Genomic DNA, 114,147 nt, shown 5'->3' on the forward strand with positions numbered 1-114,147 from the left:
GCAGGGTAGGCCGGTTTGTCGAGCTGCCCGGTGGCGAGGACGACGGCGTCCGCGACCCACTCGCGCCCCGAGCCACGCACCGACCACGTCCGGGTCTGCGGCAGCGACGCGGACGACGGCCCCCGGGCAAGCGTCGCCGTAGCGGCCGTACGCGTGCTGGGAGCGGATCTGCTGCTGTCGCACATCCTGTCCCGCACCCCGCCCGCGCCGGACTCGCTCACCGTGTTCCGGCAGACCGTTGAGACCTTCCCGCCCCGCGCCGACGCGGCCCCCACCGTCGTGTGGAGCCACTGGGCCATGCGCCGCACGCTGCGCCGGCTCGACATGCCCGCGACCGAGGACGACGCGGAACCCGACGCCGGCTGGCTCGACGGCGTGCCCTGGCAGTCGCTGACACATCAACTCGCCGTCCTGGCACCGCTCGCGGTGCCCGGCGAGGACTGCGCGGTGGCCCGCGCCGCCCACGCCCGCCCGGTCGACGTCGCCCGCGGCTTCGTACGGGCGGTGCGCCGCCGGGACTGGCAGCAGGCCGCCGGTGCAGGGCGCTGGCTGACCCTGCTGGACGGCGTGCCGGAGGCACTGGGTCTCGAAGCCGGGCTGGACTTCGTGGAGTTGATGGGCGGCACCGATCCGCGCGTCGCCCTGCAGGTGGAGGCGGCACGGGCCATGCGGTGGGCCGGAGCCCTCGTATGACCCGAGTGGACGTACACAAGGTCCGGGAGGTGGAAGTCGCAGCGCTCGCCTGGCTGTCCGCGCACCGCGGCGACTTCGCGCTCGGCGACGACGCCCTCACCGCCGACGGCCAGGTCGACCTCACCTGGAAACCGCTCGGCGAACTGGCGCAGACCTGCGCGAGCGTGCGCGAGCACACCGCGCCCGACGACCCCCTGCACGCGTGCCTGTCCGACCTGCTGGGATTCGCCTGGCAGCAGACCGGACGGGGCGAACTCTTCCTGCGCCTGCAGGAGTTGGAGCCCTTCGCCACGTATCCGCTGGAGGTGTACTCCGTCTTCGCCGGCGCCGGTCTGCGGCACGACGGGTACGAGGCCGCCGCCGCGACGGTGGCCCGCACCCGCGGCTGGCGGCAGACCGAGCAGGAACCCACCCGCCGGCTCGGTCTTCTCAAGGCCGAGGGGCGCAGCGGCATCCACCGGCCGGAGCGGGCCCACCAGGCGCTGCGCCGCACCTGGTTGGGCGGACTGCCGGAACCGTGGACGTTCGAGCGCTCCGCCGGGTACGCACTCACCCACGTCGTCTTCCACCTCACCGACTGGGGCCGCACCCCCGACGGCCTCCCCCCGGACCTGGCCGACTACCTCGCCCACTGGCTGCCGCCCTGGCTCGACACCTGCCTGGACGCCAGGATGTGGGACCTCGGCTGCGAACTGCTGGTCGTGGCCGCGAGTTCGCCCCGCCCGCCCGACGCTGCCATGTTCCAGGACGCCTGGACCCGGATCGCGCGGGCGCAGCACGAAACGGGCGCCCTGCCGGTGGAGGGCCCGGACCCCCGCGAGGACGATGCGGCAGCTGCCGAGCCGGACTTCCTGCACTGCTACCACTCCACCCTGATGGCCGCCTTCGCGGCGGCACTCACGATCGAGCGCCTCACCGGAGGCTTCGACGACGACCGCGCACCGTACACGGGCGACATGCACGGACAAGGAGTCCCCGGATGACCGACACCCGACTGATGCACACCGTCGGCGTCCGGGCCCTGGAATGGCTGTGGGCCCACCGCGACGGCTTCCGCCTGGAACACGACGTCGACCCGGAAGTGGGCTTCCTGGAACGCTTCAAACCGGTCGGCGAACTCGCCCTGATCTGCCGGGTGTTGTTCCGCGAGGGAGTGGCCGGATCACGCCAGGCCGACCTGGCGCACCGCCTGGTGGACCACACCTGGCGGCACACCCTGGACGGCGGCCGCATGCTGGTGCAGGGCCAGCGCATCGAGCCGCTCTCGCCGATCCCCTTCGAGGTGTACCTCCCGTACAAGGAACTGGGCTACAGCGAGCCCGAGGTGGAGCGCGCCACCGCCCTCTACCACCGGCTGAACAGCTGGTCCTCCCTCGAACTGGACCCGACCCGGCGCCTCGGCATGGCCGCCTTCCAGCGCCGCTTCGGCCTCACGCCCAGCCCGCCCGAGGCGGACCTCGTCGGCGCGACCTGGCTGGCGCGCACCCCCGAGCCCTGGACGGTCAGCGGTCACATCGCCTACGACGTCACCCACGCGGTGTTCCACCTCACCGACTGGGGAGAGAACCCCGACGGCCTGCCCCCGGACATCGCCGACTACCTCGCCACCTGGCTGCCGGTGTGGATCGACGACTGGCTGGACCTGCAGCGCTGGGACCTGCTGGGCGAACTCCTCGTCGTCGACGCCTGTCTGCCCCGCCCCACCCTGGACGAACGGGCCTGGGCGGGCTTCGCCGCCGCCCAGCAGCCCGACGGCGCCATGCCCGCCGTACGAAGCATGCCCGAGGGCGAGCCCGACGAGGTGTTCGACATCGTCTACCACCCGACGCTGGTCGCCGCGTTCGCCTCAGTCCTCGCCACCTCCCGCGCCCTGACCGAGCTGGCGCACGCCTCCTCATGACGGCTCACCTGACCGTGGCTCGGCCCTGGCCGGGGGACCCGCTCGACGGGGAGGACTTCCTCGCGGGTCAGTCGTACGACGCCGATACGGCCGACGCCGAACTGCACGAGCGGCTGGCGGCGGCCGTGGAAGCCGCCGACGCACCCGACGTCGTCTTCGCCGTCTCCCGGGACGGCCGCCGCACCATCCACTGCGGCGGCACCGCACCGTCCCCGCCGACTGCCCGTCAGGACCTGCGCTACGAACTCGGGTCCGCCTCGAAGACGCTCACCGGTCTGCTGCTCGCCCAGCTGATCCGGCGCGGCCTGCTGTCCGGGGGCGAGCCCGCCACCGACTGCCTGGGCGCGTCCCGGCACACCGGACCGAACCCGGTGACGCTCGCCCACCTCATGACCCACACCGCCGGACTGCCCGGACTGCCGGCCGACTTCTACGTCCGCGCCCTGCCCGCCTGGCACACCAACCCCTACGCCCGCTACCCGGCCGCGCGCGTGATCGACGCCTTCCTGCGCCACCGCCCCGGGCACAGGCCGGGCACCCGCTGGCGGTACTCCAACTTCGGGGTCGCCGTGCTCGGTCACGCCGTCGCGGCGGCGACGGGCACGGCGTGGGAGGACCTGCTCGCCGATCACGTCCTGCGCCCGCTGGCACTCGGCGACACCGCCCTGTCGGCCCACCGTCCGGGCATCGACGCCGTGGGGTACGGCAAGGACGGGCGTACACCCGTCCCGGCCTTCGACGCCGGCGGCTTCCGGGCGGCGGGTGCCGTCCGGGCCACCCCGCACGACCTGCTCACCTTCCTCGAAGCCCACCTCGACCCGTCCGGCTCACCCCTGACGGGTGCACTGCGCTCGGTCCGCACACCGGTGCTCCGGCGCGGCCTTGGGCACCGGCACGTGCACACCATGGCGTGGTTCCGGCACCCCACCGACGCCGGGCCGATGTACTTCCACGGCGGGGCCACCCTCGGCCAGCAGGCCTTCCTGGGCTTCCGGCCCGACACCGGCACGGCCCTGGCGGCGCTGTGCACGCGCCGCTTCCGCGCCAACGACCCCTTCGTGTCAGCCGCGTACGGGTTTCTCGCGGGCGAGTAGCCGGCGTTCCGGTGCGAGGGCAGCGCCCCCGCACCGGATGGCCGTACGACTGCTGACGACTCCTACACCCGCTGCCACAGCGCCGGAGTGTCCTCCGGCGACCACACTCCCTGCGCCTGGTGGGTCTGCAGACACTGGTAGCGCACGCCCGCGACGCTCACCGTGGTCCCGGCCTCGTACACCTTGCCCGCGGACCAGGGGATCGCCGTCTCGCCCTGCGAGGCGGCCGGGCCGGCCTGGGTGGTCGCGGTCTTCAGGGTCAGGCCGAAGTCGCTGAGGATCGGGTTGACCGGCTGGTAGAAGGTCGTGCCACCGCTCGTGCAGTCGCCCGAACCGCCGGAGGTGACGCCCTGCGCCTGGGCCCCGGAGATGAACGGGCCGCCGGAGTCGCCCGGTTCACTGCACACCGTGGTCTGGGTCAGCCCGTTGACGGTGCCCTCGGCGTAGCGGACGCTCGCGTTGTGCTGCTGGATGGTGCCGCAGTGCCATCCGCTGGTGGAGCCGGAGCGGCACACCGAGGCCCCGACGAGTGCCTGGACCGAGCCGCCGACCTGGGTGCGCTTGCCGCCCTCGCCCTTGACGTCGGCCGTGGCGGTCCAGTCGCCGTCGACGGCCACCCAGGACATGTCCTTGCCGGGGAACGTGGACGCCTGGAACGTGCCCTGGGCGGCCATGTTGAAGCCCGTGGTCGTCGCCCCCGCCTTGCCGCAGTGGCCCGCGCTGGCGAAGCCCTGCTGCGTGCCCTTGGTGACGGAGAAGCCGATGGAGCAGCGGGTGTTGCCGTTGATGTAGTAGGCGTCGCCGCCGACGATGTCCTCCGTCAGCCGGGGCCGGTCCGGCGACACATGGACCGCCACGCCCTTGTCCTGGAGACCGGCGGCCTCGACGAGGTCGGTGGCGGCCGACTGCTTCGTGGCCTGTACGACGACCCGGTTCTCCGGCACGTCGACGTACCAGATCGGAGCGTCGAGGTCCCGGCTGCGCTTGGCCGCCGCGTCCAGCTTCTCCTTGACGGCCTCCAGGGTGCTCAACGACGTCTTGACGACCGCGGGCTTGGCTCCCTGCGAGCGGATGGCGGGCAGGTCCGCGGCGTCGGTGGTGGCGACGGTGAGCTCGGCTGAGGTCGACCCGTGCACCCAGGCCCCGGCGAAGTGGGCGCCGAGGGCGTTGCGGAGGCGGCCGGCGCGGGCGCCCGCCTCGGCCTCGTTGACCAGCCGGGTGGCCGCCTGCGACTTCGTCAGCCCCAGGTCGCGCTCCATCGCGCGCAGCACCTCGTCCGACGGTCTGTCGGCGCCGAGCGTCCGGGCGGCGGTGGAGGACGGGGGGCCCGGAGCGGGCGGCGGCGCGGCCATCGCGGCCGCGGGGAGCCCGGTCAGTACGAGGGTGCCGAGTGCGGCGAGGGCGGTGCGGCGTCTGCTTGCGACATGTCTGCCGACCATGCTGTACCTCCTTGTGGGTACGGGTGAGTCAGTGGCGAAGACATGGGCGGCCTTGCCGCAAAGGCCCGTGACGATGTCAAAGACGGAGGTCTTTCGCGCAATGGGGGTCGCGGGCGGTGGCATGTGCAGTACAGCAACGTCATCGCTGTCCGAGGGTGCCCGCATGCGGCCGGCCGCGGTCGTGCGCTGGTGAAGACCTTCGCCGGGGCGGCGGTACGGGTCGGCCCCGTGAGTGATCCTGTTCTGCGGGTGGATGATCCGATCGGGGGACCTTGCGTGTGTCGCCGGGGCGCGCCTCGGAGAGGCGACGCAAAGGTGGCTGCCATGAAGCTGACGTATCGCCTGCTGGCGCTGTCCACCGTCCTCACGTGCCTGCTCGGCGCGTCCTCCGGCCAACCCAAGGAGGGGGTGCAGTACAAGCGGCTCGCGCACCCGGTCGCCGGCGTCGACGCCCGCCAGGTGGTGGAGCTGTTCTGGTACGACTGCCCGCACTCCTACGCGTTCGAGAAGCCGCTGGAGGAATGGGCCGCCCGGCAGACTCCCGCGGTGAAGGTGGTGCGGATCCCGGCGGTCTGGACGGACGAGCCCGACATGGTCGCCTACGCCCGCCTCTTCTACACGCTGGACCGGCTCGGCATCGCGGAGCAGGAGGCGATCCCGGTCTTCCAGGCCGTACGCGACCGCCACCAGCGGCTCACCACCGAGGCGAGCGTCGTGCGCTGGGCGGCCAGGGAGGGACTTGACGTCGCCGCCGTCCGAACGGCCTACAAGTCCAAGGCGGTCACCGATGCCGTCGAGAAGGCGCCTTCGCTCCGCGAGCGCTACCAGGTGGACGAGGAGCCGACCGTGGTGGTGGGCGGCCGCGTCCACACCTCGCCGTCCCAGGCCGGCAGCTCCGCCGAGATCATCTCGGTGGTGAACTACCTGTACCGCAAGGCCGGCCACTGAGCCGATTGCCGCGAAGGGCGTCTGACGGGCAACCGCCCGGTGCAGGCGCCCTTTTCGAGTGCTTGGAAGAGGCCGGGCCGCAGCCCGCCGGCCACTGGTCAATGCCGGCGCGTCACGCTCACCCGTACCGTCAGCGTGCCCCTGTTGTCCTGGGAGCAGAGCCCGGCGAAGTCGTTCATGCCGAGTTGAAGGGTGCCGTTCCCGGCCGCCTGGAAGGTCAGCTTCCGTCCGACGGCGTGGATCGGGAAGCCCTGTTTGCCCGCGAGGCGCGCCACCAGGCTGCCGAACGGGGACGCAGGCCTGACCTTGCAGCCCTCCGCACCGGCCAGCCGTTTGTCGGTGTTCGCGTCGTATCCGGCCGGCCCGGTCATGGGCATGTTCCGGTAGTCGGCCGTCCATTCTCCCGAAACGAACCGCACGGTGACCCGGTCGCCCTTCTGGACGGACACCCCGGTCACCGACTGCCAGCCGGTCGCCGACTGGACCACCTGGCTGGTGGCCGTCGTCTTCGGGTTCTCCTTGTCCTTGGGCGGCAGCGTCCCGGTGAGGAAGAGACCACCCACGACGCCCGCCGCCAGCAGTGCCGCACCGGCCAGAGCCCACAGCAGCCGCTTCGGACCGGCAGAACGGGACGGCTGCCCGGGCTGAGCCCTGAGCGACGCGGTGTGCTGCGCCGTCGGCACGGTCTCCCCGCCCGGAACGAGCCGCTCCCGGCCACTGGTCAGCGTGTCCGCGTCGGCCACCGCGCTCGAGGGCCGCAGTACGCGCACGGTCGCCGACGGCAGCGGCTCGACATCCGTCTCCCCGGTCGCGACGCGCCGCAGCGCGGAGCGCGTGACGGCCGCCGAGGGGCGCTCGTCGGGGGTTTTGCGCAGCAGCGCCTCGACAACCGGGCGCAGCGCGCCGAGTTGCTCCGTCAGGACGGGTTCCTCGTACGCCACCGCATGCAGCGTCGCGGGCCGCGCAGGCCTGCGGAAGGGGGACTGTCCGCCGCAGACCGTGGCGAGGGTCGCGCCCAGTGACCACAGGTCGGAGGCCGCACCGGTCTCCGCGCCCATCACCCGCTCGGGCGCCATGTACTCGAGGGAGCCGATCAGTTCGCCGGTGGTCGTCAGGAACTCGCCGTCGTCGAGGGCCGCGATGCCGAAGTCGGTGAGGACGGCGTTGCCGTCGGGGCGCAGCAGGACGTTGGCGGGTTTGACGTCGCGGTGCAGGGTGCCGGCCGCGTGCACGGCCTCCAGCGCGTCCAGCAGCTGCAGACCGAGAGTGGCGGCGTGCTGCGGTGTGAGCGGTCCGGTCTCCGCGATCCGGTCGGCCAGCGAGGGCCCCTCGACGAGCTCCATCACGATCCACAGCCGGTCCTCGGACTCGACCAGGTCGTGGACCCCGATCACGTGGGGGTGCGGCACCCGGGCGACCGCACGGGCCTCCCGGACGGCACGGCGCATCCGGATGCGGTGCTCCTCGTCGCCGTGGGGAAGGAGGTGCAGCTCCTTGGCGGCGACCGGGCGCTCCAGCAGCCGGTCATGGGCGCGCCAGACCGTCCCCATACCGCCTCTGCCGAGGACGTCGTGGAGCAGATACCGATCGGCGATCAGCCGCCCTGAACCGCGTTCCGAACGCGGTACCGCCTGGTGATCGCCATCCTCGGACATCACGCGCTCTCTCACGTTTCCTTCCCGGCGGTCCGGCTCCCGCCGACTGTCCTCCGTTCGAACGGGCCGAGCATAGCGGAGTACGTCGTGGCCACATGTCCTCAACTGCCGGGTGGCGAAGGGCCTTTGACGGCCTGATCTGGAGAGTCGACACGGTGGACTTCCGGCGGTGCGTGGCGCGTCGACACGGTGCGGGGCCTCGGCCGAAGAGAATGTGCCGCAGTGCGCGGATGACGTGTTCGATGTTTTGCCGACTCCGCGACCCCTCCGGATACCGTGGAGGCGTTGGTGCGGCGGCGGGTGGAACTCGCCTACTGCATCGGCGAGTTGGGAAGATGACGAGCCGCCGGTGGCCGGGTCGCCGTACCGCCGGCCGATCCCGCCCGGATCACGGCGGCCGAACGGGACGCCGACGGCTACGACTTCGAGTGCACGACAACCGAATTCCGGCAGGAGCCAAGGCGATATGGCGCCTGGCCCGGCACAGGGGGGAAGCAACGTTGCGCCGTGGGTACAAGTGGGTGGACCGCGAACTGGCCCGAATGGACCCGGAGACCGACTGGGAACGGATGATCTCGCTCTACGTCGGCCACCGCGTCCCGGAGTTCGCCCTGGCGATGATGGTGTATCCGGGCACCATGCGCATGATGCAGCCGAGCACGGGGGCCGCCACCCTGGCCCACACCGCGAAGCTGCAGACGAGACCGCACCGGCGTTTCCAGGACGGCAACGACTTCCTGATGGCCTGGATGGTGGACGGCCTGTCCAGCACGGCGGGCCGCGGCGCCGCCGCACGGCTCAACCGCATCCACCTGGCCGTCGCCCGCAGGACCCCGCACCTGCCGGGCAACTTCGACGACATCGACGACTTCGTCTATCCCCTGGTCCTGCTGGCCACGTTCGGCGACCGCCTGCAGACCTCACTGGACCTGCCCGGCACGAGCGAACACATGAGGACCGCGTGGCACCGCTGGGCGCAGGAACTCTTCCGCCTCCTGGAACGCGAGTCCGGACCCCTGGCCGACGAGGCGTTCCCCGAGGACTGGAACGCGATGACCGAGTTCGCCGTGAAGTTCGAGTCCCGGCCGTACGAGCAGACGGAGGCCGGTCATCGGGTGGCGACGGCGATGATGGACTTCTTCGCCGAGCGCTGGTTCCCGGCTCCCTTCCGGGCGTTCGGCAGGGACCTGACCCGTTACCTCGCCGGCGAGCGGGTCTGCCGAGTGCACCGGATCGGCTGGCTCAGCCCCCGCCGCGAGCGCCTCGTCCGCGTCTTCCTGAAGTCCGCGTTCCGCGCTCAGCGCCTGCTGCCCGACCACCGCACACCGCTTCCCGAGCGCCTCCGGCGAACCCGGCACACCGGAGCGGAGCTCAAGAAGCTGGAGCCCTACCGCGCCCCGAGCGCCAACACCCCGGGCCCGCGCAGCCGCAACGGCGGCAAGGGCGCCTGAAGGGCAATGTCCGCTTCAGGCGCCCGACTTGATGGTCCTGGAAGACGCCGAGCTTCCGCGGCGAGTACGACACCAGCAGGTTCTTCGTCTGCTGGTGACACACGGCTAGTAGGCCGTTGACCAGCGCAAATATCCTCAAGTGGAGCGGGAGGCGGCTCCTCTTTCTGCTCAGCGCCGCTGACAGCGGCCGGCGGACGACTTCCCATACCCCTTTGCCCCCTTGTCCTGCGGGCCTTCCTCATGGGGATCTCACCGAACTCACCGAGCAACCTGAACGTCAGCGGCGGCTGACCGGACATCAGGGCCGACGGCGTGGGCCCCGCACTGGCTGCGGGGCCCACATGGTCAGCAGGTCGAATCGGTCTGGGTGAGGAGGGCCAGCCGCCATGGGAGGAGGTTGTAGTCGCCGCCCGCGTTGGGGTTCATGCCCTGGTAGAGGTACTGGAGCCGGCAGGAGGGGATGGTCAGTGTCTGGTCGTAGCCGGCCCGGATCATCTCGCCGTGGCTGATGTCCCTGGTCCAGGCCCCGGAGGGGAAGCTGACGTTGCTGGCGCGGGCGAACGGGTTGCTCTCGGACGCGGCCAGGGGTGTCCAGGAGCCGGCGAGGCTGCCCGAGGTCCAGGAGCGGAAGTAGCGTCGGCCGTCCGATCCGATGGCCTCGACGAGGAGCAGATACTGGTTGCTGCCCTGCACCTTGTACACGTTGCTCGCTTCGAACAGGGCGTACTTGTTGGAGTCCTGGGCCGCGATGACGGTGTTGGTGAAGCCGCCAGGGAACTGGCCGACGGTCGTCTGCGAGCGGTACAGGTGGCCGTTGTCGTCGGAGGAGAACAGGTAGCAGTTGGCGCTGTCGCAGATCACCCACATGTCGACCCAGTAGCCGCCTCCGATGTTCTGCCGGATGATGTCGGGCATCGACGAGTAGAAGTTCCGTGGCGCGCTCCACCCGTTCGGGTTGCTGATGTCGGTGTTCGTGGAGTACGAGGCGTTGCCGGTCTGGTAGACGAGGTACCACAGGCGTTGCGGCGCGTAGTAGAAGACCTGCGGCGCGGCACGGTAGCCGGTGCCGATGGCGCTGCGGTCGAGGTAGTGGTGGGTGGCCGAGCCGGCCTGGGACCAGTCACTGAAGTTCAGGTACACCAGGTTGTAGCCGGAGGAGCTGGCGACGCTGGCGAACACATGGTATTTGCCGTTGTAGTAGACGACCGTCGGATCCTTGATCCCGGCGATGTTGTGGGTGGCGTCCGGTTTCGGTGCGATCAGCGGGCCGCTGGAACTCCAGGAGAAGCGGGAGGGCAGAGCGGCGGCGGACCGGGTCGACAGGGCGGTGGCCTTCTGGGTCGCGGCCGTTGAGCCCAGCGCCGACAGCGTCGCGCTGTACGCCGGCTTCTTGTTGCCGCCCCGGTCGAACAGCAGGGGGTTCTCCGAGGCCCGCCACGAGTCGCTGTCGCGGATGCCCCACACGGTGATGCCGTTGCAGCGCGCGACGTTCATACACGCCCGGACCGTGTTCGCGTAGGCCGTCGGCGACGCCTGGGCGATGTCCAGCTCGGTGATCTGGACGTCCACGCCGAGCGCGGCGAAGTTCGACAGCGTCGTCTGGAAGCTCGACGGCGGTCCGCCGGTGCCGAAGTGGGCCTGGAAGCCGACGCAGTCGATGGGCACGCCGCGCGCCTTGTAGTCGCGCACCATGCGGTAGACGCCCTGGGTCTTGGCGTCGCTCCAGTTCTCGATGTTGTAGTCGTTGTAGCAGAGCTTGGCTCCCGGGTCGGCGGCCCGTGCGGTGCGGAAGGCCTGCTCGATGAAGCCGTCGCCCAGCAGGTTCTGGAAAACCGAGGGGCGGTGCTGGCCGCCGCCGCCGTCTGCGAAGGCCTCGTTGACCACGTCCCAGGCGAAGACCTTGCCCTTGTAGTGGTTCATCACGCTGGTGATGTGGTTGTTCATCACGCTGCGCAGGGTGTTCGCGTCCCTGATGGAGCTGACCCAGCCTGGCAGTTGGGAGTGCCAGACGAGGGTGTGGCCGCGCATGCGCTGCCCGCGTGCCGTGGAGCGGTTCACGATCTGGTCGGCGGGACCGAAGTTGAACGAGCCGCGGGAGGGCTCGGTAGTGTCCCACTTCATCTCGTTCTCGGGCGTGACCGAGTTGAACTCGCGGTCCAGGATGGCGGCGTACGTGCCGTCGCCGAGCCGTCCGGCGGCCACGGCGGCTCCGAAGTACCGTCCGGACTGGGCCGCTTGGGCGCCCAGCGTGGAGGCCTTGACGGCGTCGGGTGCGCCGGTCGCGGTCCCGGGTGTCACCAGGACGGCCGCGGCCAGGAGGGCCAACAGCGAAGCTCGGCGACGGCCGAGGCGTTTCAGCGGGTTCATGGTTCTCCTCGTACGGTCGAGTGGGGGGTGGGGTGTGCGATCTCCTCCGATCGTTCTGGGCGAGGACAGCCGGGGCGTGCCGTCAGCGACCGTCGACATGTCATGCATTGATGAGGACATGTCATATCTAGGGCGCGACGTTCTCCTTGGGCGACCCGGTCGTCACGGCTCGGCGTTACGCGGAAGTGCCCTGCTGCGTTCGTGCGGTGCGGAATGGCCGGATCGATCCATCAGGTTCGTAATCCCGAACATGGATCGGCTTGTCGAGCCTTTTGGATGATAGGAGGTCGACGGACGCCGTCAATACCTCTCGCATGGTTCGTGCAATACGTCGAAACATTCGGAACCGGCGCGAGGTCGACTGCCGCAGGCCGACTGTCCGGGAGTCGCAGATCGGAGGAGTGATATGCGGTCGTGCGAGGTAGGGCGTCGAATCCGTATGTCGAAGGCCTTGACGTGCGTGGAGACTCCTCTGGGCGTGTGACGCCGGGAACTTTCCGAATTGCATTCGAAATTTCGACAGCGGTGCGTGAGGCCGGCTTCCGCAGGGGTGCCACCATGTCCGCGGCGGCAAGCGAGGGGGAGGGGGAAGGGCAACCGTGCCGGACAACCGAGCGGGCACACCTTCGACGGGAGAACAACGTCAACGCGGCGAGGGGGCCCCATCGGTGACGATCGCGTACATCGCCGAGTCCGCGGGCGTCTCCGTACCCACCGTGTCGAAGGTGCTCAACGGCCGGTCGGGGGTGTCGGACGAGACCCGGGCCCGGGTTGAGCAACTCATCCACCAGCATGGTTACCGCAAGCCCCCCAAGAACCGCAGCAATCTCGTGGAGCTCGTGTTCCGCGAACTGGAGAGCATGTGGGCCGTGGAGATCATCCGCGGTGTCGAGCGCGTGGCCCGCAGGAACCGGATCGGTGTGCTGGTGTCGGAGTTCGGACTCCATGACACCTCGGGCATGACCATCGACGACACGGTCGGCCGGCGGCCTCAATGTGTCCTGTCGGTCGCCCAGCTCTCGGAAGCCGAGCGGGAACAACTCACAGCGAAGGGCATTCCGTTCCATCGCCATGATCAGCGGGCCGGATCACCCCTTCTGCCTGGCCCGGCTGTCCGGTTACTCGTCTGCTCTCGCGGAAGCCGGCCTGCCGATGCAACCCGACCTGATCGTGAAGACCCAGCTCACGCGCGAGCACGGCTACGCCGCCGCGCGGGAGCTGCTGTCCCGCCCCGATCGCCCCACGGCCGTGTTCACCGCGAACGACATGCAGGCGCTCGGTGTCTACCAGGCCGCGCGCGAGCTCGGCCTGCGCATTCCGCACGATCTCAGCGTGGTGGGCTTCGACGACGTACCCGCCGTGGCCTGGATGGATCCGCCGCTGACCACCGTCCATCAGCCGCTGGCCGAGATGGCGACGGCCGCCACCGAACTGGCCCTGGCGCTCGGCCGCGGTGAGGAAGTGCCGCAGGTGGGACTGGAGATCGCGACCACCCTCACCGTCCGGCAGAGCACGGCTCCGCCCAAGGAGGAGTGACGCGACCGCGCGCGGAAGGTGCGGTGCCCTGGTTGCCGTGAGGGCCAACCAGGGCGAGGCAGCCGGTCGTTCAGGATGTGGTGCCGGTGACCGAGCCCTGGGACTTGGTGACGTGGTAGGTGACGGTGGCGCCGCTGTGGAAGTGGAAGGTCAGCGTCACCGGTTCGCCGTCGCGCAGCGCGTTCAGGAAGTCGGGAGTCAGAATGATCGTGCTGCCCGAATAGTCCGGTGAGAAGGCCGCGTTGAACTCCTGGTACGGAGTCCAGCCGGCCTGACCGGCGTTGCTGCCGTCGGCGTACCTGGCCTCCATGGTCGCCAGTACGTCACCCCGGTACTGGGTGGGAATGGTGAACGAGCCGGTCGTACCCGTGGCGTTCGACAGCACCGGAGTGTCGGACGTGATCACGTCGATCGTCCAGGGCAGCCCGCGCGAGAAGCGGGCCTGGAGCGTCGCGTTGACCCCGTACCGGCGATCGCCGGTCAGCCGGGTCAGTGCCCGCGCCGTGAGGGTGAGTTGGTCGTCGGTGACGGTGTAGTCCAGTCCCGGGGCAAGCGGGGTGCTGCCCTGCCACAGGCCGCGGAAGCTGGTGCCGTTGGGGTTCAGGGTGAGCGTCTTGGCCGTGATCGGGCTGGACTTGGGCACGAAGACCTTGTCGAAGGAGGCGGTTCCCGAACGGGTGGTCCAGCTCGACCTGATCCAGGCGAACAGGGCGGGGTCGGTCCACTTCAGCGTCTCGCGGTTCAGGAAGGCGAACGTTCCGGGGTCCCACAGGGCGGTGGTGACACCGGCGGCGCGCGCCGCGTAGCCGACGTGCTCGAAGTACTTCAGCGCCTCACCGCGCTCCACGCGGTCGGGATGGTTGTGGTCCGGCCAGCTGAGCAGGCCGTACTCGCCCAGGTAGACCGGGATGTTCTTGGCGACGAACGTGTCGTGCATGCGGGCGAAGGCCTCGTTGAGGTCCTTCTGGGCAGCGGCGTCGTACAGGGTGCCGCCCGCGATGTTCACGCTGAACGGGTACCAGCTGTAGTAGTGCACGGTCGCGACCAGATTGCTGTCGTGCAGCGCGCCGATCGTGGCGGACAGGGCGTCCATGAAGTTCTGGGAGGGCGTACAGCCCACCGTGGGCAGGACGAGCAGGCGGCTCGTGTTCCCGCCGCCCGAGGAGCGGACGATCTTGTGGAAGGAGGTGTTCAGCTCGTTCAGGAGCTGAGTCTTCTGCGCGTCCGTGGCATTGTCGAAGGCCGGTTCGTTGACGCTCTCGAAGAGCAGTGTGCGCGGCTCGTCGCGGAACGCCGAGGCGATCTGGGTCCAGTCGGCGTTGAACCGGGCGAGTACGTTGTCGTGGTCGGTGGGCATCTTCGAGATCCACTGCCACGAGTCGTGGTGGACGTTGAGCACGACGTACAGGCCGTCGGCCTGCGCCCAGTCGACCACCTGCTTGACGCGGCTCATGAAGGTGGCGTCGATGGTGTAGGGGGCGGTGGCGGACTGGTGGTCGGTCCAGGTCACCGGGATGCGGACGCTGTGGTAGCCCTGCGCGCGGATGGTGTCGAACAGGTCTTTGGTGACCTTCGGGTTCCCCCAGGACGTCTCGTCCGGGATCGCGTCCAGGGTGTTGCCCAGATTCCAGCTGGGCTGCATCGCGGCGACGGCGTCCATGGCCCGGGCCGGAACTCTGACCGCCGCCGGTGCCGGAGCCGCCGTGCCGTCCGGCGCGGCGATCGCGGCGCTGCCCGACAGGCCCAGGATGACGAGGAGCGCCATCAGCAGGGCGGCCAGGCGTCCGGGGCCGCGTCGGCGGTGGCGGGCGAGTAGTCGTATGTCCTTCATCTTCTTTCCCTTCGCTCGGTCATGGACGATGCGCGCAGTGACGTCCTCGGGTTCAGCCGTCGAGGGGCTCGTAGTCGAACCAGTCGAAGTGGACGGCGCCTGCCGTGGCGTACATGCCGATGACCCGGCCGGTGAAGCCGCCGGCCACCTCCGTCGACAGGTAGCGACCGTCGAGGGCCGCGAGCTCGGTGAACGTTCCGTCCGGGGCTTCGATGCCCAGAGATACGACGTCGGGGCCGGTGCAGGGCCCGTGCGGTGACGGCGGGTCAGCGATGGTGACGGCGAGAACCACAGGCCCGGCGGGCACGGACTGGGCGGCCACCACCGTGCGCAGGGAGCCGACGCGCGCGATCACCCGCACCTCCGTGCCGGACGCCTCGATCGCGTAGTGGTGCCGCTCGTCCAGCCGTACGGCGAGCCCCCCGCGTCCCTGCGAGGGGTCGACCAGAGTGCGTGCCCGGCAGGAGAGGTGCTGCTGGCGGCGGCCGGTGAACACCACATCGGGCTCGTCAAGAGAGCCGCCCCGCGCGCGGAGCGTCAGCCATCCAGGGCGCTCCTTGGTGGTGCAGAGGTCGGCGGGGCGGTCCCGCACGGAGATCCAGGCCGGCCCGAGTTCGCTGAACTCGAAGTCGTCGCGCCGTTCCTCGGCGGGAGCGGGAGTGAGCGGCCAGGGAAGTGCGGGCAGGTCCAAGGCCACCTCGCCGACGACCGGCCAGCCGTCCTCCCAGGTCACGGGGGCCAGGAAGGTCTCCCGGCCGAGCACGTGCCAGCCGGGCGTCCCGCCGCGCGGCCGTACCCCGAGCAGGACCATCCACCACGAGCCGTCGGGGCCCTGGACCAGGTCCGCGTGGCCGGTGTTCTGCACGGGGTGGTCGGTGCCGCGGTGGGTGAGGATCGGGTTGGCCGGGCACGGTTCGAACGGGCCGCTGGGCGTACGGCCGCGGGCGATCGACACGCCGTGGCCGCGCTCGGTGCCGCCCTCGGCGATGAGCAGATACCAGTAGTCGCCGATCCGGTACAGGTGCGGCGCCTCCGGAGCCTTCGCGCCGGGGCCGCCGGACCAGAGCTTGTGCGGTGTGCCGTGCGTCTGTCCGGTGGACGGGTCGATACGGACCTGCGCCACCCCGGCGACCGTGCACCAGCAGGTGCCGTCCTCGTCCCAGGCCAGGTCGGGATCGATACCGGGCACGTCCGGTGCCCAGATGGGATCCGTCCACGGTCCCGCCGGGTCGGTGGCCGTGACGATCAGGTTGCCGCCGCCCTCGCTGCAGTTGGTGACGATCAGCCAGAAACGGCCGTCGTGATGGCGCAGGGTTGGGGCGTAGATGCCGCCGGAGGATGGCATGGAGGCCGGCAGGCGCAACTGCTCCGGCCGGTCCAGGACGTTGCCGATCTGCCGCCAGTGCACCAGGTCACGGCTGTGGAACAGCGGTACGCCGGGGAAGTACTCGAAGCTGGAGCAGGCGAGGTAGTAGTCGTCGCCGACCCGGCAGATGCTGGGGTCGGGATGGAACCCGGGGAGCACGGGGTTATTGGCGCGGGCGGGCGGGGTCTGAGCGGGCACCCTTGATCGTCCTTTCGTCGGGTGGCGGCAGGGTCGGCGCTCAGGGAGCGTCCGGTTCCGTGCGGGTGATGCGGAGCAGCGCCGCGGACGGCGCGGTGGGCAGGGTCACGGTGAGGCCGGCGGTGTCGGGGCTCCAGACGGCAACGGCTCAGGCGGGCGCTGCCGTCGCCGCCGAGGACGAACTCGAGGTGCAGGGCCTCATGACCCCAGCGGAAGCTCCGCTTTTCCTTTTCCATGGCGGCCTTGTCAGGTCAGTGGGCGGGATCCGGCAGGGGCAGGGGCAGGGGCAGGGGCAGGGGCAGGGGCAGGGGCAGGGGGCAGGAGCAGGGTGTCCTCGATGTGGTTGATCAGGACGTGCTCCGTCATGAGGCTTCCTTGCGGACGGAGAGACGAGTGTGTTCTCTGACGGAGCGTCAGAGACAGCTGGGTCAGGCCCAGTTCATCCGCCTCATGACCCATCGCGGCGGCCCGTCCTCGGATCGTCGAAGCGCTTCACCACGCAGCCGAAGGTAACGGAGAAGTTTCGCGCGAAACAAGAGCCTCAGCGCCAAGAAACTTTCTCAGCCTGGCTCATTGACAGCTTCTCAGGGTGGACCGCGCTGTCGATGCGCTTCGACACTCCGGCTCTTCATCGCCGAGATTCCGTGCGAGAAACGCAGATCGCAGAAGCCCTGCTGGCTCAACTACTCCTGAACCAGCAGGGCTTCGGCATGGCCGGCGAGGCGAGTGCCCCGGTGTCCGGTTGGCGCGCGTCGGCCGCGCGATCAGTGCTGGGCGAACTGGACCCGGGTCGGTTGCACGACGTTCGGCCGCAGGGCGATCCCACTGACGGTGAGCTGTTCCCCGTAGATGTCGGTGATTCTGATCGTGCTGCCGCACCCAGTGCCGTCGGCGGATATGAAGTAGTTGTAGGAGGTACGGGGCAACTGCCGCCAGCCGCTCCCCGTGTGGACCTCGAGCCGCGTCACCGGATTGCGTTGGCCCAGCGTCTGGATGCCGCACCAGTAGGGGTTGGAGCCGGTCTTGTACCTGATGGACACCGTCTTTGAGGTGCTCGGGCTGACCAGGTTCCAGGTGATCGGGAGCCGGCCGACCTTGAGGTCGGCGAGTTTGGCGAAGGCCTGCTGGCTGAGGTCGAGTTGCCCGGGTGCGCAGGGCAGGGGGCACTCGTTGGTGATCCGTACCGTGATGGAGGCGCCGTTCGCCGCGCGGACGTGGACGTACGCGCCGCACGCCCTGGACGTCTCGTAGTCGGTGGTGTTCATCGCCGCGATCATCATGTCGTCGCTCGGGCCGAACCCACAGGCGCCGTCTCCGTCGCCGGCCTCGTAGGCGGTGGCGACCCCGGTGTAGGTGGTCCCGGGCCGTATTCGCCCTGCCGACGATGCCGTGGTCGAAGTCGTTCGCGAGGTCCGCGGGGTGGACGCGGCCGGTGGTCGTTTCGACGGGGTGTGCGCGGAGGCCTTGGGCGTCGGCGAGCCCTTCGCGGTCGGCGAGCCCGTCGCGGCCGGGGTGCCCGTGGGACTCGGGGTGCCTGTCGGGGCATTGGTTCTCGCCGGGGTGCCGGCGGCGCGTGCGACCGCGACCGACGCCCCGTCGGTCCCGCGGTCGGGGAGCAACGCCAAGACCAGGGCGGCGACGACCCCCGCGGCGGCCAGCGCCACCGCGGTGCCCACCATCAACCTGTGTCTGCGCCTGCGCTGCCGCGCGGCCTGCCTTGCTGTCTTCATGCCTGTCCGTTCGGATGCTCGAGTCGGCGGTCCACTGTTCAGTGGTCACAGGAAGCGCAAAGGTTGCCGACATTTTTTTTCGGCAGGCCGACGAGGAGCGGTCGCCGCGCCCCGCCCGGCGCAGGATGCCGCGCTCACGGACCCGGGGGTGCGTCCTTAGGACGGGTGCGCGGGACGTCCACCAGCCGCAGTTCTGCCTTCGAACCTCCCGCAGAACGGTTGCGGGAGGTCAGACGGGCGCCGAGCAGACGGGCCTGGCCGGTGGCGACGGTCAGGCCGAGGCCCGTGCCGCCGGTCCGGGAGCCCGTGCGGAAGCGCTGCGGGCCGGAGGTGGGCAGTGCGGCGAGCAGATCGGGCGGGAAACCGGGGCCGTGGTCGCGTACTCGCACGACCAGGCCGTCGATCTCGACCTCCACGGGCGGGGCACCGTGCCGCAGGGCGTTGGCGGTCAGGTTGGCCAGGTGAGTGAGCCGCGGCTCGCTGAACCAGGTCGCTGAGTGACACGGTCTGCCGGAAGGGATGCCTGCGGCAGACCGCGCTGCTTTCGGACGGCGGGAGTCCGGCCTGTCGGCGGGGGTGGTCCCGCTGGTCGGCGGAGGTCGCGCCCGGTCCGGGCGGGGCGCGTCGAGACGGCGCGCCTCCTGGATCCCGCGGCTGCTGGGAACCCCGGTGAGCGCGGTGTTGGCGCTCAGCGTGGTGTCGACGGTACGGCCGGGAGCGGGTGTCAGCTCATGGACGATCACCTTGTCGGCCCGGGAGACGAACGCCCGCCGGGTCCAGGTGCCGAACTGGTCCGTCCAGCTCGAACTCACCTCGCCGGTACGGAAGTCGGTGACCCGTGCGTAGTTGTCGACCGTGGTCATGCCGGGCGTGTCGATGTGCAGTTCGTAGGCGGGGTGGTAGGCCTGCGTCCAGCGCAGCGACCAGCCCGCGGCGAAGTCCCGGTTGGCGCCCGCGTAGTCACCCGCGAGTGCTTTGTCGCGGGCGCCCTCCGGACGCCCGGAGATCACCGCGGGGTCACGTCACGGGTGCCGTTCGGCAGCACCAGCCGCTGATAGTTGAAGACCACCTTCTCCAGGGCGGGAGCGCCGTGCAGCACGGCCCCGTATTCGCCGTTGCCGGTGAGGAAGCCGTCGGTCCAGGAAGAGGCCGGGGACGTGTCGTGGATGCCGCGCTCGGGGAGCGTGATCTGCGGGGGGCGGCCGCCTCCGCCGTGCCCGAGAGCGCGCCGCCGGGCAGGGCCGCGGCTCCCGCGGTCAGTGCGGCTGCGGTGAGGAACCGTCTGCGGTCGATGGCGCTGTCCGTCAAGGGGACTCCGGTGTCCGATCGGCGGTGCGTGGTCATGGCAGAGGGGAGCGATGAACCGTCGTGGTGGTGACCCACCGCCGCCCGGCCGAATTGGAACGGAATCCGGGCGGCGGCGGGCGTCTGCGGAAAGTGATCAGACGGCCGTGAAGGACCACAGCAGGTTGCTGCTGCTGCCGTACGTCCACTGCTTGGTGACGGAGCCCGAGGAGACGTTGCCGCCGCCGTCGAGGACCAGGCCGGTGGTGCGGTTGGCGATCGAGTAGAGGTCGCCGCCCCGCTGCGTGATCTTCCACTGCTGGTTGCTGCCGCCGTTCCAGGGGGCCTGCCGGGCCGGAGAGCCGTCGGCGGTGGCGCCCCAGCCGTCGGCGACCATGCCGTTGGTGCGGTTGACCAGCTTGTAGTAGCCGCCGCCGACCGCCACGGCCTGCCACTGAAGGTTGGAACTGCCGTTCCAGGTCCACTGCTTGAGGTTGGACCCGGAGGCCACGCCGCCGCCGCTGTCCAGGGCGAGTCCGTTGGTGGCGTTGGTGAGCCGGAAGTAGGTGGCCGGGTTGAACTGGACCTTCAGCGAGGCGATCCGGTCGTTGTTGCCGGTGACCCGCAGGTCGGGGTTGTCGTCGGTGAAGGTCCAGGAGGTGCCGGTGAAGTTGTCTCCGGAGTAGCCGATCACCTGGTAGCCGGGGGCCGGCCGGAGGGAGGAGATGCTGCCCGCGCCCAGTCCGGCCGAGGTGAGGTCGGCCGTGGTGTAGTCACCGACGGTGAATACGGCCGAGTTGCCGCTGTAGTTGACATCCGTGGAGGCGAGGGCGCCGGCGAGCGGCCGCAGGCCGGGGATCGCGCCGGAGAAGGCGAGCTTCAGGACGTAGGCGCCCGCGCTGTACGGCGCCGAGGACGGCAGGGTGATCGTGAGGCCGGACGAGTTCTGGGTCGGCGTGGGCAGGTCGATGTAGGTGCCGGCGGCGGTGCCGAGGAGCTTCACCGAGGTCAGCGACGAGAGGTTGATCCGGTCCGAGCCGAGGGTCTTGATCGTCAGTGAACTGCCGGGCCAGCCCAGGACGGTGGCGTACAGGACGTTGCCGGCCTTGTTGCGGGTGAAGCGGATGTCCTGGGGCGTGCCGGCGTGCGGGGTGGTGAACGCGCCGCCGCCCATCTTCGTCGGGCCCTCGCCGTACGCCGTCCAGGCGCGCGTCGAGTACAGCGACTCGCCGAAGCGCTTCAGGTGGTCGCCGATGCCGAGCAGGATGTCCTTCTGCGCCTGGGGGATGGTGCCGTCGGCCATCGGCGCGATGTTCAGCAGCATGTTGCCGTTCTTGCTGACCCGGTCGATGAGCGAGTGCAGCATCTGCTGGACGGTGTAGTAGCCGATGCCCTGGGTGTAGCACCAGCTGGAGCTGGAGATGCTGTCGTCGGTCAGCCAGTAGGGGGTGGTGATGTCGGCCGGGCCGCCGCGCTCGTAGTCGAACACCTCGCCCTTGCCGTTCATGCCGTCCTTGTACGTGGCGACGACCTCTTTGCCCCAGCTGTTGGCCTGGTTGTAGTAGTACGACAGGAAGTTGAGGCGCTGTGTCTCGTCGACGGCGTCCATCCTGAAGTCCTGCCACAGGATGTCGGGTTGGCTACGGTCGATGACCTCCTTGAGCTTGTCGTACCAGAGCTGGTTCTCCGCGGTCGAGCCCAACTGCCCGTAGAGCTTCTTGAGACCGGGGTCCGTCTGGGCGGGGACGAACTCGTAGAAGCCGTTGAAGTGGTACGCGTGATGCATGGCCACCAGCAGCTTGAGGCCCTTGGCGCGGATGGCCGTGGAGAACAGCCGCAGCAGGTCGAGCCCCGGGCCCTTGTTCACCGAGTTCCACTCGTTGACCTGGCTGTCCCACATGGAGAAGCCGTCATGGTGCTCGGCGACCGGGCCGGCGAACCTGGCGCCGGCGTCGACGAACAGCTGCACCCATTCGTCGGGGTCGAACTTCCCGCCCGCCGACTTCAGCTTCGGCGCGAACTTCACGAAGTTGCCCGCCAGGTCCTGCGCCCCGTTGATGAAGTTGTGGTACGGCCATGCCGATGGCTGGCCGTAGGTGGCGATGTGGTGCTGGTTGGCGTTGCTGCCCGCCTGGTACATGTTGCGCGGGTACCACTCGTTGTCGTAGGCGGGGACGCTGAAGACGCCCCAGTGGAAGTAGATCCCGAACTTGGCGTCCTGGAACCACTCCGGGGCCGGGGGGTGCTGGTCGACCGAGTTCCAGTCGGGCGTGTACGTGCTGGGCGCCGCCCGGGCGATGCCGGCGCCGAACACACCTCCGGCAATGGCCGCCGAGGCGACGCACGTGGCACCGGCCAGGAAGTGGCGTCTGTTGATCGAACTCGACATGGAGACATCCCTGATGCAGAAGAGGACAGGGGAGGGCAGCGCGCCGCTTGTTACGGATGAAGGTCCGCCATGTCTCCCCGGGATGTCAACCGGCGTGCAGGGATGAAAAGCGCTTCGATGCCAGGCAGTTGGCCATATTTTGGGCAGTTCCGATGCGATTTGGGACTGCCCAAACATGGCATGTCTACCTATGGCTTGATGGCCGATTTGGATCATCCGGACCCAAGGATTGATGGGATGGATCTTGCGTGCGCGGCAACCCCGCGACCAACCCGAGATGAGTCGTGAGCTGGCATTACGGTTCTTATTCGGTCATGGGGGTAGACAGGCCGCCAAGGGCGCGCCTATAAACATCCCATCTCTACTGCCCGGCGATACACAGATGTCGTCGAGGCGAAGCATCTCCCGCTACGGGACCGGCGCGAGGAAGCACCGATGAGAGTCAGAACCGCCCTCTGTTCAGCCGTCTCCGCCCTGTCCGCACTGGCGCTGCTCAGCGCCTGCGGCGGCGGCTCCACCAGCGGTGCGTCGTCGAGCGGCACGCCGCTGGTCGGCGTCGACTACCCGCGCTCCGACACCGACTTCTGGAACTCCTACATCAAGTACACGCCCCAGTACGGCAAGCAGCTGGGCCTGGACCTGAAGACGACCAACTCGCAGAACGACGTCGCCAAACTCACCGCCAACGCGCAGACGTTCATCAGCCAGGGCGTCAAGGGCATCGCCATGGCCCCGCAGGACACCGCCGCCATCGCGCCCACCCTCGCGCAGCTGGAGGCGAAGAAGATCCCCGTCGTCACCGTCGACACCCGTCCCGACAGCGGCAAGGTGTTCATGGTCGTGCGCGCCGACAACCGCGCCTACGGCGAGAAGGCCTGCCAGTTCCTGGGGACCAAGCTCGGCGGCAAGGGCAAGGTCGTGATGCTCGAGGGTGGCCTGGACTCCATCAACGGCCGTGACCGCACCGAGGCGTTCAACGACTGCATGAAGAAGAACTACCCGGACATCAAGGTGTTCGGCGAGGCCACCAACTGGGACGGCGCCGTCGCCGCCCAGAAACTGCAGACCGACCTGACGGCCAACCCGGACATCAAGGGCGTCTACATGGAGGCCAGCTTCGCGCTGTCCGGCACGCTCCAAGTCCTCAAGCAGAAGGGCCTGTTGGTGGGCCCGAAGGACAAGAAGCACGTGTTCGTCGTGTCCAACGACGGCATCCCCGAGGAGCTCAAGGACATCGCCGCGGGCAAGATCGACGCCACGGTCTCGCAGCCGGCCGACCTCTACGCCAAGTACGCCCTGTACTACGTCAAGGCCGCGATCGACGGGAAGACGTTCAAGCCCGGCAAGACCGACCACGACAGCACCATCATCCAGGTCCGCGACGGCGTGCTCGAGGACCAGCTCTCCGCCCCGCTCGTCACCGCCGACGGTGCCACCTACGGCGGCGTGCCCAGCGTCAAGAGCGACGACAAGGCGCTGTGGGGCAACAACCTCGGCTGACGGGTCTTCCGGAACAACGGCCCACGAGAACAAGGCGGTTGAGATGAGCGACGGGGAGCGAGCAGTCGGCACCGCGCCCGCCCCGGCGGACGACGGACGGGTCCCGGCGGACCCGCCCGTCGTCGAGGCGACGGGCATAGTCAAACGATTCGGTCCGACGGTCGCCCTGAACGGCGCCCGGATCACCATCAGGCCCGGCGAGACCCACGCCCTCGTCGGCCGCAACGGAGCCGGCAAGTCGACCCTGGTGTCGGTTCTCACCGGCCTTCAGGCCCCCGATGAGGGAACGGTGACCTTCGGCGGCGAGCCGGCCCCCCGGCTCAGCGAGCGTGACGCCTGGCGGCAACGCGTGGCCTGCGTCTACCAGAAGTCGACGATCATCCCCACGCTGACCGTCGCCGAGAACCTCTTCCTGAACCGGCACGACCACGGGCAGAGCCGGCTCATCAGCTGGCAGGCCACCCGTCGCCGCGCACAGGACCTGCTGTCGACCTGGTCGGTGGACGTCGACCCGCAGACCCCGGCCGGTGAACTGAGCGTGGAGCAGCGGCAGTTCGTCGAGATCGCCCGGGCGCTGTCCTTCGGGGCCCGGTTCATCATTCTCGACGAGCCGACCGCACAACTCGACGGGGCGGCCATCAACCGCCTCTTCGACCGCATCCGCGACCTGCAACGCCAGGGCGTGACCTTTCTGTTCATCAGCCACCATCTCCAGGAGATCTACGAGATCTGCGACATGGTGACGGTGTTCCGCGACGCCCGGCACATCGTGACCGCGCCGGTCGCGGACCTTCCCCGCGCCGACCTCGTCGCCGCCATGACCGGCGAGGCAGCGGCCGACCGGCGCGAAGAACGCACGAGCGTCCTCGACCCCGGTGCCACGGCCGCACTGAGCGTCCGCGCGCTGCGGGGCGACGCGTACGACGACGTCAGCTTCCAGATCGGGGCCGGCGAGATCGTCGGCCTCGCGGGGGCCGCCGGCAGCGGCCGTACCGAGGTCGCCGAGACCGTCGTAGGGCTTCGGGCGCCGGCGGCGGGCGAGGTGGAGATCGCCGGGAGGCGGCCCCGGCCGGGCAGCGTGCCCGCGGCGCTCGCCGCAGGCGCCGGGTTCGTCCCCCAGGACCGGCACCACCAGGGCTTCGTTCCCGACATGTCGATCGCGGACAACGCCACCCTGTCCGTTCCTCGCAGGCTCGGTCAGGGCGGTTTCCTCAGCCGCAACCGCCGGGACCGGCTCGCCGAGGGCATGATCGAGCACCTCGCGATCAAGACTCCCGGTCCCGAACTGCCCGTCTCCGCACTGTCCGGAGGCAACCAGCAGAAGGTCGTCATGGCCCGCGCCCTGGCCGACGACCCCCGGCTGCTGGTCCTGATCAACCCGACCGCGGGCGTGGACGTGCGCTCCAAGGAGTTCCTCCTCGACAAGGTCGAGGAGACCGCGGCCACCGGCACCGGAGTGCTCATCGCCTCCGACGAACTCGACGACCTGCGCATGTGCGACCGGGTCCTGGTGATGTTCCAGGGCCGTGTGACCTCGGAGATCGCCCGCGGCTGGCACGACCACGACCTCGTGGCCGCGATGGAAGGAGTGGACCTGCATGCCTGACGTGATCCCTGAATCCGTCCTCGCGGACACCGCTGCCGGCAAGGGCACGGAGCCGGCGCCCAAGCGGACCGTGCTGCTCGGCGGCCGGATACCCCTGGCCCGCCTCCGTGACCTCGCGCTCGTCCCGGCCATCGTGGTCATCGCGATCGTCGGACAGATCGTCAACCCGGTCTTCCTGCAGGCCGACAACCTCATCAACGTCCTGCAGACCATGTCCGAGATGGCCCTGCTGGTCCTCGCCCAGACGATGATCCTCATCGTCAAGAAGATGGACCTGTCGCTCGAATCCACCATGGGCCTCGCGCCCGGTGTCGCGGCCTGGCTGGTCGTGCCGGTCGGCGCGGGCCACGGACTCGGACTGCTCCCCGGCGCATGGTCCGTTCCCGTCACCCTGGCCGTGGGCGCACTCGTCGGCGTGATCAACGCCCTGCTGATCATCCGCTTCGGGCTCAACGGCTTCATCGTCACCCTCGGCATGCTGATCGTGCTGCGCGGCGTCCTCACCGGCATCTCCGGCGGCCAGACCTTCTTCCAGCTGCCGCAGTCGATGCTCTACCTGGGCACCGCCGAATGGTTCGGGATGCCCGCGTCCATCTGGGTCTGCCTGGTGCTGTTCGCCGTCGCGATCGTGGTGCTCGGCTGGACCAGCTTCGGCCGCTCCCTGTACGCGATCGGCGGCAACGTCGACGCGGCGAAGGCGGCCGGCATCCGCACCGACCGGGTCCTGTGGATCGTCATCGTCACCGGCAGCGTGCTGGCCGCCCTCGCCGGACTGATGCTCTCCGGACGGCTGGCCTCGGTCGCCTCGGCGCAGGGCAACGGCTACATCTTCACCGTCTTCGCCGCCGCCGTCATCGGAGGCATCAGCCTCAACGGCGGCAAGGGCACCATGTTCGGCGCCTTCAGCGGCATCCTGCTGCTCTTCATGATCCAGAACGTGCTCACGCTCGCGGGTGTCCCCGCGCAGTGGATCGGCGCCCTCAACGGCCTGATCATCCTGGTGGCGCTGACCATCTCGCGCATCACCGGCGGCAAGGTCCAGGAGTGACCCGGGCGGCCCGCACGGCCGCCTCGCACTCTCCGCCGCGCCACCATCTCGTCACCAGGGGCCGAATCGCCTCTGCCCTCACAGGAGTTGCCGCCATGTCATCCGCCCTGTCCGCTTCGTCCGCTGCTCGCATCACCGCTCTGGACGTCCTCGACGTACGCTTCCCGACGTCCGAGCACCTGGACGGCTCGGACGCGATGAACCCCGAGCCCGACTACTCCGCCGCCTACGTCGTGCTGCGCACGGACGCCGGTGACGGCCTGGAGGGCCACGCCCTGGCCTTCACCACCGGGCGCGGCAACGACGTGCAGGCCGCCGCCATCGCGGCCCTCGCCCCGCACGTGGTGGGCCTGTTGGTCGAGGAGGTCTGCGCCGACCTGGGCGCGTTCTCCCGCTCCCTGGTCCATGACCCCCAACTGCGTTGGCTGGGACCGGAGAAGGGCGCCATCCACATGGCGACCGGCGCCGTCGTCAACGCCGCCTGGGACCTCGCGGCCAAGCGGGCCGGCAAGCCCGTCTGGCGCCTCCTCGGCGAGATGTCTCCCGAACAACTGGTCGCGCAGGTCGACTTCCGCTGGCTGTCGGACGCGCTCACCCCCGAGGAGGCCCTGGAGATCCTGCGCCGCGCCCAGCCCGGCCGCGAACAGCGCATCGGCCGCCTGCTCGAGCAGGGCTACCCCGCCTACACCACCACCCCCGGCTGGCTCGGCTACTCCGACGAGAAGCTCGCCCGCCTCGCCCGCGAGGCCGTCGCCGACGGCTTCACCCAGATCAAGCTGAAGGTCGGCGCGGACCTGGAGGACGACGTACGCCGGATGCGCACCGCCCGCGAGACCGTCGGCCCGAACATCCGCATCGCTGTGGACGCCAACCAGAGATGGGACGTCCAGCCCGCCATCGACTGGATGCGCGCGCTCGCCCCCTACGACCCGTACTGGATCGAGGAGCCCACCTCCCCGGACGACATCCTCGGCCACGCCGCCGTGCGCAAGGCCGTCAGCCCCATCAAGGTCGCCACCGGCGAACACATCGCCAACCGGGTCGTCTTCAAGCAACTCCTCCAGGCCGGCGCGGTGGACATCGTGCAGATCGACTCCGCACGGGTCGGCGGCGTCAACGAGAACGTCGCGATCCTGCTGCTCGCCGCGAAGTTCGGCGTCCCGGTCTGCCCGCACGCGGGCGGGGTCGGCCTGTGCGAAATGGTGCAGCATCTGTCGATGTTCGACTACGTCGCCGTCTCCGGCACGGTCGAGGACCGTGTCATCGAGTACGTCGACCATCTGCACGAACACTTCGTCGACCCGGTGCGCATCGTCGACGGTCACTATCTGGCGCCGACGCTGCCCGGGCTGAGCGCGCAGATCCACCCCGAGTCCCTCAAGGAGTACGCCTACCCTGACGGCCCCGTCTGGATCGCCCGTGTCTGACGCCCAGGCTCTCGTCGACGCCCACCACCACGTCTGGGACCTGGACGTCCGGCCGCAGCCCTGGCTGGACGAGCCGGGGCACGAGCCGATCCGCCGCAACTTCAGCCCCCACGCCCTGCGTTCGGCCGCGACCCGGCCGATCGCCGGACGGCGACTGACGCGCGCGGTCGTCGTCCAGTGCGTCGCCTCCGTGCCCGAGACCCGCGACCTTCTCGTCCTGGCCGACATCGACCCGCTGATCGGGGCCGTGGTCGGCTGGGCGGACCTGACGTCCCCCGCGATCGGCGACGTACTCGACGACCTGCGGACCGGGCACGGTGGCCGGTACCTGCGGTCCCTACGCCACATCGTGCAGGGCGAGTCCGATCCGCACTGGCTCCAACGGCCGGACGTGGAAAGGGGGTTGCGAGCGGTCGGGGAGCGCGGGCTCGGATACGACGTGCTGATCCGCAGCCACCAGCTCCCGCAGGCGATCCGTCTCGCGGAACGGCTCCCCGAGCTGCCGTTCGTCCTGGACCACGCGAGCAAGCCGCCGATCGCCGACGGTGATCTCGCGGACTGGATACACCAGGTGCGTCTGCTGGCCGGACACCCGCACGTGGTCTGCAAGCTGTCGGGACTGATCACCGAAGCGGACCACGAGAAGTGGACCGTCGACGACATCCGTCCCGTGTGGGACGTCCTGCTCTCCGCCTTCGGCCCCGACCGGTTGATGTTCGGCTCCGACTGGCCGGTCGCGAACCTCGCGGGCGGCTGGAACCGCTGGGCCGCCACCGTCGAGGAACTCCTGGACGGCTGTTCCGACACCGAGATCCACGCGGTGCTGGCCGGCACCGCGACCACCTTCTACCACCTCGACCCCCGTCCCACGAAGGAGGTGACACCGTGCTCCTGACGGAACTGCTGCACCCCGAAATCCTCGAGTCCCTGGCCGGAGCCGGCCACGGCTCCCGTGTGCTGCTCGCCGACGGCCACTACCCCGCGAGCACCGCCACCGGCGAGCGCGCCAGAACCGTCCACCTCAACCTGGCCCCCGGCCTGCTCGACGTCACCACTGTGCTCGACGTCCTGCTGCGTGCCCTGCCTGTCGAGGCGGCCCACGTCATGGTGCCGCCCGAGGGCGAACCGGAGCCGCCCGCCATCGCCGAGCACCGCTTGATGCTGGCGCCTCTCCCGGTCGACACGCTCGGCCGCTTCGAGTTCTACGACGCCGCCCGCTCGCCCGACCTTGCGCTGGCGATCGTCACCGCCGACACCCGTACCTACGCCAACCTGCTGCTGACCATCGGCGTCCGCGCTGAAGGGACCCTGACAACACGATGACACTCGCCGTCCGTTACACATCCGCCCGCACCCTGGACACGGCCCCCGCGCCGAGCGCGCCGCCCGGTCCCGGCGAGGTGGAGCTGGCCCCCGCCTACGTGGGTATCTGCGGTACCGATCTGCACATCTTCCACGGCGACCTGGACGCCCGGGTGCGGACGCCTGCCGTGCTGGGGCATGAGATGTCCGGCCGGGTGGTGCGGGTCGGGCCGGGCGTGGAGGGCTGGCAGCCCGGTGACGCGGTGACGGTGATGCCGCTGCGCTGGGACGACACCTGCCCGGCCTGCCGCGCGGGCCATCAACACATCTGCCAGCACCTGGACTTCATCGGTATCGACTCCCCGGGTGCGATGCAGCAGCGCTGGAAGGTACCCGCCTCGACACTGATCTGGCTGCCGGAGGCGCTCGCCCTGGACCGGGCCGCGCTGGTGGAGCCGACGGCGGTGGCCGTGCACGACGTGGGCCGCGCCGCCGTGCGTGAGGGTGAGAAGGTCGTGGTGGTCGGCGGCGGTCCGGTCGGGATCCTGATCGCGCTGGTGGCGCGGGCCGCGGGCGCCGAGGTGCGGGTGGTGGAGCTGAGCACCCACCGTCGGCTGCTGGCCGAGGAGTTGGGGCTCGTGGCCTGGGACCCGGCCGCCGACGACGTGCCGGCACTGGTGCGGCAGTGGACCGGGGACGCGGGCGCGGACGTCGCGTTCGAGGTGTCCGGTGCGGCGGCCGGCGTGGACACGGCGGTCGACGTGCTGGGGGTGCGCGGCCGGTTGTGCCTCGTCGCCATCCACCCTCGGCCCCGCGAGGTGAACCTGCACCGCTTCTTCTGGCGTGAACTGACCCTGGTGGGAGCGCGGTTGTACGACCGCTCGGACTTCGAGCGGGCGGTGACCCTGGTCGCCGACGGCACGATCCCGGCCGGGCGGCTGATCAGCAAGGTTGTGCCCCTCACCGAGGCACCTGCGGCGTTCGAGGCTCTGGAGGGCGGCGGCGACGTGATGAAGATCCTCGTGGACTGCACCGGCGACGCCCGGGGAGCCGCCGTATGACCGCCTTCGACCTCACGGGAAAGCTCGCCGTCGTCACCGGGGCCCGGCGCGGCATCGGCCGGGCCATGGCCCGCGCCCTCGCCGAGGCCGGCGCGGACGTCATCGGCGTCAGCGCCACGCTGGAGGAGTCCGGCAGCGCAGTCGGGAAGGACGTCCTCGCCGCGGGCCGCACCTTCGAGGCGATCCGGACCGACTTCGCCGACCCGGAGGCCGTACGGGCCCTGGGCGCGGAACTGGCCGGGCGCGAGCGGCCGGTGGACATCCTGGTCAACAACGCGGGCACGATCCGCCGCGCTCCGGCCGTCGAACACGCCGATTCGGACTGGGAGTTGGTGCTCCAGGTCAACCTGAACGCGCAGTTCGCGCTGACCCGCGCGGTGGGCGCGGCGATGGTGGCCCGCGGCCAGGGGAAGATCATCTTCACGGCGTCGCTGCTCAGTTTCCAGGGTGGCATCACCGTGCCCGGCTACACCGCCGCCAAGCACGGCATCGCCGGCCTGACCAAGGCCCTGGCCAACGAGTGGGCCCCGCACGGCGTCAACGTCAACGCCCTCGCACCCGGCTACATCGCCACCGACAACACCCAGGCCCTGCAGGACGACCCGGTACGCAGCAAGGCGATCCTGGGCCGCATCCCGGCCGGCCGCTGGGGCAACGCCGACGACCTCGCCGGCGCCACCGTCTTCCTGGCCTCGGACGCCGCGGCCTACATCCACGGCACCGTGCTGCCCGTCGACGGCGGGTGGCTGGGCCGATGACCGGCACGGACCTGGCCGCCGTGCTGGCCGGAGCCCGCGTGATGCCGGTGCTGACCGTGCCCGAACCTGCCACGGCCGGCCCGCTGGCCGAGGCACTCGGCTCCGGGGGTGCCCGGTGCGCCGAGGTCACCTTCCGCACCCCGGACGCCGAGCGGGTGCTCAAAGCGATGGCGGCCCACGGCGGGCTGACCGTCGGCGCCGGCACGGTCCTCACGCCCGAGCAGGCGGAACGCGCGGTGGCAGCCGGGGCCGGCTTCGTCGTCTGTCCCGGCTTCGACGAGGAAGTCATCGCCAGGTGCCGGGAGTTGAGGGTGCCCATGGTGCCCGGTATCGCCACCGCCACCGAGCTGATGCGCGCCCTGAAGGCGGGCATCGACACCGTCAAGTTCTTCCCCGCCGAGCCGCTCGGCGGCCTGCGGACGCTGCGAGCGCTCGCAGCCCCCTTCCCCCGGACGCGCTTCGTGCCGACCGGCGGTATCGAAGCCTCCCGCCTGACCGCCTACCTCGCCGAGCCGGCCGTCCTCGCCGTCGGCGGCAGCTGGATGGTCACCGCAGCCCACCTGGAGCGGGGCGACTACGAGGAGATCCGCCGACTGACCGCCCAGGCGGTGGAGTGGAGCATGACGTGATCGACGTGGTGGCCCTCGGCGAGGTCATGCTGCGCTTCGACCCGGGGGAGGGGCGGATCCGCACCGCCCGCACCTTCCAGGTCTGGGAGGGCGGCGGCGAGTACAACGTCGTCCGCGGGCTGCGGCGCTGCTTCGGCCTGCGCACGGCCGTCGTCACCGCGCTCGCCGACAACGCCGTGGGCCGGCTCGTCGAGGACCTGATCCTCCAGGGCGGCGTCGACACGTCCCTGATCCGCTGGGTGCCCGACGACGGCATAGGCCGCACAGCCCGCAACGGCCTGAACTTCGTCGAACGCGGCTACGGCATCCGCGGCGCACTCGGCGTCAGCGACCGCGCCCACACCGCCGTCTCCCAGTTGCGGAAGGGCGACGTGGACTGGGATGCGGTGTTCTCGGCCGGCGTGCGCTGGTTCCACACCGGCGGCATCTTCGCCGGCCTGTCCGACACGACCGTCGACGTCGCCGACGAGGCCATGGCCGCGGCCCGCCGCCACGGTGTCACCGTCTCCTACGACCCCAATTACCGCCCGAGCCTGTGGGCCGGCCGGGGCGGTGCCGACGCCGCCCGCGAGGCCGACCTGCGGCTCGCCCGGCACGCCGACGTCATCGTGGGCGCCCTGGGTCTGGCCGGGACGCACCCGGGACAGGCGCGCATCGGGGACGACGCAGTGGCGGACGCCCTCGCCGAGGTGGCCGGCCTGCTGCCCGCAGCGAAGGTACTGGCGACGACCTTGCGCGGAGTGCCGTCGGCCGGTGTCAACGACTGGTCCTCGGCCGCCTGGTCCGCCGAGACCGGTTGCGTCATCGGCCCCCGGATGCCCGGCCTGCACGTCCTGGACCGCATCGGCTCCGGCGACGGCTTCGCCGCCGGCCTGATCCACGGACTGCTGGGCGACGTCGGCCTGGAGCGCGCCCTGGCCTACGGCACCGCCCACGGCGCGCTCACCATGACCACGCCCGGAGACGTCTCCATGGCCTCAATCGCCGAGGTCGAGGCGCTCATCGCGGGTGGGTCGGCCCACGTCAGACGCTGACCGACACCCGCATCGGCCGTATCCCAGGAGCACGTCTTGCACCAGCGGAAGATCCAGAACACGTCCGTCTCACTGACCGAGCTCGGCTTCGGGGCCTCCGTGATCGGCAACCTCTACCGCGTCACCCCGGCCGAGGACGCGACCGCCGCCGTCGAGGCGGCCTGGGAGGCCGGCCTGCGATATTTCGACACCGCACCGCACTACGGCCTCGGCCTCTCCGAGCGCCGTCTGGGCGCCGCGCTGAAGGGCCGACCGCGTGCCGAGTACGTCATCTCCTCCAAGGTGGGCCGACTGCTGGTGCCCAACGAGGAGCCACGCGGGGTCGACGCCGAGGGCTTCGTCGTCCGGGACGACCTGCGCCGACAGTGGGACTTCAGCCGCGACGGTGTACTGCGCTCCATCGAGGACACGCTGCGGCGCACCGGCCTGGACCGGCTCGACATCGTCTACCTGCACGATCCTGACGACCACTGGCGGCAGGCGGCGGAGGAGGCCATGCCCACGCTCGCGGAGTTGCGCGACCAGGGCGTGATCGGTGCGATCGGTGTCGGGATGAACCAGTCGGCGATGCCGGCCCGCTTCCTGCGCGAGACCGCCGCAGACGTGGTGATGCTCGCCGGGCGCTACACCCTCCTCGACCAGTCCGCGCTGGACGACGTCCTGCCCGCCGCGCTGGACCTCGGCAAGAGCGTGGTGGCGGTGGGCGTGTTCAACTCGGGACTGCTCTCCCGTGACCGGCCCGCCGAGGGCATGAAGTACGACTACCAGGACGCCCCGCCGGCGCTGGTCGCTCGTGCCCGGGCGATCGCCGACATCTGCGCGGCGCACGGGACCAGCCTGCCCGCCGCCGCGATCGCTTTCCCGTACACCCATCCCAGTATCATCAACGTCACCCTCGGCATGCGGACTCCGCAACAGGTCGGACGAAACGTGGGACTCCATGATCAGCGCGTCCCGGACGGCCTCTGGGACGATCTGAGCGCGCAGGGGCTGATCAGGGCGGACGTGCTCGCGGGGCACGGTGGAGGGAGGGATGTGCGGTGTCTCTGACGGACAAGGCCATCGAGCAGATCCGTGAGCTGATCCGGACCGGTGCCCTTCCTCCGGGCTCGAAGCTCCCACCGGAGCCGGACCTGGCCGCTCAGCTGGGTTTGTCCCGCAATCTCGCCCGTGAGGCGGTCAAGGCGCTGGCCGTGGCGCGGGTCCTGGAGGTCCGGCGGGGGGACGGCACTTATGTGACCAGCCTCCAGCCGAGCCTGCTCCTGGAGGGGCTCGGTGGTGCGGTGGAGCTGCTGCAGGGCGACTCGGTCGCTCTGCAGGACCTCATGGAGGTACGGCGGCTCCTCGAACCCATGGCCACGGCCCTTGCCGCCACGCGGATCTCTGATGAGCAGCTGGCCGAGGTGAAGCGGCATCTGGACGCCATGCGCGAGGCCCGCGACGACGTCGAACGGCTCAACGCCCATGACGCCGCCTTCCACCGCGCCGTCGTCTCGGCCACGGGCAACGAGACCCTCCTCACCCTCCTGGAAGGGATCTCCGGCCGCACCCTGCGCGCCCGCATCTGGCGCGGTCTGGTCGACGACAAGGCCGCGGGCCGCACCCTCGCCGAGCACGAGGCGATCTTCAACGCCCTCTCCACCCGTGACGCCACCCTCAGCCAGGCTGCGGCACTGCTGCACGTGAGCAACACCGAGCAGTGGCTGAGGGAGCACCTGCGCTCGGGCGAACCGCTCCCCTTCGGGACGACAGTGGGGAAGTGACGGGCGGGCACCGTCACCACGACAGCGCCGACGAACCCGGCATGTGTACGCCAACAGCCCTCTGAAGGCTTGTGGTTAAGGCGTTAATCAATCAACGTACCGGCCGACGGCGGCCGATGGGCCGTCAGGTGATCCGCCGCACCGACGGACGAGTTCTCGCGGTCGGCAGAGGGACATGAGGGGAAGCGGTGGAAGCGACGAGTTCACAGGTGCGGGCAGGGGTGCGGCAACGCACCGTACCTCCGGTCGTTGCGGCGCGGTGGGCGCTGTGGACCTTTGTCATCGTCAACCTGGCGATCGTCGAGGTCCTGTTCCTCGACGCCGGGACCGGCCAGAACGGGGTGCTCACGGTCGCCAAGTTCTTCGGCCTGCACGCCGCCGTGCTGATGCTGTTGCAGCTGCTGCTGGTGGCCCGGCTGCCGTGGCTCGACCGCCGTATCGGCATGGACCGGTTGACCGTGTGGCACCGGTGGGTCGGCTTCACCCTGGTGTGGACCATCCTCACCCACGCCACGCTGGTGGTGCTGGGCTTTGCCAGGCTCGATGACGCGTCGATGACGAAGACGTTCCTCGCGCTGGCCGGAGTGCCGGCCTCCCTGCTCGGGATGGGGGCCGCCGCGATCGTCGTCGTGGTCGCCGCGGTCTCCGCCCGCTACGTGAGGCGGCGGCTGCGGTACGAGACCTGGCACGGCCTGCACCTGCTGCTGTACGTGGCGTTGGGGCTGTCGTTCGTCCACCAGCTGCAGGAGACCACGACCTTCACCTCATCCGCGCCCGCGAAGATCTACTGGTGGGCGCTGTGGCTGTTTGCGTTCGGTGCCCTGGTCACGGGCCGGATCGTGATGCCTGTGTGGCGCAACGCCTACCACCGATTCGAAGTCGCCGCGGTGGTCCCGGAGTCGGACGACGTGGTGTCGGTACACGTCACCGGCCGCCACCTCGACAGGCTGCCGGCCCGGGCCGGCCAGTTCTGCATCTGGCGATTCCCCGGGCACAACCACTGGTGGCAGGCGAATCCCTTCTCGCTCTCGGCGGCACCCGACGGCCGCACGCTGCGCCTCACCGCCAAGGCGGTCGGCAGCACCAGCGCCGGCCTGCGGCACGTCCCGGTCGGGAGCCGCGCGTTCGTCGAGGGGCCGTACGGGGCATTCACCTCGTTGCATCGAACGCGGGCCGGTGCACTGCTGATCGCCGGAGGAGTGGGCATCACGCCGATTCGAGCCCTGCTCGACGAGGAATCGGCCGGCGACGTCGTCGTGCTCTACCGGGTGCGCAGCGAGGACGACGCCGTGCTGGTGGACGAGGTACGAGCACTGGTCGCGGACCGCGGTGGGCAGCTGCACCTGCTCGCCGGCCGCACAGGGGAAGGGAACTCACCGTTCGAGCCGGACAGCCTCCGTGCCCTGGTGCCCGACATGACCGAACGCGACGTGTACGTCTGCGGCCCCACCGCGATGACCTCGGCCGTGCTCAGCGCGCTGCGCGGGCTGAAGGTTCCCCACCGGCAAGTACACGCCGAGCGGTTCGGCCTGGCCTGAGCCCCGCCTGCGGCGGTGCGAGCGGGGGCATGGACTTTTTTGAGCACGACTTGGATGTGGATGATGCACGGCCTCACTCGAGCCGGGGGACGTCCGCAGCCGCAGACGATTCGACAGGGAGAAGACGATGAGCGTTCTGGACGGGATCCTCGAGGGAGTTCGCGAGGACCTGGAAGAGCGTAAGCGTGCAACGCCGTTGGCGGAGCTGCGCTCCCGGGCGGCGGACGCGGCACCCGTGCTCGACCCGCTGCCCGGTTTCCGAGCGCCCGGGGTGTCCGTCATCGCCGAGGTGAAGCGAAAGAGCCCCAGCAAGGGGACGCTGGCAGACATCCCCGACCCCGCGTCGCTTGCGGCCCAGTACGCGGCGGGCGGTGCCGCCGCGATCAGCGTGCTCACCGAGCGCAGGCGTTTCGGTGGCTCCCTCGCCGATCTGGACGCCGTACGGGCCCGGGTCGACGTGCCCGTTCTGCGCAAGGATTTCATCGTCGACCCCTACCAGCTGTGGGAGGCCCGCGCGCACGGCGCCGATCTCGCGCTTCTCATGGTCGTGTCACTGGACGACAGCCAACTCACGGACCTGATGGGGCTGTGCGGACAGCTGGGTCTCACGCCGCTGGTGGAGGCGCACACGGCCGACGAAGTGCGGCGCGCTGTCGCTGCGGGAGCCGAGCTCCTCGGCATCAACGCGCGGGACCTGACAACGCTGGATGTGGATCGCAGTGTGTTCGCCGACCTCGTGACGGCCATTCCGGAAGGCACGGTCAGGGTCGCGGAGTCGGGAGTGACGGGCCCGAAGGACGTGGCGGAGTACCGCGGTTGGGGAGCCGACGTGGTGCTGGTCGGCGAGGCACTGGTCCGCTCGGGGGACCCGCGCACGGCCGTTCGCGAGTTCATTGAGGCGGCAGGGGCGTAACGGCGTGCGGCTCGCTCAGCGGGCCGCGCGGAAACGCGTCGTCCTCAGCAATTCGCACCCACCCATCACCCGAGGAGCCCCCTGATGACCGCTGCCTTCCACGTCCTGACCACCGGTTACGCCGACACGCGGGTGGCCGGCACCGTCACCCTGCTCGTCGACGGCGAGACGGTCGCGGTCGTCGATCCCGGCATGGTCGCGGACCGCCGACTCATCCTGGACCCGCTGGCGGACCACGGAGTGACCCCCGAAGACGTCACCGACGTGATCTTCAGCCACCACCACCCGGACCACACGCTGAACGCGGCCCTGTTCCCCCAGGCCCGCTTCCACGACCACATGGCGATCTACCGGAACGACATCTGGGAGGACCGCGATGCCGACGGATACCGGCTGTCGCCGTCGATCACGCTCATGACGACCCCCGGCCACACCGCCGAGGACGTCAGCACCCTGGTCACGGCCACCGAGGGCCTGGTGGTCCTGACCCATCTGTGGTGGACCGCCGAGGGGCCGGCCGACGATCCCTTCGCGCCCGACCGCGAGCAACTGCGGGCAGCCAGGGAGAAGGTCCTGGCCCTCGGCCCGGCGCTGATCGTGCCGGGACACGGGGCACCGTTCGCGCCGTCGCCGTCGACGCCCCTCTAGCGTCTCCGGTTCCGGTACGACGCCGTGGTAGGCAGCATCAGCGTGCCGGTCGCCGCCGAAGTCAGGGCGTACCGATCCGCCTTACGAGGCTGACCACTGAACGGCCGACCGCGCCCCGCCCCCGTGAGTGGGCCGGGGCGCGTCGTCCGGCGTGGGTCAGTGCCGTTGGCAGCAGGAACCACCGCGGGTCCGGCCGGCGCCCAGCGCGCCCATGCGCTGCGCCGCCTCGGCCCGGGCCCGACCCGTCTCCGATCCCGCATCGTGGACCACCCGTCCGGAGACCAGGGTGTACCGGACCTTGGTGGCGCGGATGTCCTGCACCGGCACCCTCGTGAAGTCCCGGTCGAGGACGATCCGGTCGGCCCGTTGGCCCGGCCGAACGGTTCCCGAGCCGCCGCCGTCCAGCTGGTGCGCGGCGCCCGCGGTGTGCATGACCAGCGACTGGTGCCGGGTCAGCGCTTCGCGGGGGTTGAGAGGCGGGTGGTTCTCCTCAGGGTTGCTGCGGTCGATCGCGGTGGCGATCTGGGTGAAGGGCAGCAGCGGGTCGACGGGCCAGTCCGAGCCACCGGCCAGCCGGGCGCCCGCCTTGGCCAGGCTGTGGGCCGGGTACACGCGCGCGTACCGCTCCGGCCCGATGTAGGGCCGCAGTGCGTCGTTCGTGAACGCGGAGGGCATCGCCCACTGCAACTGCATGCTGGCCACCACTCCGGCCCGGGCGAAACGCCGGTAGTCGTCGGGGTGCACCAGGTGCCGCAGAGGTGCCGTCGAAGACGTCTGGCATCTGATTAACTCCTCACCCGGCGGCTGGTCCGGCCGCCGTCGCCGGGCAGGCTGATTGATTAAGGTCATAACCACAAGCCGTCACGGGGCTGTTGGGAACATGGGGTACACACGGCGAGCTCGCGTGCCTGGCGGCGTCCCACGCTCGATGCCGTGGCCGCACGTGCCGGCGTGTCCACGGCCACGGTGTCGAACGCGCTCAACGGCACCGGACGACTCTCCGAGACGACCAGGCAGCGCGTGCTGGCCGCGGCCCGCGAACTCGGTTACGCCCCGGCCGGCACGGCCCGGGCCCTGGCCCGCGGCGGCACCGGAGTGCTCGGCCTGACCATGACGACGTACGGCGACCTTCCCGTCCCGTACACCGAGATCCCGTACTACGCACAGCTGGCGCTGGGCGCGATGGCGGAGGCGCACAAGCGCGGCTATCTGCTCCAGGTGATGCCGGGTTCGATGTCATCGTGGATGTGGCTCAACACGCCGATGGACGGCGTCATCCACGTCGATCCGCGCGCGGAGGACCCGGTGCGTTCCATCCTGCGGGAGCGGGGCATACCGATGGTCTGCGAAGGGAGGCCGCCCCAGCCGCACTGGTGCGACGCGTGGGTGGACGCCGACTACGAAGCGGGCCTGCTCCTCCTGCTCGACCACCTCACGCAGTCCGGGGCCCGGCGGATCGGGCTCTCCCTGCCGCTTCACGACGACGCGTACCCGCACCTGATCGCGCACGCCTACCGGGCCTGGTGCGACAAACACGGCATGCCCGCCCTCGTGGAGGAGTACGCCTCAATGCCCGACTACTTCACGGCCGAACAGGACGCGGTCGGCCGACTGCTCGACCGCGATCCAAGACCGGACGCCGTCCTCGGCGTCTACTCCGACTCCGGTCACAACATCCTCGCCGCCGCTCGCGACCACGGTCTTCGAGTGCCGCGGGATCTGCTGGTGGCATGCCTCAGCGAGGACCCGGACTATGCGACGACCACCCCGCCCGTCACCACGCTCAGCCTCCGTCCGGACCGGGTGGGGGGCGAAGCGGTCGACCTGCTGATCGCTGTCATCAACGCCCGCAGCGGCGTGGACCGGCATCGGCTCGTGCAACCGGTGCTGCTCCCTCGACGGTCCACACGGCGCGCGGCGCGACGCAGAAACGGCACACCGTGACCACCTCCTCAATGTTCACCCGGACCTGTCCGCGGCCGAACTCGTCCGCGCAGCAGTGGCCGAAACGGTCGGCATGTTCCTGCGCCACAAACGGTTCCTGCGGGCCGTCGTCCTGACCTCGGCGTCACATCCCGAGATCCGGAACCGAGGTTCCCGCTACAGCCAGGAGCTCGGGAACGGATTCGCCAAGGTGGTCCTTCGGGCGGCGGACGCCATCACGCTCCCGACGTCGAAACTGCGGTCCACTCCTGCTTCAGCACCGTCTTCGCCGCGTCGGTCATCCGTGTCGCCTACGGTCCGGGATTCGCCAGGCCGGTACCTGTCGAGGACGACGCGTTCACCGCCGATCTGGCAGAGACGGCCGTGCGCTACCTGCTGTCTGCCTGACGGCGTTTGGCCCGAACCTCCCGGGATCAGCCGATCGACAGTGGCAGGCTCCAGCCGCCCACGGCGAGGGGGACGTTGCTGATCCGCCCGCCTCGAGCCCGGCCGAGGCCGGGCGCGCCTGCGAGCGGGACGGATCTTCAGGGTCGTCCAGAGGCGAGATGTACGCGGAACTGGCGGCCGCTCGGCGAAGGTCCGTGAGCAGCGTTCCACCAGCGAGACGGCCTCCGGGCGGTTGCCGGTGTCGTTGAAGCAAGCGACGAACAGGGCGATCCGCGTCACTCCTCCTCGGCCGGGGTCGGTACGTGAGCGGGCAGCAGTCCGCGTTCCTTGAGCTCCGCCCAGAGCGCGTCGGGAATGGGGAGGTTGACCATTGCGGCGGCGTCCCGCACCTCGCCGGCGCTGCGGGTGCCGACCAGGACCGACGCGACGGCCGGGTGCCCGAAGGGGAATTGGAGCGCGGCGGCGCGCAGCGGGACGCCGTGCCGCTCGCACGCTTCTTTCAACTGCGTTGCCCGGACGAGGAGTTCGGTGGGGGCTGCGGCGTAGTCGAAGGTGGCGCCGGGCTTCGGGTCGGCGAGCAGGCCGGAGTTGAAGACCCCGCCGACCACCACGCCGACGCCGCGCTCGGCGGCGAGCGGCAGGAGCTCGGCCAGCCCTCGCTGATCGAGCAGGCTGTAGCGGCCGGCCAGCAGCACGGCGTCGATGTCCGTCTCACGGACGAACCGGGCAGGCAGCTCGGCCTGGTTCATGCCGACGCCGATCACGCCGAGCACGCCCTCGGCGCGCAGGCGTTCCAGCTCGGGGTAGGCCTCGGTGAGGGCCCATTCGGCGTGGTCGTCCGGGTCGTGCAGGTAGGCGATGTCGATCCGGTCCACGCCCAGGCGCTCGAGGCTGCCCTCCAGTGAGCGGCGTACGCCCTCGGTGCTGAAGTCCCATCGGCGGCGGTGCGTCGCGGGGACCGCGAAGCCGCCGTGGGCCAGGTCGTCACCGTCGACGGAGCCAGTTGGCTCCAGGAGACGTCCGACCTTGGTGGAGATCCTGTACTGCTCGCGGGGCATGCCGCGCAACACGGTGCCGAGCCGGCTTTCGGAGAGGCCGAGGCCGTAGTGCGGGGCGGTGTCGAAGTACCGGACACCACACTCCCAGGCGGCAACGACGGCTTCCTCGGCCTCGGTGTCGGTGACCGGGGTGAAGAGATTGCCGATCGCTGCCGCGCCGAAGGCGAGTTGACTGGCCCTCACCGGCCCGGGCCCGAGCATGTTCTGGCGCATGGTCATGACCTCACGTCGGGACGCAGACGCAGGCCCGCCATGCCGCCGTCGACCGCGAGGGCGGTGCCGGTGACCGAGACGGCCGCGCGGGAGGCCAGGTAGACGACGGCAGCGGCCACCTCCTCGGCGGTGATCAGGCGTCCGGTGGGCTGACGGGCGTTCAGGGCAGCGCGTTCGGCGGCCGGGTCGTGAGCGGCCTCCAGCAGCCGGCCGACCCACGGGGTGTCGACGGTGCCGGGGTTGACGCAGTTGACCCGGATGCCCTCGTGGACGTGGTCGGCTGCCATGGCGAGGGTGAGCGAGAGCACGGCGCCCTTGCTCGCCGCGTACAGCGCACGCTGCGGCAGACCGGCAGTGGTGACGATGGATCCGATGTTGACCACCGAGGCCTGAGCGGATCGGCGCAGGTACGGCAAGGCGGCCCGGGTGGCCCGGACGACCCCGAGCAGGTTGACGTCCAGGACGCGGTGCCACTGCTCGTCCGGGTTGTCCTCGATGCTTCCGATCGCACCGATGCCCGCGTTGTTGACGAGGATGTCGATTCCGCCGAGTACCGCGGCCGCGGCGTCGACCGCCGCGCGCACGGAGGCGTCGTCGGAGACGTCGGCGGTGAAGCCCCGTAGTGGTTCTTTCAGCGATGCGGGGGCGAGATCGAGGACGGCGACCCGTGCGCCGCGTTCCGCGAGCAGGGACGCGGCGGCGAGGCCGATCCCGGAGGCGCCTCCCGTGACCAGTGCCGTGAGTCCTTCGAGGTCTGTCGTCGTCATGCCTGCGACTCCTCGTGGCGCATCGGTTCGGCCGATCGGAAGGGGGCGTGAGGGTACTGGCAGGTGTCCAGGGCGGCCTCGGGCTCGCGTGAGGCGGGGAAGCGGATGCCGCGGGTGTCGACGGCGGTGATCCGCGCGGCGGATGCTGCCAACGTGGTGCCTTTCACGCGTTGACGAACGTCTGGCGCTGGATGCCGAGGCCGTCGATGGACAGCTCGACCGTGTCGCCCCCGCGCAGGTACGGGGTGCCGGGCAGGCCGAGGGCCACGCCGGCTGGGGTGCCGGTGTTGATGACGTCACCGGGGCGCAGCACCATGTACTGGCTGAGGTACCAGACCAGGTACCCCACCTCGAAGATCATGTTCTTGGTGTCGCCGGCCTGCCTCGTCTCACCGTTGACGGTCAGCCGCAGGCCGAGCACCTGCGGGTCGGCCACCTCGTCCGGCGTGACCAGCCAGGGCCCCATCGGGTTGAAGGTCTCGCAGGACTTCCCGAGGTCCCACTGTGCCGAGTAATCCAGCTGGAACTCGCGCTCGGAGACGTCGTTGCTGATGGTGTATCCGGCGATGTGCGCCGCCGCCTCGTCCGGGCTCGCCAGGTAGCGGGCCTCCCGGCCGATCACGACCGCGAGCTCCACCTCCCAGTCGGTCTTCACCGAGCCGCGCGGGATCAGCACCTGGTCGTACGGGCCGACGACGGTCGCCGGGTCCTTCATGAACACCACCGGCCGCTCGGGGACGACCGCTCCTGTCTCCGCCGCGTGGTCGCGGTAGTTGAGGCCGACGCACACGACCTTGCCCGGTCGGGCGATCGGCGCGCCGATGCGCAGCCCGGCCGGGTCGACCTCGGGCAGCTGTCCGGCAGCCAGCGCTGCCGCGGCTCTGTCGGTCCCGCCGGTGGCGAGGAACGCCCCGTCAATGTCACCGGTCAGTTCCACAAGGGCGAATATGCGTCCGTCCTCGCCGAGGACCGCCGGGATTTCCTCTCCCCGTGCGCCGATCCGAAGCAGTTTCATATGCACTCCCATTAAGACGTCGGATGGAATTTCGGCAGGCAGGAGCCGGCTCGACCTCACCCGGACCGGGCGGCCACGCATCGGACGGCACGCGTCAGCGTGATCCCAAGGTCCGTTCAGTACGAGTGAGGCGGTAGAAGGTGGTCGCGGTGCCCGCGAGAATCGCCGAGGTCTCGTCCGTGGAACATCCGTCGAGCAGTTCGTCCACCGTGGCGGCCCAGCGGTTCCAGCCGCCCGCGAGGTTCGCGACCGGCCAGTCGGAGCCGAACATCAACCGGTCGGGGCCGAAGGCGGAGAGCAGGACGTCCCACACGGGACGGATGTCGTCGACGGTCCACTTCTCGTGGTCCGCTTCGGTGATCAGCCCCGACAGCTTGCAGACCACGTGCGGGTGTCCGGCCAGCAGGCGCACCTGGTGTACCCAGTCCGCGAGGTCACCGTCGGCGATCGGCGGCTTGCCGGCGTGGTTGAGCACCTGAGGCAGGTCCGGGAACCGCTCGGCCAGCCGGATCGCCTGGTCGAGCTGATGGCTGCGGACGAGCACGTCGTAGCAGAGCCCGCGCTCCCCGACCGCCGCCAACCCGCGTTCGACATCGGGGCGTTGCAGCCATTCCGGATCCGTCTCGCCCTGCACGAGATGACGCAGGGACCGCAGATATGTGCCGCCCGGCCCGGCGAGCAACCCGTCGGGCAGGTCGCCGATCGCGGGGGACGTAAGGTCCGCCCAGCCCACCACGGCCCCGATCAGCGGCTCCCGCTCTGCGAGCGCGAGCAGGTCCTTCGTCTCGGGCACGTCCGGTACGCACTGCACGGCCACCGTGCTGTGCAGACGGCGGCCCGCGCTGAGTTGGGTGGCGGCGGCACGCAGGTCGTCGGGGGTGAAGGTGCGGCGGATCGTCGCCAGGACGGGGTCGTCGAGCCAGGGTTGCGGGCGCTGGTCGAGGTCCCACAGGTGGTGGTGGGCGTCGATGAGTGGGGCGGGGATCACTGGTGGTCCAAGTCGGGTCGGTCCAAATCGGGTCGGTCCACGTCGGGCGGGGCCACGTGAGTGCGGGGCGAGGTGCGTCAGGCGCTGGTGGTGTCGCCAGGCGGGTTCCAGCGACGCCTGTTCGGATAGCGTTCCGGGTCGGGGTCCATGCAGAGCCGACAACGCCCAGCGCTGCACCCGCGAACGCCGGACCGCACTCACTCTCGAGCGCAGTCTGCTGCCCGAGCGGCTGCCACAGCCTGGTCGCCAGCCCCTGGCCGAACCCGTCCGCGTCGCTGCCCTGCTCGGCGATCCAGCCGCCGTCCCACCACAGGTCGTCGATCACGCCGTACTGGGTGACCAGCTCCTTGACCGACTCGTACACCTCGGTCTTCATGATCCGCGCGTTCTCCTTGTGTGCCGGATCGGTGGTGTAATTCCACGGGTTGCTCGCGCAGTTGGTGCCGGTGACGTCGTAGTAGCCGGGGTAGCGCCAGTCGATGGGCGAGTAGTGCAGGCCCACCTTCAGCCCGGCCGCCCGCACCGCCGCCACATAGTCCTTGACGAAGTCACGGCCCAGCGGTGCCTGTCCGGAGCTCCAGGCGTTGGGGTGGTTCAGCGGCCACATCGCGAACCTGCCAGTCGTTCATGACCGAACTCCACCGCCACCTCGGTGAGAACACCGACGTCCCCGCCGGTGACATCGGCGTCGGCAGCCGTGAGATCGGCTTCCTCTTCGGCCAGTACAAGCGCATCACCAACCGCTACGAGTCCGGTGTGCTCACCGGCAAGGGCCTGAACTGGGGCGGTTCGCACGTCCGCACCGAGGCGCCACCGGATACGGCACCGTCTACTCCGTCTCCGAGATGCTCGCCGAACGCGGCCAGGACCTCGACGGCAGGCGGGTCGTCGTCTCCGGTTCCGGCAACGTCGCGATCTACGCCGCCCGGAAGGCGCACGCCCTGGGCGCGAAGGTCGTCGCCATGTCCGACTCCGGCGGCTACGTCGTCGACGAGGCGGGCATCGACGTCGAACTGGTCAAGCAGGTCAAGGAAGTTCGCCGCGCCCGCATCAAGGAGTACGCCCAGACCATGACCCGGGCCCGCTACGTCGAGGGCGGCTCCGTCTGGGACGTACCGTGTTCGGTCGTCCTGCCCTGCGCCACGCAGAACGAACTCGACGAGCAGGACGCCCGGACCCTGCTGACACACGGAGTCGTGGCGGTGGCCGAGGGCGCCAACATGCCCACCACCCCGCAGGCCGTACGACTGCTGCAGGACTCCGGCGTCGCCTTCGGGCCCGGGAAGGCGGTCAACGCGGGCGGCGTCGCCACCTCGGCGCTGGAGATGCGGCAGAACGCCACGCGCGACGCCTGGTCCTTCGAGGACACCGACCGCCGCCTCGCCGCCATCATCGCCGGCATCCACACCACCTGTCGTACGACCGCGGAGGAGTACGGCGCCCCGGACAACTACGTCGTCGGCGCCAACATCGCGGGCTTTGTCAAGGTGGCCGACACCATGCTCGACCTCGGGGTGATCTGACAGGCAGAGGCCTGTGCCGTGTTCGTCGACCCTACCGTGCGGGTGCGTCCGGAATGTGTGAGCGGGCCCCGGCCGGTGAACGGCCGGGGCCCGCCCTCTCAGCCGCGCCGTGGCTCGCGTGGTCGATCAGGAACAGGTAGTCCGCGGACGGGGACCGACGGCGCACCACCTCGACGCCCTCAGGCGCCACGCGCCGGTTCCACGCCGGTCTCGGTCCGGCCGGCAGCGAGGAGGGGCGCGAGCGTGACCGACCTCGCCGCTGAGCGGTAGTGCTCGTGTGCTGGAACCGATGGGCGCCGCCAATCCGGGACCCCGGCTCTGGTCGTGGCCCCCGGAACGGCAGCCCGGCTCACTGTGGCGAAAGCCGGCGCGTGGACGGTGGCTGGAACGGATCTTCCTGCGCCGTCCGAGTCGCTCAGAGAAAACAACGGCCCTCGCCCCGATACGTGGGGACGACATCGACGACGTTCCCGTCCTGGACCAGGTGCAACTCGTTGAAGCGCTCGCACAGTTCGCCCGCCTTGGCGTGCCGGAAGAAGACGGGCGATCCTGTCGTGAGGTGCTCTGCCGCGGCACCGTTCAGTGGTGTCTGCACCTCCCCGGGACCCTCGTTGCTGTCGTAACGCAGCCCCGGCGGGAACGTCGGCACGGGCGCTCGGTCCCAGCGCGGGACGCCGGAGGCGATGTAGCCGCCCCCGAGCACGGTCACCGTCCTCGGGCCGGGCCTGCGCACGACGGGCAGCGCGAAGAACGCCGCGGGCTGCGGGGTGAACCGTGTGTACCTGTCGAACAAGGTGGGCGCGAAGAGCCCGGATCCCGCCGTGACCTCCGTGACGGCGGGCTCGCTCGTGACCAGTTCCAGGTCGCCCGTTCCGCCGGCGTTGACGAACTCCAGCGGCGTGATGTGGGAGATCGCCTCGACCGCGTGCGCGCGTCGTTCCCGTAGCTCGCGATGGGATCTGTCCTGCATCAGCCGGATCGCACGGTTGAGGATCGGCCGGTTCGGAACGGCGTCGCCCTGCCCGGCGATCTGCGCCTCGTACGACATCACGCCGACCAGGCGGGCGGAGTTGCTGCGCTCGACGCGCCGGGCCGCAGCGGCGGCCTGCTGCGGTGTGTGGATCGGGGTGCGCTTCGCCCCGATCCTGATCCGGCCGCCCGCCAGCCACAGAGACGCGTCGAAGTCCAGGCAGGTCTTCACACGGACGTCGTGGCGACGCGCGGCCCCCTCGATCAGCTCGACATGGTCCGGAGAATCGATCATCACGACCGGGGCGCCTTCGGGGTCCTCGGCGGTGCGTTCGGCCAGGGTGCCGAGCAGCTGGGTGTTCGTCGTCGGGTACGCGACCAGAACCCCCCGGGCGCCAAGGCCGTGCAGCCACAGTGCCTCGTCGAGGGTGAAGGCCATGATGCCCTGGAAGCCCGGGTCGAGCTTGAGGACGTACTCGACGATCGAGCGGGCCCGGATGGACTTGGACGCGATGCGGACCGGTTTGCCGTGAGCCCGGCGCAGGAGGTCGTGCGCGTTGGAGGTGAGCGCGTTCAGGTCGACGAACGCGAAGGGTGGTTCGGTGCGCGCGAACACCTGCCGGTAGTGGTCCCCGGCGTCGCTGCGGGTGTTCATCCGGTCATCACCTCGCCGTGGGTTCCAAGGACCCTGCGGGTGTGGGCGTTGGCGAACGTTCCGGTCGGGTCGAGCTCGGTTCGCGTTCTCATGAAGTCGTTCCAGTGCGGATAGAGGGGTTGCAGAGTGTGTGCCGTCCGGGTGTGCTGTTTGCCCCAGTGGGGCCGACCCCCGTAGGTGGCCATGACGTCCTCGAACGCCCGGAAGAAGTGGTCGGAGTCCATGCCCTGGAACTGGTGCGCCGCGATGTAACAGGTCTCGCGGCCCTCGGCGGTGGACAGGTACGCGTCGTCGGCGGCGGTGAAGCGCACTTCGAACGGGAACAGGATCGGCAGTCGCTGCCGCTCGACGAGTTCGAGGCAGGCGGTCAGCGCCTGAGCGCAGTGGCTTCGCGGGATCGCGTACTCGCTCTCGGTGAACTTCACCTTCCGCGCGGTGGCGTAGACGCGATGGGCCACGTCCTCGACCTGTGCGTCGGACATCGAGCGGGCGACGGTGGCGTTGAGGGTCGGAACCAGGGACGGGAACCTTCTGCCGAGCCGGCACAGTGCGCCCAGGACGGTGTTCTCGACGAGTTCCTCGCGAAGCTGCCGCTGCCAGCGGGGTGTCGGCTTCGGGGCGTCGCTGGTCCGGGTCGATGTCCTGGTCATGGCGACCCGGGTGTACGGCCAGATGAAGAACTCGAAGTGGTCGTTGCCGTCGACCAGTTGGTCCAGTCCGGCCAGTACGTCGTCAAGGGGTCGAGGTCGGTCGACGCGACGCAGGGTGTACGCCGGGACGCATTCGACGGTCACTTCGGTGACGATGCCGAGCGCCCCCAGCGACACCCTGGCAGCACGGAGAAGCTCCGGTGTGGTGCTGTCCAGCTGTCGTACGGTGCCGCCCGCGGTGACCAGTCGCATGCCCACCACCCGCGACGACAGGTTGCCGAACGCGCGGCCCGTGCCGTGCGTGGCTGTCGCGAGGGCCCCGGCCACTACCTGTGCGTCGATGTCGCCCTGGTTCTCCAGGGCCAGGCCGTGCTCGGCGTTACCCGGGCCCAGCTCGCGCAGGGTGATGCCGGCCTGCACAGTGACCCGGTGCCCGTCGACCGACAGCAGACGGTTCATCCGCGACAGGTCGACCATGATGCCGTCGGTGCAGGCCAGGTCGCTGAAGGAGTGGCCGCTGCCCACCGCGCGGACGGTGATCCCGCGCTCGTTCGCGGACCGCACGGCATCGACGACCTCTTCCTCGCCGTGCGGTCGTGTCACGGTCATCGGGTGGCAGGTCCGGTTGCCGGCCCAGTTCTTCCACGTGGCGCTCATCGGGCCTTCGCCTCGGGGACGGTCAGACCGGCCCGGGAGGTCAGTCCCATGCGGAGTGCACCCGCGGCTTCGAGCAGCGCTTCCCTGGGGGCGGTGCCCACGCCGGTCGCGTTGACCATGCTGTGCGTGATTCCGCTGTGGCGTCTGAGCACGGCGGGAACTGCGGCGTCGCGCAGCTTGTGCGCGTACGCCTCGCCCTCGTCCCGCAGGACGTCGAACCCTGCCACGGCCACATATGCCGGTGCCACGTCGTGGACGTCGTCGGCCAGAAGGGGCGAGACCCGCGAGTCCGTGGCCTGCGCGGGGTCGGGAAGGTAGTGGGCCTTGTACCAGTCCATCTGGTCCTCGGTGAGGAAGAGCCCCTTGCCGAACAGCGCGTATGAGGGGTGCTTGCGCGAGAGGTCGGTGACCGGCATGAAGAGGAGTTGCATCGCGGGTACCGGCGAGTGCGCCTCGCGGGCCCGCCGGGCCGTCTCCAGGGCCACCACGGCTGCGAGGTTTCCGCCCGCGCTCTCCCCGCCCACCGCGATGGCGGCCGGGTCGACCTGGTACTCCCCGGCCCGTTCCGTGACGTGCGTGAAGGCCGCGAGCGCGTCGTTCACCGCCGCCGGGAACGGGTTCTCCGGTGCCAGCCGGTAGTCGACCGCGATGACGGTGATCGACGCGTGATGGGCCAGGAACCGGGCCACGGAATCGCTGGCACCGAGGTCTCCGAGCACCCACCCGCCACCGTGGAAGTACACCAGCGCGGCCGAAGGGCGCCGGATGCCCGCCGGACGGTACAGGCGGGCCGCGATGCCGCCCTCGGGCGTCGGGATCGTGATGTCCCGGACCTCTTCGACGAAAAGCTCGTCGCCGAAGATCCAGGCTTCGGAGGCGATCTGGGCGCGCCCTTCGGCGAGCGGCAGTGACTCGAACGTCTTCGAGACGGTCAGGCCCAGGACGCGCATGCCGACCTGTGCGTCCAGGTCCATCACCTGCCCGTCGATGCACAGGGGCCGGCCGGCGATGGCCCGCTTCACGGCGGTCGGGAGGCGGCCGAGTCCGCGTGCCGCGAGGCGCGCCAGTCTCTCGGGCACCGGGTGTATGTCGGTCATCGCGTCTCGCTCCTCTGGGATGGGCATGGCGTCACGCTAGGGTGAACTCTGGACGTTTGTCCAGAGTTCAGCTCGGTCCTGATTCTCGGGCGCTTGGGGGGCCGCAGACCCGTCGGGTAACTTCGGGGCATGGGGATCAGGCCGCAGTCGCACTACGCACGAGGGCAGGCACGTCGGGAAAAGCTCCTGGATGCCACGGCGGAGGTCATCGCCACCCGGGGGCTGGAGGGGACCACCCATCGAGCGGTCGCCGCGGCGGCCGGGCTGCCGCCGTCGACGACCTCGTACTTCTTCGCCTCCATGGACGAGCTGATCGGCGCGGCGGTCACGCGGATCGCCGACGGCATTCTGGAGGCGACGCAGGACCTGATGGCCGACGTCCCCACCGCCGAAGCAGCCGGCGGCGACCTACGCACGGCCGACGGCGACACCCTCGCCATGGAGTACGTCGACCGGCTGAGCGACATCCTGATCGCGTCCAAGGAGACCCTGATCAGGGCCCAGTTCGAGGCATATCTCGCCACCTCGCGGCGGCCGGAACTGGCGGAGCCGGTGCAGCGCATCGTGCAGGCGCTGGAAGAGGCCGCCGAGTCCATGTTCGTGGCGCTGGGGGCCGTGGACGCACGCCGGGCCGGCCGTGAACTCGTCGCCATGATCGACGGGTTCGCACTGCAACGGCTCGCCCATTCCCGGCCCGACGACCGTGACGTACTGCGCGGCGCCCTGCGCCGGCTGACCGCGGCTCACCTGAGGCCGGCGTCCGCCCTGACCTGAGGAGCCGTCACCCGGCTGTCACCCCTTGCCCGCGAGGCGGTCGAGTGCCCGCATGGTGACGGTCATGGCGCGTGCGTAGCGCTCACCGCCGATCCGGCGGGCTTGCCGAGGGCCTGCCCGAGCCGCCTGGCCACGTTCTGTGAATCGGCGTACTTCAGCAGACCGTGCCGTCCGTGCCGACTTCCCTGTCCGGAGGCGCCCGAGCCGCCCAGCGGGGCGTCGGTGGACCCCCACGCGGCCGCGTCCCTCGTTGATGTTGACGTTCCCGCTGCGCAGCCGGTGCGCGAGTCGCCGCCCGCGTGCGGGATCGCAGGTCCAGACCGAGGCGTTGAGCCGGGACACGGGTCACTCCTTGGGGTCTGCGGCGTTCAGGCGCGTGGTCACCAGTCGCCGTGCTTCGATGGATTCAGGCAGGAAGGTCACGGCCGGGTAGGCGTGGAAGCCGCCGGCGCATTCGAGCAAGGTGGCGTCGACACCGGCTGCTCGGGCCCGGGCGGTGAAGTCCCGGCAGTCGGCCACGAAGATGTCGCGGGTGCCCACGATCACGGTGGTCGGGGGCAGTCCGCGCAGGTCGCCGCCGCCGGGGCTGACCTGGGGCGAGTCGGGGGGCAGTGCTCCGGCCCACAACCGGCCGGCGTAGCGCAGCCCGGCGACGTCGAGGGTGGGGTCCCGGTCGATCACGTCGGCTACACCGGGGTTGCTGAGTCCGATGTCGAGCCAGGGCGCGATGAGGACGAGGTGGCGCGGCGGCGGCAGGCCCTCGTCCCGCAGGCGCATCGCGGTGGCCAGGGCCAGTCCGCCGCCGGCGGAGTCCCCGGCCCATACGGGTGCCGCACCGGACCGCTCGGTCAGCCGCACCTGGAGATCGAGCAGGCTCGGGATGACCGTCGCGGCCGTTCCCTCGGGGGCGAGCGGGTAGCACGGTGCGATCACACGGGCGTTGTTCTCCGCGGCGAGTGCAGCCATCAGATCCCAGTGCTGTACGACGGCGGGATAGACGTAAGCGCCCCCGTGGAGGTACACGATCGTGCGGTCGGGCCGCCGGCCGCGGACGCCGATCTCGGTGCAGCGCAGCCCGCTGTGGTGACTCACGCTCACGTCGTACCTGCGCAGCACCCGCCGCGGAACGGCCGCCGGCCCCTTTCGGCGGACGCGAAGGCGGTCGGCTTCGGTGGACTCGGCGTCGCCGAGAACCCTCTTGGTCCTCGTGGCGGCAAGGCAGGCGCACACGAACCGCATGCGCAGCGACGGGTGGCCGCGCTGCGGGACGATCCCGTCGACGCTTTCCCTCGTGAACACCTCGGGCCTCCTCGTCTACGGCGGTCGCCGCGGCGCTCGTTTGCGTGGGTTGGTGGGTCGCTGGGTTGGTGGAGCGCTGGGGCGGTGAGCTGGTGGTTGGTGGGCCGGTGGGTCCGTGGCCGGGGGTGTGCGGCCTGGTGGCTCTGTGGCCGGGTGGCTTCTGCTCGGGCTTGGGCGACCTGTACGCGCAGGCCGCCCCCCGCCCTCGTCATCGGCTCCTACGACTCCCTGAGCGCGGCCAGTTCCCGCTCGACCAGGGTGTTGTGCGCCTGCTCGTCCTCGCGGGCACGGCGCGGGCTCCACCGGCCGGCCATCCGGAAGACGAAGGGCAGGAACAGCAGCTGACCCGCGACGCACACCCACCACCAGGTCTGCCACTGCCTCGGGTTGTCCTTGGCGGCCTTCGCGACCTCGGCCCCGTTCGCGGCGAGGTACGCCATGTCGTCCTTGCCGATGGCGGTCGGCGCGGCCTTGAGATCCGCGGCGTACCGCGCCGCGAGTTGCAGACCCTGCTGTGTATCGGCGGCACCCAGACTGCCCAGCAGCTGCTGGGCCGCGGGCCGGCCGACTCCGAGGCCGGCCATGAGCTGCTTGACCGCGTCGGCCTGTGCGGTCGTGTCCCGCGGGTCCGCCTTCATCGCGGCCGTGGTGGCGGGGGAGATGACCTGGACGGCGGCCAGTTGGCCACCGCGCACCACGGACTGGGCGCTTCTGACCTGAGCCGGGCTCGCGCCCTCCGCGACGGCGACCTGGCCGAGCAGCCTGGCCAGCGCGTCCCGATCGGTGGGGTCTTTCTGCACGCGGGCCGCGAGCTCCGCGTCGATGCCGGCGACGACGGCGAACTGCCGTGGGTGCTCCTGCTGCATGGCAGCGATCCGGGACCCCTTCTCCACCAGCGTGGAGGTCGCCGGGACGACGAAGGTCAGCACCACCAGGGAGCCGGTGACGACCAGCCGCAGCGTCCAGCCCCAGACCGCGAGGCCTACCGCGGTGGCCGCCGGGTTGTGCTTCTCCACGGTCTCGGTGAACGAGGCCATCCAGGCGACGTAGGCCATGCCGCCGCCCACGGAGGCGAGGACGAAGTAGAGGGCGAAGGTGTGGTAGCCGGTGTCCGGTCGGGTCGCAGCGAGGGTGAACAGGATGGTGCCCACGACGCTGATGAGGGCTCCGAGCACCATGAAGGGCTTGCGCACGCGGAGTTTGTCCGACAGCAGGCCGAACACCACCAGGCTGATCGCGTTGAACGCCCAGTACCAGTTGGCCAGTGCGTTGGCCCGCTGGTCGCTGTAGCCGAACGTCGTCGCGAAATAGACGACGGCGAAGCCGACCAGCGCGTAGTACAGAAGCAGGAAGACACTGATGGCGAACGCCGAGCCGACGATGCCGAAGCGCAGCATCTGCCGCCATGCGCCGGTGAGTTCGCGCGCGGGGTCGACGCCCTTCGCGCGGGCCTCCACCAGCGCACGGTCGCGCATGTTCACCATCAGCTGGTCACGCAGCGCCGGGGACAGCTCCCGCAGTCCGAGGACGGCGATGACGAAGACGACGAGCCCGGCGATGCCGCAGACGTAGAACTGGAAGCGCCAGTCGGGATGGTCGCCGAGGGTGTTGCTGGAGACCGTGGTCACCACGAGGCTGCCGAGGACGGGGCCGAGCGTCCAGAAGCCCATCGCCGCGCCACGACCCACCTGCGGTGAGAAGTCGCGGATGAGCGCCGGTGTCGCGACCAGAACGATGCCTTCGACGAAACTGAGCAGGATGTACAGGACCAGGTAGGCGATCCGGTTCGGCGCATGGGGCAGACCGACCAGGATGATCAGGCCGGTCGCGAGCAGGCCTCCGACCACGAGGTTGGCCCGGCCCCACCGGTCGGCGAGCCCGGCGAACAGCGAAGCGAAGGCACCGACCGCGTTGCCGGCCACCGAGATCCAGACGAAGTAGCTGAAGGACATGCCGAGTTCGGTGATGATCTGGGTCGCCACCGAGCCCGAGACGTACAGCTCGTAGTAGAGGACCACGGTCGAGAGCACGGTGATGGCCAGGTACAGGTACCGGAGTCCGGTGTCGGGGTAGTGCGACAGCTGTCGGTTCCACAGGCTGTGTCGCACTGTGGGTCTTCCATCGGGGAGCACGGGGACGCGGGTCGTTGTCACGGTGTTTCCTTCCCTGGCGGCACGCCGGTGGCGCACCCTGCGTGTGGGGCGGACTCGCTCGCGGAGGACACCGGAGTCCGCGCCCCGGCCCGCTGCGCGGGCCAGGTCCGGCCGACAAGGCCGGCGACCTGCTGCACTGCGTCGGGGATCGAGAGCCCGTTCACCGCAAGACCGCTGCGCTTTCGTGTGCGGATCGCCGGGCCCGTGGACCACCGCACGGCGAGGCGGTCCTGTCGAGGACGCTTCCTGGTCGCCATCTCGCTCCTGACCACTGCCGTGGACGTTGCCGAGACGGTAGGGCACAGTCTGGGCAAATGTCCAGACTTCGCGGAGTGGGGGGTTCATGGGCGGTGTCCAGTGACGGATCTGCCTGGTCGCCGGGGGTCGCGGGCGAGGAAGGCCGCGGCCGCGGACGGTTGCGACGTCGGCGCGGTTGATCTGGCGATGCGACACGCCCCAGTGCGCGAGCGCCGCGAAGCGGAGGTGCAAACGGCTGTGAAAGCGATCGCGAAAACGGCGGACCGCGGGCGCGGCACATGGAGAGATCTCGGCTCGTGCACGCTGCCGCCGTCCTCTGTGGGCAGCTTCGTTCCGTCCATCGACGCGCTCGTCCTGGAGACGCTCGACGGCGGGAGTCGTGGGCACTGTCCGAGCGACTGTTCCGGGAACGGGGCTGTTTCGAAAGCGCCTTGGGAGCTCGGTGGCGATCGCCGCACAGGAGACGGGCCCCCACCGCGGTCTGCATCCACGCCGGGGTTCCCGTGCCCGTCCCATCTGCCATGTCCCGGCGCGACGGGCCGTGACGCCGACGCGGACGCCGAGGCTGTCCCGCCCGCAGACCGCACGACTGGTTTGCGCCCGCAACAACCTGGTTCGCGTCCGGGCTCAGGGGCGCCGACCCGCGCGCCCCTGCACCGCCGGCACCCGCGCCGCGGCCCAACACGCTCTGCCGACCGCGGCCACGACCACGACGTCTGTCGTGATCAGATCCGCGGTCACGGCAAGGTGCCCCTGTCGCCCGCCGCGGCACACGGCACGGCCCTGGTTGGGCGCCTACCGGTGCCGGGGTGCGGACGAGGATGCCACTGCCGAACGGCTGTCACTTCAACGAAGTCGGCGACTCGATGCTGATTCTCTGATCGACGACGGAGGAAAAGACAGAAGGTGCAGCGTTCCACCGATGTCGACAGGATGCAGCAGTTCGGTATGCCCCTTGCGGACGACGGACTCCTCGACGCAATGTTCTACGCAATGTTCCGCGCCGCCAGAACCCTGTGGGACACCCTGTCGGAGCTGACCCGGTGACGGCGCTCTGGAGGGACTTGCCCAGCGCGGTCGTCCCGAACGTGGTCGAGGCCGAGCCGCTCTCGGGCGGGGCGGTGAACGACGTCTGGCGCCTGACGCTCGCCGACGCAACCTCGTATGTCCTCAAGGGTTCCCTCGACGCCCCGGCCGACCTGTTCCCGCTGGAGGCGGCCGGCCTCGACGTACTTCACGAGCGGGCGGGCCTGCGAACTCCCCGAGTGTTCGAAGCAAGCGCGCACCACCTCCTCATGGAGGTGCTGCAGCCGCGCCCCGACACGGACGAGTACTGGGAGGCCGCGGGCCGGGCCCTCGCCTCCCTGCACTCGGTGCAGGGCGACCGGTTCGGCTGGGACACCGACGGATGGCTGGGCCTCCTTCCCCAGGAGAACACCCCCACCACCGACGGGCACGAGTTCTTCGCCGAGCGCAGGATTCGCCGCTACCTCCGTGAGCCCCGGGTCCGCAGCGCCCTTGAACCGTCCGACCTGGCGGGCCTGGAGCGGATCTGCGAGCGTCTCCCGACCCTCGTCCCGGAGGCACCGAGCGTGCTCAACCACGGCGACGTCTGGCGCGGCAACCTTGCCGCGAACGCGGCCGGCGAGCCCGTGTTCATCGACCCGGCGGTGTGCTGGATGTGGGCCGAGTCGGACCTCAGCATGATCTATTGCTGCGACCCCCCGCCGGAGGGCTTCTTCCACGCGTACGAGGAGATGAGCCCCCTGGTCGACGGCTGGCGGGACCGCATGCCGCTGCTGCACCTGCGCGAACACCTCAGCGTCCTGGCCCATTTCGGGGCACATGGCGACACGGTGGCGCAGGTGCGGGACGTTGTCCGCGAGTTCTCCTGATTGCGCTGATCAACTCTTCGAGCTCGGGACGAAGCAGCGGTTTCCGCCGGGAGCTGCAAGTTGCGCGGCGGGCAGCGCACCCGATGGTAACTGCCCAGGTAAGGACCCTGTTGCGCTGCTCAGAAGAAGCCCAGCTTCCTCGGCGAGTACGACACCAGCAGGTTCTTCGTCTGCTGGTAGTGCTCCAGCATCATCTTGTGCGTCTCGCGCCCGATCCCGGACTGCTTGTAGCCGCCGAACGCCGCGTGTGCCGGGTAGGCGTGGTAGCAGTTCGTCCAGACGCGGCCCGCCTGGATCGCCCGGCCCGCCCGGTAGGCGGTGTTGATGTCGCGGGTCCACACGCCGGCGCCGAGGCCGTACAGCGTGTCGTTGGCGATCTTGATGGCGTCGTCGAAGTCATCGAAGGACGCCACGGAGACGACCGGGCCGAAGATCTCCTCCTGGAAGATCCGCATGCGGTTGTCGCCCTCGAAGATGGTGGGCTGGACGTAGTAGCCGCCCTTCAACTCACCGTCGTGCTCGATGCGTTCGCCGCCCGTGAGGACCTTCGCGCCCTCCTGCCTGCCGATGTCCAGGTAGGAGAGGATCTTCTCCAGCTGGTCGTTGGAGGCCTGGGCGCCGAGCATCGTGTCCGTGTCGAGCGGGTGGCCCGTCTTGATCTGCCGGGTGCGGGCGACGGCCGCCTCCATGAACTCGGCGTAGTGGCCGCGCTGGATCAGGGCGCGGGAGGGGCAGGTGCACACCTCGCCCTGGTTGAGGGCGAACATGGTGAAGCCCTCGAGCGCCTTGTCGCGGAAGTCGTCGTTCTGCGCCCAGACGTCGTCGAAGAAGATGTTGGGCGACTTGCCGCCGAGCTCCAGGGTGACGGGCTTGATGTTCTCGGAGGCGTACTGCATGATCAGCCGCCCCGTCGTGGTCTCACCGGTGAACGCCACCTTCGCCACCCGCGGGCTGGACGCGAGCGGCTTGCCCGCCTCCACGCCGAAGCCGTTGACGATGTTCACCACGCCCGGCGGCAGCAGGTCCGCGATCAGGCTCATCCAGTAGTGGATGGAGGCCGGGGTCTGCTCGGCGGGCTTGATGACGACGGCGTTGCCCGCGGCGAGCGCGGGGGCGAGCTTCCACACCGCCATCAGGATCGGGAAGTTCCACGGGATGATCTGCGCGACCACGCCGAGGGGCTCGTGGAAGTGGTACGCCACCGTGTCGTCGTCGACCTCGCCGAGCGAGCCCTCCTGCGCGCGGATCGCGCCCGCGAAGTAGCGGAAGTGGTCGATGGCCAGCGGGATGTCGGCGGCCAGCGTCTCGCGCACCGGCTTGCCGTTCTCCCAGCTCTCGGCGACCGCCAGCGGTTCGAGGTACGCCTCCATCCGGTCGGCGATCTTCAGCAGGATGTCGGAGCGCTCGGTCACCGACGTACGGCCCCAGCCCGGGGCGGCCGCGTGCGCCGCGTCGAGCGCCCGCTCCACGTCCTCCGCCGTGCCGCGCGCGATCTCCGTGAACGGCTGCCCGTTCACCGGTGACGGGTTCTCGAAGTACTGCCCGCGGGCCGGCGGTACGTACTCGCCGCCGATGAAGTGGTCGTAGCGCGCCTGGTAGGAGACGATCGCGCCCTCGGTGCCGGGCGCCGCGTAACGGGTCATGCTGCTCTGCCTCCTTCGAAGCGCTGCCCGCCGTTGGGCAGCTCTCGCGGGGAGGCTAGGGACGCGGACGTTGCAACTACGTTGCCGCGGCGGCAGGGCGGGCCTGCGGGCGCCACGTGGTGCAGTCCCAGCGCACTGCACCGCCTGCCCAGTCGGCCGGTGCTCCCAGCTCGGACTCAGAACCGCGAGACGGGCCAGGACTGTGGGACGGGCCAGACTGTGGGACGGGGTGGGACTGCGAGACGGGCCAGAACTGCGAGACGGGCCAGAACTGCGAGACGGGCCAGAACTGCGAGACGGGCCAGGACCGCGAGACGGGCCAGACTGTGGGACGGGCCAGAACCGCCGCCGGGGCCGGAGCGTCGCGAGCGCCTGACCCTCGCAGCGCTACGTCGGCGCGGGTCCCCGGCGGCCCCCGGCGCCCGGCCTGAGGGTTGGTGCCGCCAACTCGCCCTCCAGTGCGGTCAGTCGGGCCCGCACGGCCGCCGTCGGGCGGACGGCCGCGAGCGCCCGCCATACGTCGAGGTCGTCCTCGCCCCACGGCGCGTGCGCCCAGTCCGCCAGCAGATCGGGGTCACGGCGGGCGATCAGCGCCGTGCGCAGGCCGTCGACGAGGCGGTGCCTGAGCCGCACCACCGCCGGGGCCTGGGAACCCGGCAGCAACGGCCCCACGTACGCCGTCGCGGCCGCCGTCACCGCACCGGTCTCCAGCCGCCGCTCCACGACGGCGACATCGCACTCGACGGGAACCGTCAGCCGGTACGGCCGCGATTCCAGCAGCCCCGGCCCGAGCACCCGGCGCAGCCGGGCCAGTTCGGCGCGCAAGGTCACCGGCGTCACCGACTCGTCCTCGTACAGTGCGCACAGCAGCTCGTCGCCGGTCAGCCCCTCCGGATGGCGGGCCAGCAGGACCAGGATCTCGCTGTGCCGGCGGCTGAGCCTGATCTTGCGCCCACCGGCGAGGAGTTGGGCCTCGTCCCGGCCCAGCGCCGTCAGCTCGGGTGTGTCGGCGGCGGGCTGCTTGGGCACGAGCAGCGCCAGCTGGGACTCGGCGGCCCGCGCGACCGCCTGCACGAAGCCCAGGCTGTGCGGATGCGCCAGCCCGTCCCCGCCGGTGATGTCCACGGCACCGAGCACCCGCCCGGTGCGCGGATCGTGCACCGGAGCCGCCGCGCACGTCCAGGGCTGCACGCGGCGGATGAAGTGCTCGGCCGCGAAGACCTGCACGGGCCGGTCGACGGCGACCGCGGTCCCCGGCGCGTTGGTCCCCATCGCCGTCTCCGCCCAGCGGGCACCCGGCACGAAGTCGATGCGGTCCGCACGCCGCCGGGTCCTCGGATGGCCCTCGACCCACAGCAGCCTGCCGTGCGCATCGCACACCGCCAACAGATGCTCGCCGTCGGCGGCGAATGTCCCCAGCAGCTCCCGGAACAGCGGCATCACCCGCGCCAGCGGATGCTCGGCCCGGTAGGCACCCAGGTCGCCGTCCGCGAGCTCCACACTCGCCGTCGCGTCGGGCCCCACGCCGGCCCGCGCGGAACGCCGCCACGACTCGGCCACCACCGCACGCACCGGGCGGGTCACCGTGCCCACCTCGGTGAACGTCTCGTGCGCGCGACGCAGCATCCGCGCGTGCTCGGCAGGGTCGGCCCCCGGCTCCAGGGCCACCCACGGATCGGTCAACTCGGCCTCCCCGAATGGCGATGCGGCTGGGGACATCGTCACTCCGGGTACGCGTGCGGACAACCTTTTCGACCGGGGTCCCCGATGCGGTGGCCGATTTGCCGGTGTGGCTCAGCGTCGTAGGGCCGCCGCGGTTTCCCGCAGTTGTGCGTGTATCCCGCGGTGGGTTTCGCGGCCGGGCAGCCACTGCTTGCGGAGCTTGGCCACGCAGGTGTAGTTGGTGTCGCACACGTTGGCCAGCGGCGACTCGACCGCCTGGGTGGCGAACTGGTACGCGTCCAGTTCGCTGAACCCGTAGTCGCGCACCAGCCACTGCACCAGGTCGAGTTGGGATATCCGGAAGGCGTCCTCCAGCGGGCGTGCCGAGCCCGTCGAGATGATGTGCGTGTCCGACTCGATGCGCGGCCACGGTGTGGCGATGCCCTTGAGCAGCTCGACGATCACCACGGTGTTCATCGCGCACTCGACGGCAACGCCGCAGGTCTCGCCCTCGCCCTGCCGTGCGTGCCCGTCGCCGAGACTGAGCAGTGCGCCCTCCACGTTCACCCCGAGGTAGCAGGTGACGCCGGCCCGCATCTCGGGGGTGTCCATGTTGCCGCCGTGCGCGTCGGGCACCAGGGCCGAGCGGACCTCGAGATTGGCCGGGGCGACACCCACGGTGCCGTGCATCGGGTCGATGGGCAGCTCGGCCTCGAAGTCGCTGTCGTGCGCCCGGAACAGGGCCGTACGGCGGGCCCGGTCGAGCTGCCAGATCCACACGGTCTCCGGCAGCGGCGGCTGCAGCGTGGCCGTGGTGTGCGTGGAGGTGAGCGCGCCGAACAGCGGGACCGTGGTCGACGCCGCCCAGTCGCGGGCCGGTTCGATGGACACGAAGTGCACGGCGACCGTGTCACCCGGTTCGGCGCCCTCGACGTGGAAGGGGCCGGTCTGCGGATTGAGGAACGGGAACTCGCACACCTCGGAGACCAGGTCCTTCTCCGAGCGCACCCGGCCGGCGAAGCAGTCCTCCGTGTACAGGTCGAGGACCGTGCCCGGCGCGATACGCGCCACCGGTGGTGCGCCGCCGAACGTCCAGGCGTACTCGCCCGGTTCGGGCCGGACGGTCAGGATGCGGGGGTCGCTCATTGCTGTGCTGCTCCGTTCTGCGCAAGGCCGGTGGGGGAGGGGTCCTCGAGGTGGACGCGGGCGGTCTCGGCTATGCGCTCGGGATGCCGCCGCATCAGCACGGCCAGCACGACGACCCCCGCGGCCATCCACACCCCGACGACCGGACCGGCGTAGGAGACCGGTGCGGTCAGCTCGGTGACGAAGTCGAAGACGGGCAGGCCCGCCGCGGTCAGCAGCGCGGGCACGAACGCGACGATGCCGAGCACGGGCAGCAGCAGATGCCGTACCGGTTTGAGCAACTCCCGCCTGCGGCGCAGGAAAAAGCCGGCGCAGGCCAGGTTCACGACGATGTAGACGCCGATCACGACCGTGACGATGACCGTGGCGAGCAGGAGGAACGCCGTCACCGGGTCGTAGGCGAACCCCAGCCCCAGCACCGCACCGACCGCCACGACCGTCTGCACGGCGATCCCGGCCACGGGCGAGCGGTGCTTCGGATGGAGGGTCGCGAAGAGGCGGGGCAGGACGCGGATGCGGGCCAGGGCGAAGGCCGTTCGCGTCGAGACGTTGGCGCACGCGTTGGCGTTGGCGATCGTCGAGTTGACCACGGCCAGGAACACCAGCACCCAGAACAGTCCGAACGACGCCCGCGCCACGCCCTCCCAGGACGCGTCGCCGGAGGCGCCGAACTTCGCGAACCGGTCCGGGCCGAAGTACACCGTCATGGCGTAGGTGGTGATCACGTAGAACAGGCCGATCGCCAGGGCCGCGCCGAGGACCGCGCGGTGCATCGTCCGGCGCGGGTCACGCGTCTCCTCGGCGAGCGGTGCCGCGGCCTCGAATCCGGCGAAGGCCAGCACCGTGTACACCGAACCGGCGAAGATCCCGCCGATTCCGTCGTGTCCCTCGGCCGTGTGCGAAGTCCCGAACACCGACAGGGTGTTGTCACCGCCCGCCTTGCCGATCAGCCAGACGGCGAACACCAGGAAGACGAGGATCTCGAAGACGCCGAGGACCGTGCCGAAGCGGGCCGAGGCACGCACTCCGAAGTACCCCGCGGCCGCGATGATCGCAGCCCCCGCGAGCGCCCACGGCCACCACAGATCCGCCGGATACGAGGACCACTCCTCGTGCAGCGTGCCCGCCGTTGTGAAGCCGAGCTGCAGAAGCAGCAGCGGCGGCACCAGGGCCTCCACGAACACATAGCCCCAGCCGACGAGGAAGCCGACGGCCGGGTGCAGCCCCTGCGCCGCATACGTGGACACCGAGCCCGCGGCGGGGAGTTCCCGCGCCAGCTCGGCCACGCAGGACGCCGTGAACAGACAGGCCACCAGCGCGACCACCACCGCCAGCGGCAGGCTGCCGCCCGCGAAGGCCGCACCGGACGGAATGGACGCGGCGACCGCCGCGGCCGGCGCCATGGCCGTGATGCTCTGGAACAGCACCTCCCGCAGCCCGATCGCGTCGCGCCTGAGACCTGTGCCGGTGAGACCTGCGTCCGCTTCCCCCGACATGTGAATCCCCCTCAATTCACGCCGATACGCAGCGCACCTCCGACGGACCGACGGGTGCGCCTCGTGTGAATCACGGTACGGCGCTTGCGGGTTGGGCAGAAGAGTGCGCCGTGGTTCGGTGGACGAGGGCGCGGTTGTGGATATCTCGGCCACTCGTCCGAGTGACAGCGGATGAAGAAGGGGCGATACGGGGCCGGGCTCAGGCCCGTTCGGCGACCGCCGCGGGATCGTCCAGTACCGCCCGCACCACCGAGTGAGCCGCCCCCAGCAGTGGCCCCTCGGGACCCAGCCGGGACACGCTCACCGGGCAGGCCGGGCCGGCCGTCCGCCGGTCCAACTCGGCCTCCAGCGACGGCAGAAGCCAGGGCGCGAGCCCGGCCAGCGCGCCGCCCAGCACAACGCTCTCGGGGTCCAGCAGGTTGACCGCCCCGGTCAGCGCGATGCCGAGCGCGGTGCCCGCGTCGCGCAGCGCGCGCCGTACATCCTCGTTGCCCTCGGCGGCTTGGCCCGCGAGCAGCCCGACCCGGTCCTCGCCCGGCTCCAGCCCCGCCGCCCGCAGCACCGCCTCCTCACCGGCGTACTGCTCCAGACACCCCCGGCCGCCGCACGGGCACGCGGGCCCCTCCGGCTGCACCGGCACATGCCCCAACTCGCCCGCGAAACCGCGCGTTCCGCGCAGCAGCCCGCCCGCGACGACGACCGCCGCGCCGATGCCGATCTCCGCCGACACATGCAGGAAGTCGTGCGGAGTACCGTCGGCCAGCCAGAGTTCGGCGAGCGCACCGAAGTTGGCCTCGTTGTCGACGGTCAGGGCGAAGTCGTCGGGCAGCAGCGCCCCGAGGTCCGTGTCGTGCCAGTCCAGGTTGGGGGCGCGGACCACGGTGCGGGCGTCGCGCGCCACCAGGCCCGGCACGGCCACCGCGAGTCCCGCGGGCCACAGTCCCTCGCGCTCCGCCTCGGTGACGACCCGGCGCAGCAGTTCGGTGAGTTCCTCGACCACCGGCCGCGGGGAGCGGCCGCGGTTCGCGCCGTGCCGTACGGCCCGGGAACGCACCTGGCCGCGCAGGTCGACCGCGCAGACGGCGAGGTGGTCGACGCCGATCTCGGCACCGATCCCGGCGGGGCCGTGGCCGCTGACGGCCAGGGCCGAGCCGGGCCGCCCCACCCGGCCGGGCCGCTCGGGGCCCAGCTCCTCGAGCAGCCCGGTGCGTATGAGCTCGTCGACGAGGGTCGACACCGCGGCCCGGGTCAGCCCGATGCGCGAGGCAACGGCGGCCCGGGAGAGCGGCCCCTCGGCGCTGACGGTGTGCATCACCCGGGCGAGATTGCGGCGGCGTATGCCCTGCTGGGTGTCGGGCAGCGCCCGCCCCGGGCCGGCCGGGTGGGCCTCGTGCAGCGGTGCGGTCATGCCTCCGTCAGTCCGTTCAGTCCGTTCCTCGCTCCAGCAGCGGGGCCGCGTCGGAGAGTACCCCGGCGATCCTGGCGAGCGTCGCCTCGTCCCGCTCCACCGCGTCCAGCACCGGGCCCGCGGCGGTGTTCCAGCGCCGGGCGACCGCGGCCGGGTCCTCGCCGGTCAGCAGGCCCGCCGCCTGCGCCGCGGCGCCGAGCGCGACCAGTTCCTTGGCCTCGGGGACCTGGACCGGGCGGCCGGACAGCCGTCGTACGGTCTGCTGCCAGGCCGTGCCCCGGGCGCCGCCGCCGATCAGCAGCAGCGGCGTCGAACGGTCCGCGTCCTCGTCGAGGACCAGGTCGAGCGCGCCCAGCAGCGAGTGCACGGCCCCGTCGTAGGCGGCCTGCAGGAGCTGGCCGGCGGTGGTGTCGTGGCGCAGCCCGTGCAGCAGGCCCGAGGCACTCGGCAGGTTCGGGGTGCGTTCGCCGTCCAGGTAGGGCAGCAGCGTGATGCCGGTGACCGGGTCCACGGCCTCGCGGTCCAGGCCCAGCAGGGTCGCGATGCGGTCGACGGCGAGCGTGCAGTTCAGGGTGCAGGCCAGCGGCAGCCAGTCCCCGTGGGCATCGGCGAAGCCCGCCACCGTGCCGGTCGGGTCGGCGGGGCGCCGCTTGGAGACGGCGTACACCGTGCCCGAGGTGCCGAGGCTCAGCACCGGAGCGCCGGGACGCAGCCCCAGGCCCAGCGCGGCCGCGGCGTTGTCGCCGGTGCCGGGGGCGACCAGGGTGCCCTTGGAGAACGGCAGGTCGTGGCTGTCGCGCACGGTTCCCGCCACCTCGCCGGGCCGCACCACGCGGGGCAGCAGCGCCGGATCCAGCCCCACGTGCGCGAGGGTTTCTTCGTCGTACGACTCCGTCTGGGACGCCCACCAGCCCGTACCGGAGACATCGCCGCGGTCGGTCGTGCCCTGCCCGGTCAGTCGCTCGGTGAGGTAGTCGTGGGGCAGGCGCACGGCCTTGGTCGCGCGCACCGCCTCCGGTTCGTTCTCGGCGAGCCAGGCCCACTTCGTGACCGTGAAGGACGGGCCCGGCACGCTGCCGGTGCGCTCCGCCCAGGCCTTCGGGCCGCCCAGCTCCTCGATCAGACGGCGGGCCTGCGGCGCCGAGCGGACGTCGTTCCACAGCAGGGCCGGGCGGACCGGTTCGCCCCGCTCGTCCAGCGTGACCAGGCCGTGCTGCTGGCCGCCGATCGACACCGCGGCGGCCTCGTGCGCCGCGTCGCCGCACTGGTGCAGCGCCTCGCACAGGGCGTCCCACCACTGGCGCGGGTCGCTCTCGCGGCCGGCCCCGGCGGAGACGGTGTGCGCTGCCTGGCCGCTCGCGACGACCTGCCCGGTGGCAGCGTCGACGACGAGCGCCTTGGTGGACTGGGTCGACGTGTCCACGCCGACGACGAGCGGACCCTCGGCTGCTGACATCGGGCTCTCCCTTTTTCCGCGGCTCTGCGGTGCTCTGACCTGCTACTTCGAGGGTGCCCGAGCCATGGCGACCCGGATCTCACCCCTTCGGGGACATCTTGTCCCTTCCCAGGGACGCGACCGCATACTAATTTGTAAACGGCCATGACGAAATAGTCGCAAGCAAGCAAGGAGCCGCGGCATGAGCTACCAGCCCACCCCCGAGGACAGGTTCACCTTCGGCCTGTGGACCGTCGGCTGGCAGGGAAGGGACCCGTTCGGCGACGCCACGCGGCGTGCCCTCGACCCCGTCGAGACGGTGCAGCGCCTGAGCGAGCTCGGCGCCTACGGCGTCACCTTCCACGACGACGACCTGATCCCCTTCGGGTCCTCCGACAGCGAGCGCGAGTCGCACATCAAGCGCTTCCGCCAGGCCCTCGACACGACCGGCATGACCGTGCCGATGGCCACCACCAACCTCTTCACGCACCCCGTCTTCAAGGACGGCGCGTTCACCGCCAACGACCGCGACGTGCGCCGCTACGCCCTGCGCAAGACGATCCGCAACATCGACCTCGCGGCCGAACTCGGCGCCAAGACCTACGTCGCCTGGGGCGGTCGCGAGGGCGCCGAGTCCGGCGGCGCCAAGGACGTACGCGTGGCCCTCGACCGCATGAAGGAGGCCTTCGACCTCCTCGGCGAGTACGTCACCTCCCAGGGCTACGACCTGAAGTTCGCCATCGAGCCCAAGCCGAACGAGCCGCGCGGCGACATCCTGCTGCCCACCGTCGGCCACGCGCTCGCGTTCATCGAGCGCCTGGAGCGCCCTGAGCTGTACGGCGTCAACCCCGAGGTCGGCCATGAGCAGATGGCCGGGCTGAACTTCCCGCACGGCATCGCGCAGGCCCTGTGGGCGGGCAAGCTCTTCCACATCGACCTCAACGGCCAGTCCGGCATCAAGTACGACCAGGACCTGCGCTTCGGCGCCGGCGACCTGCGCGCCGCCTTCTGGCTGGTCGACCTCCTGGAGACCGCCGGCTACGACGGCCCGCGCCACTTCGACTTCAAGCCGCCGCGGACCGAGGACCTCGACGGGGTGTGGGCGTCGGCCGCGGGCTGCATGCGCAACTACCTGATCCTCAAGGAGCGCGCAGCCGCCTTCCGCGCCGACCCGGAGGTGCAGGAGGCCCTGCGCGCCTCGCGCCTGGACCAGCTCGCCCAGCAGACCGCCGCCGACGGCCTCGAGGCACTGCTCGCGGACCGCAGCGCCTTCGAGGAGTTCGACGTCGAGGCGGCCGGCGCGCGCGGCATGGCCTTCGAGCGGCTCGACCAGCTGGCCATGGACCATCTGCTGGGCGCGCGCGGCTGAACGGCACGCGCACGCGTACGTGCCCGAAGCGACATACGCGTGCGCGTGCCCGAGCGATCCCCGCACGGTATGCACCGGAACCGTACGGTCCATGGCATGGGGCCGTATCAACTTCCGTGCGGGGCTCGCGCGATGTCCGGGCCGAGGCGACTCTGGACGGTATGGCCATGCCGCCGGTACCGCCTCAGCCGCCCGGACCGCCGGGTGACACGCCGCCGCCGGGCGGCGGATTCGGACCACCCCCCGCCTACGGCGAGTGGCAGCCACCGCCACCGGAACCGCCCAGGCGGCGACGGAACCCGCTCTTCGTCCTCCTGGTCGGCATCGTGGCGGTCGCCGCCGTGGTCGCCATCGTGCTGATGGCCACCTCCGGGAACGACGACTCGCCCGACAAGAAGCCGCCCGCCGAGAGCAGCACCGGCTCCAAACCCGCGCCGTCGCTGAGCATCCCGACCGAACTGCCGAGCAAACTGCCCAGCAGACTGCCGTCGAAGCTGCCGAGCGAGATCCCCAGCGAGATCGAATCGCTGATCCCGTCCGGCATAGAACTGCCGTGAGGCCAGGTCAGACGCGATCCGGCAGCCGCACGTAGGTCACCTTCGTCTCGATACCGCTGTCGACCAGACGGCCCTGCGCATCGAACGCGCCCGCGCCGTCGGTCATCCCGAAGTCGTTGTCATTGATGAGCGCGAGCGTGTCGTGGTCCACGCGCGCGATGCCCTCGATCTTCCCGGGCACCCCCGCGACCTTGCCCAGGTCGACGACCAGCTTCTTGCCGAGCACCGGCACGCCCGAGGCCGCCGGGTCCGCGAGCTGCTCCAGGGACGGCGACGTCGTGTCGTCGTCGTAGGCACCACCGAGGATGTTCGCGTCCCGGTCCAGCTTCACCAGCTGCAGCCGCGCGGCCTTGTCGGTGCGCTCCTCCACCAGCAGCCGGTCACCGCCCACGGCGACCACCGAGGAGATCTTCAGCTCGGAGGTGTCGTCCTCGCTCGGGTCCACCACGTTCACCGGGTCGAAGCGGTACGCGTACTCGGCGGTGACCGCCTTCTTCTTCGGCGCGAAACGCACCAGGCGCGTGGTGCGCGAGGCCTCACCCGCGGCGGTGTCCGGCAGGGAGAGCGGGCTCTGCAGGGCCATCACCAGGTCCCCGCCGGGCAGTTGGGCGAGCCCCTCGAAACCGCGGTTGATCTTCCGGTGCAGCAGGACGGACGGCAGCGCCTCCACCACCGGGTAGTCCGCGCCGGTCAGGTTCAGCCCCTTGGGTACGTAGCGGGTGAGCACCTTCCCGCGCGCGGAGACGTGCACGAGCGAGGGCCCGTACTCGTCGACAAGCCAGAAACTCCCGTCCGCGGCCCGCACGATGCCCTCGGTGTCCAGGCCGTTCGGGTTGAACGACAGCGGGGTCTTCGCGTCGTAGGAGTACGGCGCCTCATCGCGCCCCGCCTGGTTCGACAGCCCGGTGACGGCCTTCCCGGAAGCCGTGGTGATCGCAATCGCGTCCAGCACCTTCACGGTGTCGCCGGACACCCGGATCTTCACGATCGCCGGATCGAAGCCCGGCACCGGGAACGTACGGCGCTTCGTCCCGTCCACCTTGATCTGCCCGTTGGGACCACGGTCGGTGATGGTCCAGAACTCGCCCTTGCGGCCGGCCGGGTAGATGTCACTGCCGATGCCGCCCAGGTCGATGCCCCGGTCGTTGTCCACCGTCCCCGGCAGCAGGCCGTTGCTGAACGTGCCGAGCGGGATGTCCCCGAGCGTCGCCGTCCGCACGACATGCGCGTCCCGCGGCTGCGCACCCGCGGCCGGGCCCGCCGCCACGAGGGCCGCGATCACGGCGAGCGGGGCTCCTGCTGCGACGGAACGTCGTACACGGTGCCGACCGGCGGCGAGCGGGGACATCGGGCCTCCTGAGGGGCAAGTTCGCTGACAGCGGCCAGAGTTGGGTCCTGTGGCGAACGGGCCGCGACCGCCGGGTGAACACGGGGCGTCGGCTGTTCGAGCACACGGACTTGTGCATCGAACGTGCCGGAAATCCGCTCACCGCCCGGCGCGGCGGTGCTGGACGTCGGATGCGGCAGCGGGGCCCCGATGTGGTGGAGCCACGCCGCGCCGTCACCAACCGCACCTGGACCACCCAGGCCGGGCCGGCGGTTCCACGAGAGGAGTATCTGCCGCAGGGCGCCGACAGACCCGCCCTGTTCTGGTCCTGACGCCCCGCGGACCCGACGTAGTCCCCCGGCTCAGCCCTCGTCTCCGGCGCCGGTCTGCAGTGAAGCCAGAGCCGTCGCCGGGTCCCGGGACGGACCGCCGACGGGCACCCAGCGCCCGCGCTCCTTGCGATACGGCCACCAGCGCCCGTCCCGCCCCAGGCGCAGCTGGGCGGGGGCACCGACGACCGTCCACCGATTGCCCCTGGCCCGCAGCGGGGGCCGTTCGTCCTCGTCCCAGGCCGACTCCAGAGCGGCCCGCGCGCGTGCGAGCGTTTCGCCCGGAACGGCCCACTCCTCCTCCAGCACGGACAGCGCGGTCGCGCCCCCGAGGCACCACGCGCGCGTGGCCCGCGCCAGCCCCTCGCGGTCCCGCCCCGACCCGTCGGCCAGCCGGTCCGCGACGGCCCTCTCGGGCAGGCCCGCGGCGAGCCGGACCGCATCCTGGGAGAGCGTCAACTCCGGTTCAGGAGACCGCTGTTCCGCATCGGAACGGAGGACGCGGGCGAGCAGACTGTGCGCTTCTACGGCCGTCTGCGCGGCCAGGTACCGGACGGCGACGGGGTCGATGCCCGGCGCGGGCGGGGCCTCCGTGTCCAGGGACGGCGGCACACCGGGTTGCGCGGGCAGCTCCGGCGGGGCGGGCAGCGGCGGCAGGATGTCGCCGGCCGCGTACGCCTCGGCGGCCTCCACTCCCTCCGGTTCGGCACGTTCCTCGGCGGGGGCGGCGCTGCGGGCCTGGAGGTCGTCCAGCAGGGCGCGTTCGCCCCGTCCGCGCATCAGCAGCAGGACGAAGGGATCCTGGTCCAGCAGCCTGGCCACCTGGTAGCACAGGGCCGCCGTGTGCCCGCAGTGGTCCCAGGCATCGCAGTCGCACTCCGGCTCCAGATCGCCCATGCCCGGCAGCAGTTCGATGCCTGTGGCCGCCGAGTCCTCGACCAGGTGCGGCGGCATGTCGCGGTCCAGCAGCGCCGCGACATGCCCGGCCCGCTCGACGGTCATGTCCAGGAAGCGGTCCCACTGTTCGTCGCCCAGCTCCTCCAGCAGGACGTCGGCCCGGTGTGCCGTGCGGTCACGGCCCTGGACCACGGCCGTGATGCGTCCGGGGCGCACGGTCACCGCGCCGACCGCTCCCGCGCGCGCGAGCCTGCGGCCCGCCTTGAGCTGCTGAGAGTCCAGCGCCGTGTCCTCCAGCGCCTTCAGCCAGGCCTGCCCCCACCAGGTTTGCGCGAAGCTCCGCCCGCGCGCGGGCGGTAGGGCGGCGAACGTGCGCTGCGTGTCCGCGTCGTGCCGGTTCATCGTGTGCCCCCTCGAAGTTCCACCAGATCGGCCAGCTCCGCGTCCGTCAGCTCCGTCAGTGCTCCCTCGCCGGAGCCCAGCACCGCGTCGGCCAGCTCCCTCTTGCGCTCCAGCAGGGCGGCGATGCGGTCCTCGACGGTGCCCTCGGCGATCAGCCGGTGCACCTGCACGGGCCGGGTCTGGCCGATGCGGTACGCGCGGTCGGTGGCCTGCGCCTCGACGGCGGGGTTCCACCAGCGGTCGTAGTGCACGACATGCTCGGCCCGGGTGAGGTTCAGGCCCGTGCCCGCCGCCTTCAACGACAGCAGGAAGACGGGGACTTCGCCGTCCTGGAAGCGCCCCACCATTGCCTCGCGTTCTGCGACGGGCGTTCCGCCGTGCAGGAACTGCGAGTTGACGCCACGCGCCGCCAGGTGCCGTTCGACGAGCCGCGCCATGCGCACGTACTGGGTGAAGACCAGAACGCTCGCCCCCTCGGAGAGGATGGTGTCGAGCAACTCGTCCAGCAGCTCCAGCTTTCCGGAGCGGCCGGCGATCGTCGGCCGCTCCTCCTTGAGGTACTGCGCCGGATGGTTGCAGATCTGCTTCAGCCCGGTCAGCAGCTTCACGATCAACCCGCGCCGCGCCATGCTCTCGGCGCCGGAGATCTCCGCAAGCGTCTCGCGCACCACCGCCTCGTACAGCGCCGCCTGCTCCTTGGTCAGCGACACGGCGCGGTCGGTCTCGGTCTTCGGCGGCAGCTCCGGCGCGATCCCCGGGTCCGATTTGCGGCGGCGCAGCAGGAACGGCCGTACCAGCCGGGCCAGTCGTTCCGCCGCGGCCGGGTCCTGACCGCCCTCGACGGCGCGCGCGTACCGGGTCCGGAACGTACCGAGCCGGCCCAGCAGCCCCGGTGTCGTCCAGTCGAGGATCGCCCACAGCTCCGACAGGTTGTTCTCCACCGGGGTCCCGGTGAGCGCCACGCGTGCGCGTGCGCCGATGGAACGCAGCTGACGCGCGGTCGCCGAGTAGGGGTTCTTCACATGCTGCGCCTCGTCCGCCACGACCATGCCCCACGGCGCCTCGGCCAGCCTGTGCGCGTCCAGGCGCATCGTCCCGTACGTGGTGAGCACGAACTCCCCGTCGGCCAGGGCGTCCAGGCTGCGCCGCGCCCCGTGGAAGCGGCGCACCGGCGTGCCCGGAGCGAACCTCTCGATCTCGCGCTGCCAGTTGCCCATCAGGGACGTCGGGCACACCACGAGCGTGGGACCCGCCGTCGAGGTGTCGCTCTGCCGGTGCAGATGCAGCGCGATCAGCGTGATCGTCTTGCCCAGTCCCATGTCGTCGGCCAGACAGCAGCCCAGGCCCAGCGACGTCATCCGGGCCAGCCAACTCAGGCCCCGTCGTTGGTAGTCCCGCAGCGTGGCCGCGAGCGCGGCGGGCTGGCCGACCGGCTCCTGCGTCTCGGGCTCCGCGAGCCGCTCCCGCAGGGCCGCCAGCCATCCCGTGGGGGCCACGTCGACCTGGCGGCCGTCGACCTCCGTGGAGCCCGTCAGAGCGGCACCCAGCGCGTCGATGGGCGTGACCTTGCGGTCCTGCTGGGCGCGGGCGCGGTGCACCTCCTGGGGATCGACCAGCACCCACTGGTCGTGCAGCCGCACGACGGGGCGGTCGGCCTCGGCGAGCCGGTCCAGCTCCTCGCGCGTAAGGCGCTGATCGCCCAGCGCGAACCGCCAATTGAACGCGAGCAGCGCGTCGGCGGACAGGAACGACGGCGTGCCCGAGGAGAGCCGACCGGCCTCCTGCTCGTCGTCCGGTGGGCCGATCACCGCGCGGGCGGTCAGCTTCCGGCCGAGTTCCCGGGGCCAGTGCACGTCGACTCCGGCGCCGGAGAGGGCTCGCGCGCCCTCTCCGAGGAGTTCGGTGACCTCCTCGTCGGCGAGCTCGACGGCGTCCGGGACGCTCGCCGACAGCAGGGGCGTCAGCGGCGGCCAGGCCCGGGCCGCACGGCGCAGCGCGAGCAGGGCGTCCATCCGCGCGCGCGGACCGAAGCCCCCGCCGGTGCCCGCGGCCTCGGCCCAGATCGTGGAGGCGTCCGCCACGAGCGCCGGGTCGCTCACCGCGTGCACCTGCAGCACGGCCCGGAACGACACTGCAGCGTCCTCGTGCGTCAGGTCGGCGAGGCCGGGCGCCTCGATCCGCAGCGAGAGCCGTACGCCCGCGTCGTGGCCCGCGGCGACATCGGCCGCCCACGCACGCTGCTCGGGCAGATGCTGAGGCTCGCGCGCCGCGTAGGCGGGCCCGCCCGTCACGAGCGAGGCCGCGGGGGAGCGCGGAAGGGTGTCGGCGACCGAGTCCAGGAAGGCGCGCAGCAGCCGCTCCGGGTCGGGCAGCCGCAGCGGCTCGACGCCCGCCAACGGCACGGCGTGCGCCTCGGGCGGCATCGCGGCGGCCAGTCGGCGCACGCGGTCGATGTCCTCCGGGGTCAAGGGGCCGACGCGCCAGGCGTCGTGGTCGCCGGGGGACAGACCGGGCAGCAGCAGCCCGCGCGCCACCAGCTGCAGGGCCAGCACGGCGGCCGTACCCCAGAAGACCGCCCCTCGGTGCGCGCCCGCAGCGGCACGCGCACGCGTGAGGACCGGCAACGCCGCCCGCACCGGCAGCAGCACGGCGGACACTTCGACGAGCTCGACGCCCTCGGCGCCGGGCAGGACGACGGCCAGGTCCTCGACGGACCCGGCCGCGACGCTCGCAGGAGCGTCGCCGTCGGGTCGCCAGAAGGCGACCCGGCCGGTGCGGGGCGGGTCACCGGGCACGAAAACGGCGCAGCAGCGGGCCAGTTCGGAGATCTCGGACGGTGTTGCCGCAGGGATCCTCTGCACAGCGAAGCCGCATTCCTCAAATTTGACTACTGGGGTTGGGGTCGCCGAGAGTACAGCAAGCCGACGGGCTGCGCGGACTCGCGAACCGCGCGGGCTGCCCGAACCGTACGGATCGTCTCGCTCCGGGGTGTCGTCAACCCCCCTGCCCACCCGGGGCAGACCCCCGCCCGCACTCGGGGGATGGCGTCATGGTCGCCGCGGGTCATGGCTTCGTACGTTTTCTCAGGTCAGCCCGTTGCCCGAGAGAGCCGGAGACCGGACATGCCCGAGGCCACCACAGCCGTCGCCGAACCCTTCCCGGCCGCGCGCGACACACCATCCGCCGGAAGCGAGTTCGCGCCCCTGCTGCGCACGGTCAGGGGCCAGGGCCTCCTGGAACGCCGCCGCACCTGGTACGCGCTCGGCATCACGACCAACGCCCTCGCCCTGGCCGGCATCGTCACGGGCGTCATCCTCACCGGCAACTCCTGGTGGTCACTGCTCCTGGCCCCGCTGCTCGCCGTGTTCTGCGCCCGTACGGCCTTCATAGGCCACGACGCGGGCCACTCCCAGATCACCGGAGACAGGACGGCCGCCCGCGTCATCGGCCTCATCCACGGCAACCTGCTGTTGGGCATGAGCTACGCCTGGTGGAACGACAAGCACAACCGCCACCACGCCAACCCCAACCACATCGACAAGGACCCGGACGTCGTCGCCGACGTCCTCGTCTTCACCGGCGAACAGGCCAAGGAACGGTCGGGCTTCCGACGCTGGCTGACCCGCAACCAGGCCTGGCTCTTCTTCCCGCTCACCCTCCTCGAAGGCGTCGCCCTGAAGATCCACGGCTTCCGGGACCTGCGTCGCCAGCCGCCCAGGGAGCGCGCCGTGGAGGGCTTCCTTCTCGTGACCCATGTCGTCGCCTACGCGACGTTGCTGCTCACCTCGCTGTCCCCGGGCAAGGCGCTCGCGTTCGCCGCCATCCACCAGGCCCTCTTCGGCCTGCACCTGGGAATGGCCTTCGCCCCCAACCACAAAGGCATGGAGATGCCCGATCCCGACGGGGAGCGGTGGGGTCATCTGCGCCGGCAGGTGCTCACCTCGCGCAACGTCCGCGGCGGCGTACTGACGGACTGGTTCCTCGGCGGCCTCAACTACCAGATCGAGCACCACCTCTTCCCCAGCATGCCCCGCCCCCATCTGCGGCTCGCCCAGCCCCTGGTGCGCGCCCACTGCCGGGAGTTGGGTATTGCCTACACGGAGACCGGGCTCGTCGACTCCTATCGACAGGCCCTGAGCCATCTGCACAACGTGGGAGAGCCCCTCAGGGCGCAATGAGGGAGAGACTTCTCAGGGACGAGTCGGGGTCGCGCCTCAGGGACGTCTCAGGGTCGCGGTCCGGAACCGCGGGAAACGCGGGACCGTTTTCAGGACAGAGAGCGGCAGTGGCCGCGAAGGAGGCGACGCAATGTCGAAGAACGCGAAGATCGCCGCAGGAGGTGTGGCGGCCGGGATCATCCTGCTGATCTGGCTGCCCTGGTGGGCGGCTCTCCTGATAGTCCTGGGAGTGCCGGCCGCCGCCTACCTCACGCTGGACCCCTCGCAGCGGCGCAGGCTGCGCCGCGCCACCCGCAAGGAGCTCGGCCGCTGAGGCACTACCGCACGGGATCGGCCCGGTCGGCCAGCGCGCAGGAGTCGACCACATCGCCGTCCGCGGGCCGTGTGACGGTGTGGTCCGCGGGCGGCCGGGCGCCCTGCTCCACCCAGGAGACCAGCGCGTCGAACGCCGAGCGGTAGCAGGGCAGGATCGGCCGCAGCCGGTCCGGGTAGGTGTCGTACAGCCCGTCGACGTGCGTGCCGCCCTGGATCGTGTAGTAGCGCTGCAGCCGGCCCCGTCCGCTCGCGTCGACCATGCGCGCGTACACGTCCGAGTCGGCGGCCTTGGGCAGCAGCGCATCCAGGTCGCCGTGCAGCGTGATCAGCGGCCTGCCGATGCGCCCGGTGAGCGACACCCTGGCCACGGCGCGATGGACGGACGCGGGACGCGCGGCGTAGTCGTATGTCGCGTCGGAGGCACAGGGCGCAAGGATCCGCTCCGCGGTGCTGCCCGCGCTGGGCCCGGGGCAGCCGGGGTCGTAGGACGGGTCGAACTCGGCGCGGTAGATCTTCTGCGTGACGCCCCAGTAGGCCTTCTCGTGGTACGGCCACAGAAACTCCGACCCCCGCGCGAAGCCCGCCGCGTACAGGTCCTCGTCCCGTGCCGAGCCCAGCGTCCGCGCCACGGCGGTGGGCAGGGAGGTGAGCAGGTTGGGGCCGTACGCGGTCCACAGCGCGCCCTCCCAGTCCACGCCGCCGTCGTACAGCTCCGGGTGGTTCTCCAGCTGCCAGCGGGTGAGATAGCCGCCGTTGGAGATACCGGTCATGTACGTCCGGCGCGGGGCGTGTCCGTAGCGCTGGGCCACCGCACGCCTGGCCGCCAGGGTGAGCTGAGTGGTCCGTGCGTTCCATTCGGCGATCGCGTCACCGGGGCGGGTTCCGTCGCGGTAGAAGTCGGCACCGCTGTTGCCCTTGTCGGTCGCCGCGTAGGCGTAGCCCTCGGCCAGGACCTGGTCGGAGATCGCCGTGTCCGTGGCGTACTGCTTACGGGTTCCGGGCGCGCCGGTGATCACCAGGCCGCCGTTCCAGTGGTCGGGCAGCCGGATCACGAACTGCGCGTCGTGCCGCCAGCCGTGGGTGGTGTTGAAGTGCGAGGAATCCGGGAAGTAGCCGTCGACCTGCACGCCGGGCACCCCGGACGGCGTGCGGGTGCCCCGGGCCGTCAGCCCCGCCTGGTCGGCCATGTCGGTGTACGGCGTCCCCGCGAGCCCGGTCGTGGTCAGGTCGGGCAGACAGGCGCTCTGCTGGAAGGCCGCGCCCGGCACGTGGACCCGCTCCTGACGAGCGCAGTGATCCTCGCCGACTGCCGTGGCCCCGGCGGGAGTCGGCCAGGTCAGAGCCGCCGCCACCAGCGTGACGGCAGCGAGCGGAACACCGCGGGACGGACGCATGACGGCCTCCAGGGCAGGACGAGGGGGCGCCCGCGGAGGGGCGGAGCGCCGACGGCTGCCTCATGGTGCGGGGCCCGCCTGCACGGCATCCATGGGTCCGGAGCACATGGAATGAGGGCAGCGCATGGGTGCTCAGAACTGCGCCCGTCCGAGGTGGCGCCGTCGGAGGCAACCGACCGCTCCATCCAGGGCACCCCGGCCCCGATGGACAGCACGGCTTGAGTCTCTCCCTGCGGGAGGGTCCAGGGTCGAGGCCAAGAGCGCCCTGGCCGTTTACGGCAAGGAGCTCGCGAACGAGGTCGCGTCGGCCGGTGTCCGGGTCGACTCGGTGGCCCCCGGCTTCATCCGCACCGACGGTGCCGAGCACCTTCTCGCGCACCGGATGAGCCAGGGCCGAGGCGGCCGAGGTGATCGCCTTCCCACATCACAGGAGCAGACCATGCAGGACATCCAGGAATTCGCCGAGGAGTACTTCGGCGCGGCGATCGACTCCGACCGCGAGCGCTACTTCGCACTCTTCGGTGACACCGTCGTCGTGCACGACGACGGACGCAGCCACCACGGGCTCACGGCGGTGCGCCGCTGGCGCAACGAGGTCCCTTCGGTGCGCTACGACCTCCGGGAGGTCACCGGTACGGCCATGGCGGGTCAGGCCGTGGCCGAGGTCTCCGGCGACTTCCCCGGCAGCCCGGTCATCCTCCGCTTCACCTTCGAACGCGACGTACGGGGGAAGATCACCCTGTTGGACATCACATCCTGAAACCGGGACCTCGACCGGTCCGGATGCCTGCGCCGAGGAGGACGAGGAGGAGACCGTGGCCGACCGACTCACGATCGGGGAGTTCTCCCGGATCACGCACCTGAGCATCCGCACGCTGCGCCGCTACCACGAGCAGGATCTTCTCGTCCCCGCAGAGGTCGACCCGGCCACGGGCTACCGCTACTACGCACCCGCGCAGGTCCGGCCCGCGCTGACCATCAGGCGGTTCCGCGAGCTCGACCTACCGCTTGCGGATCTCCGGCGGTTTCTCGAGGCCGAGCCCGGCGGCCGGGGCGAGGCCGGCCATGACGCGGCACAACAGGTCGTCGCCGCCCACCTCCGCCGGCTCGAAGACCGGCTCGGCCGCACCCAGCGTGCGGTTCAGGCGCTCCGGGAACTCCTCGACCCCGAGGCCGAACGGACGGTGAGCCTCGAGGTCCTTTCCCCGCAGCGCGTCCTCGCCGTGTCCCTCGACGTCCCGCCCGGGGCCGACCTGAGCTGGTACGACGACGCGATGCGCGACCTGGACGCAGCAGCCGGCCAGCGTCCGGTGCTCCCGCCGGGCGGCCGCTACGAACACCGGCTCTTCACCGAGGGCCACGGCCGTGCCACCGTCTACCTCCCGGCCGAGGCGTCGCCGGCACCGGGAGCACCGGCCACCGTGAGGGAGCTCCGACTGCCCCGGCGAACCGCCGTCGTTGCCACCCATTCCGGTCCGCACGACGATCTCGACCTCACCTACGGTGCAGTGGGTTCCTTCGCCGCCCGGAACGGTCTGCGTTCCCATGACCTCGTCGAGGAGGTCTACCTCGTCGGGCCGCGCGAGACCGACCAGCCCGACCGCTGGCGCACTCTCGTCGCATGGCTGCTGGCCCCCGACACTGATCCGCGCCCCACCGGCACGCACGTCTGAAGGGGTGTCTTTCTACTGGTAGCAGGGGTTGCCGCACTGTGGGCTGGCGGCGTTTTCGTGGTGGCCGGCCACGGCGTGGGTGGTGGCGGGCTGCCGGCTCTCTCCCGGGGCATGGGGGCTGCTGCGGCGAGGGGAGCCAGGCCGCAACGCGTGAGAGTGCGGTTCTGCCGCGTGTGCCGCGCCCTGGGCCGATCGGCTCAGGCACGGCGTGCCTCGGTCACGTGGCCGATGGAGGATCGGTGGGGCGGCGGCCGCGGGACGGGCCGCCCGGCACCGCCCCACCGCGTGAAGAGGTCTGGCCATGAAACTGTTCGACGACCCACTGTTCCGCCCTCTCGCCGACCGGGCACCGGAAGCCCTGAAGGACGACCTCCTCGACGTCATGCCGAGTACGGCGTGAGTGCCGCTCCGCGCGGGGACGCGCCCGGCGGCGGCCGCTACGGCGAGACCGTGTTCCGTCCCGAACAGGCGGGCGAGGGTGAGCGCATCGACTTCGGCGCCCTCGCCTACGACGACATCACCATGGCACGGCTGCACGCGCTCGGGGTCGGCCCGGGATGGCGCTGCCTCGACGTGGGTGCCGGTACGGGCACCGTCTCCCGCCGCCTGCTGGACGAGGCCGGGGTGGCGAGCGTGCTCGCGGTGGACCGCGACGTACGTTTCCTCGACCTGCGGCCCGTCCCGGGGCTCGACGTGCTGGAGGCCGACATCACCGCCCCGGGCGCCGTTTCCGGCCGGTTCGGACTCGTCCACGCGCGCTTCGTGCTGATGCACCTGGCCGAGCGCGAGCGCCTGATCACGCACCTTGCCGAACTCGTCGCGCCCGGCGGTGTGTTGGTGCTCAGCGACGCGGTCGACCTCACGAGCGAGCGGACGCCCGGCACGCCGTACAGTGCGGCGATGCGGGCGATGTGGCAGGGTCTGCGGGCCACCATCGGCACCGATGTCTCCGGGGTGCCCGCGTACCCGCACCTGCTGCGTGGGGCGGGACTCGCGTCCGTCGCTGCCGAGATCCATGTGCCGCCGCTGCTGCCGGGCAGCCCCATCAGCCGCTTCTGGGCGGACACCTGGCAGCGGAGCAGAGCGGCGATGCTCGCCACCGGCCTGGTCGACGACACGGCCGTCGACACGGCGCTCCGGTACCTGGACTCCGACGAATGCGCCGACCTGTCGGCCGGCATGCTCACCGCCTGGGGATGGAAGCATGCGACGGCCCATGAGGATGCATGAGCAGTCACCGGCCGACGTTCGTCCCGTCATGGTGACGTCGGGCAGGACGCCGGCCTGTTCCTCGTACGCCGCTGGATAGGGTCGGGACGTGGACCGCCGTAGCAGAGAGCTGGACGACGTGTTCGCCAGGGAAGCGCGGGGCGAGCTGTCGGCCCGGGCGGCCCGGGCGCTGTGGTGGGGGTCGGCCGGTCTGGTGCTCGCCGTCCTCGGCACCTCGGTGCTCGCCGCCGGCGCGGGGCACGGCCGGCGACTGCCCGTGGCCGTGGTCCTGGTTCTTGTGCAGGTCTGTGCCCTGAGGTGGCTGGCGCGCGCCCCGGTCGCCGTACTGGCAGTGACCGCGGCGACGGGGCTCGCGGTGTGGGCGTTGCTGCCCGCGGTGACCTTGACGGGGGCGGTACTCGCGGCGCAGGTCGCGTTGTGCGTGCTGTCGGCCACCAGGCCGCGGCGGGTATCGGTGCGGGCGCTTGCGGCGATGTGCCTGCCGGCGCCGCTGGCCCTGGGGGAGGGCGGCTTGGCAGGTCTGGCGGTCTATGTGCTGGCGGTGGTTCTGGCGTGGACCGTGGGGCAGTGGCGCAGGGCGCAGCAGGAACGGACGAGGGCGGAGATGCGCCGGGCCGTGGTGGAGGAGCGCGCACGGATCGCGCGCGAGGTGCACGACGTCGTGGCGCACACCCTGTCGGTGATGGTCATTCAGGCGGGCGCCGCCGACGACGTGTTCACCCAACGGCCCGAACAGGCCCGCCAGGCGTTGCAGGCCATCGAGACGGGCGCCCGCTCGGCGCTCGGCGAACTGCGTCTGCTGCTGCGGGCGTTCCGGCCCGATGCGGAGGAGGACGGGGCCGCGGAGCATCGGGAACCGGGGCCCTCGCTGGCACGCCTGGACGAGTTGGCCGACACCGTGCGCGCGACCGGGATGACCGTGTACATGCACCGCGAGGGCGCCACCGACGGGCTGCCGGCCGCGGTGGACCTGGCGGCGTACCGGATCGTCCAGGAGGCCCTCACCAACACCCTGCGCCACGCGGCCGGCGCCGACGAGGTGAGCGTGCGTGTGACGGCCGAAGGGGACTGCGTGACGGTGACGGTGGTCGACAACGGGCGTACGCCGCAGGGCAGTTCGGCCGCGGCGGGAGCGGGGCGCGGTCTGGTGGGGATGAAGGAGCGTGCGCGGCTCGTGGGCGGCAGCCTGCGCGCCGGTCCGCTGCCGGGGGGCGGGTTCGAGGTGGCGGCGCAGCTGCCGGTGGAGCGTGTGTCATGACACTGCGCGTGGTGGTGGCCGACGACCAGGCCCTGGTCCGTACCGGATTCCGCATGATCATCGATGCCCGGGACGACCTCGAGGTGGTCGGTGAGGCGTCCGACGGCCGGGAGGCGGTGCGGCTGACGCGGGAACTGGCGCCCGACGTGGTGCTGATGGACGTACGCATGCCCGTCGTGGACGGCATCGAGGCGACCCGGCAGATCGTGCGGTGCGGCAGTCGGGCCCGGGTGCTCGTGCTGACCACCTGGGACGTGGACGCGCACGTGGTCGACGCCCTGCGGGCCGGGGCGAGCGGCTTCCTGCTGAAGGACATGCGCCCCACCGAACTCGTGGACGCGATCCGCCTCACCGCGCGCGGCGACGCGCTGCTGGCGCCGACCGTGCTGAGCCGCGTCCTCGACCGGTTCCTGCGCACCACGCCCGACCCGGCGCCGCCGCCCTCACTGCAGGAGCTGTCCGGCCGCGAGCGGGAGGTGCTCACCCTGATCGGGCAGGCGCTGTCGAACGCGGAGATCGCCGAGCGGTTGCGCCTGTCGGAGGCCACCGTCAAGAACCATGTCACCGCGGTGCTGCGCAAACTGGGCCTGCGCGACCGCGTCCAGGCCGTCGTCGCCGCCTACGACCACGGCCTCGTGCAGCCGCGCCGCCCCTGACGGCCGCCTCCTCCTGAAGGAGGAGGCCGGGCCGGAGTCCTCCTGCGTTCCCAGCCCCGGTCCCTTCCCGGGGCCGATCCGCGGCCGGGGCACCCGGCCCTAGCGTCGAGGTGTGATCGACGACCTGGCCTGCCTCATGTATCTGCTCGCCCACGACGACGCGGCCGAAGGCCCCTACGACCGTTCCCGCACCCAGCTGCTGGTGCGTGCCGCCGCCCTGATCGACCTCGCGTTGCGCGGCCGGCTGGGGGAGGACGGCGGCACGGTGACCGTGTCCGGCACAGCACCGACCGGCGACCGGGTCCTGGACGGCGTTCTGCGCGACGCCGCGGCAGGGCACGGCTGGAAGCAGCTCGTGCGCCGCCACCGCAAGCGGACCCTTACGGAGGTGGAGGAGCGGCTTGCCGCGGCGGGACTCCTGACCGTGAAGGCGCCCCGCAGCCGCTTCGGCACACGCCGGTCGACCGTGACGGACCGTGCCGTGCCCGCCGTGCTCCGCGCCCGCGTGTCCGAGGCGCTGCAGGGGGACGGCCCCGTGCGGGAGATCCCCGCCGCCGACGCCGCGCTGCTGGCGCTGGCCGCGGCGGGCGGCATGCGCTCGGTCGTGTCACGCCAGGACCGGAAGACCTTCCGGGCCCGTATCGACGCCTGCACGGGATCTCTCGGAACCCTGGCGCCCGGCCTGGAGAAAGCGGTACGCGCGCTGCCGACGACCATGATCGCCGCACAGGGCGGCATGGGCGGCAGCTGACCGAACGGGGAGACGATGACCATGCACCGCGTCCTGACCACCCTGGGCTGTGTCCTGACCGCCGTGCTGGCGTCGGCCTGGTCCGCGGCACCACCGACCCAGCCCGCCGCCACCACTGCCCAGTCCGTCAGGCCCGCCGCCACGACGGTCCGCACCCACGACGGCCCGGTGCGAGGCTCGGCCCACGACGGCTACCGCACCTTCGAGGGCATCCCCTACGCGGTGCCCCCGGTCGGCAGGCTGCGCTGGGCGCCGCCCCGCCGAGCGGCTCCCTGGTCCGGGGTACGGGACGCGACCCGGCCCGCCGGCGCCTGCCCGCAGCCGGCCGGCGAGGTGCCCGGCGGCAGCACCGACGAGGACTGCCTGTATCTCAACGTCACGACGCCCGACGACGCGGGACCGGCACACCCCCGGCCGGTGATCGTGTGGCTGCACGGCGGCGGCTTCACCACCGGAGCGGGCAGCTCGTACGACGCCCACCGCATGGCCACCCGCGGCGACGTCGTGGTCGTCACCGTCAACTACCGCCTCGGGGCGCTCGGTTTCCTCGCGCACGGCGGGCTGCCCGGCTCGGGCACCTTCGGCCTGGCCGACCAGCAGGCGGCGCTGCGCTGGGTCCGCGCCGAGATCGGCGCCTTCGGCGGTGACGCGCACGACGTGACGCTGGCCGGCGAGTCGGCGGGCGGCTACAGCGTCTGCGCCCAGCTCGCCTCACCCGCCGCCGCGGGGCTCTTCGACCGGGCGATCATCGAGAGCGGCCCGTGCACCGGCCGCCCCGCCCGGCCGTTCGCCCCGTCCTCCGTTCCTCTGTCCACGGCGCGCGCCGCGGGCGCGGACTTGGCCGCGAAGGTCGGCTGCGGCTCCGCCCGGGACGTGCGGGCCTGCCTGCGGCGCGTGAGCGTCTCCCGGCTCCTCGCGGCCCAGAACGCCGATCAACAGCCCGCCTACGCAACCCCGTTGCTGCCCAGCGACCCCGCGGCGGCGATCGCCGCCGGCCGCTTCCACCGCGTCCCTGTGCTCCTCGGCAACAACCACGACGAGGGCAACGGCTGGGCCGCCGGGATCGTCCAGGCCGGCAACCCCGTCACCCCCGACACCTGGCCCGACGTCGCGGCCACCTTCTTCCCCGCCCCCGGGCAGGCGAAGGCGATCGTCCGCGAGTACCCGGTGCACCGCACCGACGGCGGCCCGGTGTTCGGCGCGGTCATCGGAGACGCGAATTTCGCCTGCCCGACGGCGCGCACCGACGCCCTGCTCGCCGCCCAAGTGCCCGTCTGGCGCTACGAGTTCGCCGACGAACAGGCCCCGCCGCTCACCCCGGGCACGCCACCGTTCCCACTCGGCGCACCGCACGCCGGCGAACTGCCCTACCTGTTCGACCTGGGCGGCCGCCCCCGAGCCCTGACCGCGGCACAGCACCGGCTGGCCAACACCATGATCGACTACTGGACCCACTTCGCCCACAGCACCGACCCGAACGGCCCGTCGTCACCGCACTGGCCCCGACAGACGGTGCTGTCCCTGGCCCCGGACCACATCGCCCCCACCCGCACCACGCAGTCCCGCCACCACTGCGCGTTCTGGAACACCCTCGGGTGATCACGGAAGCGACCACCGTGAGGGTCCGCCGAACCGGCCGGCGGGCCCTCAGCGGCTGTCCTGCGTTGCGGGGTGGGCCGAGCCTGGCCGTGGATCGAGGCAGATCCGTGCACGATCGATGAGATCGGTGCCGCGGTCCGGTCGTACCGAACGACGATCCCAGCGCGAAGGGAACTGCGACCATGAAACTGACGACCGTCACGAACGTCTCCGTCGACGGAGTGACGCAGGGGCATCGACGGATTGATGCAGGGCACCGGCGCGGGGCCGGCGCGGCGGGCGAGGAGGACGGCGGTGCATTCGAGCGCTTCGGATGGGCCCCGCCACTGCTCGACGACGAGGCCTCGACCTTCATCGGCGAGACGTTCCAGCGCGCCGACGCGTTCCTGTTCGGTCGGCGGACCTACGAGATCTTCGCCGGCTCCTGGGGAACAGGCATGGATCCGGGAAACCCCGTCGGAGAGGCGTTGAACGCGCGGCCCAAGTACGTCGCCTCGACCACACTCACCGCCCCGCAATGGGCGCACACAACCGTCCTGTCCGGTGACGTCGCGGGCGCCATCGGCGAGCTGAGAGCCAAGCCGGGCGGTGAGCTGCAGGTGTGGGGCAGCGGCACGCTGATCCGCTGGTTGCTCGACCACCGGCTGGTCGACGAGATCGTACTGCTCACCTATCCCGTGGTCGTCGGCCAGGGCACGCGGCTCTTCCCCGCCACCGGCCCGGACATGGGACTCGAGCTGGTCGATCTGCAGTCGACTCCGAAGGGGCTGACGATCCAGACCTACCGCACCACCGGTCGCCCGCAGTACGAGACGGCCACGACCTGAAGCGCACAGGAATGCGGGGCGGCTCACCGACCGGGCCCGCCGGCATGGCGAGCCCGGTCGTGTCACCGCCCCGAAGTGTGGCCCGTGCGGACTCAGCTGGGCCGTACGGCCATCTTGTCGAGCGCCTCCAGCAGACCCGGCAGCTCCGGTCCCCGGCCCACCGGCAGTACTTCGCCGGGCTCCGCGTCGAGCAGCACGAAGGCGATGTCGTCGGTCCTGGCCACGAGCGACCAGCCGGGACCGTCGGCCCGCAAGGTCCGCGCATCGCCCGGAGCGAAGGACGACCGGACGCGGCCGAGGGGCGGCGGCGTTTCCACGTACGCGCGCGCCTCGGCGAGCACGCGCCGGATCCCGACGTGGCCCTTGGGCGCGTCCGCCTGCTCGCCCGTCTCGCTGTTGTCGGCCCGCTCGCTTTCCTCGGCCGCCTCAGCGCCCTCGGCGGCCTCCGAAGTCCCGCCCGCAGCCGGGAAGGAGGAGTCGTCGAGCTGCTCGCGCCACACCGCCCACTGCAGCGCGATCTCGTCGGCACCCAGGCGCCGCTGAGCCGGGCCCCAGATGGCGGTGTCCGGCGGCGCCAGCGGGGGACGGTCCGCGACCTCGGGGCCGGGATCGTGCGGCGCGGGCACGCCCGGCGCCGCGACCGCCACCGCGAGGGGCCAGCCCGGCAGTGCGGCCACGACCGAGTGCTCGTCGGGCGACAGGTCGTACTCCATCCCGCAGTCCCAGGACGCGATGGCGACCGCGACCAGGGAGACGTCGTCGACCACGACGGTCCATCGGGCACCGCCGCCGTCCTGGCCGAGCACCAGGCCGTACCCGTCGGCGAGCGGCGCGAGGCCGAGCGCGGCGCAGGCCTCCGGATAGTCGTCGCCCAGCACGCTCGGGAACTTCGCCGGCGTCAGCAGTACCGCCGTCAGCACATAAAGCGCGTCGTCCTCGGCGGCGACGGCGTCCTCGTCCGTCCCGGCCATCCCAGCCTCCCATTGCTATGTCCAACGGCGCGCACCATAGTGCGCGATGAGACCGCTTGTCACGACTCCCAAGCACACCCGGAGCTGCAGTTTTCCGGCTGGACGGGGCGAATCGACCGCACGCCGCCCGGTTGTGTCAAGCCGCCGGGAGCCCCAGGAGGGTGCGTGCGACGGTCCGCGGCGACTCGTCGCGCTCCCGTGCGAGGGCGATGACGGCGCGGCAGGCCAGCTCGTTGACCCCGAAGGACAGGGCCTCCGGCGACACCCAGCCCGCCGCCTCCTCGATCCGGTCCTGGTCGTCCTCCGCGCACGCCGAGACATACGCGGCAGCGGCTTCGAAAAGATTGTGTGTACGTTTGTCCCGGCCGTTGCTCACCTCCGCGCGCACGGCGTTGAGGAATCTGGCACAGGACTTGCGCACCCTGCCCAACATGCTGACCACCTTCCCCCTGCGTGGTTACCGTGCCTGATCGCTCATGTCCTGCTACTCAACGTAGAGTTGGAGCCCGGGCGGCAGAAGGGGGACGCAACGGTGAAGCGATTCGAGCGGCTCGAACAGATCCGCCGGATGGACCCGCACAAGGACGCCTCCGAGATCTACCGGCTCAGCTCGGCCTACGAGTTCCCGTGGGACTTCACCCGCTCCCTCGAGCTGGCGCTCTACCGCACCTACGCCGTGCCCAGCATCGGAGGGCTGCTGGCCGAGACGGCGGAGCTCACGCAGCGCACGCAGAAGCGCTACGACGACACGGTGCTGCTGCTCGACGCGATCGTCGAGCACGGCTTCGGCAGCGAACAGGCCTGCACGGCGATCCGCCGCGTCAACCAGATGCACCGCAGCTACGAGATCAGCAACGACGACATGCGCTATGTGCTGTGCACGTTCGTGGTGATGCCCAAGCGATGGATCGACGCATACGGCTGGCGCAGGCTCTCGCGGCACGAGACCGTCGCCTCCGCCGTCCACTACCGCACCCTGGGCCGGCACATGGCCATCAAAGATCTCCCCGAGTCCTACGAGGAGTTCGAGGCCTGCCTCGACGCCTACGAACAGGCCCACTTCGCCTGGGACGAGGGAGCCCGCAGGGTCTCCGACGCCACCCTCGCGCTGATGGCGTCCTGGTACCCGCGCCCGCTCGCACCGCTCCTGCGCACCTCGACCCTCTGCCTGCTCGACGACCACCTCCTGCGGGCCTTCCGCTACCCGCCCCCGAACGCCTTCACGCGCGCGTGCGTCCGTTCTGCGGTACGCGCGCGTGGCCGCGCCGTCCGCCTGCTGCCGCCCCGGCGCGCACCGCACCACGCGCGAGAGAACTGGGAGATCAAGGGCTACCCGAACGGCTACGAGCTGGGCGAGCTGGGCACCTGGCCGACTCCCGGGGTACGGGGGTGTCCCGTGCGGCCCTCGGGCGGATCAGCCGGCGAGTGAGCCGATGGTGTCCCGCAGCCAGGTGAGTTCGGCCCGGGACGTGGCGCGCGCGATGGTCAGCAGCCCGCGGCGGAAGGGGTCGTCCAACTCCTCGGCACGCAACGGCCGGTCACCCTCGTAGAAGAAACTCGCCGGCTCCTCCAGGAAGGCCAGCCGACGCCGCAGTACGGCCGCCTGGGCGGTGGCGTCGTCGAGGTGGCGCAGGAAGGCCAGCACCGTGAACCAGCGGTTCTCGTCGGTGATGTCGCGCTGCGCGGGTTCGGCGAGCCGGCGGCGCAGCTCCTGTCTGCCCTGCTCGGTGAGTGTCAGGACGTGGCGGGGGGCGGCCACGGCCCCGGGCTCCGTGGTGCGCGCGAGCAGGCCCGCCTTCTCCAGACGCTTGATCGCCGGATAGAGGGTGCTCTCCGCGACGGGTTTCACGTGACCCGTCAGCGCGGTGATGCGTTTGCGCAGCTCGTAGCCGTGCAGCGGGGCGTCGTAGAGGAATCCGAGGATGGCCAGCTCCAGCATGGCCGCATTCTCTCGCACGCCCGCTGTACAGCGGTCTCTGTATACCTCGACTTCTCTATACCTCGGAGCCGATGTATTGTCGCCCGGGTGCCGAGGGACGGCCGAGGGGTCATGGGGAGGACGCGATGAAGCAAGCCGAGTTCGACGGCAAGGGAAGCTGCATTCGCTGGACGGAGACGCCCGGTGCGGAACCCGCGCGCGTGTATGTGCACGGCCTGGGCTCCGTCTCGGCGGTGTACCACGCGCACATCGCGGCCCGGCCCGAACTCGCGGGCCGGCGCAGCCTGTTCGTCGATCTGCCCGGACACGGCATCAGCGACCGCCCCGAACACTTCGGCTACACCCTGGAGGACCACGCAGACGCACTGGCCGCCGCTCTGGACGCGGCCGGCCTGAGCGGCGCCGAGCTGGTCGCGCACAGCATGGGCGGCTCGGTCGCCGTCGTGCTCGCACACCGGCGGCCCGACCTCGTCTCCCGGCTGGTTCTCACCGAGGCCAACCTCGACCCCTTCCCGCCGCCGACCGCGGGCAGCAGCAGCATCCACGCCTACGAGGAGGACGCCTTCGTCGACGGCGGGCACGCGCGCGTGCTCGAGCACGTCGGCCCGCTGTGGGCGGCGACCATGCGGCTGGCCGACCCGCGTGCCCTGCACCGCTCGGCCGTCGGCCTGCGGCACGGATCGCAGCCCGCCGTGCGCAGCCTCCTCGAGGAGCTGCCCATCGAGCGCGTGTACCTGCAGGGCGAGCTGAGCGGTGAACTCGCGGGCGCGGAAGCCCTGGAGGCGGCGGGCGTGCGCGTGCTGACCGTGGCCGGCGCCGGCCACAACGTCATGTTCGACAACCCCGACGCCTTCACGGCGGCCGTCGCGGGCCGGTCGTGAAGGTCAGTCCTCGCGCACGGCCAGCGCCAGGAAGCGATCGTCCTCGTCGACGTACGACGTCATCCGCCACCCCGAACCGGCCAGCAGCGGACGGAGGTTGGGCTCCGCGCGCAGGTCCTCCGCAGTGATCTGCCTGCCCTGGCGTGCCGCGAGCGCCGCGCGGCCGATGGGGTGGAACAACGCGAGCGTGCCGCTGGGGCGCACCACGCGTGCCAACTCCCGCAGGTTCTCGGCGGGTTGCGGCAGATGCGCGATGAGGCCGGCGGCGAACACGGCGTCCAGCGACCGCGACCGCAGCGGCAGCGCGGCCACGTCGGCCAGCAGCAACCGCCCGTCCCGGTCCCTGCCCGCCCGTACGGCGGCCTCGAGCATGGCCGGGGTCAGATCGGCACCGATGACCACTCCCGAGGGCCCCACGGCGCCGCGCAGCGGCGTCAGGGCCCGCCCGGTGCCGCAGCCCGCGTCCAGCACACGGTCGCCCTCGCGCAGCCCGAGCTCGGCGACGGCGGCCGCGTAGGCCGGGCCGTCGTCGGAGAACCGGCGGTCCCACTCGGCGGCACGGGCGCCGAAGAACTCCTGGACGTGTGTGTGGTCGTCGCTCATGTTCCGCATGATCCCTCACCGACACGGATGACGCCGCAGCGCACACGTTCGAGCGGGACGCGGTCGTCGAGATGCATCACTGGGTCATATTCCAACACCTTTCGAAACGCGCCCCTGTTGTGCGCCCCTGCCCGGACTAGCGTCCCGGGGCCATGGGACATCTGGACCACGCCACCCTCGGCTGGCTGACCCCCGTGCTGTCGTACGCGATGGCCTGCATCGGCGCCGCGCTGGGTCTGCGCTGCACCGTCCGCGCGCTCGGCGCCACCGGGCGCTCGCGCCGCAACTGGCTGATCACCGCCGCCTCGGCGATCGGCACCGGCATCTGGACCATGCACTTCGTGGCCATGCTCGGCTTCAGCGTCAGCGGCACCGACATCCGCTACGACGTGCCGCTGACCATCGTCAGCCTGCTCGTCGCCATGATCGTCGTCTGCGTCGGCGTCTTCGCCGTCGGCTACAGCCGCGACCGCGTCCGCGCACTCTTCCTCGGCGGCCTGACCACCGGGCTCGGCGTCGCCAGCATGCACTACCTGGGCATGGCGGCGGTCCGGCTGCACGGCCACGTCGACTACGACCCGGTCCTCGTCGGACTGTCGGTCCTGATCGCCGTCGTGGCGGCGACGGCTGCGCTGTGGGCCGCGCTCAACATCAAGTCACCCGTCGCCGTCACCGTCGCCTCGCTCATCATGGGGGCCGCGGTGAGCAGCATGCACTACACCGCGATGTTCGCGGTGAGCGTCCGCGTCACACCCTCGGACACGGCCCTGCCCGGAGTCACGGCGATGCAGTTCATCTTCCCCCTCGCCGTCGGCCTCGGCTCCTACCTGTTCCTGACCTCGGCCTTCGTCGCGCTGTCGCCGACGACCGGGGAGCGCGAGGCGTCCGCCTCGGCCCAGCGGCCAATCGAGCCCGTCGCCCCCTAGCGACGCGTCCTTCGGCACGCCCCCGAACCACTCCCGAGCGAGGAGGCCATGCGTACACCCCGTAGGACCCCCAGCCCCGGCGCCGAGACGCCGCACCCGCCTCCCGTGCGCGGCCGTCGCGCCCATGCCGGACCGCCGGCCGACGAGGTCCCGGACGAGCCCGCGGGCCCGGTGCAGGACGACGCACCCGAGCCCGGGGGCCGCTGGCGGATACGCCCGCGCACCGTACGAGCCAAGATCGTCTGCCTGCTGATGGTGCCGGTCGTCTCGCTGCTGGCCCTGTGGGCCTACGCCACCGTCAGCACCGCCCAGGACGTCGCCCGGCTGCGGCAGTTGCAGCGCGTGGACGCCCAGATCCGCACCCCCGTCGCCACGGCCGTCGCCGCCCTGCAGGCCGAGCGCGCGGCCGCGGTGCGCTACGCGACCGCGCCGTCGGCCGGGCAGAACGGCGACTACAAGAAGCTCGCCGACCGCACCGACCGGGCGGTGGCCCAGCTTCGGCTGGGCGACGACAACACCGTCGCCGACAGCGAGGAACTGCCCGCCGGAGTGGCCCGCCGGCTCGAGACGTTCGTCGCCGGCGCCGAGCAATTGCGCTCGCTGCGCACCGCGGTGCTCGACCGCCGCGCCGACTGGGACGACACGTACGGGCAGTACACGAAGACCATCGCAGGCGCCTTCGCGGTGGGCGGCGCGCTCACCGGCATCCAGGACGCCGACCTCGGCTCGGACGCGCGCGTGCTGCTCGAATTCTCCCGCGCGGGCGAGGCGTTGGCCCAGGAGGACACCGTGCTGGCCGGCGCCCGCGTGGCCGACGGCCTCAGCGGTGAGCGGCTGCGCCTGTTCACCGGCGCCGTCGAAACCCGCCGTGCACTCACCGAATCGGCCGTCGCCGACCTGAGCGGTCCGGAGCGCAGCGCCTGGCGCAAGCTCGCCGCCTCCAGCGCCTACGCCACCCTGGGCGCCGCGGAGGACCAGGTCCTCGCCGGCACCCCGGGCCCCCTCAAGGCCGCTCCGGAAGCCACCTGGAACAAGGCACACACGCGCGTACAGGACGGCATGCGGACCATCGAGGAGGACGCCGGACGCGGGGTCGCGGACCGGGCCGACCCCTTCACCCGCGGCCTGCTCACCCCGGCCGGCGCCGCGGTGCTCCTCGGCCTCGCCGCCGTCGCCGCCTCGCTCGTCATCTCCGTACGCATCGGACGCGGCCTCGTGGTCGAGCTGGTGAGCCTGCGCAACAGCGCCCTGGAGATCGCCCGGCGCAAGCTCCCCGAGGCCATGCGGAAACTGCGCGCCGGCGAGGAGATCGACATCCAGGCCGAAGCACCGCCCGGACCGCCCGCCGAGGACGAGGCCGGGCAGGTCGCCGAGGCCCTGGGCACCGTGCACCGCGCCGCCCTGCGGGCCGCCGTCGAGCGCGCCGAACTCGCCAGCGGCATCTCCGGAGTCTTCGTCAACCTCGCCCGCCGCAGCCAGGTCCTCGTCCACCGCCAACTGAGCCTGCTCGACAGCATGGAACGCCGCTCCGACGACCCGAACGAGCTCAGCGACCTGTTCCGCCTCGACCACCTCACCACCCGTATGCGGCGCCACGCCGAAAGCCTGATCATCCTCTCCGGAGCGGCACCCGGCCGGGCCTGGCGCATGCCGGTCTCGCTGACGAACGTGGTGCGCGCGGCCGTGTCCGAGGTCGAGGACTACGCGCGCGTGGAGGTCCGGCAGCTCCCCGAGGCGCTGGTCATCGGCTCGGCCGTCGCGGACCTCACCCACCTCCTGGCCGAGGTCGTCGAGAACGCGGCCCAGTTCTCGCCCCCGCACACGCGCGTGCGCATCGTCGGCGAACCCGTGGGCAACGGCTACGTCATCGAGGTCGAGGACCGGGGCCTCGGCATGGGCAAGGAGACCCTCGCCGAGGCCAACCGCCGCATCGAGCAGTCCGAGGCGCTCGACCTCTTCGACAGCGACCGGCTCGGCCTGTTCGTGGTCAGCAGGCTCGCGGCCCGCCACGCCATCAAGGTGCACCTGCGCACCTCGCCCTACGGCGGCACCACCGCGGTCGTCCTGCTGCCCACCGCCCTGCTGCACAGCGGCATGGCGGAACGTTCCCCCGGCAAGGCCGCGAGCAGCGAGCGGCAGGCGGAACGCGAGCACGCGCGCGTGCCCGGCGCCACCGCGCACCAGGAGCCCGTACCGGCAGCGGCCGAACGGCCGGCGCTGGTGGCCCCCGTGCCGGCCGCGGTGGAGGCGACGGCCGAAACCCCACCCCCCGGAGTCACCACCTTGCGCCTGCACCGTCCCGCCGAGGACACCGAAGAGTCCGACGACCTGCCCCGCCGCGTGCGCCAGGCAAGTCTCGCCCCCCAACTGCGCGAGCAGCGCCCCGAAGAGCCGGCCCAGCCGTCCGCATCCCGCCACGACGACGAGCGCACACCGGAGGCCGTACGCGACCGCATGGCGGCCTACCGCGCCGGCTGGACGCGCGGCGGTGGCAGGCAACCCGGCCGCGCCGCCGGACCCGATTCCGCAGCGCGCAGCGACAGCAGCGAAGGAGACCGCGCATGATCCAGGACCCGAGCACGAGGGCCGCACAGCGATCCGGCGAACTCGACTGGCTGCTGGACGACTTGGTGCTGCGTGTGCGCGAAGTGCGGCACGCCGTGGTGCTGTCCAACGACGGTCTGGCGGTGGGCGCGTCGACCGACCTGCGCCGCGAGGACGCCGAGCACCTCGCCGCGGTCGCCTCCGGCTTCCACAGCCTGGCCAAGGGCGCCGGCCGGCACTTCGGCGCCGGCGGCGTACGCCAGACGATGGTCGAGATGGACGACGGGTTCCTGTTCGTGGCCGCCGCCGGCGACGGCTCCTGCCTGGCCGTGCTCACCGCCGTGACCGCCGACATCGGCCTGGTCGCCTACGAGATGGCACGGCTGGTCAAACGCGTCGGCGAGCACCTGTACACGCCGACGCGCGTCGGCGCGCGGCCGCCCGCCGCCCGATGAGGCGAGAAGGCGGTCCGCGCAGATGAACGAGGACAGGACCGGCGCTCCGAACGAGCCGGGCAGCCAGTGGTACGACGGCGAGGCCGGGCCCCTGGTGCGCCCGTACGCCATGACGGGCGGCCGCACCAGGCCCGGCCCCAGCGGGGTCCGCTTCGACCTGATCGCCCTCGTCACCCTGGACACGGGGGCGCCCGGCGTTGACGACGACACCGCGCTCGGCCCGGAACACCGGGCGCTGATCGAGCTGTGCCGCACCGAGACCCAGTCGGTCGCGGAGCTGGCCGCGGGCGCCGATCTGCCCGTGGGCGTGGTCCGGGTACTCCTCGGCGACCTGCTGGAGCTCGGCTGCGTCACGGTCAGCCGTCCGGTGCCGCCCGCGCAGCTTCCTGACGAACGGATTCTGCGCGAGGTGATCGAGGGGCTACGGGCGCTGTAGATGAAACTTCACAACGATCCGGTCCCATACGGTCCCGATTCGCGCACCCACCCGGACGTCAAAAGGGAACGATCCGTTCGCATCGGGCAAATAACGGTCCAATCCACTGGAGAAGGGGCGCAGTTGTCATGATGCTGGTTTGCCGGTACTCCCGAGAGAAGTGATCGATGGTCTCCGAGCACCCCGATGCCCAGGGCGGCGAGTCGGCCGCGCTGGCGTTGAAGATACTGGTCGCAGGCGGATTCGGCGTGGGCAAGACCACCCTGGTGGGCGCGGTCAGCGAGATCAGGCCGCTGCGCACCGAGGAACTGCTCAGCGAGGCCGGCCAGTTGGTGGACGACACGGACGGAGTGGACCAGAAGGTCACGACGACCGTCGCCATGGACTTCGGACGCATCACCATCCGCTCCGGCCTCTCCCTGTACCTCTTCGGCACGCCGGGCCAGGACCGTTTCTGGTTCCTGTGGGACGAGCTGTCACAGGGCGCCCTCGGCGCCGTGGTCCTGGCGGACACCCGGCGGCTGGAGGACTGCTTCCCCGCGGTGGACTACTTCGAGCACCGGCACATCCCGTTCGTGGTGGCCGTCAACTGCTTCGCGGGTGCCCGCGCCTACGGGGCCCAGGACGTCTCGCGCGCCCTCGACCTCGACCGGGGAACGCCGGTGGTGCTGTGCGACGCCCGTGACCGCGACTCCGGGAAGGAGGTGCTGATCAGGCTCGTCGAGTACGCCGGGCGGATGCACACCGCCCGGCTTCTCGACTCGGTCGGCTGACCGGCTGCCAGCGGGCCGCCACGGTCAGTTCGCGACGCCCTTCTCCGCCAGCACCTTGTCGATCGCGATACGTACCAGGAGTTCCCCCGGCACGCCGTTGCGCTCCCCGAACTCCTCGGCCCGGTCCTCGCCCATGTACCGCGCCCCGATGCGGGCGGCCCAGTGCTTCAACTCCTCGAGGTCCTCCGAGATGCGGGCACGGCCCTGCAGCACGACGAAGTCGAAGGGCGGCCGGTCGTCGTCCACGCACAGGGCGGCCCGCCCGTCACGGGCCAGATTCCGCCCCTTCACACTGGTCTTCGCGGTGTTGAACACCACGTCGTCCCCGTCGAGCACGAACCAGATCGGTGTCACATGGGGACTCCCGTCGGCCCGGACGGTCGACAGCTTCGCGGTGCGGGTGCCGTGCGAGACGAACGCCCGCCATTCCTCATCGGTCATCTTCTGCGCCATGCCCCTATCCTCCTTGCCCGTGCGCCGGTAGGTGGGGAAGGCTGGCGGGAGATCCTCCGGCCAGGGGGAGTCGTCACACGGGGAGACCGGAAACATGGGGCAGAACCAGGGACTTGGCTGGCTGTTGGAAGACCTGACCGAGCGCGTCGAACATGTGCGGCACGCATTGGTGCTGTCCAACGACGGGCTGGTCACGGGCGCGAGCACGGGACTGCGGCGCGAGGACGCCGAGCATCTCGCCGCCGTCTCGTCCGGACTGCACAGCCTGGCCAAGGGCTCGGGACGCCACTTCGGCGCGGGCAGAGTCCGTCAGACGATGGTCGAGTTCGACGACGCGGTGCTGTTCGTGACCGCGGCCGGCACCAGCAGCTGCCTGTGCGTGCTCAGTGCTGCGGAGGCCGACATCGGCCAGATCGCCTACGAGATGACCCTGCTCGTCAACCGGGTCGGCGAGCACCTCGACGTGGAGGCCCGCCAACCCGAGCGCAGTCCGCTCACAGACATCTGACCTGCACGTTCGGCCCCTTCCATGGAGTTATCCACAGGCCCGCCATGAGATCCGCCGAAACGGCTACGGTTTTTTCCGAGGCCGCGCGGACCGCGTCGGCCGCCTACTCCACGGGGGAGACCAGCCATGTCGGGCAACACCGTCACCACACCGCACAGCCCCTCCTGCACGCCGAGCCGCGCAGCCCGTGAACTGGGGCTCAAGCGAGGGGAGTTCGACCTCGCCGTGAGCCTCGGCCGGATCCGGACCGTGCCCGACGAAGGAGGCGGGGGCCCGCAGGTCAGCCGCACCGAACTCGACCGGCTGCGCAGCGAGGAGGGCTTTCCCGAGACGCTGCAAGAACGCGTCCGGACCGTGGGCACCAAGGAGGGTGCCGAGCTGCTGGAGGTGCCGCCCGGCAGGTTCACCCGCCTCGCCCGGCTCGGCGTCGTCGTACCGGTGAGGTTCTACCTGAATCGCTACCGGGCCGTGGTCTGGGTGTATCTGGCCGACGAGCTGCGGCACTTCGCGGCCGACGAGAACAACGCCCCCCTGCTGAGCGGCCGTACACCGTCCGCGCTGCGGGAACAGTTGCAGGAGGGTCTGGACCTGCGGCCCCGCAACTGGCGGGGACGGCATGTCGGGTTCCTGGTGCGGCAGCTGGGTGGGCACCCCTGGGCGCACGCGGCGGCCGTTGCATCCGTGCTCGACCCCGTCCAGGTCGCGGAAGTCGTCCAGGACCCTTACGAGCGGCTCCACTTGAGCCGGTTCCAGCCCAAGCCGATCGGCTACGGCCCACCGGGATCCCTCGCCGCACAGCTCACCGAGAACATCACGCGGGCGGACGACCCCGACGAGGTCGGCTGGCTGCGCGCCGACCTTGCCGAGGCGGTGAGCGAGGCGCGCAGGCGCCACCCCGCACCGCGCCCGGCGTCGCAGTCGGCTGCTCCGACGTCACAACCGCCCGCACCGACACCAGTGGCGGAACACGAGGATGCCGCCCTGGAGGAACCAGCACGCCCCCGCAGCCTGCTGGGCCGGCTGAGGCGCCGAAGGCCGTGACCTACAGCGTCCGGAACAGACCCTCCTGGACCACGGACACGAGCAGCCGTCCCTCCCCGTCGTAGATCCGCCCGCGGGCAAGGCCCCGGCCGCCGATCGCGATCGGTGACTCCTGGTCGTACAGGAACCACTCGTCCGCGCGGAACGGCCGGTGGAACCACATGGCGTGATCCAGGGACGCGATGTCGAAGCTGCGCGGACCCCACAGGGGCTGGACCGGGATGCGGACGGCGTCCAGGAGGGTCATGTCGCTGGCGTAGGTCAGCGCGCAGGTGTGCACCACCGGGTCGTCGCCGAGCGGCCCGACCGCGCGCATCCACACGGCGCTGCGCGGCTCGGCGTCCTTGACCTCCTCAGGTGTCCAGCGCAGCCGGTCCACGTAGCGGATGTCGAAGGGCTGGTGGCGCGCCATCCGCTCCAACTGCTCGGGCAGTGCGCCGTGGTGCTCCCGGATCTCCTCGGTGACCGTCGGCAGGGACTCCGGGTCAGGGACCTTGCGGGCGGGCGGCAGCTGGTGCTCGAAGGGTCCTTCCTCGGGCTTGTGAAAGGAGGCGGTGAGATTGAAGATCGTGCGGCCCTGCTGCACGGCGGTGACCCGGCGGGTCGTGAACGACCTGCCGTCCCGCACCCGTTCGACCTGGTACACGATGGGCACGCCCGGGCGGCCCGGGCGCAGGAAGTACGCGTGCAGCGAGTGCACCGGACGCTCGCCGTCCGTGGTGCGGGCGGCGGCGACCAGCGCCTGGCCCGCCACCTGCCCGCCGAAGACCCGCTGCAGGGACTCGTGCGGGCTGCGGCCACGGAAGATGTTGACTTCGATCTGCTCCAGGTCGAGCAGGTCGACGAGTCTCTCGGCCGGGTTCGTCATGCGTGGGTTGCTCCTTGGCTCACGGCTGGCCGACGGCTCACAGCTGACCGACGTCGGTGACACGGACGATGGCACGGCCCTCGGCGTCGGAGGCCTCGAGGTCGATCTCCGCGCTGATGCCCCAGTCGTGGTCGTCGTTCGGGTCGTCGAAGATCTGCCGGACGCGCCAGACGCCTTCCTTGGGCGCTTCCTCGATCACGAGCAGCTTGGGGCCGCGCGCGTCCGGTCCGGTGCCCAGGTCGTCGTACTCGTCCCAGTACTTGTCCATGGCCTCGCCCCACGCGTCGGCGTCCCAGCCGGCATCGGCGTCCATCTCGCCCAGCTCCTCGACCTGGTCGAGGGCGGCGAGTTCGACGCGGCGGAACATCGCGTTGCGGACCAGGACGCGGAAGGCGCGGGCGTTGGAGGTGACCGGCTTGACCTCGTCGGCCTTCTCCTGGGCCTCCTCGGCGGTCATCTCCTCCGGGTTGGCGAGCTGTTCCCACTCGTCCAGCAGGCTGGAGTCGACCTGGCGGACCATCTCGCCGAGCCACTCGATCAGGTCCTGCAGGTCCTCGGACTTCAGGTCGTCCGGGATGTTGTGGTCGAGGGCCTTGTAGGCGCTGGCGAGGTAGCGCAGCACGATGCCCTCGGTGCGGGCCAGCTCGTAGAAGGACACCAACTCCGTGAAGGACAGCGCCCGTTCGTACATGTCGCGGATGACGGACTTCGGCGACAGCGGATGGTCGCCCACCCAGGGGTGGCTCTTGCGGTACGTGTTGTACGCGTGGAAGAGCAGCTCCTCCAAGGGCTTCGGGTAGGTGATGTCCTGGAGGCGCTCCATGCGCTCCTCGTACTCGATGCCGTCCGCCTTCATCGCGGCCACGGCCTCGCCCTTGGCCTTGTTCAGCTGGGCGACGAGGATCTGCCGCGGGTCGTCGAGGGTCGACTCGACGACGGACACCATGTCCAGGGCGTAGGACGGGGATTCCGGGTCGAGGAGCTCGAACGCGGCGAGCGCGAAGGTGGACAGGGGCTGGTTGAGGGCGAAGTCCTGCTGCAGGTCCACGGTGAGACGGACGATGCGGCCGGTGGCGTCCGGCTCGTCGAGCTTCTCGACGATGCCGCCGTCCAGCAGCGAGCGGTAGATGGCGATCGCGCGGCGGATGTGCCGCAGCTGCGCCTTGCGCGGCTCGTGGTTGTCCTCCAGCAGATGCCGCATCGCCTCGAAGGCGTTGCCCGGGCGGGCGATCACCGACAGCAGCATCGTGTGCGTCACCCGGAACCGGGACGTCAGCGGCTCCGGGTCGGAGGCGATGAGCTTCTCGAAGGTGTTCTCCGTCCAGCCGACGAAGCCCTCCGGCGCCTTCTTGCGGACCACCTTGCGGCGCTTCTTCGGGTCGTCGCCCGCCTTGGCGAGCGCCTTCTCGTTCTCGACGACGTGCTCCGGCGCCTGGGCGACGACGAAGCCCGCGGTGTCGAAGCCGGCCCGTCCGGCGCGGCCGGCGATCTGGTGGAACTCACGGTTGCGCAGCGTGCGGACACGGTTGCCGTCGTACTTGGTCAGGGCCGTGAACAGCACTGTGCGGATGGGGACGTTGACGCCCACACCGAGCGTGTCCGTGCCGCAGATGACCTTCAGCAGACCGGCCTGCGCGAGCTTCTCCACCAGGCGGCGGTACTTGGGCAGCATGCCGGCGTGATGGACGCCGATGCCGTGTCGTACGTAACGGGACAGGTTGCGGCCGAACTTGGTGGTGAAGCGGAAGTTGCCGATCAGCTCGGCGATCTGCTCCTTCTCCTCCTTCGAGCACATGTTGATGCTCATCAGCGCCTGCGCCCGCTCCACGGCCTGCGCCTGCGTGAAGTGCACGATGTAGACCGGCGCCTGCTTGGTCTGGAGGAGCTCGGTCAGCGTCTCCGTGAGCGGGGTGAACCGGTACTCGTAGGACAGCGGCACAGGCCGGGTCGCCGAGCGGACCACCGCCGTGGGGCGGCCGGTGCGCCGGGTGAGGTCTTTCTCGAACATCGAGACGTCGCCGAGCGTGGCCGACATCAGGATGAACTGCGCCTGCGGCAGCTCCAGGATCGGGATCTGCCAGGCCCAGCCGCGGTCCCCCTCCGCGTAGAAGTGGAACTCGTCCATCACGACCTGGCCGACGTCCGCCTGCTTGCCGTCGCGCAGCGCGATCGACGCCAGCACCTCGGCGGTGCAGCAGATGACCGGGGCGTCGGCGTTGACCGACGCGTCGCCGGTGAGCATGCCGACGTTCTCGGTGCCGAAGATCTTGCACAGTTCGAAGAACTTCTCCGAGACCAGCGCCTTGATCGGGGCGGTGTAGAAGGTGACCTCGTCGCGGGCCAGCGCGGCGAAGTGCGCGGCCGCCGCGATCATGCTCTTGCCGGAGCCGGTGGGCGTCGAAACGATCACGTTCGCGCCGGAGACCACCTCGATCAGCGCCTCCTCCTGGTGGGGATAGAGCGTGAGACCGCGCTCCTCGGCCCACGACTCGAAGGCTTCGTAGAGGGCGTCGGGGTCGGCGGTCGGCGGCAGCTGATCGATGAGGGTCACGGACCCATCTTGCCTGGCGTCCTCACCTATAGGGGAATCGGTTGCCGGGGTGAAGATCACGACCAGTACGCTGTGTCGCCGACGGAGCGTCAGCGCACCCGGTCAACTGGACAGCGGCACAAGAGGAATGGGGCGGGCAACGGCCATGATGGGACCAGCACACTCACTGTCGGGGGCCGCCGCCTGGCTCGGCGTCGGTGCCGCGGCCGCCGCGGCCGGGCATCCGATGCCCTGGCCGGTCATCCTGGTCGGCGCGCTGATCTGCGCCGGAGCCGCACTCGCCCCGGACCTGGACCACAAGGCGGCCACCATCTCCAGGGCCTTCGGCCCCCTCTCACGCGGGCTGTGCGAGATCGTCGACAAGCTCTCGTACGCCGTCTACAAGGCGACGAAGAAGCAGGGCGACCCGCGTCGCTCCGGCGGCCACCGCACCCTCACCCACACCTGGCTGTGGGCGGTGCTGATCGGCGCGGGTACGTCGGTCGTCGCCATCACCGGTGGCCGCTGGGCGGTGCTCGCCATCCTCTTCGTCCACATGGTGCTGGCCATCGAGGGCCTGCTGTGGCGGGCGGCCCGGGGCTCCAGCAGCGACGTCCTGGTCTGGCTGCTGGCCGCGACCAGCGCATGGATCCTCGCCGGGATACTGGACAAGCCGGGCAACGGCTCCAACTGGCTGTTCACCCAGCCGGGCCAGGAGTACCTGTGGCTGGGACTGCCGATTGTGCTGGGCGCGATAGTGCACGACATCGGGGACGCGCTGACGGTGTCCGGCTGCCCGATCCTGTGGCCGATCCCGGTGGGCCGCAAGCGCTGGTACCCGATCGGCCCGCCGAAGGTCATGCGGTTCCGGGCCGGCAGCTGGGTCGAGCTCAAGGTGCTGATGCCGGTGTTCATGCTGCTCGGCGGAGTGGGCTGCGCAGCCGCGCTGAACTACATCTGACGGGCGGGGCTCCTCCGCATCCGACCGGCGGGGCTCCTCCGGGCGAGGAGCCCGCGCCCGGGGGGAGCCCCGCAACGGTCAGCCCGGGCCCTGGCCCGTCCCGCCGCCGTAGCGCCGCTCGAACTGGGCGATGCGGCCCTCCGAGTCCACCGTGCGCGCCTTGCCGGTGTAGAACGGGTGGCTCTCCGAGGAGATCTCCACGTCCACGACCGGGTAGGTCTCACCGTCGTCCCACCGGATGGTCTGGTCGCTGGTCGCGGTGGACCGGGTCAGAAAGGCGTATCCGGCGGCCCGGTCGCGGAAGACGACCTCGTGGTAGTCGGGGTGCTTGTCCTGCTGCATGCGTGCTCCTTGACAGGTCAGCCGGACAGGGCGTCCTCGTCGACGATGTGCATAGCGGCCTCCTCGGCGGAGGCGGCCGCACCGTCGATGCCCACGTCCGTGGCGATCAGCGCGCTCTCCTCGTCCTCGTGCGCCCCTTCGTCGGGGGCCACGAGACGGCCGGAGCGGACGGCGCCGACCTCGTTGTCCAGGAGTTCGCCGTCGGTGCCCTCGCAGTCGCCGAGGTCGTCGCCCTCGGGCGCGACCAGGTCCGGCAGCTCCTCGGCGAGCCGCTCGTCCAGCGTCTCGCCACGGTGTCGGACCGCCGCCGTCACATCGGCGCGCTCCACCGCCCATGGTCTCTCCGGAGGGGACCAGCCGCGGTCGAGGGGGTCGCCGACACCGTCGTTCTCCAAGGTGTCCTCGACGTCCAGCAGCCCCGAGTCCTCCTGGATCTCGGATCCGTCGGGCTGGTAGACGTCGTCTCCCCATCCGTCGACGCTGTTCACGGGTACCTCCAGGTGATGGGGACGGGCCCGTTTCTCACCGCGCCGGGCGTCGGGTCGCCGTACGCGGAGCACAGGCCACGCCCGGGAGGGACCGACGGTCCCGGAGGCGCTCCCCGAGCCGGTGCCGATATCCAGCCTTCCACCCCTTTTCGGGGCAGCGCAACGGCACGGAGCAAGGTGGTGGTCAACGCCCAGGACACCGGCCTGTGGGGACCGGCTCGTGGAGAGCGGCCCGTGGGGCAGTCCGTGTGCGGCGGGACGCAACCGGCGTCAGCCGTGCAGGGCGGCCGACGACCAGATGTGCCCGTCGTCCGTCACCAGCTCGACGCGGTCGACGGCGTCGGCCGATCCGTAGGCGATCCAGGTGGCCCGCCCGGAGGCCGGCGTCCACCATTGGCCGGCGTCGCGGGTGGAGCCGTCCTTCAGCAGGAGCCGGCAGGTGTACCGGGTGCCGGGCCGGCCGGCCGTGATCTGCATGACCATCACGCGCTCGTCGCCGGCGCGGCTCGGTTCCACGGTGCCGACCCGCGCGCCGGAGCCGGTGACCAGCACGGCGCCGTGATCGCTCGCGGACACCTGGACCGGGGCCGACTCGTGGTGCAGGAGTACGGCGCCGACCCCGCCCAGGCCGAGTCCGGCCGCGGCGGCAGCGGCGACCAGCAGCGGGACCCGGTACGACCGCCGGACCGCAGCGGGCCGCCGCAGCTCCAGGCGATCGAGGACCCGGGCGTCGAAGCCGGGCGGGGCCGCGACCACGGGGGCCGCCGGCAGCACCGCGTCGACGGCCGCCGACAGGTCGTCGTAGGCCGAGCGGCAGGTCGCGCAGGCGGTGAGGTGGCGCAGCAGCTGCGCCGGTTCGCCGGGGAGGGTGCCGAGGGCGAGGGCGGTCAGTTCGTCCTCGTCAGGGTGGCGTTCCATCGCGGCTTCCCTCCTTCAGTGCGTCGCGCAGCCGGCGCAGACCGGTGCGGATGCGGGTCTTGGCGGTGCCCAGGGGGATGTTCTCGTGCCGGCCCACCTCGGCGGCGGTGCAGCCGCCGAGCACGGCGAGCGCGACCGCGCGGGCCTGCTCGGCCGGCAGGGTCCGCAGCCGGGCGAGGGCGCGCTCGCTCTCCAGGGCGACCAGGGCCTGCCGCTCCGTGCCGTCGGCGTCGGTCTCGGCCCGCAGGGTGGCGTCCAGGAGCCGTTCCAGGGTCTCGGCCAGGACGGGAGTGGAGCGCCGTGCCCGGACGGCGTCGATCGCGGTGTTGCGGGTGATGGTCAGCAGCCAGGTGAGGGCAGAGGCCCGCCGGGGATCGTAGTTGCCCGCCGCGCGCCAGGCCCGTACGAACACCTCCTGGCTCACGTCCTCGGCGAGCACCGGATCGCGGGTCACCGACAGGGCCAGGCCGTACACCGCGTCCTGGAAGCGGCGGACGAAGGCGACCGCCGCCTGTTCGTCGCCCAGCGCGAAGCCGGCGACGAGCGAGGCGTCGTCGACCCGGTGCGTGCGCGGGAACAGCTCCACGCCCTTGTGTACGTATGGGAGTGCCGAGGGGATTGAGGTCGGGCCGCCGCAATCCGTCGACGTCTCTCGCCCGTACAACCTCCGTCAGGAAGGACGGAGAGATCATGAGGCGATACAGCATCACCGTGGCGGGGTTTGCCGTCGCGGCACTGGCGCTGGCCGGCTGCGGAGGCGGGGGCGGGAACAGCGGCGCCGGGAACGGCAGCCCGGCAGCGGCGGCCATGGACACCTCCACCATCAAGGTGAGCCACTCGCCGCTGGGCGACATCCTCGTCGACGGCAGTGGACGCACGCTGTACCTGTTCACCGCGGACGGTAAGAACACCAACTCGATGAACTGCGACGCCGCGTGCATCAAGCTGTGGCCGCACATGGAGGGCAGGCCGCACGCGGGCGCCGGCGTCGACGCGGGCCTGATCGGCGCCACGAAGGGCGCGGCCAAGGCGCAGGTGACGTATGCCGGGCACCCGCTGTACTACTACGCCAAGGACCGGGCGGCCGGTGATCTCAAGGGCCAGGGCATCGACAAGATCTGGTACGTCCTGAACACCAAGGGCACGGCGATCAAGAAGGCCGCCCCGGCGTCGAGCGGCAACAGCAACGGCGGCGACTCCGGCGGCTACGGCTACTGACCCGGCCGGGAGCCGCCGCAAGGCAGCCCCCGACCGGTGCTCGAGCAGTCCCGGGCCAGCTCCCGACCGGCCCGAGGTTCAGCGGCTCACCCGTGCCAGGACTGCCACAGCGCCGCATACGCCCCGTCCGCCGCGACCAGCTCGTGGTGGCTGCCCAGCTCGCTGATGCGGCCGTTCTCCACGACGGCGATGACGTCGGCGTCGTGGGCGGTGTGCAGCCGGTGGGCGATGGCGACCACCGTGCGGCCGTCGAGGACGCGGGCGAGGGACCGCTCCAGATGGCGGGCCGCGCGCGGGTCCAGCAGCGAGGTCGCCTCGTCCAGGACCAGCGTGTGCGGATCGGCCAGCACCAGACGGGCCAGCGCGATCTGCTGGGCCTGGGCCGGGGTGAGCGCCAGCCCGCCCGAGCCGACCTCGGTGTCCAGGCCGTCGTCCAGTGCCCGCGCCCAGCCGTCGGCGTCGACCGCGCCCAGCGCCGCCCACAGCTCGGCGTCCACGGCGTCGGTCCGGGCGAGCAGGAGGTTGTCCCGCAGGGAGCCCACGAAGACGTGGTGTTCCTGGTTGACGAGGGCGACGTGGGAGCGGACGCGTTCGGCGGGCATCCGGGACAGTTCCGCACCGCCGAGGGTGATGCGGCCGGACCGGGGCGCGTAGATGCCGGCGAGCAGCCTGCCCAGGGTGGACTTGCCCGCGCCCGACGGGCCGACCAGCGCCAGCCGGGTTCCGGGCGCGACCTCCAGGGAGACCTTGCGCAGCACGTCCACGCCCTCGCGGTAGCCGAAGTGCACCCGGTCCGCGTGGACATCGCGTCCGTCGGGGGCGAGGGACTCCTCACCGGCCTCCGGTTCGATGTCCCGCACGCCGACCAGGCGGGCCAGCGACACCTGGGCCACCTGCAGCTCGTCGTACCAGCGCAGGATCAGGTTCACCGGGTCGACGAGCATCTGCGCGATGAGCGCGCCCGTCGTCAGCTGGCCCACCCCGATCCAGCCCTGCAGCACGAACCAGCCGCCGATCATCAGCACCGAGGCGAGGACCGTGACATGGGTGAGGTTGATGACCGGGAACAGCACCGACCGCAGATACAGCGTGTAGCGCTCCCAGGCCGTCCACTCCTTGACCCGCCGCTCCGACAGTTCGATGCGGCGCCCGCCGAGGCGGTGGGCCTCGACGGTGCGGCCGGCGTCGACGGTCTCGGCGAGGGCGGCGGCCACGGCGGCGTATCCGGCGGCCTCCGAGCGGTAGGCGGACGGCGCCCGCTTGAAGTACCAGCGGCAGCCGACCACCAGCAGCGGCACGGCGACCAGGACGGCGGGCGCCAGCGGCGGCACCGTGACGACGAGCCCGCCGATCAGCAGCACCGCCCACACCACGCCGATCGCCAGCTGGGGCACGGCCTCGCGCATCGCGTTGGCGAGCCGGTCGATGTCGGTGGTGATGCGGGAGAGCAGGTCTCCCGTGCCCGCCCGCTCCAGGACGCCCGGCGGCAGCCCGACCGACCGCACCAGGAAGTCCTCGCGCAGGTCGGCCAGCATCCGCTCGCCGAGCATCGCGCCGCGCAGCCGCACCTCCCGTACGAACACGGCCTGGACGAGCAGCGCGAGCACGAACAGACCGGCGGTGAGCGGCAGATGAAGCTCACGCGCATGGTCGGACACCCGCTCCACCAGCCCGCCCAGCAGCCACGGGCCCGCCATCGAGGCGACGACGGACACCGTGTTGACGGCGATGAGGACCAGGAAGGCGCGCCGGTGCCGCTGGAACAGTTCGGCCACATAGGCGCGTACGGTCGCGGGGGCGCCGACCGGCAGGGTGCTCGCCGTCGTCGGGGCCGCCGGGTCGTACGCCGGTGGCGCCACGCCGATCATGCCGTCTCCTCGATCTCTCGCAGTTCGTCCAGTTCGTCGAGCACGCCGCTCAGGGCGGACTCCTCCTCGGTCTCCCGGGTCACCACGGCCCGGTACCGGGGGTCGGTGTGTACCAGTTCGCGGTGCACACCGACCGCCGTGACCTCGCCCTCGTGCACCAGCACGACCCGGTCGGCGCGGTCCAGCAGCAGGGGCGAGGAGGTGAACACCACCGTCGTGCGCCCCTCGCGCAGCTCCCGCACGCCCCCCGCGATCCGTGCCTCCGTGTGCGAGTCCACGGCGGAGGTCGGCTCGTCCAGGACCAGCACCTCCGGGTCGGTGACCAGCGAACGGGCCAGCGCGAGCCGCTGCCGCTGCCCGCCGGACAGGGACCGGCCGCGCTCGGTGATCCGCGCGTCCATCGGGTCCTGGGCGTCCAACGACCCCTGGGCGAGCGCCTCCAGGACGTCCCCGCACTGCGCGGCCGCCAGCGCCTCGGCCGCGCCGACCTCGCCCGAAGCGGGCACGTCGAGCAGCTCGCGCAGCGAACCGGACAGCAGCACCGGGTCCTTGTCCTGGACGAGGACGGCCCTGCGGGCGGTGTCGAGCGGCAGTTCGTCGAGCGGTACGCCGCCCAGCAGCACCGCGGTGCCCTCCTCCGCGGGGTGCCCGCCCAGCCGTTCGGCCAGCCGCCCCGCCGCGTCCGGGTCGCCGCACACCACGGCGGTCAGCCGGCCCGCGGGCGCGAGCAGACCGGTCGCCGGGTCGTACAGGTCCCCGGAGGGGACGTCGGCCGGGCGCGAACCCCCGGTGTCCGTGGCCCGCTCCAGCGACAGCACACGTGCGGCCCGCTTGGCGGAGGGCCGCGAGAAGGAGTACGCCATGGCGATCTCCTCGAAGTGCCGCAGCGGATAGGTCAGGACCATCACCGAGCTGTAGACGGTGACCAGTTCGCCGACGGTGATCCGGCCCTGCCGGGCCAGATGGACGCCGTACCAGACGACCCCGATCATCAGCAGACCCGGCAGCAGCACCTGGATCGCGGAGATCACGGACCACATGCGGGCGCTGCGCACGGCCGCGTGGCGGACCTCCTGCGAGGCGCGGCGGTAGCGGTCGAGGAACAGTTCCTCGCCGCCGATGCCGCGCAGCACGCGAAGGCCGGCCACGGTGTCGGAGGCCAGTTCGGTGGCCCGGCCCGCCTTCTCGCGCTGGAAGTCTGCCCGGCGGGTGGCCCGCGGCAGCAGCGGCAGCACCGCGACCGCCAGGACGGGCAGGCCCGCGGCGACGACCACGCCGAGCGCCGGCTGGTAGAGAACCAGGGCGACGCAGACCAGCACGACGGTGACCGCGGCGGCGGTGAAGCGGGAGACGGCCTCGACGAACCAGCCGATCTTCTCGACGTCTCCGGTGGACACGGCCACGACCTCGCCCGCCGCGACCCGCCGGGTCAGTGCCGAACCGAGCACCGCGGCCTTGCGGGCGAGCAGTTGCTGCACGCGGGCGGCGGCCGTGATCCAGTTGGTCACCGCGGTCCGGTGCAGGAAGGTGTCGCCCAGCGCGACGCAGACGCCGACCAGCACCATCAGCCCGCCCGTCAGCGCCAGACGCCTGCCGGAACGATCCACCACGGCCTGCACGGCGAGGCCCACGCAGAACGGCAGCGCGGAGACCGCCACGAAGTGCAACAGCCCCCAGGCGAGCGCCCTGAACTGCCCGCCCAGCTGATTCCGGCCCAGCCACCACAGGAATCGGGGACCCGAACGTGCGTCCGGCACGCCCGGGTCGGGATACGGAAGGTCTTGAATCTGCATGACGACTGACGTCCCAGTGGCTCGTGTCAGGGGGGTGGAGGAGCCGCGAACGGCGGCAGCAAACCGTGCAAGGTTCGCTTCGGAGAGTGGTCGGAGGCAAACGGTTTTCTGCGCGCGGTACAAGCCGGGTACAAAATGGGGCGATGCGAAAGATTGGCGCACCGCGATCGGCGGTCGTGTTGGCGGCCCTGGCAACCCTTCTCACGACGGCGGCCTGCGGGGGCGCGAAAGAGGGCGGCGGCGATACGGCAGGGGGCGCCAAGTCGGGTTCCACACACGTGAGCAGGGCCGACCCCACCCGCATCCCGGACGTCGGCGACCGACTGCAGCGCCGGATCCCCGCCGACTCCCGCCAGGTCGTGGCGGTCTACGGCGCCGGCCGGGACTCCGCCGACTCCACGGTCGTGCTCTACACGAAGCAGGGCTCCACCTGGGACCGCATCCGCAGCTGGCCCGCGCACAACGGCAAGAGGGGCTGGACCGCCGACCACCACGAGGGCGACAAGCGCAGCCCGATCGGCGTGTTCACGCTCACCGACGCGGGCGGCGTGCTCGCGAACCCCGGCGCCCGGCTCCCGTACACCCGCTCCGCGTCCTTCGCGGCCCCGCGCTGGTGGGCCGAGTCGCACTGGCACGACTTCGACTACGTCATCGCCATCGACTACAACCGCGTCAAGGGCCGCCCGCCCAACGACCCGGCCCGCCCGGAGGGCGCCGCGAAGGGCGGCAGCATCTGGCTGCACATGGACCACGGCAGCGGTACGTCGGCCTGCGTCAGCCTGTCCAAGCCGGCCATGGCGTACCTGCTGCGCGCGATCGACCCGGCTCGGCATCCCGTGGTGGTGATGGGGGACAGGGCGGACCTGAAGGCCTAGCACCCGCGCACGACGCCTCATTGTCAGGGGTGGCCGACTCCCCGTAGAACACCGGCCATGAAGAGACGGATAGTCATGTCCATGCTCGCCGGGGCGACCCTCCTGGCGAGCACCCTCCTCGGGGCGGTTCCGGCCCGATCCGCCGACGTGCCCGCCGAGTTCGGCACCGACTGGCACGACCCGGTGACCGCGGCCCCGCCCGTCGCCAAGCCGGCCGGCAAGTCCTGCCGAGTCACCCTCGCCGAGGCCCAGTTCAGGGACTTCACGCCGTACAGGGGCACGTACACACCGCCCGACGGCTGCGGCGACCGCTGGAGCAAGGTGGTGCTGCGCCTCGACGGCAAGGTCAAGGGGCGACAATTCGACCGGCTCGGCCATCTGCACGTGGGCGGGGTCGAGATCTTCCGTACGTCCACTCCCGAACCCTCGCCCGACGGCATCGAGTGGTCCGTCGAGAAGGACGTCACGCGCTACAGCGACACCTTCCGCGGCAAGCAGGACGTCGAGATGCTCATCGGCAACGTCGTCGACGACACGTACACGGGCGTGATCGACGTCGAGGTCACGCTGACCTTCTACGCCGGGAAGCCGGCCGCGGCCCCCGACAAGGTCCTCACCCTCGGCGACGGCGGCAGCCTCACCGCACCCCGCAACGGCGAACGCATCCTCGCCGAGGTGTACGCCACCGGATCGGGCGGCGGGTGCGAGGAGTTCTGGTACCTGGCGGTGCCCGACAAGGCCCCCTACTCCTGCCGGGCCGACGACGGACCGTACCGCGAGGTGCAGATCGAGGTGGACGGCCAACTGGCCGGAATCGCCGCGCCGTTCCCGCACGTGTGGACCGGGGGATGGTCCAACCCCTTCCTCTGGTACGTCGTTCCGGGTCCCCGCGCCTTCGACGTCAAGCCGATCGAATACGACCTGACGCCCTTCGCCGGGATCCTCGACGACGGCCGTCCGCACAAGGTCGAGGTCTCGGTCGTGGGCGTCCCCGAGGGGCAGAGCGGCTGGAGCGCTCCGGTGAACGTCCTCGTCTGGCAGGACGCCAAGCGGGCGCAGGTCACCGGGAAGCTCACCCGGCTCGAGGCGGGCGAGCTCGCCAACTCCTCGACGTACACGGCCGGTTCGCCGCATCGCGTGGACACCGAGGCAGGTCACCGGCTGACCGTCGCCGGTTACGTCGACACCTCGCACGGCCGCGTGACGACCACCGTCAGCCGCACGCTCGCCGACAACTCCGTACACCGGTGGATCGACGGCGAGAACGTCGACGGGCTGGATGCCACCTGGACCGACGACGAGTCGGTCACCGTCGACGGACGCGGACCGGCCCGTACGACGGCCACGCACCGGACGTACACCATGAACGGCACGACCACGCTCGGCGACGACGCCCGGCTGCGCACCGAGCTCACCCTCGGCGACCGTGCCACGGTCGTCGAGTCGCGCGCCGGCCGGCGGACGGGCTGGTCGCGGCTCGACGACACGGTCACCGGTGACGCCACGTGGACGACGGGAGTGCCCCGCGACCAGCGGCACGCGGTCGGTACGACGAGCGAGCGGTACCGGCTGTACGGTTCGGCGGGCTGCTACGACCGTTCCCTGACCACTGTGCAGGGGGTGCTCACGGAGGAACGCGACCACTGCTGAGGCCAGTTGTGTGCGATGCGTCACACGGGGCGTGATTTACATGTCCGCAACACGGAGGTTGCTGCAGGGATCAACAACACGCCGAAAGTGATCGTCACGGAAGCCGCTTTCCGTATTGCAGAAGTCCCCACGGCTTCTGTCGTGTTGACGTCCCCACTAGGAGTGCCCGTGCCGCCGTCCGTCCCGTCCGCCCCGCGACGCGTCGCACGCATACTGCGTACCTCACTGTTCGCGCAGGTTCTCTGCGCGTTGGTCCTCGGAATCGTCGTAGGAAAGCTGTGGCCCGACGTGGCCACGGATCTCCAGCCGCTCGGCGACGGTTTCACCCGCCTCATCAAGACGATCATCTCCCCGCTCGTGTTCTGCGTGGTCGTCGTGGGCATCGCCAAGGCCGGCGACTTGAAGGCGTTCGGCCGGATCGGGCTCAAGGCGCTGATCTGGTTCGAGGTCGCGAGCACGCTCGCCCTGCTCATCGGGCTGATCGCCGCCAATGTCGTGCAACCCGGCTCGGGGATGCACGTCGACCCGTCCACGCTGAGCACCAAGGCGGTCGACGCGAAGACGGGCGGCGGCTCACTGCCCTCGACCACCGAGTTCGTCCTGAACGCGCTGCCGACCAGCTTCATCGGCGCCTTCGCCGAGAACTCCCTGCTCCAAGTCCTCATCCTGGCCTGCCTGGTGGGTGCGGCCCTGCTGCATCTCGGGCACACCAAGGTGCCGCAGGTGCTGCCCGCCATCGAGCAGGCCCAGGAGATCATCTTCGCCATCGTCGGGTTCGTGATGCGGCTCGCCCCGATCGCGGTGTTCGGCGCCATGGCCGTCCTGATCGGCCAGTACGGGCTCGGTGTCATCGAGACCTACGCCAAGCTGATCATCCTGTGCTACGTCGCCGCCGCGCTGTTCGTCGCGCTGCTCGCCGTCGCCCTGCGCATCGTCACCGGGCTCAGCCTCCGGAAGTTCCTGCGTTACATCCGCGAGGAGATGCTGCTCGCGCTCGGCACCGCGTCCACCGAGTCGGTCATGCCGCGCGTGATGCAGAAGCTGCGCAAGGCCGGGGCCCGCGACGACGCGGTGGGCCTGGTGCTGCCCACCGGGTACTCCTTCAATCTCGACGGCGCCTCGCTCTACCTCTCCATCGGCACCCTGTTCATCGCCCAGGCCGTGGGCGTCGACCTCAGTCTGAGCCAGCAGATCACCGTGGTCCTGGTCCTGATGCTGACCAGCAAGGGCATGGCGGGCATCCCCGGCTCGGCCTTCCTCGCCCTGTCCGCGACCGCCTCGTCCCTGGGCGCGATCCCCGCCGGCGCGGTCGCCCTGCTGCTGGGCGTGGACCGCATCATGGACTCGATGCGCGTGGTGACGAACCTGCTGGGCAACTGCGTTGCGGTGTTCGCGGTGTCCCGCTGGGAGAACGCGCTCGATCTGGAGCGGGCGAAGAAGGTTCTGGACGGCGAGGCCGTGGCCGCCGTATCGGAAGGCGACGAGGAGACGGCTCCCAAGGCCGAGATTCCGGCCCAGGCCACCAAGGAGGCCGCTGCCGAGGCGAGTTGAGCCGACTCCGACTCGTACGGGTCGCGTGCCGCAGCTCCGGGAGGACGGAGCGACGGTCGCGGCCCGTCGTCGTTTACGGCTGGCCTAGGGTGCAGCAGGCGGACAGCCGGGTCCGCAGCGGCTGATCGCTCCCGTTCCGTACGACGAGCTCGACCGTGAACCAACCGTCGTGCAGACGCGAGGGATTGAGGCGGACGTCCACTGAGACTGGCGACACCTGAGTGAGGGCCTGGCGTTGCTCATCCAGCGCCCGCTCCTCGACCCGGCTCTCGCGCCTGTCCAACTCCCGGCCCCGCCCCACCTGATGGCGACGGACCCTGTGGCGGGTCAAGGCCGCCCCAGGGCGATGAGCGCACCGATCGGAGTCTCCGCCACAGCCATATTCGGCGCGAGCGTGCGGCGCGCGTCTGCCCGTTGCCGGGTGTCAGGTGCGACCGAGCCGTGAAGTCCTGCCCCCGGAGCGGCTCAGCACCGTCGCCCCGGCTCCGGCGCCCCGTCCACCAGCGTGTCCAGCAGTCCGCCGAGCACCTCGCGCTGCTCGTCCGTCAGCGGTGCCAGGATCTCCGCGGCGGCGGAACGGCGCGCTCCGCGCAGTTCGCGCAGCGCCTTGTGGCCGTCGTCCGTGAGCTCGATGCGGATCACCCGGCGGTTGGTCGGATCGGGCACCCGGCGCACCTTGCCGCTCGCCTCCAGACCGTCGACCAGTGAGGTCACGGCACGGGGGACCACCTCCAGGCGCTCGGCGAGGTCGGCCATGCGCGGCGGCGAGCCGTAGTGCGCCAGCGTGCGCAGCAGCCGGGACTGGGCCGGGGTCACGCCGAGGCCCGCCTGCTCCATATGGCGCTTCTGGATCCGGTGCACACGGCGCGTGAGCCGCAGCAGCTGCTCGGCGAGCAGGCCGTCGGGATCGGGGGTGGTCATGCGGGAACAATATCAGGACCTATTTCATTGTGAGCATAGGTAACAATGAGCTAAGGTCCGTCAGTCGGCGCCGCATCTCACCGCACCGCGCCGGCCAACGTCGTCGAAACCCGTAGGAGCCCATGCATCCCGACCGTGAACCCAGATGGACGCCGCCTGCCGATTCCAAGGAACAGCCCCGGCAGGTGCGCCGCATCCTGAAACTCTTCCGCCCCTACCGCGCCCGCCTCGCCGTCGTCGGCCTGCTGGTCGGCGCCTCGTCGCTGGTCTCGGTGGCCACGCCCTTCCTGCTGAAGGCCACCCTCGACGTCGCGATCCCCCAGGGCCGCACCGGGCTGCTCAGCCTGCTCGCGCTCGGCATGATCGTCAGTACTGTCCTGACCAGCGTCTTCGGCGTCCTGCAGACCCTGATCTCGACGACCGTCGGCCAGCGCGTCATGCACGACCTGCGCACCGCGGTCTACGGCCGCCTGCAGCGCATGTCCCTCGCCTTCTTCACACGCACGCGTACCGGCGAGGTCCAGTCCCGCATAGCCAACGACATCGGCGGCATGCAGGCCACCGTCACCTCCACCGCCACCTCCCTGGTCTCCAACCTGACCAGCGTGGTCGCCACGATCGTCGCGATGGTCGCCCTCGACTGGCGCCTGACCGTCGTCTCGCTCCTACTGCTGCCGGTCTTCGTGTGGATCAGCCGCCGCGTCGGCCGGGAACGCAAGAAGATCACCACCCAGCGCCAGAAGCAGATGGCCGCGATGGCCGCGACCGTCACCGAGTCCCTCTCCGTCAGCGGCATCCTGCTCGGCCGCACCATGGGCCGTTCCGACTCGCTGACGAGGTCCTTCGCCGAGGAGTCCGAGGGCCTCGTCGACCTCGAGGTGCGTTCGAACATGGCCGGGCGCTGGCGCATGGCCGTCATCAGCATCGTCATGGCCGCCATGCCGGCCGTCATCTACTGGACCGCCGGGATGACCCTCCAGATGGGCGGCCCGAAGGTCTCGATCGGCACCATCGTCGCCTTCGTCTCGCTCCAGCAGGGCCTGTTCCGCCCGACCGTCAGCCTGCTGGCGACCGGCGTCCAGATCCAGACCTCGCTCGCGCTCTTCCAGCGCATCTTCGAGTACCTCGACCTGCCGATCGACATCACCGAGCGGGACGACGCGGTCCACCTCGACCGCATCAAGGGCGAAGTCCGCTTCGAGGACGTCGAGTTCCGATACGACGACAAAGGCGGCCCCATCCTCGACGGCATCGGCATCGACGTCCCCGCGGGCAGCAGCCTCGCCGTCGTCGGCCCGACCGGCGCCGGAAAGTCGACGCTGGGCTATCTCGTCCCGCGGCTGTACGACGTCACCGCCGGCCGTGTCACCCTCGACGGCGTCGACGTGCGCGACCTCGACTTCGACACCCTCGCGCGCGCGGTCGGCGTCGTCTCCCAGGAGACGTACCTCTTCCACGCCTCCGTCGCGGACAACCTGCGCTTCGCCAAGCCGGACGCCACCGACGAGGAGATCCACCAGGCGGCCAGGGCGGCCCAGATCCACGACCACATCGCGGCCCTGCCCGACGGCTACGACACCGTCGTCGGCGAGCGCGGCCACCGCTTCTCCGGCGGTGAGAAGCAGCGCCTGGCCATCGCCCGCACCATCCTGCGCGATCCGCCGGTGCTGATCCTCGACGAGGCGACCAGCGCCCTGGACACCCGTACCGAAGCGGCCGTCCAGGACGCCATCGACGCCCTGTCGGCCAACCGCACCACCCTCACCATCGCGCACCGTCTGTCCACCGTCCGCGATGCCGACCAGATCGTCGTCCTCGACTCCGGACGCGTGGCCGAACGGGGCACGCACGAGGAACTGCTGGGGCAGGACGGGCGGTACGCGGCCCTCGTACGCCGGGATGCCCAACTGGAACCGACAGGGTGAACATATGCCGTGTTTGTGACGGTATGCGGGTTACCGTGCCCGCATGTACCAGAACACTCCGCCATGGAGAACGATTCGACTGACGCGCAGGGGCCGGTTCGCCCTCATCGCGACCGGCGCGGTCGTGGCCGGCATCGCCGTGGCGGTGCCGCTGCTGACCCTGGAGAGCGACGGGGACAGCCGCCCCTCGTCCCTGCTGATCCCGGAGGGCTGGCGCTCGGGCCAGGTCTACGCGGCCGTCGACAAGGCCCTCGCCCTGCCCGCCGGCACCACCAAGAACTCCCTCGGCAGGGCCGGGCTGAAACTGCCGAACGACGCCGAGGGCAACCCGGAGGGCTACCTGTTCCCGGCGACGTATCCGCTGGCCGAGAAGACGACCCCCGAGTCCCTGCTGACGTCCATGGTCGACACCGCCAACAAGAAGTTCAACGGAGCCCCGATGGCGGCCGGTGCGCAGCGCAACGCCATGAACGTCTACCAGGCGGTCACCATCGCGAGCATTGTGCAGGCCGAGGCCGCGTCGAAGGCCGACATGGGCAAGGTGGCGCGGGTCGTCTTCAACCGGCTCGAGCGCGGGATGCCGCTGCAGATGGACTCGACCATCAACTACGCCCTGAACCGCGCCACGTTGAAGACGACCTCCGACGACACGAAGCTCGACAGCCCCTACAACTCGTACCAGCGCATGGGTCTGCCGCCGACGCCGATCGACAACCCGGGCGAGGACGCGATGCGTGCCGCGATCAGCCCGACCCCGGGCGACTGGCTGTACTTCGTCACGGTCAAGCCCGGCGACACCCGCTTCACCGCCGACTACGCCGAACACCAGCGCAATGTCGCCGAGTTCAACGCCGGGCAGAAGAAGGCGGGTTCGGCCAAGTGACGGGGTGCCGCATCACGCTGCGACCGGCTGATCGGCGAGCAGCCGCCTGATGTCCCGTACGGCGGCCCTGCCCGCACGGTTGGCGCCGATGGTGCTGGCCGAAGGGCCGTAGCCGACCAGATGGATCCGCGGATCGGCGACCGCGCGCGTCCCGTCGACGCGGATGCCGCCGCCCGGCTCGCGCAGCCGCAGCGGTGCCAGGTGGTCGACGGCCGCCCGGAACCCGGTGGCCCACAGGATGACGTCGGCGCCCACGCGCTGCCCGTCGTTCCACTCCACCCCGTCCGGGGTGATCCGGTCGAACATGGGCCGGCGGTTCAGGATCCCGTCCTCGATGCCCTGCCTGATCGCGTCGTTGAGCGGCAGCCCGGTCACCGACACCACGCTCTTGGGCGGCAGCCCCTGCCGCACCCGCTCCTCGACGAGCGCAACGGCGGCCCGGCCCACGTCCTCGGTGAACGGCCCCTCGCGGAAGACCGGCTCCCGGCGGGTGACCCAGGTGGTCTCGGCCGCGTACGGGGCGAGCTCCAGCAGATGCTGGGTGCCGGACGCACCCCCGCCCACCACGACGACCCGCTTCCCGGCGAACTCCTCCGGCCCGGCGTACTGCGCCGTGTGCAACTGCCGCCCCCGGAAGGTCTCCTGGCCCGGATAGCGCGGCCAGAACGGCCGGTCCCAGGTGCCCGTCGCATTGATCAGCGCCCGTGTGGACCAGGTGCCGTCCGAGGTCTCGACGAGCAGCCGCCCGCCGTCCCCCTCACGCACCGCACGGACGTCGACGGGACGCCGTACCCGAAGGTCGAAGGCCCGCTCGTATGCGGCGAAGTACTCGGCGATCACCTCCGAGGAGGCCCGCGCCGGATC

General features: G+C 71.1%; 99 protein-coding genes and 5 pseudogenes (1 of these 104 only partly in view). 56 read left to right on the forward strand and 48 right to left on the reverse strand.

The features are described from left to right. Window positions 1–30 precede the first annotated feature (30 nt). The 4 genes from ABZ880_RS16945 to ABZ880_RS16960 are packed head-to-tail and all read left to right on the forward strand — an operon-like array spanning window position 31 to window position 3,687. A complete protein-coding gene (locus tag ABZ880_RS16945) occupies window positions 31–693 on the forward strand; it encodes a hypothetical protein (protein WP_361262754.1) in 663 nt (220 codons plus the stop codon). Next, window positions 690–1,676: a hypothetical protein gene (locus ABZ880_RS16950; RefSeq protein WP_361262757.1), complete on the forward strand. Its 987-nt coding sequence runs from the start codon at window positions 690–692 to the stop codon at window positions 1,674–1,676. Before ABZ880_RS16945 ends, ABZ880_RS16950 begins: the two co-directional genes overlap by 4 nt. After that, window positions 1,673–2,593 carry a hypothetical protein gene (locus ABZ880_RS16955; protein WP_361262760.1) on the forward strand — a complete coding sequence of 307 codons (921 nt, stop codon included), beginning with the start codon at window positions 1,673–1,675 and terminating at the stop codon, window positions 2,591–2,593. Before ABZ880_RS16950 ends, ABZ880_RS16955 begins: the two co-directional genes overlap by 4 nt. Continuing rightward, window positions 2,590–3,687 (forward strand): serine hydrolase domain-containing protein, encoded by a 1,098-nt coding sequence (locus ABZ880_RS16960; protein WP_361262763.1) that lies wholly within the window; start codon window positions 2,590–2,592, stop codon window positions 3,685–3,687. Before ABZ880_RS16955 ends, ABZ880_RS16960 begins: the two co-directional genes overlap by 4 nt. Window positions 3,688–3,749: 62 nt before the next feature. Here the strand turns inward: ABZ880_RS16960 and ABZ880_RS16965 are convergent, their stop codons facing one another. Continuing rightward, window positions 3,750–5,126, reverse strand: coding sequence for a carbohydrate-binding protein (locus ABZ880_RS16965; RefSeq protein WP_361262766.1), 1,377 nt, complete (start codon window positions 5,124–5,126; stop codon window positions 3,750–3,752). Window positions 5,127–5,450: 324 nt separating this feature from the next. Between ABZ880_RS16965 and ABZ880_RS16970 the strand changes: the two genes are divergently transcribed. Then, window positions 5,451–6,074 (forward strand): thiol:disulfide interchange protein DsbA/DsbL, encoded by a 624-nt coding sequence (locus ABZ880_RS16970; RefSeq protein WP_361262769.1) that lies wholly within the window; start codon window positions 5,451–5,453, stop codon window positions 6,072–6,074. 98 nt (window positions 6,075–6,172) lie between these two features. Here the strand turns inward: ABZ880_RS16970 and ABZ880_RS16975 are convergent, their stop codons facing one another. After that, window positions 6,173–7,729: a serine/threonine-protein kinase gene (locus tag ABZ880_RS16975; protein ID WP_361262772.1), complete on the reverse strand. Its 1,557-nt coding sequence runs from the start codon at window positions 7,727–7,729 to the stop codon at window positions 6,173–6,175. 500 nt (window positions 7,730–8,229) lie between these two features. Between ABZ880_RS16975 and ABZ880_RS16980 the strand changes: the two genes are divergently transcribed. Continuing rightward, entirely contained in the window at window positions 8,230–9,180 is a 951-nt protein-coding gene (locus ABZ880_RS16980) for a DUF2236 domain-containing protein (RefSeq protein WP_361262775.1), read from the forward strand. 345 nt (window positions 9,181–9,525) lie between these two features. Here the strand turns inward: ABZ880_RS16980 and ABZ880_RS16985 are convergent, their stop codons facing one another. Beyond that, window positions 9,526–11,547 (reverse strand): non-reducing end alpha-L-arabinofuranosidase family hydrolase, encoded by a 2,022-nt coding sequence (locus ABZ880_RS16985; protein ID WP_361262778.1) that lies wholly within the window; start codon window positions 11,545–11,547, stop codon window positions 9,526–9,528. 643 nt (window positions 11,548–12,190) lie between these two features. Further along, window positions 12,191–12,331, reverse strand: a complete 141-nt coding sequence (locus ABZ880_RS16990; protein WP_361263510.1) for a hypothetical protein — start codon at window positions 12,329–12,331, stop codon at window positions 12,191–12,193. Between ABZ880_RS16990 and ABZ880_RS16995 the strand changes: the two are divergent. Further along, window positions 12,264–13,083, forward strand: a pseudogene (locus ABZ880_RS16995) (LacI family DNA-binding transcriptional regulator). The gene ABZ880_RS16990 and the pseudogene ABZ880_RS16995 overlap by 68 nt on opposite strands. A gap of 70 nt (window positions 13,084–13,153) precedes the next feature. Here the strand turns inward: ABZ880_RS16995 and ABZ880_RS17000 are convergent. The 7 genes and pseudogenes from ABZ880_RS17000 to ABZ880_RS17030 all read right to left on the reverse strand — a co-directional run bounded on the left by ABZ880_RS17000 (window position 13,154) and on the right by ABZ880_RS17030 (window position 21,881). Beyond that, on the reverse strand, window positions 13,154–14,914 hold the full coding sequence (locus ABZ880_RS17000; protein ID WP_361262781.1) for a cellulase family glycosylhydrolase: 1,761 nt from the start codon (window positions 14,912–14,914) through the stop codon (window positions 13,154–13,156). Window positions 14,915–14,966: 52 nt separating this feature from the next. Further along, the gene (locus ABZ880_RS17005) at window positions 14,967–16,478 is read right to left on the reverse strand and encodes a glycoside hydrolase family 43 protein (RefSeq protein ID WP_361262784.1); all 1,512 of its coding nucleotides are present in this window, start codon (window positions 16,476–16,478) and stop codon (window positions 14,967–14,969) included. A 764-nt stretch (window positions 16,479–17,242) separates the two neighbouring features. After that, on the reverse strand, window positions 17,243–18,208 hold the full coding sequence (locus ABZ880_RS17010) for an expansin EXLX1 family cellulose-binding protein (RefSeq protein WP_361262787.1): 966 nt from the start codon (window positions 18,206–18,208) through the stop codon (window positions 17,243–17,245). A 134-nt stretch (window positions 18,209–18,342) separates the two neighbouring features. Next, window positions 18,343–18,669 (reverse strand): annotated as a pseudogene (locus ABZ880_RS17015) (ATP-binding protein); the annotation flags it as partial. Between the two features lie 273 nt (window positions 18,670–18,942). Further along, window positions 18,943–19,218: pseudogene (locus ABZ880_RS17020) on the reverse strand (glycoside hydrolase N-terminal domain-containing protein); the annotation flags it as partial. Continuing rightward, window positions 19,215–19,607, reverse strand: a complete 393-nt coding sequence (locus ABZ880_RS17025; protein ID WP_361263467.1) for a glycoside hydrolase N-terminal domain-containing protein — start codon at window positions 19,605–19,607, stop codon at window positions 19,215–19,217. The gene ABZ880_RS17025 and the pseudogene ABZ880_RS17020, both read right to left, overlap by 4 nt. Window positions 19,608–19,649: 42 nt before the next feature. Continuing rightward, on the reverse strand, window positions 19,650–21,881 hold the full coding sequence (locus tag ABZ880_RS17030; RefSeq protein ID WP_361262790.1) for an alpha-L-fucosidase: 2,232 nt from the start codon (window positions 21,879–21,881) through the stop codon (window positions 19,650–19,652). A gap of 435 nt (window positions 21,882–22,316) precedes the next feature. Here ABZ880_RS17030 and ABZ880_RS17035 point away from each other — a divergent pair, with 435 nt between their 5' ends. The 15 genes from ABZ880_RS17035 to ABZ880_RS17105 all read left to right on the forward strand — a co-directional run bounded on the left by ABZ880_RS17035 (window position 22,317) and on the right by ABZ880_RS17105 (window position 37,108). Next, the gene (locus tag ABZ880_RS17035) at window positions 22,317–23,381 is read left to right on the forward strand and encodes a sugar ABC transporter substrate-binding protein (protein ID WP_361262793.1); all 1,065 of its coding nucleotides are present in this window, start codon (window positions 22,317–22,319) and stop codon (window positions 23,379–23,381) included. 43 nt (window positions 23,382–23,424) lie between these two features. Further along, on the forward strand, window positions 23,425–24,987 hold the full coding sequence (locus tag ABZ880_RS17040; protein ID WP_361262795.1) for a sugar ABC transporter ATP-binding protein: 1,563 nt from the start codon (window positions 23,425–23,427) through the stop codon (window positions 24,985–24,987). Window positions 24,988–24,991: 4 nt separating this feature from the next. Next, window positions 24,992–26,035, forward strand: a complete 1,044-nt coding sequence (locus ABZ880_RS17045) for an ABC transporter permease (RefSeq protein ID WP_361263470.1) — start codon at window positions 24,992–24,994, stop codon at window positions 26,033–26,035. A gap of 95 nt (window positions 26,036–26,130) precedes the next feature. Beyond that, window positions 26,131–27,462, forward strand: coding sequence for an L-fuconate dehydratase (locus ABZ880_RS17050; RefSeq protein ID WP_361262798.1), 1,332 nt, complete (start codon window positions 26,131–26,133; stop codon window positions 27,460–27,462). Next, window positions 27,455–28,357: an amidohydrolase family protein gene (locus tag ABZ880_RS17055; RefSeq protein WP_361262801.1), complete on the forward strand. Its 903-nt coding sequence runs from the start codon at window positions 27,455–27,457 to the stop codon at window positions 28,355–28,357. Before ABZ880_RS17050 ends, ABZ880_RS17055 begins: the two co-directional genes overlap by 8 nt. Next, window positions 28,348–28,785, forward strand: a complete 438-nt coding sequence (locus ABZ880_RS17060; protein ID WP_361262804.1) for an RbsD/FucU domain-containing protein — start codon at window positions 28,348–28,350, stop codon at window positions 28,783–28,785. The genes ABZ880_RS17055 and ABZ880_RS17060 overlap by 10 nt, the downstream gene beginning before the upstream one ends. Continuing rightward, a complete protein-coding gene (locus ABZ880_RS17065; RefSeq protein WP_361262807.1) occupies window positions 28,782–29,825 on the forward strand; it encodes an alcohol dehydrogenase catalytic domain-containing protein in 1,044 nt (347 codons plus the stop codon). Before ABZ880_RS17060 ends, ABZ880_RS17065 begins: the two co-directional genes overlap by 4 nt. Next, a complete protein-coding gene (locus ABZ880_RS17070; RefSeq protein ID WP_361262810.1) occupies window positions 29,822–30,583 on the forward strand; it encodes an SDR family oxidoreductase in 762 nt (253 codons plus the stop codon). The genes ABZ880_RS17065 and ABZ880_RS17070 overlap by 4 nt, the downstream gene beginning before the upstream one ends. Continuing rightward, window positions 30,580–31,212 carry a bifunctional 4-hydroxy-2-oxoglutarate aldolase/2-dehydro-3-deoxy-phosphogluconate aldolase gene (gene eda / locus ABZ880_RS17075; RefSeq protein WP_361262813.1) on the forward strand — a complete coding sequence of 211 codons (633 nt, stop codon included), beginning with the start codon at window positions 30,580–30,582 and terminating at the stop codon, window positions 31,210–31,212. Before ABZ880_RS17070 ends, eda begins: the two co-directional genes overlap by 4 nt. After that, window positions 31,209–32,246: a sugar kinase gene (locus ABZ880_RS17080; RefSeq protein WP_361262816.1), complete on the forward strand. Its 1,038-nt coding sequence runs from the start codon at window positions 31,209–31,211 to the stop codon at window positions 32,244–32,246. The genes eda and ABZ880_RS17080 overlap by 4 nt, the downstream gene beginning before the upstream one ends. A gap of 36 nt (window positions 32,247–32,282) precedes the next feature. Then, a complete protein-coding gene (locus tag ABZ880_RS17085; protein ID WP_361262819.1) occupies window positions 32,283–33,296 on the forward strand; it encodes an aldo/keto reductase in 1,014 nt (337 codons plus the stop codon). Then, window positions 33,287–34,009: a FadR/GntR family transcriptional regulator gene (locus ABZ880_RS17090; protein ID WP_361262822.1), complete on the forward strand. Its 723-nt coding sequence runs from the start codon at window positions 33,287–33,289 to the stop codon at window positions 34,007–34,009. The genes ABZ880_RS17085 and ABZ880_RS17090 overlap by 10 nt, the downstream gene beginning before the upstream one ends. Window positions 34,010–34,230: 221 nt before the next feature. Beyond that, window positions 34,231–35,547, forward strand: a complete 1,317-nt coding sequence (locus ABZ880_RS17095) for a ferredoxin reductase family protein (protein ID WP_361262825.1) — start codon at window positions 34,231–34,233, stop codon at window positions 35,545–35,547. Window positions 35,548–35,674: 127 nt separating this feature from the next. Then, complete coding sequence (gene trpC, locus ABZ880_RS17100; RefSeq protein ID WP_361262828.1) at window positions 35,675–36,460, forward strand: indole-3-glycerol phosphate synthase TrpC; 786 nt, start codon at window positions 35,675–35,677, stop codon at window positions 36,458–36,460. An 84-nt stretch (window positions 36,461–36,544) separates the two neighbouring features. Beyond that, window positions 36,545–37,108 (forward strand): MBL fold metallo-hydrolase, encoded by a 564-nt coding sequence (locus ABZ880_RS17105; protein ID WP_361262831.1) that lies wholly within the window; start codon window positions 36,545–36,547, stop codon window positions 37,106–37,108. A 156-nt stretch (window positions 37,109–37,264) separates the two neighbouring features. On the opposite strand, the gene ABZ880_RS17110 is transcribed toward ABZ880_RS17105, so the two are convergent. Next, window positions 37,265–37,957 (reverse strand): amidohydrolase family protein, encoded by a 693-nt coding sequence (locus ABZ880_RS17110; protein WP_361262833.1) that lies wholly within the window; start codon window positions 37,955–37,957, stop codon window positions 37,265–37,267. Between the two features lie 84 nt (window positions 37,958–38,041). Between ABZ880_RS17110 and ABZ880_RS17115 the strand changes: the two genes are divergently transcribed. Next, complete coding sequence (locus tag ABZ880_RS17115) at window positions 38,042–39,052, forward strand: LacI family DNA-binding transcriptional regulator (protein ID WP_361262836.1); 1,011 nt, start codon at window positions 38,042–38,044, stop codon at window positions 39,050–39,052. A 662-nt stretch (window positions 39,053–39,714) separates the two neighbouring features. On the opposite strand, the gene ABZ880_RS17120 is transcribed toward ABZ880_RS17115, so the two are convergent. The 6 genes and pseudogenes from ABZ880_RS17120 to ABZ880_RS17145 form a co-directional block, all read right to left on the reverse strand. Further along, window positions 39,715–40,716 (reverse strand): aldo/keto reductase, encoded by a 1,002-nt coding sequence (locus tag ABZ880_RS17120; protein ID WP_361262839.1) that lies wholly within the window; start codon window positions 40,714–40,716, stop codon window positions 39,715–39,717. Further along, window positions 40,713–41,477 (reverse strand): SDR family oxidoreductase, encoded by a 765-nt coding sequence (locus ABZ880_RS17125; RefSeq protein ID WP_361262842.1) that lies wholly within the window; start codon window positions 41,475–41,477, stop codon window positions 40,713–40,715. Before ABZ880_RS17125 ends, ABZ880_RS17120 begins: the two co-directional genes overlap by 4 nt. Further along, a complete protein-coding gene (locus ABZ880_RS17130) occupies window positions 41,474–41,629 on the reverse strand; it encodes a hypothetical protein (protein WP_361262845.1) in 156 nt (51 codons plus the stop codon). Before ABZ880_RS17130 ends, ABZ880_RS17125 begins: the two co-directional genes overlap by 4 nt. Window positions 41,630–41,640: 11 nt before the next feature. Beyond that, complete coding sequence (locus ABZ880_RS17135; protein WP_361262848.1) at window positions 41,641–42,492, reverse strand: fumarylacetoacetate hydrolase family protein; 852 nt, start codon at window positions 42,490–42,492, stop codon at window positions 41,641–41,643. 94 nt (window positions 42,493–42,586) lie between these two features. Further along, window positions 42,587–43,477, reverse strand: coding sequence for an amidohydrolase family protein (locus tag ABZ880_RS17140; RefSeq protein WP_361263473.1), 891 nt, complete (start codon window positions 43,475–43,477; stop codon window positions 42,587–42,589). 295 nt (window positions 43,478–43,772) lie between these two features. Then, window positions 43,773–44,087: pseudogene (locus ABZ880_RS17145) on the reverse strand (alpha-L-fucosidase); the annotation flags it as partial. An 8-nt stretch (window positions 44,088–44,095) separates the two neighbouring features. On the opposite strand from ABZ880_RS17145, the pseudogene ABZ880_RS17150 reads away from it, so the two are divergent. After that, window positions 44,096–45,003, forward strand: a pseudogene (locus tag ABZ880_RS17150) (Glu/Leu/Phe/Val dehydrogenase dimerization domain-containing protein); the annotation flags it as partial. 415 nt (window positions 45,004–45,418) lie between these two features. Here ABZ880_RS17150 and ABZ880_RS17155 read toward each other — a convergent pair. From ABZ880_RS17155 to ABZ880_RS17165, 3 genes are read right to left on the reverse strand one after another with little or no spacing between them, the layout of a single operon-like run. After that, entirely contained in the window at window positions 45,419–46,627 is a 1,209-nt protein-coding gene (locus ABZ880_RS17155) for an amino acid deaminase/aldolase (protein WP_361262851.1), read from the reverse strand. Then, a complete protein-coding gene (locus ABZ880_RS17160) occupies window positions 46,624–47,934 on the reverse strand; it encodes a D-arabinono-1,4-lactone oxidase (protein ID WP_361262854.1) in 1,311 nt (436 codons plus the stop codon). The genes ABZ880_RS17155 and ABZ880_RS17160 overlap by 4 nt, the downstream gene beginning before the upstream one ends. Continuing rightward, entirely contained in the window at window positions 47,931–49,031 is a 1,101-nt protein-coding gene (locus ABZ880_RS17165; RefSeq protein WP_361262857.1) for an alpha/beta hydrolase, read from the reverse strand. Before ABZ880_RS17165 ends, ABZ880_RS17160 begins: the two co-directional genes overlap by 4 nt. A 129-nt stretch (window positions 49,032–49,160) precedes the next feature. Here ABZ880_RS17165 and ABZ880_RS17170 point away from each other — a divergent pair, with 129 nt between their 5' ends. Next, on the forward strand, window positions 49,161–49,805 hold the full coding sequence (locus ABZ880_RS17170; protein WP_361262860.1) for a TetR family transcriptional regulator: 645 nt from the start codon (window positions 49,161–49,163) through the stop codon (window positions 49,803–49,805). A gap of 345 nt (window positions 49,806–50,150) precedes the next feature. Here ABZ880_RS17170 and ABZ880_RS17175 read toward each other — a convergent pair whose 3' ends face one another. Beyond that, window positions 50,151–51,104 carry an alpha/beta hydrolase fold domain-containing protein gene (locus ABZ880_RS17175; RefSeq protein ID WP_361262863.1) on the reverse strand — a complete coding sequence of 318 codons (954 nt, stop codon included), beginning with the start codon at window positions 51,102–51,104 and terminating at the stop codon, window positions 50,151–50,153. Window positions 51,105–51,322: 218 nt separating this feature from the next. Then, window positions 51,323–53,212, reverse strand: a complete 1,890-nt coding sequence (locus tag ABZ880_RS17180) for an MFS transporter (protein ID WP_361262866.1) — start codon at window positions 53,210–53,212, stop codon at window positions 51,323–51,325. A 1,209-nt stretch (window positions 53,213–54,421) separates the two neighbouring features. Between ABZ880_RS17180 and ABZ880_RS17185 the strand changes: the two genes are divergently transcribed. Continuing rightward, complete coding sequence (locus ABZ880_RS17185) at window positions 54,422–54,562, forward strand: hypothetical protein (protein ID WP_361262869.1); 141 nt, start codon at window positions 54,422–54,424, stop codon at window positions 54,560–54,562. Between the two features lie 17 nt (window positions 54,563–54,579). Further along, window positions 54,580–55,410, forward strand: coding sequence for a fructosamine kinase family protein (locus ABZ880_RS17190; protein WP_361262871.1), 831 nt, complete (start codon window positions 54,580–54,582; stop codon window positions 55,408–55,410). A 119-nt stretch (window positions 55,411–55,529) separates the two neighbouring features. On the opposite strand, the gene ABZ880_RS17195 is transcribed toward ABZ880_RS17190, so the two are convergent. The 6 genes from ABZ880_RS17195 to xylB form a co-directional block, all read right to left on the reverse strand. Beyond that, window positions 55,530–57,053: an aldehyde dehydrogenase family protein gene (locus tag ABZ880_RS17195; protein ID WP_361262874.1), complete on the reverse strand. Its 1,524-nt coding sequence runs from the start codon at window positions 57,051–57,053 to the stop codon at window positions 55,530–55,532. Between the two features lie 387 nt (window positions 57,054–57,440). After that, window positions 57,441–58,772: a GAF domain-containing protein gene (locus ABZ880_RS17200; RefSeq protein WP_361262877.1), complete on the reverse strand. Its 1,332-nt coding sequence runs from the start codon at window positions 58,770–58,772 to the stop codon at window positions 57,441–57,443. 75 nt (window positions 58,773–58,847) lie between these two features. After that, entirely contained in the window at window positions 58,848–59,861 is a 1,014-nt protein-coding gene (locus ABZ880_RS17205) for an acetamidase/formamidase family protein (RefSeq protein ID WP_361262880.1), read from the reverse strand. Then, the gene (locus ABZ880_RS17210) at window positions 59,858–61,357 is read right to left on the reverse strand and encodes an APC family permease (protein WP_361262883.1); all 1,500 of its coding nucleotides are present in this window, start codon (window positions 61,355–61,357) and stop codon (window positions 59,858–59,860) included. Before ABZ880_RS17210 ends, ABZ880_RS17205 begins: the two co-directional genes overlap by 4 nt. A 199-nt stretch (window positions 61,358–61,556) precedes the next feature. After that, complete coding sequence (locus ABZ880_RS17215) at window positions 61,557–62,765, reverse strand: ROK family transcriptional regulator (protein ID WP_361262886.1); 1,209 nt, start codon at window positions 62,763–62,765, stop codon at window positions 61,557–61,559. Window positions 62,766–62,781: 16 nt separating this feature from the next. Then, complete coding sequence (gene xylB, locus ABZ880_RS17220) at window positions 62,782–64,221, reverse strand: xylulokinase (RefSeq protein WP_361262889.1); 1,440 nt, start codon at window positions 64,219–64,221, stop codon at window positions 62,782–62,784. A gap of 181 nt (window positions 64,222–64,402) precedes the next feature. Between xylB and xylA the strand changes: the two genes are divergently transcribed. Both xylA and ABZ880_RS17230 read left to right on the forward strand, forming a co-directional pair. After that, a complete protein-coding gene (xylA, locus tag ABZ880_RS17225; protein ID WP_361262892.1) occupies window positions 64,403–65,569 on the forward strand; it encodes a xylose isomerase in 1,167 nt (388 codons plus the stop codon). A 161-nt stretch (window positions 65,570–65,730) separates the two neighbouring features. Next, the gene (locus ABZ880_RS17230; protein ID WP_361262895.1) at window positions 65,731–66,126 is read left to right on the forward strand and encodes a hypothetical protein; all 396 of its coding nucleotides are present in this window, start codon (window positions 65,731–65,733) and stop codon (window positions 66,124–66,126) included. A 7-nt stretch (window positions 66,127–66,133) separates the two neighbouring features. Here the strand turns inward: ABZ880_RS17230 and ABZ880_RS17235 are convergent, their stop codons facing one another. Next, window positions 66,134–67,474: an esterase-like activity of phytase family protein gene (locus ABZ880_RS17235; protein ID WP_361262898.1), complete on the reverse strand. Its 1,341-nt coding sequence runs from the start codon at window positions 67,472–67,474 to the stop codon at window positions 66,134–66,136. Window positions 67,475–67,644: 170 nt separating this feature from the next. Between ABZ880_RS17235 and ABZ880_RS17240 the strand changes: the two genes are divergently transcribed. Then, entirely contained in the window at window positions 67,645–67,785 is a 141-nt protein-coding gene (locus tag ABZ880_RS17240) for a hypothetical protein (RefSeq protein WP_361262901.1), read from the forward strand. 30 nt (window positions 67,786–67,815) lie between these two features. Here the strand turns inward: ABZ880_RS17240 and ABZ880_RS17245 are convergent, their stop codons facing one another. After that, window positions 67,816–69,081 (reverse strand): SWF or SNF family helicase, encoded by a 1,266-nt coding sequence (locus ABZ880_RS17245; protein ID WP_361262905.1) that lies wholly within the window; start codon window positions 69,079–69,081, stop codon window positions 67,816–67,818. Continuing rightward, window positions 69,078–71,942, reverse strand: a complete 2,865-nt coding sequence (locus tag ABZ880_RS17250) for a DEAD/DEAH box helicase (protein WP_361262907.1) — start codon at window positions 71,940–71,942, stop codon at window positions 69,078–69,080. Before ABZ880_RS17250 ends, ABZ880_RS17245 begins: the two co-directional genes overlap by 4 nt. Before the next feature lie 261 nt (window positions 71,943–72,203). On the opposite strand from ABZ880_RS17250, the gene ABZ880_RS17255 reads away from it, so the two are divergent. Beyond that, the gene (locus ABZ880_RS17255) at window positions 72,204–73,259 is read left to right on the forward strand and encodes an acyl-CoA desaturase (protein WP_361262910.1); all 1,056 of its coding nucleotides are present in this window, start codon (window positions 72,204–72,206) and stop codon (window positions 73,257–73,259) included. Between the two features lie 130 nt (window positions 73,260–73,389). Then, window positions 73,390–73,572 (forward strand): hypothetical protein, encoded by a 183-nt coding sequence (locus ABZ880_RS17260; RefSeq protein WP_031486054.1) that lies wholly within the window; start codon window positions 73,390–73,392, stop codon window positions 73,570–73,572. Window positions 73,573–73,576: 4 nt separating this feature from the next. Here the strand turns inward: ABZ880_RS17260 and ABZ880_RS17265 are convergent, their stop codons facing one another. Further along, window positions 73,577–74,968, reverse strand: a complete 1,392-nt coding sequence (locus ABZ880_RS17265; RefSeq protein ID WP_361262914.1) for a tannase/feruloyl esterase family alpha/beta hydrolase — start codon at window positions 74,966–74,968, stop codon at window positions 73,577–73,579. A 439-nt stretch (window positions 74,969–75,407) separates the two neighbouring features. Here ABZ880_RS17265 and ABZ880_RS17270 point away from each other — a divergent pair, with 439 nt between their 5' ends. The 8 genes from ABZ880_RS17270 (at window position 75,408) to ABZ880_RS17305 (ending at window position 82,962) form a co-directional block, all read left to right on the forward strand. Beyond that, window positions 75,408–75,728: a nuclear transport factor 2 family protein gene (locus ABZ880_RS17270; RefSeq protein WP_361262917.1), complete on the forward strand. Its 321-nt coding sequence runs from the start codon at window positions 75,408–75,410 to the stop codon at window positions 75,726–75,728. A gap of 55 nt (window positions 75,729–75,783) precedes the next feature. Then, window positions 75,784–76,641 carry a MerR family transcriptional regulator gene (locus ABZ880_RS17275; protein ID WP_361262920.1) on the forward strand — a complete coding sequence of 286 codons (858 nt, stop codon included), beginning with the start codon at window positions 75,784–75,786 and terminating at the stop codon, window positions 76,639–76,641. A 396-nt stretch (window positions 76,642–77,037) separates the two neighbouring features. After that, window positions 77,038–77,871 carry a class I SAM-dependent methyltransferase gene (locus ABZ880_RS17280; RefSeq protein ID WP_361262923.1) on the forward strand — a complete coding sequence of 278 codons (834 nt, stop codon included), beginning with the start codon at window positions 77,038–77,040 and terminating at the stop codon, window positions 77,869–77,871. Between the two features lie 88 nt (window positions 77,872–77,959). Further along, window positions 77,960–79,129 (forward strand): sensor histidine kinase, encoded by a 1,170-nt coding sequence (locus ABZ880_RS17285; RefSeq protein ID WP_361262926.1) that lies wholly within the window; start codon window positions 77,960–77,962, stop codon window positions 79,127–79,129. Continuing rightward, window positions 79,126–79,785: a response regulator transcription factor gene (locus ABZ880_RS17290; protein WP_361262929.1), complete on the forward strand. Its 660-nt coding sequence runs from the start codon at window positions 79,126–79,128 to the stop codon at window positions 79,783–79,785. Before ABZ880_RS17285 ends, ABZ880_RS17290 begins: the two co-directional genes overlap by 4 nt. Before the next feature lie 112 nt (window positions 79,786–79,897). Then, a complete protein-coding gene (locus ABZ880_RS17295) occupies window positions 79,898–80,536 on the forward strand; it encodes a GPP34 family phosphoprotein (RefSeq protein WP_361262932.1) in 639 nt (212 codons plus the stop codon). A gap of 15 nt (window positions 80,537–80,551) precedes the next feature. After that, complete coding sequence (locus ABZ880_RS17300; protein ID WP_361262935.1) at window positions 80,552–82,135, forward strand: carboxylesterase family protein; 1,584 nt, start codon at window positions 80,552–80,554, stop codon at window positions 82,133–82,135. A gap of 182 nt (window positions 82,136–82,317) precedes the next feature. After that, window positions 82,318–82,962, forward strand: a complete 645-nt coding sequence (locus ABZ880_RS17305) for a dihydrofolate reductase family protein (protein ID WP_361262937.1) — start codon at window positions 82,318–82,320, stop codon at window positions 82,960–82,962. 92 nt (window positions 82,963–83,054) lie between these two features. On the opposite strand, the gene ABZ880_RS17310 is transcribed toward ABZ880_RS17305, so the two are convergent. Further along, window positions 83,055–83,933 (reverse strand): hypothetical protein, encoded by an 879-nt coding sequence (locus tag ABZ880_RS17310; RefSeq protein ID WP_361262940.1) that lies wholly within the window; start codon window positions 83,931–83,933, stop codon window positions 83,055–83,057. A gap of 136 nt (window positions 83,934–84,069) precedes the next feature. After that, complete coding sequence (locus tag ABZ880_RS17315) at window positions 84,070–84,366, reverse strand: hypothetical protein (RefSeq protein ID WP_361262942.1); 297 nt, start codon at window positions 84,364–84,366, stop codon at window positions 84,070–84,072. Between the two features lie 99 nt (window positions 84,367–84,465). Between ABZ880_RS17315 and ABZ880_RS17320 the strand changes: the two genes are divergently transcribed. Further along, window positions 84,466–85,362: an oxygenase MpaB family protein gene (locus ABZ880_RS17320; protein WP_361262945.1), complete on the forward strand. Its 897-nt coding sequence runs from the start codon at window positions 84,466–84,468 to the stop codon at window positions 85,360–85,362. Here the strand turns inward: ABZ880_RS17320 and ABZ880_RS17325 are convergent. Next, window positions 85,348–85,872: a PadR family transcriptional regulator gene (locus ABZ880_RS17325; protein ID WP_361262948.1), complete on the reverse strand. Its 525-nt coding sequence runs from the start codon at window positions 85,870–85,872 to the stop codon at window positions 85,348–85,350. The two genes, ABZ880_RS17320 and ABZ880_RS17325, sit on opposite strands and share 15 nt — an antisense overlap. A gap of 125 nt (window positions 85,873–85,997) precedes the next feature. Between ABZ880_RS17325 and ABZ880_RS17330 the strand changes: the two genes are divergently transcribed. After that, window positions 85,998–86,753: an alpha/beta hydrolase gene (locus tag ABZ880_RS17330; RefSeq protein WP_361262951.1), complete on the forward strand. Its 756-nt coding sequence runs from the start codon at window positions 85,998–86,000 to the stop codon at window positions 86,751–86,753. A 3-nt stretch (window positions 86,754–86,756) separates the two neighbouring features. Here ABZ880_RS17330 and ABZ880_RS17335 read toward each other — a convergent pair whose 3' ends face one another. Then, window positions 86,757–87,356, reverse strand: coding sequence for a class I SAM-dependent methyltransferase (locus tag ABZ880_RS17335; RefSeq protein WP_361262953.1), 600 nt, complete (start codon window positions 87,354–87,356; stop codon window positions 86,757–86,759). A gap of 152 nt (window positions 87,357–87,508) precedes the next feature. On the opposite strand from ABZ880_RS17335, the gene ABZ880_RS17340 reads away from it, so the two are divergent. The 5 genes from ABZ880_RS17340 (at window position 87,509) to ABZ880_RS17360 (ending at window position 92,490) form a co-directional block, all read left to right on the forward strand. Continuing rightward, the gene (locus ABZ880_RS17340) at window positions 87,509–88,282 is read left to right on the forward strand and encodes an MHYT domain-containing protein (RefSeq protein WP_361262956.1); all 774 of its coding nucleotides are present in this window, start codon (window positions 87,509–87,511) and stop codon (window positions 88,280–88,282) included. Window positions 88,283–88,330: 48 nt separating this feature from the next. After that, window positions 88,331–90,847 carry a nitrate- and nitrite sensing domain-containing protein gene (locus tag ABZ880_RS17345; protein ID WP_361262959.1) on the forward strand — a complete coding sequence of 839 codons (2,517 nt, stop codon included), beginning with the start codon at window positions 88,331–88,333 and terminating at the stop codon, window positions 90,845–90,847. Further along, window positions 90,844–91,281, forward strand: a complete 438-nt coding sequence (locus tag ABZ880_RS17350) for a roadblock/LC7 domain-containing protein (RefSeq protein WP_361262961.1) — start codon at window positions 90,844–90,846, stop codon at window positions 91,279–91,281. The genes ABZ880_RS17345 and ABZ880_RS17350 overlap by 4 nt, the downstream gene beginning before the upstream one ends. A 22-nt stretch (window positions 91,282–91,303) precedes the next feature. Beyond that, window positions 91,304–91,717 carry a DUF742 domain-containing protein gene (locus tag ABZ880_RS17355; protein WP_361262964.1) on the forward strand — a complete coding sequence of 138 codons (414 nt, stop codon included), beginning with the start codon at window positions 91,304–91,306 and terminating at the stop codon, window positions 91,715–91,717. A 167-nt stretch (window positions 91,718–91,884) separates the two neighbouring features. Further along, window positions 91,885–92,490, forward strand: coding sequence for an ATP/GTP-binding protein (locus tag ABZ880_RS17360; RefSeq protein ID WP_361262966.1), 606 nt, complete (start codon window positions 91,885–91,887; stop codon window positions 92,488–92,490). A 24-nt stretch (window positions 92,491–92,514) separates the two neighbouring features. Here the strand turns inward: ABZ880_RS17360 and ABZ880_RS17365 are convergent, their stop codons facing one another. Further along, complete coding sequence (locus ABZ880_RS17365; protein ID WP_361262969.1) at window positions 92,515–92,943, reverse strand: PPOX class F420-dependent oxidoreductase; 429 nt, start codon at window positions 92,941–92,943, stop codon at window positions 92,515–92,517. 94 nt (window positions 92,944–93,037) lie between these two features. Between ABZ880_RS17365 and ABZ880_RS17370 the strand changes: the two genes are divergently transcribed. Continuing rightward, window positions 93,038–93,451: a roadblock/LC7 domain-containing protein gene (locus ABZ880_RS17370; protein ID WP_361262971.1), complete on the forward strand. Its 414-nt coding sequence runs from the start codon at window positions 93,038–93,040 to the stop codon at window positions 93,449–93,451. 126 nt (window positions 93,452–93,577) lie between these two features. Next, window positions 93,578–94,492 (forward strand): DUF6397 family protein, encoded by a 915-nt coding sequence (locus ABZ880_RS17375; protein ID WP_361262974.1) that lies wholly within the window; start codon window positions 93,578–93,580, stop codon window positions 94,490–94,492. A gap of 1 nt (window position 94,493) precedes the next feature. Here ABZ880_RS17375 and ABZ880_RS17380 read toward each other — a convergent pair whose 3' ends face one another. Together ABZ880_RS17380 and ABZ880_RS17385 are read right to left on the reverse strand one after the other, a co-directional pair. Then, entirely contained in the window at window positions 94,494–95,360 is an 867-nt protein-coding gene (locus ABZ880_RS17380; protein WP_361262977.1) for an acyl-CoA thioesterase II, read from the reverse strand. A 37-nt stretch (window positions 95,361–95,397) separates the two neighbouring features. Next, the gene (locus ABZ880_RS17385; RefSeq protein WP_361262980.1) at window positions 95,398–97,911 is read right to left on the reverse strand and encodes a DUF3516 domain-containing protein; all 2,514 of its coding nucleotides are present in this window, start codon (window positions 97,909–97,911) and stop codon (window positions 95,398–95,400) included. A 145-nt stretch (window positions 97,912–98,056) separates the two neighbouring features. Here ABZ880_RS17385 and ABZ880_RS17390 point away from each other — a divergent pair, with 145 nt between their 5' ends. Continuing rightward, complete coding sequence (locus ABZ880_RS17390; RefSeq protein ID WP_361262983.1) at window positions 98,057–98,851, forward strand: metal-dependent hydrolase; 795 nt, start codon at window positions 98,057–98,059, stop codon at window positions 98,849–98,851. Between the two features lie 78 nt (window positions 98,852–98,929). Here the strand turns inward: ABZ880_RS17390 and ABZ880_RS17395 are convergent, their stop codons facing one another. From ABZ880_RS17395 to ABZ880_RS17410, 4 genes are all read right to left on the reverse strand, one after another. Next, entirely contained in the window at window positions 98,930–99,193 is a 264-nt protein-coding gene (locus tag ABZ880_RS17395) for a type B 50S ribosomal protein L31 (protein ID WP_361262986.1), read from the reverse strand. Window positions 99,194–99,210: 17 nt separating this feature from the next. Continuing rightward, complete coding sequence (locus tag ABZ880_RS17400) at window positions 99,211–99,681, reverse strand: DUF5709 domain-containing protein (protein WP_361262989.1); 471 nt, start codon at window positions 99,679–99,681, stop codon at window positions 99,211–99,213. A 270-nt stretch (window positions 99,682–99,951) separates the two neighbouring features. Then, entirely contained in the window at window positions 99,952–100,599 is a 648-nt protein-coding gene (locus tag ABZ880_RS17405; protein ID WP_361262991.1) for a hypothetical protein, read from the reverse strand. Further along, the gene (locus ABZ880_RS17410; RefSeq protein ID WP_361262993.1) at window positions 100,583–101,185 is read right to left on the reverse strand and encodes a sigma-70 family RNA polymerase sigma factor; all 603 of its coding nucleotides are present in this window, start codon (window positions 101,183–101,185) and stop codon (window positions 100,583–100,585) included. Before ABZ880_RS17410 ends, ABZ880_RS17405 begins: the two co-directional genes overlap by 17 nt. 104 nt (window positions 101,186–101,289) lie before the next feature. On the opposite strand from ABZ880_RS17410, the gene ABZ880_RS17415 reads away from it, so the two are divergent. Then, window positions 101,290–101,817, forward strand: a complete 528-nt coding sequence (locus ABZ880_RS17415; RefSeq protein ID WP_361262996.1) for a hypothetical protein — start codon at window positions 101,290–101,292, stop codon at window positions 101,815–101,817. An 86-nt stretch (window positions 101,818–101,903) separates the two neighbouring features. On the opposite strand, the gene ABZ880_RS17420 is transcribed toward ABZ880_RS17415, so the two are convergent. Continuing rightward, on the reverse strand, window positions 101,904–103,685 hold the full coding sequence (locus ABZ880_RS17420) for an ABC transporter ATP-binding protein (RefSeq protein WP_361262998.1): 1,782 nt from the start codon (window positions 103,683–103,685) through the stop codon (window positions 101,904–101,906). Next, window positions 103,682–105,478 carry an ABC transporter ATP-binding protein gene (locus tag ABZ880_RS17425; RefSeq protein WP_361263001.1) on the reverse strand — a complete coding sequence of 599 codons (1,797 nt, stop codon included), beginning with the start codon at window positions 105,476–105,478 and terminating at the stop codon, window positions 103,682–103,684. The genes ABZ880_RS17420 and ABZ880_RS17425 overlap by 4 nt, the downstream gene beginning before the upstream one ends. Before the next feature lie 143 nt (window positions 105,479–105,621). Here ABZ880_RS17425 and ABZ880_RS17430 point away from each other — a divergent pair, with 143 nt between their 5' ends. The 3 genes from ABZ880_RS17430 (at window position 105,622) to ABZ880_RS17440 (ending at window position 109,554) form a co-directional block, all read left to right on the forward strand. Then, complete coding sequence (locus ABZ880_RS17430; RefSeq protein WP_361263003.1) at window positions 105,622–106,353, forward strand: hypothetical protein; 732 nt, start codon at window positions 105,622–105,624, stop codon at window positions 106,351–106,353. 57 nt (window positions 106,354–106,410) lie between these two features. Further along, window positions 106,411–108,003, forward strand: a complete 1,593-nt coding sequence (locus ABZ880_RS17435; protein WP_361263006.1) for a peptide-N4-asparagine amidase — start codon at window positions 106,411–106,413, stop codon at window positions 108,001–108,003. A 168-nt stretch (window positions 108,004–108,171) separates the two neighbouring features. Further along, the gene (locus tag ABZ880_RS17440; protein ID WP_361263009.1) at window positions 108,172–109,554 is read left to right on the forward strand and encodes a cation:dicarboxylase symporter family transporter; all 1,383 of its coding nucleotides are present in this window, start codon (window positions 108,172–108,174) and stop codon (window positions 109,552–109,554) included. Between the two features lie 465 nt (window positions 109,555–110,019). Here the strand turns inward: ABZ880_RS17440 and ABZ880_RS17445 are convergent, their stop codons facing one another. Continuing rightward, on the reverse strand, window positions 110,020–110,475 hold the full coding sequence (locus tag ABZ880_RS17445; protein WP_361263011.1) for a MarR family transcriptional regulator: 456 nt from the start codon (window positions 110,473–110,475) through the stop codon (window positions 110,020–110,022). A gap of 122 nt (window positions 110,476–110,597) precedes the next feature. On the opposite strand from ABZ880_RS17445, the gene ABZ880_RS17450 reads away from it, so the two are divergent. Together ABZ880_RS17450 and mltG are read left to right on the forward strand one after the other, a co-directional pair. After that, complete coding sequence (locus ABZ880_RS17450; RefSeq protein ID WP_361263014.1) at window positions 110,598–112,400, forward strand: ABC transporter ATP-binding protein; 1,803 nt, start codon at window positions 110,598–110,600, stop codon at window positions 112,398–112,400. Window positions 112,401–112,443: 43 nt separating this feature from the next. After that, complete coding sequence (mltG, locus tag ABZ880_RS17455) at window positions 112,444–113,283, forward strand: endolytic transglycosylase MltG (protein ID WP_361263017.1); 840 nt, start codon at window positions 112,444–112,446, stop codon at window positions 113,281–113,283. A gap of 12 nt (window positions 113,284–113,295) precedes the next feature. Here mltG and ABZ880_RS17460 read toward each other — a convergent pair whose 3' ends face one another. After that, window positions 113,296–114,147 carry the 3' portion of an NAD(P)-binding domain-containing protein gene (locus ABZ880_RS17460; RefSeq protein ID WP_361263020.1) on the reverse strand. It continues 225 nt past the right edge of the window, so the window shows 852 of its 1,077 coding nt (coding positions 226–1,077); its start codon lies off the right edge, out of view; the stop codon is at window positions 113,296–113,298.

The sequence above is a fragment of the Streptomyces sp. NPDC047043 genome (assembly GCF_040644055.1).
Taxonomy (GTDB): Bacteria; Actinomycetota; Actinomycetes; order Streptomycetales; family Streptomycetaceae; genus Streptomyces.

Coding starts and splice junctions, on each gene's coding strand:
- ABZ880_RS17235 (WP_361262898.1), bottom strand. CDS start 67,474: ATGTCCCCGCTCGCCGCCGGTCGGCACCGTGTACGACGTTCCGTCGCA.
- ABZ880_RS17380 (WP_361262977.1), bottom strand. CDS start 95,360: ATGACGAACCCGGCCGAGAGACTCGTCGACCTGCTCGACCTGGAGCAG.
- ABZ880_RS17230 (WP_361262895.1), top strand. CDS start 65,731: ATGGCCATGCCGCCGGTACCGCCTCAGCCGCCCGGACCGCCGGGTGAC.
- ABZ880_RS17165 (WP_361262857.1), bottom strand. CDS start 49,031: ATGACCGACATACACCCGGTGCCCGAGAGACTGGCGCGCCTCGCGGCA.
- ABZ880_RS17345 (WP_361262959.1), top strand. CDS start 88,331: ATGCGTACACCCCGTAGGACCCCCAGCCCCGGCGCCGAGACGCCGCAC.
- ABZ880_RS17065 (WP_361262807.1), top strand. CDS start 28,782: ATGACACTCGCCGTCCGTTACACATCCGCCCGCACCCTGGACACGGCC.
- ABZ880_RS17395 (WP_361262986.1), bottom strand. CDS start 99,193: ATGCAGCAGGACAAGCACCCCGACTACCACGAGGTCGTCTTCCGCGAC.
- eda (WP_361262813.1), top strand. CDS start 30,580: ATGACCGGCACGGACCTGGCCGCCGTGCTGGCCGGAGCCCGCGTGATG.
- ABZ880_RS17050 (WP_361262798.1), top strand. CDS start 26,131: ATGTCATCCGCCCTGTCCGCTTCGTCCGCTGCTCGCATCACCGCTCTG.
- xylB (WP_361262889.1), bottom strand. CDS start 64,221: ATGTCAGCAGCCGAGGGTCCGCTCGTCGTCGGCGTGGACACGTCGACC.
- xylA (WP_361262892.1), top strand. CDS start 64,403: ATGAGCTACCAGCCCACCCCCGAGGACAGGTTCACCTTCGGCCTGTGG.
- ABZ880_RS17325 (WP_361262948.1), bottom strand. CDS start 85,872: ATGCTGGAGCTGGCCATCCTCGGATTCCTCTACGACGCCCCGCTGCAC.
- ABZ880_RS16970 (WP_361262769.1), top strand. CDS start 5,451: ATGAAGCTGACGTATCGCCTGCTGGCGCTGTCCACCGTCCTCACGTGC.
- ABZ880_RS17110 (WP_361262833.1), bottom strand. CDS start 37,957: ATGACCTTAATCAATCAGCCTGCCCGGCGACGGCGGCCGGACCAGCCG.
- ABZ880_RS17215 (WP_361262886.1), bottom strand. CDS start 62,765: ATGACCGCACCGCTGCACGAGGCCCACCCGGCCGGCCCGGGGCGGGCG.
- ABZ880_RS17000 (WP_361262781.1), bottom strand. CDS start 14,914: ATGAAGGACATACGACTACTCGCCCGCCACCGCCGACGCGGCCCCGGA.
- ABZ880_RS17155 (WP_361262851.1), bottom strand. CDS start 46,627: ATGAACACCCGCAGCGACGCCGGGGACCACTACCGGCAGGTGTTCGCG.
- ABZ880_RS17040 (WP_361262795.1), top strand. CDS start 23,425: ATGAGCGACGGGGAGCGAGCAGTCGGCACCGCGCCCGCCCCGGCGGAC.
- ABZ880_RS17370 (WP_361262971.1), top strand. CDS start 93,038: ATGGGGCAGAACCAGGGACTTGGCTGGCTGTTGGAAGACCTGACCGAG.
- ABZ880_RS16960 (WP_361262763.1), top strand. CDS start 2,590: ATGACGGCTCACCTGACCGTGGCTCGGCCCTGGCCGGGGGACCCGCTC.
- ABZ880_RS17200 (WP_361262877.1), bottom strand. CDS start 58,772: ATGTCCCCAGCCGCATCGCCATTCGGGGAGGCCGAGTTGACCGATCCG.
- ABZ880_RS17195 (WP_361262874.1), bottom strand. CDS start 57,053: ATGACCCGTTACGCGGCGCCCGGCACCGAGGGCGCGATCGTCTCCTAC.
- ABZ880_RS17255 (WP_361262910.1), top strand. CDS start 72,204: ATGCCCGAGGCCACCACAGCCGTCGCCGAACCCTTCCCGGCCGCGCGC.
- mltG (WP_361263017.1), top strand. CDS start 112,444: ATGTACCAGAACACTCCGCCATGGAGAACGATTCGACTGACGCGCAGG.
- ABZ880_RS17420 (WP_361262998.1), bottom strand. CDS start 103,685: ATGATCGGCGTGGCGCCACCGGCGTACGACCCGGCGGCCCCGACGACG.
- ABZ880_RS16985 (WP_361262778.1), bottom strand. CDS start 11,547: ATGAACCCGCTGAAACGCCTCGGCCGTCGCCGAGCTTCGCTGTTGGCC.
- ABZ880_RS16955 (WP_361262760.1), top strand. CDS start 1,673: ATGACCGACACCCGACTGATGCACACCGTCGGCGTCCGGGCCCTGGAA.
- ABZ880_RS17265 (WP_361262914.1), bottom strand. CDS start 74,968: ATGCGTCCGTCCCGCGGTGTTCCGCTCGCTGCCGTCACGCTGGTGGCG.
- trpC (WP_361262828.1), top strand. CDS start 35,675: ATGAGCGTTCTGGACGGGATCCTCGAGGGAGTTCGCGAGGACCTGGAA.
- ABZ880_RS17120 (WP_361262839.1), bottom strand. CDS start 40,716: ATGACCATGCGCCAGAACATGCTCGGGCCCGGGCCGGTGAGGGCCAGT.
- ABZ880_RS17330 (WP_361262951.1), top strand. CDS start 85,998: ATGAAGCAAGCCGAGTTCGACGGCAAGGGAAGCTGCATTCGCTGGACG.
- ABZ880_RS17070 (WP_361262810.1), top strand. CDS start 29,822: ATGACCGCCTTCGACCTCACGGGAAAGCTCGCCGTCGTCACCGGGGCC.
- ABZ880_RS17030 (WP_361262790.1), bottom strand. CDS start 21,881: ATGTCGAGTTCGATCAACAGACGCCACTTCCTGGCCGGTGCCACGTGC.
- ABZ880_RS17360 (WP_361262966.1), top strand. CDS start 91,885: ATGGTCTCCGAGCACCCCGATGCCCAGGGCGGCGAGTCGGCCGCGCTG.
- ABZ880_RS17210 (WP_361262883.1), bottom strand. CDS start 61,357: ATGTCGGGGGAAGCGGACGCAGGTCTCACCGGCACAGGTCTCAGGCGC.
- ABZ880_RS16965 (WP_361262766.1), bottom strand. CDS start 5,126: ATGGTCGGCAGACATGTCGCAAGCAGACGCCGCACCGCCCTCGCCGCA.
- ABZ880_RS17415 (WP_361262996.1), top strand. CDS start 101,290: ATGAGGCGATACAGCATCACCGTGGCGGGGTTTGCCGTCGCGGCACTG.
- ABZ880_RS16990 (WP_361263510.1), bottom strand. CDS start 12,331: ATGAGTTGCTCAACCCGGGCCCGGGTCTCGTCCGACACCCCCGACCGG.
- ABZ880_RS17010 (WP_361262787.1), bottom strand. CDS start 18,208: ATGAAGACAGCAAGGCAGGCCGCGCGGCAGCGCAGGCGCAGACACAGG.
- ABZ880_RS17260 (WP_031486054.1), top strand. CDS start 73,390: ATGTCGAAGAACGCGAAGATCGCCGCAGGAGGTGTGGCGGCCGGGATC.
- ABZ880_RS17125 (WP_361262842.1), bottom strand. CDS start 41,477: ATGACGACGACAGACCTCGAAGGACTCACGGCACTGGTCACGGGAGGC.
- ABZ880_RS17435 (WP_361263006.1), top strand. CDS start 106,411: ATGAAGAGACGGATAGTCATGTCCATGCTCGCCGGGGCGACCCTCCTG.
- ABZ880_RS17245 (WP_361262905.1), bottom strand. CDS start 69,081: ATGAACCGGCACGACGCGGACACGCAGCGCACGTTCGCCGCCCTACCG.
- ABZ880_RS17290 (WP_361262929.1), top strand. CDS start 79,126: ATGACACTGCGCGTGGTGGTGGCCGACGACCAGGCCCTGGTCCGTACC.
- ABZ880_RS17335 (WP_361262953.1), bottom strand. CDS start 87,356: ATGAGCGACGACCACACACACGTCCAGGAGTTCTTCGGCGCCCGTGCC.
- ABZ880_RS17305 (WP_361262937.1), top strand. CDS start 82,318: ATGAAACTGACGACCGTCACGAACGTCTCCGTCGACGGAGTGACGCAG.
- ABZ880_RS17240 (WP_361262901.1), top strand. CDS start 67,645: ATGCGGCAGCGGGGCCCCGATGTGGTGGAGCCACGCCGCGCCGTCACC.
- ABZ880_RS17315 (WP_361262942.1), bottom strand. CDS start 84,366: ATGTTGGGCAGGGTGCGCAAGTCCTGTGCCAGATTCCTCAACGCCGTG.
- ABZ880_RS17035 (WP_361262793.1), top strand. CDS start 22,317: ATGAGAGTCAGAACCGCCCTCTGTTCAGCCGTCTCCGCCCTGTCCGCA.
- ABZ880_RS17170 (WP_361262860.1), top strand. CDS start 49,161: ATGGGGATCAGGCCGCAGTCGCACTACGCACGAGGGCAGGCACGTCGG.
- ABZ880_RS17405 (WP_361262991.1), bottom strand. CDS start 100,599: ATGGAACGCCACCCTGACGAGGACGAACTGACCGCCCTCGCCCTCGGC.
- ABZ880_RS16950 (WP_361262757.1), top strand. CDS start 690: ATGACCCGAGTGGACGTACACAAGGTCCGGGAGGTGGAAGTCGCAGCG.
- ABZ880_RS17355 (WP_361262964.1), top strand. CDS start 91,304: ATGAACGAGGACAGGACCGGCGCTCCGAACGAGCCGGGCAGCCAGTGG.
- ABZ880_RS17365 (WP_361262969.1), bottom strand. CDS start 92,943: ATGGCGCAGAAGATGACCGATGAGGAATGGCGGGCGTTCGTCTCGCAC.
- ABZ880_RS17300 (WP_361262935.1), top strand. CDS start 80,552: ATGACCATGCACCGCGTCCTGACCACCCTGGGCTGTGTCCTGACCGCC.
- ABZ880_RS17445 (WP_361263011.1), bottom strand. CDS start 110,475: ATGACCACCCCCGATCCCGACGGCCTGCTCGCCGAGCAGCTGCTGCGG.
- ABZ880_RS17375 (WP_361262974.1), top strand. CDS start 93,578: ATGTCGGGCAACACCGTCACCACACCGCACAGCCCCTCCTGCACGCCG.
- ABZ880_RS17350 (WP_361262961.1), top strand. CDS start 90,844: ATGATCCAGGACCCGAGCACGAGGGCCGCACAGCGATCCGGCGAACTC.
- ABZ880_RS17270 (WP_361262917.1), top strand. CDS start 75,408: ATGCAGGACATCCAGGAATTCGCCGAGGAGTACTTCGGCGCGGCGATC.
- ABZ880_RS17340 (WP_361262956.1), top strand. CDS start 87,509: ATGGGACATCTGGACCACGCCACCCTCGGCTGGCTGACCCCCGTGCTG.
- ABZ880_RS17390 (WP_361262983.1), top strand. CDS start 98,057: ATGATGGGACCAGCACACTCACTGTCGGGGGCCGCCGCCTGGCTCGGC.
- ABZ880_RS17160 (WP_361262854.1), bottom strand. CDS start 47,934: ATGAGCGCCACGTGGAAGAACTGGGCCGGCAACCGGACCTGCCACCCG.
- ABZ880_RS16975 (WP_361262772.1), bottom strand. CDS start 7,729: ATGTCCGAGGATGGCGATCACCAGGCGGTACCGCGTTCGGAACGCGGT.
- ABZ880_RS17450 (WP_361263014.1), top strand. CDS start 110,598: ATGCATCCCGACCGTGAACCCAGATGGACGCCGCCTGCCGATTCCAAG.
- ABZ880_RS17135 (WP_361262848.1), bottom strand. CDS start 42,492: ATGAAACTGCTTCGGATCGGCGCACGGGGAGAGGAAATCCCGGCGGTC.
- ABZ880_RS17425 (WP_361263001.1), bottom strand. CDS start 105,478: ATGCAGATTCAAGACCTTCCGTATCCCGACCCGGGCGTGCCGGACGCA.
- ABZ880_RS17310 (WP_361262940.1), bottom strand. CDS start 83,933: ATGGCCGGGACGGACGAGGACGCCGTCGCCGCCGAGGACGACGCGCTT.
- ABZ880_RS17205 (WP_361262880.1), bottom strand. CDS start 59,861: ATGAGCGACCCCCGCATCCTGACCGTCCGGCCCGAACCGGGCGAGTAC.
- ABZ880_RS17430 (WP_361263003.1), top strand. CDS start 105,622: ATGCGAAAGATTGGCGCACCGCGATCGGCGGTCGTGTTGGCGGCCCTG.
- ABZ880_RS17105 (WP_361262831.1), top strand. CDS start 36,545: ATGACCGCTGCCTTCCACGTCCTGACCACCGGTTACGCCGACACGCGG.